The sequence below is a fragment of the Xanthomonas axonopodis pv. maculifoliigardeniae genome, assembly GCF_041519315.1.
Classification (GTDB): Bacteria; Pseudomonadota; Gammaproteobacteria; order Xanthomonadales; family Xanthomonadaceae; genus Xanthomonas; species Xanthomonas euvesicatoria.
Genome location: NZ_CP167998.1, coordinates 4132191 through 4243631, shown reverse-complemented (window position 1 = coordinate 4243631; position 111441 = coordinate 4132191). Strand labels below are relative to the sequence as shown.

Here is a 111441-nt window from a genome sequence, read left to right as displayed (position 1 = left end):
GTGGTCTATCTGATGCTCAAGATCGGGCGCGACGGCAAGGTCCAGGATCTGATCGCAGAGCAAGTCAACCTGACATCCCTCGTGCCGGAATCCAAACGTGCACGGTTGCGCCAGGCGTTTGCCGATGCGGCCTCGACGAAGGCGCGTGCATGGACGTTTCTGCCGCCGACAGAGGGTCCGGACGTCAAGGCGCCGTACTGGGTCATGCGTGTTCCGGTCAGCTTCGACATCGGAACGTCGCCACGCGATCTGATCGCCGCACAACAGGTCCAGAAATGGCGTTCGTATCTGCCTGGCCCCCGTCAGGCCGCCCCATGGAATGAACAGCGCGGCGCAGCGACATCGAGCGACAGCCCGGATGCCCTGCCTGCCAGCGGGTTGTTCTCCGCACGCGGAGAAGGTGTTCGCCTGGTCACGCCGCTGCAAGGAAGTTGAGCGCGGCTGACAGAGCTGACAGAGAAGGCTAAAGCCTGCGCAACGGTCGTCTCGCACAAAAAAAGCCCCGCAATGCGGGGCTTTTCGTCTCGATGAACCGACTGAACTCAGCGCTTCATCGAACTGAAGAACTCGTCGTTGGACTTGGTGGTCTTCATCTTGTCCAACAGGAATTCCATTGCCGCGATTTCGTCCATCGGGTGCAGCAGCTTGCGCAGGATCCAGATCTTCTGCAGCAGTTCCGGCTCGATCAACAGATCTTCGCGGCGCGTGCCCGAACGGTTGATGTCGATTGCCGGGTACACGCGCTTTTCGGTGATGCGACGGTTCAAGTGCACTTCGCTGTTGCCGGTGCCCTTGAACTCTTCGTAGATCACCTCGTCCATCTTGCTGCCGGTTTCCACCAGCGCCGTGGCGATGATGGTCAGCGAGCCACCTTCTTCCACGTTACGCGCCGCACCGAAGAAACGCTTCGGGCGGTGCAGGGCGTTGGCGTCCACACCGCCGGTGAGCACCTTGCCGGAGCTGGGCACCACGTTGTTGTAAGCGCGCGCCAGGCGGGTGATGGAGTCCAGCAGGATCACCACGTCCTTCTTGTGCTCGACCAGGCGCTTGGCCCGCTCGATCACCATCTCGGCGACCTGCACGTGACGCGCAGCCGGCTCGTCGAACGTGGAGGAGATGACTTCGCCGCGCACGGTGCGCTGCATTTCGGTCACTTCTTCCGGACGCTCGTCGATGAGCAGCACGATCATGTGCACTTCGGGATGATTGGTGGTGATGGCCGTGGCCACCTGCTGCATCATCATCGTCTTACCGGCCTTGGGCGGGGAGACGATCAGCGCACGCTGACCCTTGCCCTGCGGTGCCATCAGATCCAGGATGCGGCCGGTGATGTCCTCGGTGGAACCATCGCCACGCTCCAGACGGAAGCGGCGGCGCGGGAACAGCGGGGTCAGGTTCTCGAACAGGACCTTGTTCTTGCTCGCTTCCAGCGGCTCGCCGTTGATGGTGTCGACGATCGACAGCGCGAAATAGCGTTCGCCGTCCTTGGGGAAGCGGATGCGGCCGGACAGGTGGTCGCCGGTGCGCAGGTTGAAGCGACGGATCTGGCTGGGCGAGATATAGGTATCGTCCGGGCCGGCCAGGTAGCTGGCCTCGGCCGCACGCAGGAAACCGAAGCCGTCGGGCAGGATTTCCAGCACGCCGTCGGCGGCAACGCCTTCACCGTGACGGGTCAGCACCTTGAGCAGGGCGAAGATCACGTCCTGCTTGCGCGCACGCGCCACGCCTTCCTGGATATTGAGCTGGTCGGCGATGTCCAGCAGCTTCTGCGCCGGCATCCGCTTGAGGTCGCTCAGCGAATACACCGGAAAACCTTCCGGCACGGCCGGATGCGGACGCGCGATGAACGGCTCGTTATTGCCGTCGGACGAGGGCATGCCGCCGTCGTTGCCGAAGCGGTCGCGCGGGCCGCGGTCGCGGCGGTTGCGGAACCGGTCACGGCGGTTGCCCTGCTGGTTCTGGCCTTGCTGGTTTTGTCCCTGACCCTGACCGCCCTGGCCTTGCTGATTCTGGCCGGCGTTCTGGTTCTGGCCCTGCTGCTGACCTTGGCCCTGGTTCTGGCCTTGATTTTGGTTCTGCTGTTGCTGCGCCTGGTTGAAGCGCTGCTGCTGCGACTGGCCACCCTCGCGGGGCTCGCCGTGGGTGTCGCCGCCGTGGCTGGCGCTGGGCGCCTGACCGGCGTGTGCGCCATCGCTGGACGTCTGCGCCGGTGCCGGATCGGCAGCGCGCGACGGTGCCTGCGGGGCACGGGGTGCTTCGGGTGCGGGACTGGTGGGCAAGGGCAGGTTGGGCTGCTGTGCGCCAGCCTCTTCAGTGGCGGCGGCGGTCTTGCTCACGCGCGGCTTGCGCACGCGCTTCTCGACGGGAGCGTCGACGCTGCTCCCGGTATCGGAGGAAGGATGATCGGACAAGTGCGTGATTCCTCGCTAAGGTGCGAGCGCCCAACTAGGGGGCGAACTGGTGGTAGATGGGAGTCTAGAAGAGCTTCTAGAGGGGTGCGGCGGCGCACGAACGTGTGCCGGACCAACTGACACTATCACCGCCGCGCGTGACCGCGCAAGCGTCTTCCCGGGCATGATTTAACTGCCGGCGCATCATCGGGCGCCCATTGCTGGACGCCCGCTTGCTCAGGCGGCCGCGCCACCTAGGGTCTTGTCGATCATCTGGGTCAGCTGGCCCTTGCCGACGGCACCGATCTGGGTCGCCTGCACCTGCCCGTCCTTGAACAGCAACAGCATCGGGATCGAGCGCACATGGTACTTGATGGCCAGCGCACGGTTCTGGTCCACATTCACCTTGGCGACCTTGAGGCGGCCCTGATAGGTGTCGGCCAGATCGTCCAGCACCGGGGCGATCATCTTGCACGGGCCGCACCACTCGGCCCAGAAATCCACCAGAACCGGTTCGCCCGATTGCAGTACAGCTGTGTCGAAGTCGGCATCGCCGACATGTTGAACCTTATCGCTCACCTTGGGTCTCCTGGAAACCAAAACGGCCCACCCGAACGGGCAGGCCGCTACATTGCGCTAAACTGGGGCATTGCGCGACTGAATCAAGTGTCAGTCCTGAAGCCGCGCTGTCCGCCACAACAGCCGCAGTTTGCGACGCTGTCGGCATCGATGCAAGCCGCGCCCGGGCTGCCCAGGGCGCCTCACGAAGACGGAATAATGAGCGACAAACCGCTGACCGATGTGACCTTTTCCTCGTTCGATCTGCATCCGGCCTTGATCGCCGGGCTGGAGAGCGCCGGGTTTACCCGCTGTACCCCGATCCAGGCGCTGACCTTGCCGGTCGCGCTGCCGGGCGGCGATGTCGCCGGCCAGGCCCAGACCGGTACCGGCAAGACCTTGGCGTTCCTGGTCGCGGTGATGAATCGGCTGCTGATCCGCCCGGCCCTGGCCGACCGCAAGCCGGAAGACCCGCGCGCGCTGATCCTGGCGCCGACCCGCGAGCTGGCGATCCAGATCCACAAGGACGCAGTGAAGTTCGGCGCCGACCTTGGCCTGCGCTTTGCGCTGGTCTATGGCGGGGTGGATTACGACAAACAGCGCGAACTGTTGCAGCAGGGCGTGGACGTGATCATCGCCACCCCGGGCCGCCTGATCGACTACGTCAAGCAGCACAAGGTGGTCTCGCTGCACGCCTGCGAGATCTGCGTGCTGGACGAGGCCGACCGCATGTTCGACCTGGGCTTCATCAAGGACATCCGCTTCCTGCTGCGGCGCATGCCCGAGCGCGGCACCCGGCAGACGTTGTTGTTCTCGGCCACGCTCAGCCACCGCGTGCTGGAGCTGGCCTACGAGCACATGAACGAGCCGGAAAAGCTGGTCGTCGAAACCGAAAGCATCACCGCTGCGCGGGTGCGCCAGCGCATCTATTTCCCCTCCGACGAAGAGAAGCAGACGCTGCTGTTGGGCTTGCTGTCGCGCAGCGAAGGCGCGCGCACCATGGTGTTCGTCAATACCAAGGCGTTCGTGGAGCGCGTGGCGCGCACCCTGGAGCGGCACGGCTACCGGGTCGGCGTGCTGTCGGGCGATGTGCCGCAGAAGAAGCGCGAGTCGCTGCTCAACCGCTTCCAGAAAGGCCAGCTCGAAATCCTGGTCGCCACCGACGTGGCTGCGCGCGGTCTGCATATCGATGGCGTCAAGTACGTCTACAACTACGACCTGCCGTTCGACGCCGAAGACTACGTCCATCGCATCGGCCGCACCGCACGCCTGGGCGAGGAAGGCGATGCGATCAGCTTCGCCTGCGAACGCTATGCGATGAGCCTGCCGGACATCGAGGCCTATATCGAGCAGAAGATCCCGGTCGAGCCGGTGACGTCCGAACTGCTGACGCCGCTGCCGCGTGCGCCACGCGTGCCGGTGGAAGGCGAAGAGGCCGACGACGACGCTGGCGACAGCGTGGGCACGATCTTCCGCGAAGCGCGCGAGCAGCGCGCCGCCGAAGAACAGCGTCGCGGTGGCGGGCGCAGTGGCTCGGGCGGGTCGCGCAGCGGCAGTGGCGGTGGTCGCCGCGAAGGCGCCGGTGCCGATGGCAAGCCGCGTCCGCGTCGCAAGCCACGGGTGGAAGGCCAGGCGCCCGCAACTGCGGCGTCGACCGAACATCCGGTCGTTGCCGCAGCGGCGGTACAGGCACCTTCCGCGGGCGTGGCCGATGCCGAGCGCGCGCCACGCAAGCGTCGGCGTCGTCGTAACGGTCGTCCGGTCGAGGGTGCCGAGCCGGCAGTGGCATCCACGCCGGTTCCCGCACCTGCCGCACCGCGCAAGCCCACCCAGGTGGTTGCCAAGCCGGTGCGTGCCGCCGCCAAGCCGTCGGGCAGCCCCTCGCTGCTCAGCCGGATCGGCCGCCGACTGCGTTCGCTGGTCTCAGGCAACTGACCGTTTGCGGCACTGATCGCATCGCCGCGCATCGGCGATGCGACGCAAGCACTGACGCTCCGGCATAATCGCTGAATGACCGTTCTGCGTTTCGACAACGTCAGCAAGCACTACGCCGGTGGCCACCAGGCGCTGACCGATGTCAGCTTCGAAGTGGCCGATGGCGAGATGCTGTTCGTGACCGGCCACTCCGGCGCCGGCAAAAGTACCTTGCTCAAATTGATCCACCTCAGCGAACGCCCGAGTCAGGGCGCGGTACTGCTGGGCGAACGTAACCTGCTCAAGGTACGTGGCCGGCAGATTCCGCTGCATCGGCGCCAGGTGGGTGCGGTCTATCAGGACCACCGTCTGCTCAACGACCGCAGCATCGCCGAGAACGTGGCCCTGCCGCTGATCTTGCGCGGCACCCGGCGTGCCGAGATCGGCAAGCGCGTGCGCTCGGCATTGGAGCGCATCGGTCTGGCCCATCGCGAGAAAGCCCTGCCGTCGCAATTGTCTGCCGGCGAGCAGCAACGCGTGGGCATCGCGCGCGCCATCGTCGGCGAACCGCGGCTGCTGGTGGCCGATGAGCCCACCGGCAATCTCGACCCGGCACTGGCCGCGGAAATCATGCAGTTGTTCGCCGAACTTCCGGCCCGTGGCACCAGCGTGCTGGTGGTCAGCCACGACCTGGCGCTGCTCAAGCAGATGCGCAAGCGCGTGCTGATCCTGGATCACGGCCGCCTGGTCGACGACATCTCGCCGCAGGACCTGGCCGAATGAGCAAGCCCGCCAATACCGAAACCGTCGCGCCGTCGCGGCTCGGCGTCTGGATCGACCACCATCTGCACAGCATTGCCTTCAGCCTGGGCCGTGCGATGCGCAAGCCGTGGGCCACGTTGCTGACCATCGTGGTGATGGCCCTGGCCCTGGCCCTGCCGCTGGGGCTGTCGATCGCGCTGGATAACGTCAAGCTGCTGGCCGGCAGCGTGCAGCAGTCGCGCGAGATCAATCTGTTTCTGAAGGTCGACGTGGCTGCCGAGGCGGCGCAGGCGCTGGCCGGCGAGCTGCGTGCACGCCCGGATGTCGCCAAGGTCACGCTGCGCACGCCGGAGCAGGGCTTGGCCGAGCTGCGCGAGAGCGCCAAGCTCGATGAAGCGGCCGATGCGCTGGGCGACAACCCGCTGCCCACCTTGCTGATCGTCACTCCCGCCGATGCGACCGACGACGCGCAGCTGGCCAATGCGCTGCAGGCGCTGCCGCAGACCGATCAGGTGCAGCACGATGCGCTGTGGCGCAAGCGCCTGGATGGCTGGTTGCACTTCGGCGAGCGCCTGGTCCAGGTGTTGTCTGCCCTGCTCGGGATCGGTGCGGTGCTGGTGGTCGGCAACACCGTGCGGCTGGACATTCAGTCGCGGCGCGAGGAAATCGGCGTGCTGCAGTTGCTCGGCGCCAGCGATGGCTTCATCCGCCGCCCGTTTTTGTATCTGGGCGCGTGGTACGGACTCGGCGCCGGCGCTGTCGCGCTCGCTCTGATCGCCGCCTCGGGCCTGGCATTGCGTGCGCCGTTGGCGACATTGGCCGACAGTTACGGCAGTTCTTTTACCCTGCACGGGCTGGATCTGTTGCATTCTGCGATGGTGCTGGTCGGCACCTTAGTCCTGGGTTGGTTGGGTGCCTGGCTGGTGACCGGCCATTTCCTTCGCCAGACCCGTCCTACCGAGACCTGAGGCCTGCCATGCATCCACCAGATCTCAAACACCTGATCAGCGACGCACCGCGCGTGATGGTGGTCGATGGTTCCAAGTTGGTGCGCAAGCTGATTGCCGACGTGCTCAAGCGCGACCTGCCCAATGTGCAGGTGATCGGCTGTTCCAACATTGCCGAAGCGCGGCAGGCGCTGGAAGCCGGCGCCGTGGATCTGGTCACCACCTCGCTGTCGCTGCCCGATGGCGACGGCCTGACCCTGGCGCGCAGCGTGCGCGAAACCGCCGGGCAGGCCTATGTACCGGTGATCGTGGTCTCCGGCGATGCGCAGCAGCATCTGGTGGAGCGCCGTTTCACCGAGTACGTCACCGATTATTTCGACAAGGCGCTGGGCCATGAAGCCCTGGCGACCTTCATCCGCGGCTACGTGCAGCCCGAGCCGGTGGTGGGGGCGACCGTGCTCTACATCGAAGACAGCCGCGTGGTGGCCGAGGCGACCAAGCGCATGCTCGAACGGCAGAGCCTGAAAGTGGTGCACGTGCTCACCGCCGAAGATGCCTTTGCGCTGCTCACCGCCGAATCGCTGGGCCGCACCGAACGCCGCATCGACGTGGTGCTGACCGACGTGACCCTGAAAGGCGAGCTCAACGGCCGCGACGTGGTCGAGCGTATCCGCATCGATTTCGCCTACGGCAAGCGCCGCCTGCCGGTGCTGGTGATGACCGGCGACACCAACCCGCGCAATCAATCCGACTTGCTGCGGGCCGGTGCCAACGATCTGGTGCAGAAACCGATCGAAGAGCGCCTGCTGGTGACCAAGGTGTTGTTCCAGCTGCGCCTGGCACGCCTGGAGGATCAGGCTGTCACGCTATGACTGAAGGGGAGGGACGCATCCAGCTGGAACCGTCGTGGAAGGCAAGAGTGGGCGACTGGCTGCTGCGCCCGCAGATGCAGGAGCTGTCGGCATTCCTGCGCCAGCGCAAGGCGGCCGGAGCACGGGTGTTTCCGCCCGGCCCGCAGATCTTCGCCGCCTTCGACGCCACCCCGTTCGAACAGGTCAAGGTGGTGATCCTGGGCCAGGACCCGTATCACGGCGAAGGTCAGGCGCATGGGCTGTGCTTCTCGGTATTGCCCGGCGTGCCGGTGCCGCCGTCGCTGCTCAACATCTACAAAGAGATCCAGGACGACCTGGGGATCGCGCGGCCGGATCACGGCTACCTGATGCCCTGGGCGCGCCAGGGCGTGCTGCTGCTCAATGCCGTGCTGACGGTGGAGCAGGGACGCGCCGGCGCCCACCAGAACAAGGGCTGGGAAGGCTTCACCGATCATGTGGTGGACACCCTCAATCGCGAGCGCGAAGGGCTGGTGTTCCTGCTGTGGGGCAGCTATGCACAGTCCAAGGGCAAGGTCATCGACCCGGCACGCCATCGGGTCTTGAAGGCGCCGCATCCTTCGCCGCTGTCGGCGCACCGCGGCTTCCTGGGCTGCCGGCATTTTTCCAAGACCAACGACCATTTGCGGCGGCGTGGTCTGAGCCCGATCGACTGGTCGCTGCCACCGCGCAGCGCGCTGGACACCACCTCCACCGGCGCCTGAACGACGCTGGCGGCATCTCGTTGCGCAACCAATTTGTCACGGTTTGCACAGGGGCTTGGTGATACCGTAAGCCTCGAATTTGGGGTGCCGGGCTGTAGAACACCGGTGATGCCAAAGACCCGAACGTTCTATAAATGGAATGCTGGGAACTCTTTCTGTACCCGGCAGTCCAATAGTTCGACTGCTAAGATGGTGCCTATGAACCAGACTACCTCGACTGCCCTTGTGGCAAACAATCTCCCGATTCCCAGTGCGCTCGGTTCGCTGGACGCCTACATCGGTGCCGTGCACCAGATCCCGGTGCTGTCGGTCGATGAGGAGCAGGATCTGGCCCGTCGCTTCCGCGACGAGCTGGACCTGGACGCCGCGCGCGAACTGGTCCATTCCCACCTGCGCTTCGTGGTGCACGTGGCTCGCGGCTACAACGGCTACGGCCTGCCGCTGGGCGACCTGATCCAGGAAGGCAATATCGGCCTGATGAAGGCGGTCAAGCGCTTCGACCCGGACATGGGCGTGCGCCTGGTCAGCTTCGCGGTGCACTGGATCCGTGCCGAGATGCACGAGTTCATCCTGAAGAACTGGCGCATCGTCAAGGTCGCCACCACCAAGGCGCAGCGCAAGCTGTTCTTCAACCTGCGCAAGTCCAAGACCCGTCTGGGCTGGCTCAATGCGTCGGAAGTGACTGCGGTTGCCAAGGACCTGAACGTCTCCGAGCGTGAAGTGATGGAGATGGAGTCGCGCCTGTCCGGTCGCGATATCGGTTTCGACGCGTCGTCGGACGAAGACGACGATCACGGCCCGCCGTCGCCGGTGAGCTATCTGGTCGCCAATGAAGAAGACCCGTCGCAGGCGTACGAGCGTCACGACAGCGAAGACAACCAGCTGCAGCTGCTGCGCGAAGGCATGGCTGGACTGGACGCGCGCTCGCGCGACATCGTCAAGCGCCGTTGGCTGGATTCCGATTCCAAGGTGACGCTGCAGGAACTGGCAGACGAATACGGCGTCTCGGCCGAGCGTATCCGCCAGATCGAAGCCAATGCGCTGAAGAAGATGAAGGCGCTGTTCGTCGCCTGACCCTGTCGGTCTTGCGCGAGTGGTTGTACAGACGGCCCGGTTTTCCGGGCCGTTTGCATATGTGGTGTTACGCGATTGCTACTCCGGCGGGCGCGCCACCGGCAGATGCCAGCCGTAGCGGATGGCCATGAAGCGCAGGCCGAAACACACGCCGGCGCCGGTCGCCAACGACCAGGCCTGCGGCACATCCAGGACGTGCCCGATCGCGACCAGCCCGCCACCGGCGAGCGCGGCGACCGCATACAGTTCGGCCTGCAACACCACCGGCGTGCGTGCCACCAGCAGATCGCGCGCGATGCCTCCGCCGATGCCGCTGAGCATGCCCAGCAGCGTCGCGCTGAGTGGGCTGAGGTGATAGTCCAGCGCCTTGCTGGTGCCGTAGACCGCAAACAGCGCCAATCCGGCCGCATCGAAGAGTTGCACCGGGTTGCGCAGCCGCTCCACCGCTGCATGCCAATAGAACCCGGCCACGCCGGCCAGGCAGGCCACCAGCAGATACTGCGGCTGCACCAGCGCGGCCGGCGGGGTGGCGCCGATCAGCACATCGCGCACGATGCCGCCGGACACCGCTGCCGCGCAGGAGAGCACCAGCACGCCGAACAGGTCCAGGCGGTTGCGCACCGCCAAGGTCGCTCCGCTCAGGGCGAACACGAAGGTGCCGAGCAGATCCAGCAGGAACAGGACAGTTGCCACGATCGGGTCGTCGAATCAGGCCGCACAGCATCGCACGGCCTGGGCCGCTATCACCCGTCCTTGCTGCTGGGCGGCGGGTCGTCGGCGGCGCCGCCGAAGATGATGCGTGCGGCGCGCTGGTAGCTCCAGTACGCCATCGCCCAGTTCACCAGCACCACGAACCGGTTGCGGAAGCCGATTAGAAAGTACACGTGCGCAGCCAGCCAGAACCACCAGGCGACGATGCCGGACAACTTGAGCTTGCCCACATGCACGATGGCGGCCATGCGGCCGATCGTGGCCAGGTTGCCGTAGTCCTGGTAGCGAAACGCCGGTGCGGTCTGGCCGCGCTGCCGCGCCCGGATCGCCTTGGCGATGTGCTTGCCCATCTGCTTGGCGGCCGGCGCCACGCCCGGCACCGGGCGGCCGTCCTGCTGCACCGAGGCCAGATCGCCGCCGACGAAGATGTCCGGGTGGCCCGGTACGCTGAGGTCGGCCTCGACCAGCACGCGGCCGGCGCGATCCAGCGGCACGCCCAGCGTACGCGCCAGCGGCGAGGCGGCCACGCCGGCGGCCCACACCACGGTGCGTGCCGGCACGAAGGTGTCGCCGAGCTGGTAGCCCAAGGCATCGATCTGCGTGACCGGAGTTCCGGTGTGCACCTCCACGCCCAGACGTTCCAGCTGCTTGCGCGCCTTGGCAGTGAGATCTTCCGGAAACGAGGGCAGCACGCGCGGACCGGCTTCGACCAGGCGCACGCGCGCCTGCCGCGGGTCGATGTGGCGGAACTCGTTCTTGAGCGTGTGGCGGGCGATTTCGGCCAGGGTGCCGGCCAGTTCGACGCCGGTGGGCCCGCCGCCGACCACGGCAAAGCTCAGCCAGGCGGCGCGTGCGGCGGGGTCGGATTCGGCTTCTGCGCGTTCGAAGGCCAGCAGCAGCTTGCGCCGCAGCACCAGCGCGTCGTACAGCGTTTTCAGGCCGGGGGCGTGTTCGGCCCATTGGTCGTTACCGAAATAGGCATGGGTGGCGCCGGTGGCCAGCAGCAGCATGTCGTAGCCGAGCGTGCTGCCATCGGCCAACACCACCTCGCGGCGGTCTGGTGCGATATCGGTGACATCGCCGAGCAGTACTTCGACATTGCGTTGCTCGCGCAGGATGTGCCGGAGCGGCGCGGCGATGTCCGGTGCCGACAAACCGGCGGTGGCCACCTGGTACAGCAGCGGCTGGAACAGGTGGTGGTTCTGGCGGTCGACCAGGGTGATGCGGATGCCGGGGTCGTCGAGCGCGCGGGTCGCCCATAAGCCGGCGAATCCGCCGCCAACCACAACCAGATGCAGCGGAGCTTGGGAGGGGGGAGAGGTCATCGTGAGGTCCGATGGAGTGCGACGCGGGCCCAGCAGGATGCCGCATCGGCAATGAACATGCCGCGTGAGCGCGGCCCGCCTGCGGCATCATGTCGCATCTCCCGCTTCCGGCCAGCCCATGTCCTCGCTCCCGCCGCCGTTGCCGCCGTTGTCGTCTGTGCCACCCGCTGCACCGTCGCCGGCAGCTGTCGCCCCAAAGTCGCTCAGTAGTGTGGCGATCGGGCTGATTGGCGTGGCGACGTGCGTGGTGCTGATGGCGATGCTGGTGTTTGGCGCGCTCATCTGGTTGATGTCGACCGGCTGGTCGTTGTTTGCCGATCAGGCGCGCAGTGCGCTGCAGGCCGATGCCGTGGTGCAGGAACATATCGGGCAGATCCGCGACATGCGGGTGGATCTGTATCGCACCAGTCTGGCACCGGGGAGCGATGAGTTCGTGTTCGATGTGCAAGGCGATCGCGGCACCGGGCGCGTGCATGCCACCTGGGTCAGCGACGGTGCCGAACGCGAGATCCTGAGTACGGGCGTGCTCACGCTGCGCGATGGTACCGAGTACACATTGCCGGCCGAGACCGACGTGGAGGAGAGTGAGATGGACACCGACACCGACACCGACACCGACACCGACTTCAAGACCGAATCTGCGAACTCCCTGGAGCAATGAGCATGATCGACAACCCTGACAAACGCATCGCGCTGCTGATCGATGCGGACAATGCGCCGGCCGGAAAGATCGATGTGGTGCTGGCCGAAGTGGCGCGCTACGGCGTGGCCAACGTGCGCCGCGCCTACGGCAACTGGAAGAGCCCGCACTTGAAAGGTTGGGAGGCGGCATTGCACGACTACGCGATCCGGCCGATCCAGCAATTTGCCTACAGTTCCGGCAAGAACGCCTCGGACATGGCGATGGTGATCGATGCGATGGACCTGTTGTACGCGCGCAATCTGGATGGATTTGCGATCGTCTCCAGCGATGCCGATTTCACGCCGCTGGTGATGCGGCTGCTGACCGACGGCATGAAGGTCTATGGCTTCGGCGAGAAGAAGACACCGGCGCCATTCGTCAATGCGTGCTCCAAGTTCACCTATGTCGAGGCGCTCGGGCAACAGGCTGCAGCGGCCAGCGAAACGGCTGCCGGTCGCAAGGACGCCACCGCATTACGCAGCGATACGCGTCTGGTCCAAATGCTACGCAATGCGATCGTCAGCGCCTGCGAAGACGATGGTTGGGCGCTGCTGAGTGCGGTCGGCAAGCAGGTGGCCAACCAGGCCTCGTTCGATCCACGCAACTATGGCTATCGCAAACTCAGCGATCTGGTACGCGCGATCGGCTTGTTCGAGATCAGGCAGGACGAACAGGCGTTGTGGGTGCGCGACGCGCCCAAGGGTGGACGCAGCGGCGCGAAAACCGCAGTGCCTGCCGCAGCGGCGCCGTCACCGGCCAACAAGCGCGCGGCGCGCGCACCCGCCAAGCCTGCTCCGGGGAAATGACGATGACGCATGCAGCCAGCGACCACACACCGCCGACGATCACGCTGTGGGGGCGGCGCAATTCCAGCAATGTACGCAAGGTGCTGTGGTGCGCCGAAGAAGCCGGCGTGGCCTACGCCTCGATCGAAGTGGGCGGCGCGTTCGGGGGCAACACCACGCCGGAATATCGCGCGCTGAACCCGAACGGGCTGGTGCCGACACTGCAGGATGGCGCGCTGGTGCTGTGGGAATCCAACGCGATCGTGCGCTATCTGGCCGCGCAATATGCGCCGGCGTTGTATCCGCATGCGCCGGCCGAGCGCGCGCTGGGCGACCGCTGGATGGATTGGACCACTTCCACTTTCGCTGGAGTGTTTCGCGACCTGTTCTGGGGGGTTTTGCGCACGCCCGAGGCCGAGCGCGATCACGCACGCATCGCTGCGGCGTTGACCCACTCGGGCGAGTTGCTCGCACGTGCCGATGCGGCATTGGCGCAACAGCCGTACCTGTCCGGCGAGCAGTTTGCGATGGGCGATGTTCCGCTGGGCAGCTTCATCTACGCGTGGTTCGAAATGCCGATCGAGCGACCGGAATTGCCGCATCTGCAGGCGTGGTATGCGCGCCTGCGTGCGCGGCCGGCGTACCGGCGCGCGGTAATGACCGCGCTGACCTGAGTGTCGCGCCGACGCTGAGTCAATGCGATTCATGACAGGCACCGCCTGAGCTGCCGACCCGGCACGTTGCTGCAAGCAAGTGGGCCTTGTACATCACGCAGACAGGTAGCCTGCAGTGCTGTAGGAGCGCACCCGGGCGCGAGGGCATTCCCGTCATGCCGCATCGCGCCCGGGTGCGCTCCTACCAAGGATCACGCCACGTGCGCTCAATGACCTGGGCACAGCGCGCAAGACGTGGGTCTGGCTTCTGCTCCATGGTCGAGACGCCGTGCGCTAATACAAGTCGATCGGGTCCACATCCAGCGACCAGCGCACACGGCGGGCTTGCGGTAGCGCATAGATGGCCGGCAGTTGGGTGTCGAGCAGGCGATGCAATGCCGCGCGTTGTTGCGCCGACAACAGCAGCTGCGTGCGCTGGAAACCGGCGCGGCGCGGCATCGGTGCCGGCATCGGGCCGTAGCATTCCACTGCGGCAAACGCCGGCGATTGCGTGCCGGGGTCGGCGCTGGTCAAACCGCGCACCGCCAGCAGGAATTGATTGGCTGCGGCCACATCCTTGGCTTCGGCACGGAACAAGGCCAGGTGCGCGAAGGGAGGGAATCCGGCCGCTTCGCGCTGCTGCAGTTCGGCGTCGGCGAAGGCGTGGTAGCCGCCATTGACCAGGGTCTGCAGCAACGGGTGTTCGGGGTGATGGGTCTGCAACCAGACTTCGCCCGGCCGGTCGGCACGCCCGGCGCGTCCGGCCACCTGGATCAACTGCTGGGCCAGTTTTTCGGCGGCGCGGAAGTCGGCCGAGAACAGGCCTTCGTCGATGCCGACCACCACCACCATGGTCAGCCGTGGCAGGTCGTGGCCCTTGGCCAGGATTTGCGTGCCCACCAGGATGCCGGCCTCGCTGCCCAGGCGCGCCAGCTGGGTCTCCAGTGCGTCGCGACGCTGGGTGGTGCTGCGGTCGATGCGCACCACCGGGACGTCCGGAAACGCCTCGGTCAGGCGTTCTTCCAGTCGCTCGGTGCCGATGCCCTGCGGCTGCAGCGCGAGGCTGGCGCAGGCCGGGCAGGCCAGCGGTGCAGGTTGGCGCGCGCCGCAATGGTGGCACTGCAGACGGCGGCCGCCGGCATGCACGGTCATCGGGGTCTGGTGCAGCGGCGTGCTGCAGCGCTGGCAGGCCGCGGTCCAGCCGCAGTCGTGGCACAGCAGCACCGGTGCATAGCCGCGGCGGTTCTTGAACACCAGGACCTGTTCGCCGCGCGCCAGGGTGGCGCCGATACCGGCCAGCACCTCGGGCGACAGGCCGTCCTTGAGCGGGCGCTTGCGCACGTCGAGCACGCGTACGCGCGGCGGGCGCGCTTCGCCGGCGCGCCGCGACAGGCGCAGATGCTGGTAGCGGCCGGAATAGGCGTTGTGCAGGCTTTCCAGCGATGGCGTTGCACTGCCCAGTATCACCGGCACATCCAGCGCCTTGCCGCGTACCAAGGCGAAATCGCGCGCGTGATAGCGGATGCCGTCCTGCTGCTTGTAGCTGCCGTCGTGCTCTTCGTCGATCACGATCAGCCCGGCGTTGGGCAGCGGGGTGAACACCGCCGAGCGGGTGCCGACGATCAGCTTTGCCTCGCCGCGCCAGGCCGCCGCCCACACCCGCGCGCGTTCGCCATCGGACAGACCCGAGTGCAGTGCGTGCACCGGCACGCCCAGGCGGGTACGGAAGCGGCCCAGGGTCTGCGGGGTCAGGCCGATCTCCGGTACCAGCACCAACGCCTGCTTGCCGGCGGCCAGGCAGTCGGCGATCGCCTGCAGGTAGACCTCGGTCTTGCCGCTGCCGGTGACGCCGTCGAGCAGGTAGGTGGCAAAGCCACTGTGCGCGCGGATCGCGGTGGCGGCGGCCTGCTGTTCGTCGTTGAGCGGCGGGCCGCTGCCGGGACGGGGCGGGATGCTGTCGGCCGGCACCGCCACGCGCTCGGCGTAGTGGCGTTTGGCCAGGCTGCGCGCTGCCTGCCGCCACTGCGGCAGTAGTGGATCCAGTTGCTCTTCGCCCACTGCGCCGGTGAGCAGCAGGGTCGCCAACAGGGCGGGACGGCTGCCCGCGCGCAGGCTGGCGGCACCGCTGTGGCCGGCTTCGGTCAGCTGCCAGGCCCAGGCGTGGGTGTCGGCCAGCGGTTCGCCGCGGCGCAGCGGGCCGGGCAGGGCGCTGGTCTGGGCCTCGCCGAGCGGAGCGTGGGTGTAGCGGGCCAGCCAGTGCAGCGAGCGGGCCAGTTCATCCACCAGCAGCGGGGCCTGGTCGCACCACGCCAGTGCCGGGCGCAAGCCGTCGGCCGCGGGCAGTTGCCCGATCTCCACCACCACCCCGACCAACTCGCGCGGCCCGAACGGCACCCGCACCCGGCAGCCGACCCGCGCCGGGTCCGTCAACGGCGCATCGGTCGGAGGCAGATAGTCGAACAATTGGGGCAGCGGCACCGGCAAGGCGACGCGCAGGGTGGCGACGGTCGAAGTCATCCGGCCAGTCTACCGACCCTGTCCAGAGGCCGGCGGCCGCCCCCAAATCGGCCCGAATCCAACCCGAGCCAGCGGCCGCGGTTCTGTGACGGAAGTGATAAATACGACGTAAACCTATGTGAGGGTTAAGGAAACGGGTTTATCCACACTGGCTGTGGATAAACCTGTGAATTAGTGTCGTGCTCCACGCTGTGACGATGGATTCACTAGCCTCTGCAACCTCTTGGACATTTTTTAGCCAACATGCATAAGTCAATAAATTTCAATCACTTAGGCGTGAAACACGAATGCAACAAAGAAAAAACAACAGTTGACAGACGCTTGCGTATCGGTATGTCTGCCGCTGTGCACAACCCGCCGCGGCGGCAGGCACGGCCGGTGTGAAGGCGGAGCGGGGCCGGGCCGATCTGTCAAGCCGTCGGCGGGGGCCAATCGCGTCGGTATCATGCCGGCCGATGCTGGAGTTCTCATGACCGTAGTCCCCGACGCCCCCGTGACCCCTGCCGCGCTATCTGCCTTCTTGCGCGGTGTCGAACGCCGGGGTCTGGTGCTCGCACAATTGCAATGCGGCGACGTGGCCGCCGCCGAGCGCGCCCTCGCAGCGGCCTTGCGCGCCTTCAGCAGCCAGGCGGCAGGTCGGCCGATGGCAGGCTGGCCGATGCGCTTCTGGAGCCTGCTGGCCACCGCGCCCCCGCTGCGGCGCGAGCCGATGCCGGGCACGTGGCTGCCCCCATTCACTGTCTTGGGCCGGATGCAGACTGCCGACCGCCTGGCGCTGCTGCTGCGGATCGTGGCCGGGCTGGAAGAAGGCGTGGCCAGCGAGGTGCAAGGCGTCGAAGCGGCGGACTACCGGCAGTCGCTGGCGCGTGCCTGCCCGCGCGATGCCGCCGGCAATCCGGATGCCCAGGCCTGGCGGGCCCTGGCAGAAGCGGCGCAAGTGGAACTGCGCGACCTGAGCCCGGCCCAGTTGACCCGGCTGAGCCAGCTCCGCGATTCGGCCCTGGCCGGAATGCCGCTCACTGCCGCGCCGGCCGAGCCGGCACCGGCACCGGCGCCGCGCCGTCCTGCCGCTGCCCGGGCCCGACGGCAATGGCGGTGGCCGCAGCTGGAGCGCCGCCACGCCGGCATGGCGCTGGGCGTGCTGGCGGTGGCACTGCTGCTGGCGGGGTTGGGCTGGTGGTGGGCCCACCGCCGGCCCGCGCTTCCTCCCGAGCCTGTCTCGCAGGCGCCTGCCGGCGTGTTGCACGTGACCGACGCGGCGCCGGTGCTGGTGGAGGAACTCCCGGCGGCCGACCTGCCGGATGCCGTGGCCACGCCGGGCCTGGATCCGCGCGACCAGGCGATGCTGGCCGACCCGGATCTGGAGCTGGCCCGCGCTGCGGACTTCTACGCCTGGTATGCCGCCGGCCACCCGGTGCCGGTTGATGAATCCGGTGCGCATGCCACCGCAGCCGAGCAACCTTCCGCCCCTCTGGAGACGGTCGATGATGAAACCAACTGACTGGTGCGGCCTGGTGCTCTGCGCGTTTGCCGGCGTCGCCGGCGCGCAGCGCTTGCCGACGCCGCTGGAAGAATCGGCCGCTGCGCCGGCCGCGTCCACCTCCGCTGCCGCAGTGCCGAATACATCGCCGAGCGCCGCGCAGCAACGCACACGCTGGGCGGCGATGACGCCTGCGCAGCAAGCCGAGCTGCGTGCCCGCTATGCCGCCTGGAAGGGGCTGACGGCCACAGACCGCGTGGTGTTGCGCCAGGCACGCGAGCGGCTGCAGGCCTTGCCCGAGGATCAGCAACGCGCGCTGCGCACCCAGTTCGGCGCGATGGATCGCCTGCATCGCGACGGCTGGCGCCTGGGCTCGCAGGTGGGGGCGTTCTATGCCCAGTTGCAGCCGTTGATCGGCTACGTGCAGCCCGCCCAGCGCGAGGCCATGCTGGCCGCGCTGCGCAGCCTGGACGCCGGCCAGCTGGAGCAACTGGCGGTGCTGGCGCAGCGCACCCCGCCCCAGGAGCGCGACGGCCTGCGCGAGGCCTTCCTGGCCGAAGCGCCGGCCGCGCGCAGTATCTGGTTGAAGCGCCAACTGGCGCGTTGATCGCTCGCGTGCCGTCGGCGCGCGCAATGCCTTTCAGTGTTGCGCCGGTCATATCCGTTCTAGCGGTGCCTGCCCCATAGCGCCGCTTCAGACGCGCCGCACCCAGGCCCGGCATCGCTGCGTCGCGCTGCAATGCGGCTGTCTTAGCGCAACCGTCTGCGCAGTCAGCGCGTCAAAGACGCGCCAGACTGGCCACCATCAACAGCGCAGCGGCCACCGTCACCAACACCAGATACACCCCGCTCAGACCGATGTACTTGAGCACGGTGACCAGCCAGGACTGCGCGTACACACGCCGCTGCATCCACAGCAGATACACCGGCATCCAGAGCGTCAGCCCGAACTGCGCGACTCCGATACTCCAGGTGATCGGGCTGGCGACGTGCGCCAGCGCATCGCTGAGCAGCGACAACAGCAGTTGCGTGAGCAGGTTCAGGCACAGGAAGGCGTGGCTATACAGTGCCACCACCAGATGCTCCAGATACACCTGCCCGCTGCGCACGTAGAACACCCGCAACAGCAGTGCAAACAGCGGCACCAGCACCAGCAATGCAGACGGCACCGCTGCGAAGAATGCGTTGTAGAGCAGTTGCGGGTCGCTGCGCAGTCGCGGCAGGTTGTCGCGGATATGGCGAAGTTGGGTATTGATCCAGCGGTTGGCGAACTGCGGTAGTGCCGCATAGTGCAGTGGGTTGCTCACCGGGTCCCACGGCTTGCCCATGACCGAAAAGAAAGTGCTATCGCTGTCTGCCTCTGCGGTGGGCACGGCGCTGGTCGGACGCGCGTCGGCCTGCAGCTGCGTCAGACGACGTTGCGCTTGCGCATTGGCACGCGCGATGCCGGCGTCCACGCGCTCGCGTGCGATGCCGCTCGGCACGGCCGCGCGCGTCTGCGTCAGCGCGTCGACCAACTGCCTGCGTACCGCTTCCACCTGCGCTGGCGTGCGTGCCTGTGCGAAATCCTTGGAAACCGTGGTCTGGCTGGTGCCGGGCGCGGCGGCGATATCGCTGTCTGCGGCGGACGCATGCACGGCGATGCGCGCGATGAAGAACGTCAACAAGCTCAGTACCAGGAACAGCCGCATCGGCGCCACGTACCGCACGCGTTGGCCGCCCAGGAAGCGTTGGGCCACGCGTCCGGGCACCAGCAGGTCGCGCAGGGTGCGGAAAATGCGCCCATCCAGATGCCAGAACGATTCGAAGACTTCTTCCACCGCATGGGCGACGCTGCGCACCGGGTTGTGCGCGCTTTGCCCGCAGGCGTGGCAGTACGCCCCCTGCAAGGCAGTGGCACAATTTTCGCAGTCTGTGGGAGGGTGCGCGGTCGAATGCGGTGACATGAGCCAGGTCCGGTTGGCGAGTCGGGGAAGGCGCGTTGCCGTCGACCTGATCCCGAAAGAACGGCGTTGGCGCACGCGTACAACGGTCTCCCGCGCCGGCCCGGTTGCAGCAGCCTTCGCGTTGCCCGCACACACAGTCGCGCAGCGGGCTCTACCCAGCTGCGCGGCAAGGCCGCAGTCGGAAAGTAGGCGTAAGATAGCCGGCCCGCGCGACCCGGTGCCAGCGCCTCCCGGCACGGCCGTAGTCCGCGCAGCGATCGGTTGTCATGTCTGTTTCTTCTGCACCCCCGTCCGCGACGCCAGGCTTCGCCTCGGAAGTGCGCACCACCGGCCTGCTTGCGTTGCCGCTGGTGCTCGGCCACGTTTCCACCGGCCTGATCGGTTTTGTCGACAACGTCATCGCCGGCCACCACGGTACTGCCACGCTGGCTGCAGTCACCATCGGCACCTCGCTGCTGTGGCTGCCGATGCTGGTGCCGATCGGCACCTTGATCTCGTTGACTGCCTCGGTCTCGCAATTGCTCGGCGCCGGCCGCGAGCGCGAGATCGGGCCGCTGTTCCGGCAGGCGCTGTGGCTGTCGCTGGGGCTGAGTGCGCTGATGTTCGTGTTCCTGAGCGTGGTGCCGCCGTTGCTGCCCACCTTCGGGATTGCAGCGGACATCGTGCCCGGCGCCACCGCGTTCCTGCACGCGGTGCGCTGGGGCGTGCCGGCGCTGACCTTCTACTTCTGCATGCGCTATCTCAGCGAGGGCATGCACTGGACGCTGCCGACCATGCTGCTGGGCTTTGGCGGCCTGCTGGTGCTGGCACCGGTGGGCTATGCGCTGACCTATGGCAAGTTCGGCTTCGCCGAACACGGCGCCGAAGGTCTGGGCATCGCCTCGGCCATCACCATGTGGGTGCAGGCGAGCGTGTTTGCGCTGTATCTGTGGCGCGCACGGCGGTTTGCGCATCTGCACTTGTTCGCCCATCTGGAAGGACCGCGCTGGCGCGCCATCGGCGAGTTGCTACGCACCGGCTTGCCGATCGGCATCACCGTGTTGATGGAAGGCGGGTTGTTCATCGTCACTGCGTTGTTGATCGGCCGGCTGGGCTCCACCGAAGCGGCCGCGCACCAGATCGCGATCAACGTCGCGCAGTTGTGTTTCATGATCCCAATGGGCGTGGCCGAGGCCACCACCGTGCGCGTGGGCCACGCAGTGGGCCGCGGCGACCCGCTGGCGATGCGGCGCGCGGCCTGGGCCGGCTATGCGATCGTGCTGGGCACCCAAGCGCTGTCGGCCAGCGCACTGTTGCTGGGCCACGATGCCATCGTCGGCGTCTATACCGACGACGTGGCCGTGGCCGCGCTGGCGTCGGTGTTGCTGCTGTTTGCCGCCACGTTCCAGTTTCCCGACGGCATCCAGGTGCTGTCGGCCGGCGCGCTGCGCGGGCTCAAGGACACCCGCGTGCCGATGTTCCTGGCGATGTTTTCGTACTGGGGCGTGGGCATGCCGATCGGCGCCGGGCTCGGCCTGGGGCTGGGCTGGGGACCGAAGGGCATGTGGGTGGGCCTGATCCTGGGCCTGACGGTGGCCTCGATCCTGATGGGGCTGCGCTTCCGCCAGACCAGCCGGCGGCTGACCGCCACCGTGACACCCTGACTTCCAGCGCATGCCGCGCGCGCTGCGCAGCCGGTATGCTGGGCACCATCGATCTGTATGCAGCGTCTTTCGACGGAGCTTTCCATGAACCACCCCGTGCGTCGCAATCCCATCGCCAGCTTCTTCGTCGGCCTGTGGGATGTGATGAATTTCACCCGGCGCCTGATTTTCAACCTGGTGTTCTTCGGGTTCCTGTTCCTGCTGTTGCTGGTGTTCGTGGTGGCGCTGGCGCGTGGCGATGGCACCAAGCCGTTGGCCGAGCGCACCACCCTGGTGATCAACCCGGAAGGTACGCTGGTCGAACAATTCAGTGCAGACCCGGTCAGCCGGTCGCTGGCCAAGGCGGTCGGCGACAAGAGCGCCGAAGAAGTGCAACTGCGCGACCTGGTGCGCGTGATCGAGGCGGCGGGCAAGGACCGCAAGATCGAGCGCGTGCTGTTGAACCTGGACAAGCTGCAACCGTCCGGATTTGCTTCCCAACGCGAAGTGGCCGTCGCATTGCAGAAGTTGCGCGCCTCCGGCAAGCAGATCGTGGCCTTCAGCGAGAGCATGAGCCAGGGCCAGTACCTGCTCGCCGCACAGGCCAACGAGGTGTATCTGGACCCGATGGGCAGCGTGTTGCTGGAAGGCCTTGGCCGCTATCGCCAGTACTTCCGCGAAGGCCTGCAGGACAAGCTCGGCGTGGACGTGCATCTGTTCCGCGTCGGCGAGTACAAGTCTGCAGCCGAGCCGTACATCCTGGACGCGGCCTCGGCCGATGCCAAGGAAGCGGATTTGTTCTGGATGAACGATGTGTGGCAGCGCTATCTGGCCGACGTGGGCACCGCGCGCAAGCTGAGCCCGGCGCAGCTGGCTGCCGGCATCGACACGCTGCCCGAAGGCGTGGCCGCCGCCGGTGGCGACCTGGCCAAGTTCGCGCTGCAACAGAAGCTGGTGGACGGGCTCAAGACGCGCGAAGAAGTCGATGCGCTGCTGGTCAAGCGCGGTGTGGCCGACAGCGATGCCGACAGCGGTTTCCGCAATATCGGGTTCAACGATTATCTGAGCCAGCTGCAGGCGCAGCGTTCGCCGATGGACAGTCGCCCGCAGGTGGCGGTGGTCGTGGCGGCGGGCGAGATCAGCGGTGGCGAACAGCCGGCCGGACGCATCGGTGGCGAGTCCACGGCGGCGCTGTTGCGCCAGGCGCGCGACGACGAGGAAGTGAAGGCGGTGGTGCTGCGCGTGGATTCGCCCGGTGGCGAAGTCTTCGCCTCCGAGCAGATCCGCCGCGAAGTGGTTGCGCTCAAGCAGGCCGGCAAGCCGGTGGTGGTGTCGATGGGCGATCTGGCCGCGTCCGGCGGTTACTGGATCAGCATGAATGCCGATCGCATCTACGCCGACCCGTCGACCATCAGCGGCTCCATCGGCATCTTCGGCATGGTGCCGAACCTGACCCGCGCGCTGGACAAGATCGGCGTGCACACCGACGGCGTGGCCACCACGCGGTTCGCCGGTGCGTTCGACATCACCCGTCCGCTGGATCCGGCTGCCGGCCAGGTCATCCAGGCGGTGATCAACAAGGGCTACGCCGACTTCACCGGCAAGGTGGCGCAGGCGCGTCACCAGTCGGTGGAGGCGATCGACAAGGTGGCGCGTGGCCGTGTGTGGAGCGGCGCGCAGGCCAAGGAGCGTGGATTGGTGGATGCGTTCGGCGGCATGTCCGAAGCGGTGGCCGATGCGGCCGACCGCGCCAAGCTGAGCCGCGGCAAGTTCCGCGTGCGCTATGTGGAAAAGCCGGCCACGCCGTTCTCGCAGTTCATGAGCGGGTTTGCCGGCAGCCGCATGGGCGCCTGGATGCTGGGCGACTCGGGCATGGCGCGCGCGCTGCTGGCCCGCTCGTTGCCGGAAGTGGATACGCAGCTGCGCTTTGTCGAAAGCGCCGTGCACGACAGCAAGGCAGGCGGCACGCCGGTCAAGTCGCTGGCCTACTGCTTCTGCGGGTTCTGACGCGTTGCGCTCAGTGCGCACTTGAGGCATCGACAACGCCGGCCATGTGCCGGCGTTGTTGTGTGCGCGCGGATGATGCGGTGATTTGAACGGCCGAACGAACGAAGCAGGCGGCAAGACCCACGCAGCAATCGTCGAGCGCGCAACCATCGGCCACTCGTATCGCGCATGTCGTGCTGAGTGCAGTTACGGCCTTGGCAGGCGTTCACCGGTGGCTATTGGCACATCCGTGCGCTGATTGGCACCAACTGCAGGCGCTTCAGGGCGCCAGTTCACCGGTTGCCGAGGTTTCGCTACTGCGTGGCGGCATCGATCGCCTTGCGCTGATCGTCGGCCGCCTGGTCGGTTGCGGCCTGCACCGCGTGCGCCTTGTTCAACGGTTGCTGGATGTGGTCGCGCAAGGCGGTGGCTTGCGGATCGGGCTTCTGATCGGTGGGCGCGGGCTGCGGCCGCTGACAGGCGCCCAGCGACAACGCCAGACCAACCGCAAGCATCCAATGCATCTTCATCGTCGTGACCTCGCTTGGGGTGGCGTTATCCTAGAGCGTGTTATGTACGTTGAGGTGAGTGCGAAGCGTCCTGGCGCGTCGCGACAAGGCGCGCAAAGCGGTATCGGTGCGCCACAGGACGCTTCCCGGCGGGTTGGCCGCCAGCGGCACGGAGCGGCGCCGCGCGGCTTGCCTTGGCGCCAGCCAAGCCGGCGCCACGCAGCACCCGCTCCGCACCGCTGACGGCCAACGCATCTCATCTCAACGTGCATACCACGCTCTAACGCCCGGGCCACGCATGCGCGTCAACTGCGTTGCAGCGGCCGTTTCCTGCGCTTTGAAGAGGATTACCACGTGACAACGCACCGTTGGCGGCTGGATGGACAGACCGCCCTCATCACCGGCGCCAGTGCCGGGATTGGTCTTGCCATCGCGCGCGAGCTGCTCGGCTTCGGTGCCGACCTGCTGATGGTGGCGCGCGATGCCGATGCCCTGGCGCAGGCGCGCGATGAGCTTGCCGACGAGTTTCCCGAGCGCGAACTGCACGGGCTGGCCGCCGATGTCTCCGACGATGAAGAGCGCCGCGCGATCCTGGATTGGGTGGAAGACCACGCCGACGGCCTGCATCTGCTGATCAACAACGCCGGCGGCAACGTGACCCGCGCCGCGATCGATTACACCGAAGACGAGTGGCGCGGCATCTTCGAAACCAATGTGTTTTCCGCATTCGAACTGTCGCGTTATGCGCACCCGTTGTTGGCGCAACACGCAGCCTCGGCCATCGTCAACGTCGGCAGCGTCTCGGGCATCACCCATGTGCGCAGCGGCGCGCCGTACGGCATGACCAAGGCGGCGTTGCAGCAAATGACGCGCAACCTGGCGGTGGAGTGGGCCGAAGACGGCATCCGCGTCAACGCGGTGGCGCCGTGGTACATCCGTACCCGCCGCACCTCCGGTCCGTTGTCGGATCCGGACTACTACGAACAGGTCATCGAACGCACGCCGATGCGCCGCATTGGCGAACCGGAAGAAGTTGCCGCGGCGGTGGGTTTTTTGTGTCTGCCGGCTGCCAGTTACATCACCGGCGAATGCATCGCGGTGGACGGCGGCTTCTTGCGCTACGGGTTCTAGCGCAGGCGGCACATACCGCCTGGTTCCGAGTGGATGCGCATGGACGCAGAGCCGGCATGTTCATGCACCATGCTCATGCACCCGCCCATGCTGCGCGTCGTCTTTCAGCCAAATGGCGATTGCCCGCCAACCGTCCAGACCCGTTGGCTCATCGCACGACAGGCGTGCTCAGGGCGTGGCGGCCGGATTGGCGCAACGGCTCTCGTCGAGAACCCGGCGCATCTGCTCATAGCGTTGTTTGCGTTCGGCCGACTGCGCGTCATCGGAGAAGCGCCAGGTGGATTCGGCCTGCTCGGCGCGTTTGCGCCAAGCCTCGCACAGGCTCTGGTCCGGCACCGGCGCGCAGCGGTCGGTGACCACCTCGCAGGCGCTGCCGCCCCCGGTGGCCGGGCCGCCGGCCAGGTTGGTGGTCTGCATCGGCAGGCAGCGCGTGGCCGGTTCGCGGTCTTCGGTAAAGTAACGTCCGTTGTCGTGTGCGGTGCACTCGAACAGCGGCGGCGGTGGCAGGGTCGATGTCGAGGTAACCGTCGGTGCTGGCGGTGCGGCGGGCGTGGCCGGTGCGGCGGGTGCCGATGCAGCCGCCTGCGCAGCAGCCCGTGGTTGCGCCGCTGGCATCGCAGGTGCAGGCGCTGGGTTGGTAGCGCCGCCGGGCGCGAATGGCACCGCCGCCGGTGCGGTCATCAGCTTCTTCTGTTGTTGCATGCCCTTTGGGCACGGCATGTTCTGCACCGTCAGTGCGCCAGTCGGATCGGTACAGCGATAGATGGCCACTTCCTGCGCGCCGGCCAGCGAACCGAGCGCCATCATGCTGAGCGTCATTGCGCCCAATAACGGCCAGCGCCTCATGCGCCGCCGCAGTCGCGTTGCTGGCGTGCCTCGATGCCGCGCTGTTCGCGGCTGAGATCCTCGCGCTCGCTCTGCAGCGCGCTGTTGTAGCGGCGGATCAGCTCCCAACGGCGGTCGGCCAGCCGCGCGCAGACTTCCTGTGCGGGCAGGGCGTGGCATTCGTCGCGGATCTGCACGTTGCCGTACGGCACGATGACCGTGCCGCCGTATCCGCCGCCGTTGTAACCGCCCTGATAGCCGCTTTGGTAGCTATCTACGCCGAAGCTTGCGCTGCCGCGGACGCTTCCTCGTCCGGAGCCACCCTGCACCGAGATCGTCGGACGCGGGCTCACCGAGATCGGTGGACGCTGGATGCCGCCACCGCCGCGGACCGGGGGAGCAATGGTGTTGCCCACATAGGCGGGCCCCCAGGTCGGCACCCAGCGCGGATTGCCTTCCGGGCTGTCGCTTGTGTAGCGGTTGCCGTCTTCGGTGGTGCACTCGTACATCGGCTGTGGCGGTTGCACGGTAACGATGCGGACCTCATGCGTGGGCGCTGCGGCGACCGGTGCCGGCGGCTCCACGCGCGCTGGACGCGGCGGCGGGTCTTGCGGCCGTTGCAGATCCAGCACCTGCTGGCGACCGCTGCTGCAGGGTGCATCCTGCAGGGCGACAGTGCCGGTGCTGCTCACGCAGCGATAGACCCGCACATTCGGGTCGGGTTTGCTCGCGGTGGTGGCGGCCGACGCCGGCAGCGCCGCGGCGAGCAGCAGAAGAGTCAGGACGGTACGCATGGCTGCAGTGTGCGCGTCTGTGCGGCCGCCGCAAAGGGGGTGCGGCTGAACGAACGCTGTGCAGGGGTGAGGCGACAACGCGCCGGATGGCTGCGGCCTGCTTCCGGAATGCCAGCAGTGGCCGGGTAGGCCGCCAAGGGCGACGGCCCGGAACATTCGGCGTGGGGATAGACGACCAATGGACCCGCCGCGCGCGCCTCATGGCTGCGCGGCCGTTTCTCGGCCGCACTCAGTCGCGCAGGATCTGCCCGCTGCGTGCGTCGCGGATCTGGGTCGGCTGCGCCAGGGCGCCGGTCTCGCCATCCACCACGCCGTCGATCGTCGCCAGCAATGCCGGATCCAGGGCGGCGCGGCTGCGCGCCGGCGGCTCGCCGGCCAGGTTGGCGCTGGTCGACACCAGCGGCGCCCCCCAGGCCGCGCACAGCGCTGCCACCACGGGATGCGCGCTGATGCGTACCGCTAGCCCGTCATGTTCGCCGGTGACCCAGCGCGGCGCCCGAGCGGTGACCGGCAGGATCCAGGTGTGCGGGCCGGGCCAGCTGGCCAGCACGTCCTGCCGGCGTGCCGGCTCCAGTGCGTCGATGTCGACCCAGTCGCGCAGCAGGTCCACACTCGACGCCACCACGATCACGCCTTTCTCCACCGGGCGCCGCTTGATCTCCAGCAGCCGCAGTACGGCCGCCTCCTGGCGCGGGTCGCATCCCAGTCCCCACACCGCTTCGGTCGGGTAGGCGATCACGCCGCCCTGCGTCAGTGTGGCGACGGCGCGATCCAGGTCGAGTGTGTCGGTCATGCTGCGCCTCTCAGCCTGCGGCCTTGCTCACGGTTTTCTTGACCACGCGCTTGGCGGCCGTTTTGGCAGCGGTCTTCTTGGCCGGCGCCTTCTTGACAGCGGTCTTGCTGGCCGCGGTCTTGGTCGCGGTCTTCTTGACGGCAGGCTTCTTCGGCGCCGAATCCTTGACCGTATTCTTCTTCAGGGTGGCCTTCTTGGCGCCAAAGCCCTTGCGCACGGGCTTGCCGGTGTCGGCCAGCAGCTGCTGCACTTCTTCGAACGTCAACGACGCCGGCTCACGATCCTTGGGGATCTTGCCATTGAGCTTGCCGTCGCTGATGTACGGGCCGAAGCGTCCGTTGAGTACCTGGATGTCGCTGCCGTCGAATTCCTTGATCACCCGGTTGCGTGCGATCTCTTCCTTCTCTTCGATCAGGAAGACCGCGCGCGCCAGGTCGATGGTGTAGGGGTCGTCTTCCTTCTTCAGCGAGGCATAGGTGCTGCCGCGGCGCGCGAACGGGCCGAAACGGCCGATGCCCACGCTGACGTCCTGGTCCTGGTCCTGGCCGAGCAGGCGCGGCATCTTGAACAGTTCCAGCGCGTCTTCCAGCGAGATCGAATAGATGCTCTGGCCAGGACGCAGCGACGCGAAGGTGGGCTTGTCCTCGTCTTCAACCGTGCCGATCTGCACCATCGGGCCGAAGCGGCCGATGCGCGCGCTGACTTCCTTGCCGCTTTTCGGGTCGGTGCCGAGCACGCGCACGCTGCCGGCATCGGTCTTGTCCAGCGAGTCTTTCTTATCTTCGACCAATTCCTTGAACGGGCCCCAGAACTTCTCCATCAACGGGATCCACTCGGCTTCGCCGCGCGACACCGCATCCAGATCGTCTTCCAGATTGGCGGTGAAGTCGTAATCGACGTAGCGGGTGAAATGCCCGGACAGGAACTTGGACACCGCCCGGCCGACGTCGGTGGGGCGGAAGCTGCGGCCTTCCATCTCGACGTATTTGCGGAACTGCAGGGTCTGGATGATCGAGGCATAGGTGGAGGGACGGCCGATGCCGTATTCCTCCAGCGCCTTGACCAGCGCCGCTTCGGTGAAGCGCGGCGGCGGCTGGGTGAAGTGCTGATCGGTGACGATGCGGTCCAGCGGGACGTTGTCGCCGGCCTTCATCAGCGGCAGCTTGCGGCCCTCATCTTCGTCCTCGCTGCTCTTGGTGTCCTTGCCTTCTTCGTACACGGCCAGAAAGCCCGGGACCACCACGGTGGTGCCGCTGGCGCGGAACACGTGCTCGCTGCCGGCCGACAGGTCCACGCTGACCGTATTGAGCGTGGCCGGAATCATCTGGCAGGCCACTGCGCGGCGCCAGATCAGCTCGTACAGGCGGCGCTCGTCCTCGGACAGGAAGCGCGCCACTTGCGCAGGCGTGCGCAGCGCGGAGGTCGGGCGCACCGCTTCGTGGGCTTCCTGCGCGTTCTTGGACTTGGTGGTGTAGGCGTTGGGCTGGTCGGGCAGCGAAGCGGTGCCGAAATCGCGCGCGATCACATCGCGGATTTCCGCCAGCGCGTCCTGCGACAGGTTCACCGAGTCGGTACGCATGTAGCTGATCAGACCGACCGAGCCTTCGTCGCCGAGTGCCACGCCTTCGTACAACTTCTGCGCCACCTGCATGGTCTTGCGGGTGGTGAAGCCGAGCTTGCGCGAGGCTTCCTGCTGCAGCGTGGAGGTGGTGAACGGCGGGGCGGGGCGGCGCTTACGCTCCTTGCTGGCCACGTCGGTGACATGCAGCACGCCTTGCGCGGCCTGCTGGATGCGCAGGCGCGCCGCCTCGGCGGTGTCGCCGTCGGTCACGGTGAACTGCTCGAACTTCTGCCCGTCCAGCTTGATCAGCCGCGCATTGAACGCCTGCGAGGGATGCCGACAGTGCGCGTCGATGGACCAGTATTCGCGCGGGATAAAGGCTTCGATCTCTTCTTCGCGCTCGACGATCATGCGCAGCGCCGGCGATTGCACGCGGCCAGCGGACAGGCCGCGCTGCACCTTGCGCCACAGCACCGGCGAGAGGTTGAAGCCGACAAGGTAATCGAGCGCGCGGCGCGCCTGCTGCGCATCCACCAGGTCGCCGGCGATCATGCGTGGCTTGGCCATCGCCTCCTTGATCGCGCGCGGGGTGATCTCGGTGAACACCACCCGCTGCATCGGCTTGTCCTTGAGCAGGCCGCGCTCTTTCAGGATCTCGGCGATGTGCCAGCTGATCGCCTCGCCCTCGCGGTCCGGGTCGGTCGCCAGAAAGATGTCGTCGGCACTCTTGGCGGCACGCGCAATGGCTTCGACGTGCTTCTCGTTCTTCTCGATCAGGTCGTAACGCATCGCAAAGCCGTTATCCGGATCAACCGCGCCTTCCTTGGGGACCAGGTCGCGCACGTGCCCATACGAGGCCAGGACGGTGAAGTCCTTGCCGAGGTATTTATTGATCGTCTTGGCCTTGGCGGGCGATTCGACGATGAGCAGGTGCTTGGGCATGGTGGCAACTTCTTGGGGCGGAGCCCGGGGGGCGGGTAGCGTGGCCTAATTGGCCGGTCGAGGGAAGCAGATCGACCGTTTCCCACGCGTTAACGCCCGGGAAGGACTCCCGGGCGTTCAGTTCTCTTATTAGAAAGATCACGGCGGACGCCGCCGTGTCAAGCGGCCGGCGCCGCGAATTGCTAGCGCTGGCTCATTCCGATCGCCGCCAGCATGAAGGCGACGGCCACCACCGAGAGCACCAGGATCACCGCGTAAATGGCCAGAACCACGATGGACACGGTATCCAGACCCCTGGATTGGCGCTCCGGATGTTCGGTGAATGCCCAACGGTCCACCACCAGGGTGTCGCAGACCTTGTCGTGCGGAGCCTGCTTGCGCGCGGTCATGCCGGCCATGAAGGCCGCCACGATCACGCCGATGCCCAGGGTGAGCACGCTGATCAGCATGTAGGCCAGATAGCGCAGCACATTGCGCCAGAATCCGACCCGCCCGCCGTTGCTGTCGGCGCGCACCAGCTTGATGCCGCAGGCGAGCTTGCCCAGGCTGGCCTGATGCCGGCTGGACTGCATCCAGGCGAAATACAGCGTCGGGATGGCCAGGCCGATGCCGTAGGACATCACCACGATGGCGATGCCGAGCGCACTGCCGTCGTCCAGCGCCGAACCCGAATCGCCGCGCGTGGTGACCAGCGCCACCACGAACACCAGCGGAATCACGATCAGGTACACCGCAAAGGTGGTGATCAGGCTATCGAGAATGCTGGCGGCCACGCGCCGCCAGAGCCCGGCGTAGACCACTGGCGCATCCTGCAGCGCCGTGTCTGCGGCGGGCGCGGCGAGGGCCGGGGCATCCCAGGCCCCTGGAGGTGGCGTGGTCGCCGCTGCCGCGGTGTAACCCGGTGGCCACGTGGTGCCCGAGGGCGTGGTCGGGCTTGGATCTGACGCCAGCGGCGTGTTGGACCATGCCGAGGTGTCTGATGAAGGGGATTGATCGTGTGGCCGGTGTAATGGGGCGATTGCCGGGCGGTGATCGGCACCGGCAGCCGCGCCGGTATCGCTGGCGCTGGTGCCTGCACCCGCACCCTCAATGCCGCCATCGGCAGCTGCCGGTTGCCAGTGCGATGTCCCCCTGGCGTGGTCATCGATCGGCAGGGTCGCGGTGGGCGAACCTGTCGCCGGCGCGTCGTGGCCGGGATGCGCAGCCGACAATGGTGCATGGCTTGCCGCATCCGCCGGCATCTGCCCGCCGGCTTCCGGGGCCGCGGACGCCGCCGCGCTGTCCAAGCCCAGCTCGCCCTCGATCTCGTGCAGTGCCACCCACTGCGCCAGACCTTCGCGCCAGACCAGGCTGGAACGGTCGATGATGCCCTGCGACAGGCGCGCGCGAAGCGTGTCCGTGTCCACCGGCCCCTGGCGCTGCCGCTGTGCGTCGGCGTAGTACCACTGCGTCATGTTGTCCCCTTAACGTGTAGCGATCGGCATGCAGCAGGCAGTCAGCCGCGGCAATCCGGTGGAAGTTGGGTGTCGTCGATTTCGGAACTGCAGTGCCAGCTGCCGGCATCCGCATCCAGCTCCAGCCACACGGCCTTGCCGTCGATTCGGGCCGACTTGGGCGCATGGAGCACGGCTTCGATGCCGCATTCGCTGCCCTCGAAACGGCCGATGCGCACGCTGCTCAGCCGCTCGCTCGCGTACTGCTCGGGTGGCTTGAACCCCGCGTCGTCATTGACCGGGCAGCGGCCCTCACTGGCCAGGAATCCGGTGATCTGCGGCTTCAATGCGGCCAGTTCGCCGACCGCCTCGGCGACCTTGGCGCGGCTCAGGTAATCGTTGTAGGCCGGGAACGCGATCGCAGCGAGGATGCCGATGACGCCCACCATCACGAAAACACCGGCCAGCGCACCCAGCACTGCAACCAGCGGCCAGCCGGGGCCATTGCGACGTGGCTGCACTGGTGGCGCGACAGACGACTGGGCAGGCGGAATGTGCGCCGCGGCAGGCGGCAACGGCGGCGGAACCGCGCCCGCACGCACATCCGTGGAGACTGGCGGGCCCAGGGTGTCGGCGCACGCTGACAGCGGCAACCAGTTGTCCAGGCCTTCGCGCCAGACCAGCGTATCCAGGGCGATCACGCGATCGCGATACAGGCCCAGCAAGACGTCGTCGGCCACCGGACCATGCCGATGGCGGTGGCCATCGGCGTAATACCAACTGCGCATCCCCGTTCCCCTGCACGCACATCCGTGGCGGCTTCAACACTCAGTGTACGGGTTCAGGCTCGTCCAGGAACATCTGGGTTTCCATCCAGGCGTAGGCCGCTTCCGCCCCGGGCTGGTTGAACAACACCATCAGCACCACCCACTTGAGGTCGTCCAGATCCAGTTCGTCCTGATCCAGCGCCATGGCGCGGTCCAGCACCAACTCGCGCTGGTCGGCGTCGAGAATGCGGTGTTGCTCGAGGAACAGCAGAAACCCGCGGCAGTCGACATCGAGCTTGTCCAGCTCCGGCCCGTGATAGATACGCACCGGTCCATCGACATGCGGCCGCGCGACGCTGGGCCGCTGCTCGGAAAGCGCGTCCAGCCAATCGAAGGCCTTGCTGATTTCTGCGGGACTGAAACCGGCCTGGATCAGGCCATTTTGAAGCGAGTCACGGTCACGGACCAGGTCCGCGTCTTCGCTGAAGTAATGTTCAAACAGGTACAGCAGTACATCGAGAATGCTCTCTTTCATTGCCCTCGGCCTGCGTCGCGCGACGCTGTGGAGGTGAAGAAACTAAGGATTGCGGGTATAGCGACCGTGCTCGGTGACCACGTCTCCCTCCAGTTCCATGATGAGCAGCATGGAGGACAGCGCGGCGGCCGTCAATCCGGTGCGCTGCACCAATGAATCCATAGGGGTTGGGTCGTGGCCCAGCGCTTGCCACAAGCGCTGGTAGTCGGGATCGGAGCGGGCGGGACCGGCGCCAGCACTGGTGGTTGCCTTGCTGGGCAATTCAGTGGGGGCGGCCAGGCGCTCGCGCAAGGCGCTGGCCAATTCGCCAGACAGCTGGCCCAGTCCTTCGATGACCTGTGCAGGCTCCTGCGCCAGCGTGGCGCCCTGCCGGATCAGGTGATGGCAGCCGCGCGCGAGCGGATTGTGCAGCGAGCCGGGGAGGGCGAACACCTCGCGCCCTGCTTCGGCCGCCAGCCGGGCGGTAATCAGTGCGCCCGAACGCATCGCCGCTTCGACCACCAGCGTCCCCAGTGCCAGCCCGGCAATGATCCGGTTGCGGGCCGGAAAGTGCGCCGCGACCGGAGCAGTGCCAGGCAGATATTCGCTGACCACCGCGCCGCGTTCGGCGATGCGATCGCGCAAGCCTTGGTGCCGCTCGGGATAGGCGACATCGACACCTGTGCCGACCACCGCCACGGTGATGCCGTCGTGCTGGGCCAATGCGGCCTCGTGTGCGATCGCATCCACGCCGGCGGCCATGCCGCTGACGATGCTCAGCCCGGCGCAGGCCAGGCTGGAGGCGAATGCGCGGGTATGGTCGCGGCCGCCGGCAGTGGCCGAGCGGCTGCCGACCACCGCCACGCCCGGGTGCCAGAGGACATTGGGGTCGCCGTCCACGAACAAGGCCATCGGCGGATTGGCGATATGCCGCAACAGGGCCGGGTAATCCGGATCGCACCAGCCGATCAGGTGGTGGCCGGGCTGTTCGCACCAGCGCAGCCCGGCCTCCAGCGCCTGTGGATCGGGGCCCTGCAGCAGCGCAGCCTGCACCTCATCGCAACCAGCGGCGCGCCACGCCCCAGGCCCGGCTGCCAGCATTTCGGACGCTGACCCGTACGAGGTCAGCAATTTTCGGCGCGGCGGGCTGCGGCCGCCTGCCAGCAGCAGGATGAGCAGTGCGCGCAGGTCGGGAGCGGTTTGGGCCATACACCCAGGCTAGGCCGCAAACGACGACGGCGCCCTCGGGCGCCGTCGCGTTGGTGCATCGGATCTTTCGCTTATTGCGCGTCAGGATGCTTGACGAAATAGCCCAGGCCGGTCGGCTTGACGCTTTCCATCACCAGCGCATAGCTGACCTTGTCGAAGGTGCGGAACACCATCGCATGCGAGGCGTACTCGTCGGGCAGGCCGACGGTGGAGCCGGACGGGCCGCTGAAATCGTCGTCGGTCCGCGAGAAGCGCGAGTGCTTGACGCGGTCGCTGACCGTGCGGCCCTTGCGCCAGATCGAGAACACCGTGCCGTTGTTGATGCCTTCGCGGGCGCCGCCGGAGATGGCGATCACATCGCGCGTGCCGCCGACGGTGAAGGCATCGGAGATGGCCAGCACGCGCAGTTCGGTCTGCAGCGCCTGTTCCGACGGCGGATGCGGGATGAACTGCAGATCGTACGGCTGCGCTTCGACCGCAACGATGCGATCGCCGGCGCGCACTTCGCGGCCGCTGTCCTGCAACAGCAGGGTCGCCGCCTTGGAGTTGCCGCCTGCCGCGCTGCGGGTGATGGTGCCGACATTGACCTGCGCCATCTCGTAGCCGAGGAACTCGCGGCGCGTGCTCGGCGCGATGAAGTTCTTCCAGATGTTGCCCGAGCCGGCGGTGATGTTGCCGGCCATGTCCAGATCTTCGTTGTGCTTGGGCAGGCTGAACTTCACGGTCGGGCGAACCACCGCGAAGCGCTGGCCCGGCTGCGCGTTTTCCAGGCCGACCACGTAGGCGACCTGGCCGGTGGTGGCACGCGTGCGACCGCCTTCCAGACCCACCACATACGGCAACTGGTCGAAGTCGTCGACCACGCGCAGGTTCTTCAGGAACGGCTCGACGTCGGCCAGCGGAATGGCGTTGATCGGCGCTTCCTGGCGCGGGCCGGGCTGGATCGTGCCTTTGCCGACCCGGTCCAGATAGGCCAGGCTGATCACGTCACCCGGATAGATCAGGTGCGGATTCTGAATCTGCGGATTGGCTTGCCAGATTTCCGGCCACAGCCATGGTTTTTGCAGGAAACGCCCAGCGATGTCCCACAAGGTATCGCCCTTGCGGACCACATAGGTGTCTGGATGCTCGCCCACCGCTTGCGCGGCAGCGTAGGTCGCGACGGTCAGCATCGCCGCAGCGACGACCGTACGAAGTCGGTTCAACATAGGTGCCTTCTTGCCTGATTCCCCAACAGGTCTGCGCACTATAGTCTAGAAACCGGGGCGTCACGCAAGCATTGCGCTAGAATGACAGCGTCTTGCCGGCGCCGCGCCGGTGTTTCCAGACGGGTAACCCCATGGCTTTGCTCCCAATTCTTGAGTTTCCCGACCCGCGGCTGCGCACCAAGGCGGTGCCGGTCGATGCTGCCGAGGTCACCAGCCAGGCGTTCCAGACGCTGCTGGACGACATGTTCCAGACCATGTACGAGGCGCCCGGCATTGGCCTGGCCGCCAGTCAGGTGGACGTGCACAAGCGATTCATGGTGATCGACATCAGCGACGAGAAAAACCTGCCGCAGGTGTTCGTCAACCCCGAGATCGTGAGCAAACAGGGCGAGCAGCTGTATCAGGAAGGCTGCCTGTCGGTGCCCGGCATCTATGCCGATGTCAGCCGCGCCGACGCGATTACCGTGCGTTATCTCGACCGCCAGGGCCAGGCGCAGGAACTGCAGGCCGACGGGCTGCTGGCCGTGTGCATCCAGCACGAGATGGACCACCTGGACGGCAAGCTGTTCGTGGATTATCTCTCGCCGCTCAAGCGCGAAATGGTGCGCAAGAAGCTGGCCAAACAGCGCAAGCATGTGGCTTGAGGGCCGGGATTGGGAATTGCGGATTCTGGATTGGCAAAAGCGGGTTTTTGCAGTGTTTTGAATCTGCTGGTGTCGAATCCTCGAATGCGAAGTCTGCTGCGATCTGGCTCGTGGGCTTTGCCCGCGCATCGCGATACCGGCCCGTCTGTAGACGGATGGTCTCAAAGATCGGGATTCGGGATTGGATAAGGCACTGCCGTAGCAGGCATCGAATTGCCGGCTGCGATTCCCGCCTCGCGCTCGATGGTGACGGGCAACGCCGGTTCTGGCGCCAGGTTTCCAAATCCCCCACAAATCTGCTCCTACCTCTCAGCTCCACGCCATTCGCGCCCCGGCCAGCACACCTGCCGTTGCGAATCCCTACTCCCGAATCCCGAATCCCAGCCTTATGAGAATCATCTTCGCCGGTACGCCGGATTTTGCCGTTCCGTCGCTACGCGCCGCCGCGCAGCGGCATGAGGTGGTGGCGGTGTACACGCAGCCGGATCGCCCCGCCGGGCGTGGCCGCGGGTTGACGCCCTCGCCGGTCAAGCTGGAGGCGATCGTGCGCGGCATTCCGGTGTTCCAGCCGCAGACGCTGCGTTCGCCCGAAGCATTGGCGACGTTGCGCAAGCTGGATGCGGACCTGATGGTGGTGGTGGCTTACGGGTTGATCCTGCCAAAGGCAGTGCTGGCCGCGCCGACGCACGGCTGCTGGAACGTGCATGCCTCGTTGCTGCCGCGCTGGCGTGGCGCCGCGCCGATCCAGCGTGCGATCGAGGCCGGCGACACCGAGACCGGGGTGTGCCTGATGCAGATGGAAGCCGGGTTGGACACCGGCCCGGTGCTGCTGTCGCAGCGCATCGAAATTGGCGAGCAGGAAACCGGTGGGCAGCTGCACGACCGGCTGGCTGCGCTGGGCGCGCAAGTGCTGTCCGATGGTCTGGGCCTGTTGCGCGCCGGCATCCGTCCGGTGGCGCAACCACAGCCGGACGACGGGGTGACCTATGCGCACAAGCTGGACAAGGCGCAGGCGCGGCTGGATTGGGCGCAGCCGGCGCAGGAACTGGCGCGGCGCGTGCGGGCGTTCAACCCGTGGCCGGTGGCCGAGGCGATCCTGGCGGGCGAGCGCGTGCGCCTGCATGGCGCGGTGGCGCTTGAACTGGCCCATCAACACCCCCCGGGCACCCTGCTGGCGGCCAGCAAGCAGGGCATCGATATCGCCTGCGGTGAGGGTGCGCTGCGGGTGCGCGTGCTCCAGCGCGAGGGCGGCAAGGCGATCACCGCCGCCGATTACCTCAACGCGCGACGCGACCTGCCGGCGCTGCGCTGATGTCGGCCGATACCGCAACCGCCGGCGTTGCCTCGCGCCTGGCCGCCGCACGCGTGCTGACGGCGGTGTTCGATCAGGGCCGGTCGTTGAAGGCCGAACTTGCCGCCACCTTGCCCGGCATCGGCGATCCGCGCGATCGTGCGCTGGTGGAGGCGATCTGCTTTGCGGTCATTCGCCGGCGCCCGGCCTATGACATCGCGTTGCGGCAATGGCTGGAACGTGCGTTGCCGCCCCGCGATGCCGAACTCAAGGCGCTGCTGATGGTCGGTTTCGCCCAACTCGACGTGCTGCAGCTGCCCGCGCACGCCGCGTTATCGGCCACGGTGGATGCGTGCCGCGCATTGGGCCGGCCCCGTCAGGCCGGCATGGTCAACGCGATCTTGCGGCGCGCCCAGCGCGAAGGATTTCCGGCGGTGGCCGACGATGCCGGTTGGCCGTCGTGGCTGCGCAAGCAGCTGCGCGCGGACTGGGGCGATCGTGCCGAAGCCATTTTTACCGCCAGTGCGCAGATGGCGCCGATGTGGCTGCGCGTGCAGCGTTCGCGCACCGACCCTGCGAGGTATGTCGCGCGACTGGCCGAACTGGATATCGTGGCGCACACCGACGCGGTACTGCCGGATGCGGTGCGCCTGCACAACGCCGTGCCGGTGAGCCAGTTGCCGGGCTTTGCCGAAGGCGATGTTTCGGTGCAGGACGGCTCTGCCCAGCAGGTGGCCGATGCGTTGACCCTGGCGCCGTCGGCACGCGTGCTCGATGCCTGCGCGGCGCCGGGCGGCAAGGCGGCGCATCTGCTGGAGCGCCACCCCGGCTTGCAGCTCACTGCGCTGGATGTGGATGCGCGCCGCCTGGAGCGCGTGCAGCAGACCTTGCAGCGCACAGTCCCCGATGCGCAGGTTGCATTGCAGGCGGCCGACGCCGCCGATCCGGACGCGTGGTGGGACGGCCGGCCGTTCGATGCGGTGCTGCTGGACGCGCCATGTTCGGCCACCGGCGTGGTGCGTCGTCAACCGGATGTGCTGCTGCACCGGCGCGCCGACGATATCGATGCGCTGTGCGCGCTGCAGGCGCGGCTACTGGATGCGACCTGGCGCACGCTGCGCCCGGGCGGACAATTGCTGTACACCACCTGCTCGCTGTTGGCGCGCGAGAACCAGGCGCAGGTCGAGGCATTCCTGCAGCGCACTCCCGATGCACAGGCGCAGCCCTTGGGTGCGCAGTTCGGGCATGCCGCCGGCGCCGGACGTCAGCGGTTTCCAGGCGAGACGCACTGCGACGGATTTTTCTACGCGCTTTTGCTAAAAGCCTCCTGATCGCGCGAAGTCCAGCGCTCCACCTTCTGCGTCCGACTGCCGCCCGACATGTTCAAGAATCGCGCTTCCACCGATGTCTGGTTGCTGGCCATGACCGCCGTGCTGGTGATTGGAGCCGGCCTGGGTTTGCGTGACCCGTGGCCGGCGGACGAGCCGCGCTTTGCGCTGGTGGCCAAGCAGATGGTGTTGAGCGGCGACTGGTTGTTCCCGCATCGCGGCAACGAGCTGTATTCGGACAAGCCACCGATGCTGATGTGGCTGCAGGCGCTGTTCTACACGCTGCTGGGCAATTGGCGGGTGGCGTTCCTGCTGCCGTCGTTGCTGGCCGCGTTGGGCACATTGGCCTGCGTCTACGATCTGGGCCGGCGGCTGTGGACCCGGCGCGTGGGCGTGTATGCGGCCTGGATGCTGCTGTTTACGCTGCACTTCACCTTTCAGGCCAAGAAGGCGCAGATCGACCCGCTGGTGGTGTTCTGGATCACCCTGGCCAATTACGGCTTGTTGCGGCATCTGCTGATGGGTCCGGCCTGGCGCTGGTGGACGCTGGGCTGGTTCGCCGCCGGGTTGGGCGTGATCACCAAGGGCGTTGGCATCATCGCGCTGCTGCTGCTGATCCCGGCCGGGATTGCAGCGGCGCGTGGCTGGCCGGGCGTGCGCGTGCACGTGCGCGACCGGCGCTTCTGGCTGGGGCCGCTGTTCTTCTTCGGGGCGATCGCGCTGTGGTTCGTGCCGATGATGGTGACCGCGCTGACCGCCGGCCAGCCCGAGTACCGCGTGTATCTCAACGACATCCTGCTGCGCCAGACCGCCAAGCGCTACGCCAACTCCTGGGATCATGCGCAGCCGGTCTGGTACCACCTGCAAAGCATGGCCACGATGTGGCTGCCGACCATCCTGCTGCTGCCGTGGGCGATTCCGGCGTGGCGGCGCCGGCTGAAGCGACGCGATCCGCGCTATCTGCTGCTGCTGGCCTGGTGGCTGCTGGTGCTGGTGTTCTTCACCATTCCCAGCGGCAAGCGCGATGTGTACATCCTGCCGGCGCTGCCGATGTTCTGCCTGGCGCTGGCGCCGCTGGTGCCGGGCCTGCTGCGCCGGGCTGGCGTGCAGCGGCTGCTGTTCGGGTTCGGGCTGCTGTTGGCAGTGGCGTTCAGCGCGGGCGGCGTGGCGATGCTGATCGGCCACCCGGGCTTCGAGCAGAAGATCATGGACAGCCGCGGGGTCGGCAGCGAAGCCACCGACCCGCTGGGCTGGCTGCTGCTGGCGGTGGGTAGCTGGGGCATCGCCAGCCTGCTGCTGATGCGCGTGCGCCGCTCCGCGTTCGCGGTGGTTTCGCTGCTTGGCGCGTGGTGGGTGGCGTTCGGGCTGGTGTGTTACCCGATCTTCAACGATTCCAGTTCGGCCGGTGCGGTGATGCGCGAGGCCGGGCGCCGCATCGGCCCGGATGCGCAACTCGGGCTGGTGGCGTGGAAGGAGCAGAACCTGCTGATGGCCGACCGGCCTGCGCAGACCTTCGGCTTCAAGGTGCCATGGGAAGCCCAATTGCAGCGCGGCGTGGCCTGGCAGGCAGAGCAACCCGGCCAGCGCTGGCTGATGGCACAGGAGACCGCATTGCTGGCCTGCGTGGATCGCAGCCGCAGCCAGTTGGTGGGCGTGGCCAATCGCCGGCGCTGGTGGTTGGTGCCGGCCGATGCCGTGCGTGGCCCCTGCGTGGCCAGCTCCAGCGAGCGTGCGGTGGAAGCAAAGGAGCAGGGCAACCTGGATACCGAATGAGCCGGCCGACTCCACCGGCACACACGCGTGCCAGGTGCCATTGGCACGGCGTCAATGCAGCGGCCGGTCGCTGTCTAGCAGGGATTCATGCGTCGCATCGTTAGCTTGGCCGGCGCTGCCGAAGCCCGCGCACTGCGTTGCCTCCCTTTTCCCACCGATTTGTAGATGAATTCCTTGCGTCCCCAACCCGCGTCACTGTCGCCCTCTGCCCCGACCACCTCGCGGGCAGGCGTGCGCATTGCCGAGCTGGGCGCGTTCGCATTGACTGCGCTGGTGGTGAGCATGCCGAGCGGGTTGCTGCCGTTCGGCCTGTGCCTGCTGCTTGGTTCGTTGATGGGCTGGCGCAGCTTGCGCGAGGCCATTGCCGCGCGCGAGTGGTCGTTGCGCGTGGTGGGCTGGCTGACGGTGGCGGTGATTGCGATGTCGCTGCTGTCGATCGCGTTGTTCGAGCACGGGCTGCGCGATGTGGGCAATCGCTCGCGCTTCCTGGTGCTGCCTTGGGCGGCGCTGTGGGCCTATGCGTTGCAGCCGCGCCAGCTGTGGTTGTGGCGCGGTGCCTTGGTCGGCGTGTTTGCGGCCATGCTGATCGCGCTGCTGCAGGTGATGAACGGTGCCGACCGCGCCGAAGGCTTTACCAACGCCATTGTGTTTGCCGACATCGTGCTGATGTTGCTGGTGGTGGCAGTGTTCTGCCGCCCGCTCGGCAGCGTGCGCTGGCTGGTGGGCGCTGGGGTCGCCACCGTGGTGGTGATCGTGCTCAGCGGCAGCCGCGGGGTGTGGCTGGCGATGCTGGCCACGCTGGGCGTGCTGATCTGGGGTGCGCCCTGGCACAGCACGCGCGTGCGCCTGCTGACCTTCATCGGCGGCGCGGTGCTGGCGGTGGGCGTCGCGCTCAGCGTGCCGGCGCTGACCGATCAGATGCGCCTGGGCGAATTGCAGCGCGACCTGCAGCGTTACGAAGTGGGCGACACCGATTCGTCGGCCGGTGCCCGTATCGAACGCCTGCATGTGGCTTGGGACACGGTGACGGCGCATCCGCTGACCGGTGTGGGCGTTGGGCGTTTCGACGATGCGATGCACGACCTGCCGGCCTGTGCCGCCGACCCGTCGTTGTTCCGTTGCCAGTTGGGGCATGCGCACAACGATCTGGCCGAATGGAGTGCCACCCAGGGCGTGCCCGGGCTGTTGCTGCTGCTTGCCGTCTACGGCGTGCCGCTGTGGATGTTCGTGCGACTGCATCGGCGCAGCGGGCAGCAGCAGTTCCGCGGCCCGGCGGCGGCCGGGGTGATGCTCGTGATCAGTTATGCCTTGTGCGGCCTGACCCAATCGATGTTCGCGCACCAGGTGGCGGCGAGCTTCTACACGGCCATGGTCGGCGTGCTGGTGGGTCTGTCGGCGCGGCAGGCGCAACAGGTGCAGTCGGACGTGGCACGCGCTCGATAGCGGCGGATGATCCACCGGCTGCATGTGGCGCATGCCCCGGCAGCGCGCTTTCGGTGCCTGGGCACACGCCCGTGCACAAACAGAAGGGGGGCGGTCGTTGCCGGAGTCGGCATGCGTTGGCTTTCACAGACCGACTTCCACGCACCGTTGGCGCGTTCGCAGCAGCGTGGCTGCAGCTCGGAGTTTTTACCGGTTCTTATTCGCTGCGCCGATCCGGCGCCCGTGGCGGGTCCTGCACCGGCTGATTGTTTTGCAGCAGCCACAACATGATGGTCTTCTGGCGGACGTAGTTGGCGCGCACATAGGCGTAGATCAGCCCATGCCAGCCATCGCGAAAGCCGCCGCGCAACAGGTAGCCGCGCCAGAAGCGCCAGGCCGGCGCCAGCACCAGCTTGCTCCAGGTGGCGCGTTTGCCGCGTGCATGTTCGTGCTCGGCCATCATCTGCGCGTAGCGCTGGGTCTTGGCCAGCTGCTGCATCAGCGAGCGGTACGGGTAATGGATCAGATCGCCCGCCAAGGTCTCCACGGGGCCATCCACGCTGGCCGCCTCGTGGATCTCGCGCTTGCCGCGCCAGCCGCCGCGACGGCGATCGAACAAGCGCAGCACCCGGTCCGGATACGCATTGCCGTGGCGCAGGAAGCGACCGAAGTAGTCGGACAGGCGTGCGAAGCGGTAGCCGGCCGCCGTGGCGAAACCGGCGTCGCGCGCAGCGATGATCGCCGCGCGCAGGGCATCGCTGACGCGTTCGTCGGCGTCCAGGCACAACACCCAGTCGTGGCTCGCCTGCGCAACGCAGAATGCCTTCTGGCTGCGGTAGCCATCGAAGGTGCGTTGCAGCACGCGTGCGCCGTGTGCGCTGGCGATGGCGGTGGTGGCATCGGTGGAGCCGGAGTCCACCACCACGATCTCGTCGCAGAACGCCAGCGAGGCCAGACAGTCGCGTAGGCGATCGGCCTCGTTGAACGCGATAATGCAGGCGCTGATGCGCGGCCGTTCGTCGGGTGCGGTCGAAGAGGACATGTGATGGCCGATTACCTGCTGTTCGCAACGGAGCGTTACGCGTTGCCTATTCTGGCGCCATTGGCGCAGGCGTTACAGGGCTGCGGGCATGCGGTGTCGGCCTGGTTCGAAGGTGGCGCGCGCGGGCTGGCGCTGCCGGGCGTGCGCGAGGTTGGCCTGCGCGAGGCGCTGGCGCTGCGCCCGCGTGCGGTATTCAGTGCCGCCAACTGGGTGCCGCCGTTTGTGTCGGGCGCGAAAGTGCAGCTGTTTCACGGTTTCAATGTGCAAAAGCGCGAGGACAACCGCGGCCATTTCCGGGTGCGTGGCCTGTTCGATCTGTACTGCACGCAAGGCCCCGCCACCACCGCGCCGTTCCGCGCGCTGGCGCAGCGCGAGGGCCATTTTGCCGTGGTGGAAACCGGCTGGCCCAAGCTCGACCCGGTCTTTCGCGACGATGGCGGCCGCAGCGCGGCCTTGCGTGCACCGGCCGCCGGCCGCCCGGTGATCCTGTTCGGTTCCACCTTTACCGAGCGCCTGAGCGCGGCGCCCGCACTCTACGACGAGATCGCCGCCGACATCGCGCGCGGCGCGCATTACTGGTTGCTGACCTTGCACCCGAAGTGCGCGCAGGAATTGTTCGATCGCTATCGCGCACTGGCAGGCGCCAACGCACGCTTCATCGAACCCGAAGAGGTCATGGCCGCGCAACGTGCGGCCGATGTGCTGGTTTCCGATACCTCGTCGATCGTGTCCGAGTTCGTGGTGCAGCACAAACCGGTGGTGACCTTTCGCAACCGTGTGCCGCAGCCGCACATGCTCGACTTCCGGCAGGCAGAGCACTTGCCGCAGCAGCTGGCGCGCGCGCTGGCGCCGGATGCGGCTTTGCGTAGCGCGCTTGCCAGTTATGCCGATGCGATTCACCCGTATCGCGACGGGCATTCTTCCGAGCGGGTGATTGCCGCCACTGAAGACTTCATTGCCGGCAAGCTCGGCGGGCTGCGTCGCAAACCGCTGGGTGCAGTGTGGCGCGGGTTGCAGATCCGTCGCGAGTTGGGCTACTGGGGGCCGGCGCAGCGCTGAGCGCGATCAGCGGCAACGAGCGGGTGGTGATGATCGGCGACGTTTTGCCGAACTTACGTCCTTGTCATTGATCAGATCACTGACCCGGATTGCGACTGACGAGCAGCACCAAGGCTGATCGCGGATGTTGATCAGTGCAACTACTGAGCGCTAACGCTGATCACCAGCGCAGCTTGCGCCGTGCCAGCGCGGCACCGAGTTGCGCCTGCAGCGCCTGCGCCTGGGCAAGCGGCACAAAGCGCAGCCGCAATGCCGGGCCGGTGGCACTGGCGCCGGCTGTATCCAGCCATAGCGTGGCGGTGCCGGATAGGCGATCCAGCGGCGAGCGCTGCAGTTGCAGCGCCTGCAGCTTGTCCAGCTCGGCCAGCCGCCACCAGCGCTTCCACCAGCCGCCGCGCACCGCAACGTAACGCGCATCCACCGCATAGGCCATGCGCTGCACCTGGCGCTGCGCCTTGAACGCGCTCCACGGCAGCCACACCAGCAACCACAAGGCCTGGCTGCCGAGCTGCCACGCCAGGCCCGCCGTCAGCGGCAGCAGCATCAGCGCGGCGGGCAGACTCAATCGCCACCAGCAATGCGTGGCGATTGTCTGCCATTGCGTCGGCGGCCAGGCGATACCAGGCAGCAGGCGTTGCAGCAAGGCGTCGCACTGTTGCGGGTCGGCAATGGGCGCGAGTTCCTTCAACGCGCTGCCGTGGGTGTCGCCAGTGCCGGCCACTGCGGTGTCCACCCGCAACTGGCGACGGCCGAACAGGCGATGCAGCAGGCCCTCGTACAACGTCCACGACTGGATCCGCCGCAACGCCACGCTGCTGCGGATCCGCGTCAGCAGCCCGCGCTCCACGGTGAGGCGGCGCTCGGATTCGCTCAGATGGAAGCCGTGGTACTGGGTCACCGCCAGGGCGACCGACAGCGCGCGCATCGCCAGCAACAGGGCGAGCGTGGCGAGGATCGCCAGCGTTGCCGTGACCGCAACGCCGGGATGGATCTGGCTGACGTAGCGATAGGCCAGCTCGCCGTTATGCTCGACGAAGTTGGACACCGTGCGGCGCGGAATCATCTGGTAGATCACGCCAAAGCCGGCCGCCACCACCACCATGCCGCGATTGGAGATCAGGCCCAGCCGGATGACCTCGGCCATCGGCAGGCGCAGCAGGCTGCCGCTGTCTTCCTCGATTTGCGGCGCCGGCACGCCTGCCTCGGTTGCACGGCGCCGTATCAGATCTTCCAGCGCAAGCGCCTGATCCAGCCGCAGCACGCGCATTTCCGCTTCCGGCTTGTGCCCCCCGGCCGATTCCAGCCGCACCTCGGCCACGCCGGCCAGACGGTGCAGCAGCGATTGATGCACCACCACGTTATGGATGCGCGCAAACGGAATATCGCGCCGGCTGCGTTCCAGCAGGCCACTGCGAATGGCTACGCTATCGCTGCCGATCCGGTAGCGGTAGGTGAAGTAGCGCAGCACCGAGATCGCCACCAGCACCGCAATCACCACCCCGGTGGCGATCTGGTCGGCAACATCGCGATTGCCGTCGCGGCTGCCGAACAGGATCAGTGCAGCCAGCGGAATCAGGAACTGACGGATCTGCTGCAGCAACACGAACACCCACGACAACGGATGCAGGCGCTGCTCGTCGTTGCCGGGATGTGCAACGGCACTCATAGCGCGTCGTCGTCGTGATCGAGCTGCCGGGCCAGGCGGTCGCGCAGGCGCTCGGCGTCGTGTTGATCCAGCCCCGACAACGCCACCGCGTTGAGCCGGCTGCCGGCGGTGTGCACCACCAACGTGGTCAGGCCGGTCGCGCGTTCGATCGGCCCGCGGCGCAGGTCCACATGCTGCACGCGCGAAATCGGAACGCGCGTATCGCTTTGCCATAGATGGCCGCGCTGTAGCGCCAGGCCGTGCTGATCGAGTTTCCAATGTGTCAGCCGATGCCGTTTGACCGCCAGCCAGGCGCCGAGCAGAGCGATGACCGCGGTCACGCCCAGCGCCATCGGCCAGTAACGCCAGGCGTGCAGCCAGACAATCGTGACGCCGGCTGCGATCAGGCCCGCACATCCGCCGCCGAGTGCGCCATTGATCGCCGCCACATACGCACCGCGCCGCGGCAGCGACTGCCACTGGCTGTGCGTCACGGCTGGGGTTTGTGCCGGAGCGGGCTGGACCATGACGTCGGGGTGCGGCGGTGGAGCGTCGTGCACGTGGCTGGCCTGCAGAAGCGGTGCGCAAGCATAGCCGGCTGCCCAGTGCAGGCGCACCCGGCGCCGGGCGCGTTATTGCGCGGCCAGGATCAACGCATCCACATCCAGCGCGTGGCCGGCGCGTGCGGCCTTGGTGCGCAGGTACTGCTCGTTTTCGGCGGTGATGTCGCCGGTGATCGCGATGCGGTCTTCGACCACGATGCCGGCCGCGCGCAGGCGCTCGGCCTTGGCCGGGTTATTGGTCAGCAGCCGGATCCGGCTGATGCCCAGCCCGCGCAGCATCGCCACCGCACTGCCATAGCGGCGCTCGTCCGGACCAAAGCCCAATTGCGCGTCGGCATCGATGGTGTCCAGGCCTGCATGCTGATAGCCGTAGGCGCGCATCTTGGCGGCGATGCCGGTGCCGCGACCTTCCTGGTCCAGATACAGCAGTACGCCGCCACCGAGGTCCTTCAGCTTGGCCAGGCCGTGCCGCAGCTGGTCGCCGCAATCGCATTTGAGCGAGCCGAACAGGTCGCCGGTGAGGCACGACGAATGCACGCGCACGGGCACGGCAGTGCCCAGGTCAGGCTGGCCGACCACGATCGCCACCTGATCACGTTGCGCCACTCCGCCGCGAAACACCACGAACTCGCTCATGCCCAGGCCGCGCAGCGGCACCGGAGTGCGGGTCACCAACTCGTAGCCGGCAGCCGAGGAGGTGGCACAGCCGCGGCTCAGATCGTCCAGCGCCAGCGACTGGCAGCCGGCGAACGCGGCATGGTCGTGCACATCGCGCAGCTCCACCGCCAGCAGCGCCGGCAGCAGCAGGCCAAGCCGCGCGATCTCCACGCCGCCGGCATCCAGCGCATCGCCGGCCGTCCACTGCGCGGGCACCGGGGTGTCGCGCAGGTAGGCCAGCGCGGCGAGCTGGTCGTAGCTGTGATCGAGCAAGCCCACGCGCGCGCCCTGCGGCGCACTCAGCCCCAGCACCTGAGCGCGGGTGGGCGTCACGAAGAGATAGTGGCGGCCCCGCGCGGCGCGGGCGAAAGCCGCATACGACTGCGCCGTGCTGCTATCCAGCGCCAGCACCGCACGCGCCTGCCCATCCGCCGCCGTCAGCAGGACCGGGCGCCCGGCGCGCAGTTCGGAGGCGGCGCGCTCACAGCGAATGGCCGCCGGATCGCCGAAGGCCTGTGCGCTGGGGGAGGGGAGGGGGCTGCTCATGCACGACTCCAAATGGGGATTGCCACGGCCGCTTCAAGGCGGACGCCGCCGCGGTCACTGCCTGATCGCATCTGCCCATTGTCGCGCGCCTGGCAACAGGCAGTCGCCACAACCGGGTAGAACGCTGCATCCAGCCGCTGCCGATTGAGTGGGCGGGCCTGCGCCGCTTGGTTGCCCTGCGGCCCGCGTTGTTCAGGGTGCGGCAATGCTTTCTAATCGGGCCACCTCCATGTTCGTCGGGCCTCATGCACATTGTCGATTGCAGCCACGCGCGCCACGCCAGCGCCATCCTGGACATCTTCAACGAAGCCATCGCCAATTCCACTGCGCTGTACGACTACCGTCCCCGGCCACCGGAGAGCATGGTCGGCTGGTTCGCCACCAAGCAGGCGGGCGGCTTTCCGGTGATCGGCGTGGAGCACGACGACGGCACCCTGATGGGCTTTGCCAGCTACGGCACCTTTCGCGCCTGGCCCGCCTTCAAGTACAGCGTCGAGCATTCGATCTACGTGCATCGCGACCATCGCGGCAAGGGCCTGGGACGTCTGCTGCTGCAGGCCCTGATCGCAGCGGCGCAAGTGCGCGGCGTGCACGTGCTGGTGGGCGGCATCGATGCCAGCAACCAGGCCAGCATCGCGTTGCACGAACAGTTCGGTTTCACCCACGCCGGCACCGTGCGCGAAGCCGGTTTCAAGTTCGGGCGCTGGCTGGACCTGGCGTTCTACCAACGCATCCTGGACACACCTGCCGATCCGCACGACGACTGAGCTCGGTCGCTAGTGCGGATGCCGCTCGGTCGCATACGGGTTGGCCTCGCCGCTGCCCGGCGGACGCAAGGTGTAGCGCTTGTAGGTCCACTGATATTGCGCCGGGTCGCGCCGGGCGATCTGTTCGATGCCGGCGTTGAGCGCGCTGGCCGCACGCACCGGGTCCGCATCGGCCACTGCCGGGTCGGCCGGTTGCACATGCAGCGCGAACTGCAGATCGTCGCCGGCACGCTCGCACCAGCCGTACAACACGATCGCCCCGGTCCGCTCGGCCAGCCGGTTGACCAAGGTCATGGTCAAGGCCGGAATGCCGAAGAACGGCGCGAACACGCCATCGCCCATCTTCGGTTGCTGGTCGGGCAGGATGCCGACCGCGCCGCCGTCCTTGAGCACCTTGAACAACTGCCGCACCGCCGGGCCTTCGGCGCGCACCTGGCGCACGTTGTCGCCGCCACGTGCCAACTGCAGGAAGCCATCCACCGCCTCGGACTCCGGCGGCCGGTAGACAATCGCGATTGGCCCGCGTTCGGACAGCCACTGGTTGAGCAGTTCCCAGTTGCCGAAATGCGGCGCCGCCACGATGACCCCGCGCCCGGAGGCCAGCGCGGCGTCGTAGAGTTCCTGGCCGTTGCGCTGCAGGCGCGCCAGGTTCTCCGCCGGCGGGCGGGTCCAGGTGCGCAGCACTTCCAGCGTCTGCCGCGCGGTCGATTGCAGGATCTGCGCATGCAAGCGCGCGCGCTGCTCGGCGCTCAGTTCCGGATACGCCAGTTCCAGATTGCGGCGCGCCACGCGTGATTCGCGTGCATTGAGCTTGCGCCAGCTCCAGGCCAGCGTGTCGGCCACGCGCTTGAGCAACGGCCACGGTAAGCGGCCCACGGTGGCGGCGGTGGCATACAACAGGCGAGCGCGAACATCAGGTGTCATCGGCGCAATTCTAAACAGCGCAGACCACGAAGGCCCGCGCGTGACAGTGCCGGCAGCGCTGGGCATGCTGCGCGGCACAGTTTGCCGCCCGAGAATGCCCATGCTTGCACTGATCCAGCGCGTCACCCGCGCCGCCGTCACGGTCGATGACCAGATCGTCGGGCAGATCGGCCCCGGGCTGCTGGCGCTGATCGGCGTGGAGCCCGGCGACAGCGACGCGCAGATCCGGCGCCTGGCCGAGCGGCTGCTGAGCTACCGGGTGTTCGGCGACGACGCCGGCAAGATGAACCGCTCACTCACCGATACCGGCGGCGGCCTGCTGCTGGTCAGCCAGTTCACCCTGGCTGCGGACACCAGTTCCGGCAACCGCCCAGGCTTCAGCACCGCCGCGCCGCCACTGGAGGCTGAACCGGCGTTCAATCGATTGGTGGCGATCTGCCGCGAAAAACATCGCGGTGGGGTGGAAACCGGGCGTTTCGGTGCCCATATGGTTGTCGACCTGGTCAACGATGGCCCGGTGACCTTCCTTCTCAGACCCTAGATACACCACGTCCACCAGCGGTCCCGTCTTGAATCCGGCAGACCGGGCTTCACGCTGGTATAATGCTAGGTTCTCTTTCCAATCTCAAAGCCGGTGGCGCGAGCACTCATGGCCAACGAACGTCCTGCCCAGCAATCCGACATCAAGCTACTGATCAGCAAGGGCCTGGAACAGGGCTATCTGACCTACGCCGAAGTCAATGACCATCTGCCCGACGACCTCGTCGACCCGGAGCAGATCGAAGACATCATCAGCATGATCAACGGCATGGGCATCGATGTCCATGAAGTTGCACCCGATGCCGAAACCCTGTTGCTCAACGATGGCAACACCGGCAACCGCGAGGTTGACGACACCGCCGCCGAAGAAGCTGCCGCCGCGCTGACCGCGCTGGACACCGAAGGTGGCCGCACCACCGACCCGGTGCGCATGTACATGCGCGAGATGGGCACGGTCGAGCTGCTGACCCGCGAAGGCGAAATCGCCATCGCCAAGCGCATCGAGGAAGGCCTCAGCCAGGTCCAGGCCGCATTGGGCGTGTTCCCGCTGTCGACCGAAATGCTGCTGGCCGATTACGAAGCGCACAAGGAAGGCAAGAAGCGTCTGGCCGAGATCGTGGTTGGCTTCAACGACCTGATCGAAGAAGCCGATGCAGCCGCTGCTGCGCTCGCCGCGGCCGGCCCGGTCGCCGTGTCCGACGATGAAGCGGTCGACGAAGACGACGACGAAGACGGCGATGACGAGGCCGCCGAAGAAGAGGCCGGCCCGACCGGTCCGGATCCGGTGGAAGTGGCCACGCGCATGGAGAACCTGGCCAACGAATACGCCAAGTTCAAGAAGGCCTATGCCAAGAACGGCGCCGAGCACAAGCTGGTGGTCAAGGCCCGCGAAGACATGGCCGCCATCTTCACCACGCTCAAGCTGCCGCTGCCGCTGACCGACGCGCTGGTCACCCAGCTGCGTGGTGTGGTCAATGGCATCAAGGATCACGAGCGCAAGGTGCTGCACCTGGCCACCACCGTGGCACGCATGCCGCGCAAGGACTTCATCCGCTCCTGGGAAGGCAACCAGACCAACCTGGAATGGGTGGAAGACGCACTCAAGCGCAAGCAGAAGTGGTCGTCGGCGCTGCGCGACGTCAAGGACCAGATCATCTCCGAGCAGCAGGGCTCGATCGAGATGGAAAAGGCCAACTACCTGACCCTGGGCGAGATCAAGGAAATCAGCCGTGCGATGGCTTATGGCGAAGCCAAGGCGCGCAAGGCCAAGAAGGAAATGGTCGAGGCCAACCTGCGTCTGGTGATCTCCATCGCCAAGAAGTACACCAACCGCGGCCTGCAGTTCCTGGACCTGATCCAGGAAGGCAACATCGGCCTGATGAAGGCCGTGGACAAGTTCGAATACCGTCGCGGTTACAAGTTCTCGACCTATGCCACGTGGTGGATCCGTCAGGCCATCACCCGTTCGATCGCCGATCAGGCGCGCACCATCCGTATCCCGGTGCACATGATCGAAACGATCAACAAGTTGAACCGCATTTCCCGTCAGATGCTCCAGCAGTTCGGCCGCGAGGCCACGCCGGAGGAACTGGCCAAGGAAATGGACATGCCCGAGGACAAGATCCGCAAGGTGATGAAAATCGCCAAAGAGCCGATCTCGATGGAAACCCCGATCGGCGACGACGAGGATTCGCATCTGGGCGACTTCATCGAGGACACCAATGTGGAGTCCCCGATCGACAACACCACCAACATCAATCTCTCCGAGACGGTGCGTGACGTGTTGGCCGGCCTCACCCCGCGCGAGGCGAAGGTGCTGCGCATGCGCTTCGGTATCGACATGAACACCGATCACACGCTGGAAGAGGTCGGTAAGCAGTTCGACGTCACCCGTGAGCGGATTCGTCAGATAGAGGCCAAGGCGTTGCGCAAGCTGCGTCACCCGAGCCGTTCGGAACAGCTGCGCTCGTTTCTGGATATCGACTGATGCCGCGGTCGTAACCGTGCAGTGATCACACAGCAGCCCCGCTCATGCGGGGCTGTTGCGTTATGGCGCAGGCAGTTGGCTATGCTTGGTAGCGGGTAGCGGTTGGTCGCATGCAAGGCATGCGTCAGTGAGGTAGCGCCGCGATGTTTCACGTACCGCCGACGAAGCTACACGGCCACGCAACATTAAACCGATGTTTCTGCAAACCTCACGTGGCGTTCTGACCGCGACTTCTAAGTTGGCCGACGAATGGAGACGAGATTGCTTTATGAGCAGGCAAAGCCGCTTTGAAACCACCACGTACCGCGAACACGAGATCCGCGTACGCGCCGAGCAGGCTTCCCCTGATGCCAAGTGGACGCTCTGGGTGGACGTGTACGCGCTCGGCGGCAAGCGCCAGCCGCGTATCGGTTGCAATGGGCTGGCCTATGCGACGTACCAGGAGGCCATTGCGCACGGCTTCCGCGCGGGTCGGCAGCTGATTGATGGGCAGTTTGAGACGGCTGATGCGTAAGGGGCGGGGATTTGGGATTGGTGATTCGGGATTGGTAGGTTTGCTGGGTGCGTCTAGATGACGCGATCGCGTGCATCACGCTAGAAATCTGATGCCAAAGCCCAGCCGCCGCTGGGCTTTTCGTTGTAGGCAGCCGACACGGGATCTCGCGGCAGTGAGCGCTGTATTGCTGCAGGCAGAGGGCGCATAGCAGACACGGCAACGTCCACACAGGTAAACTTTCGCGTCCGCGGCACGGCCCGACATGCTCGCCATCTCGCCGCCAGACACACGGGCCTATAGCTCAACGGTTAGAGCAGAGGACTCATAATCCTTTGGTTCCAGGTTCGAATCCTGGTGGGCCCACCAATTGCGCAGGCGTAGCGCTCTCTTTGTTCGTGTAAGCATAAGTTGGTCGAATCTGTCAACTTATGATGTCAATGCAGGCATAAGTTGTCCGCTGCAACTCGTGACACTAGTGGCTCGAGGCTAGGTCAGTCGAGTTCGCGAAATTCATAAAAAACAATTGCTTATAGAATTTCTGTTGACGGTGCAAAAAACCGAATGGCGAATTCTTCACCAGCGCATCCGTCGTGAGTCCGCGAAACATCTTGGGGATCTGATGGATAGGATTCTCCAGGATCCTGTGCCGAGCTTTTGCGTAGCAAAGGCTGGAGACTCCCCAGCTTTTGCATAAGGAAATGTTGCGCAATGCCCGTCGGATGATCTTCGCGGCGACGCCCCCCCGCTCTGAGTAGCGGCCGGGTTTAGAGTCCGGGGTTGATGATATCGGTGTTGGCCAGCTGTTGGGCATACGCAGATGGCGTCATGCCGCCAATGGCCTTCTTGGGTCGCTCCTCGTTGTATTCGCGTCGCCAGCGTTCGATCTCGGTACGCGCATGCAGCAGGGTTGGGAACCAGTGCTCGTTGAGGCATTCGTCGCGCAGCCGGCCATTGAACGATTCGACGTAGGCGTTCTGGTTTGGCTTGCCAGGCTGGATCAGCCGTAACTGCACGCCACGCGCATGTGCCCAGGCCACCATCGCTTTGCCGCAAAACTCCTTGCCGTTATCTGTGCGGATCACCTGTGGCAAGCCGCGACTGTGCGCCAGCCGATCCAGCACGCGTGTCACGCCATGGCCCGAGATTGCGCGCTCCACCTCGATGGCGATCGCTTCGTGGGTTGCATCGTCCACGATCACCAGACACTTGATCACTCGGCCTTCGGCGCTGCGGTCGAACACGAAATCCATCGACCACACCTGATTGGCCTGCGATGGCCGCAGCAGCGGCTGACGCTCTCCTATCAGCACCTTTTTGCGCTTGCGGCGCCGGACCTGCAGCTGCTGCTCGCGGTACAACCGCTCCACACGCTTGTAGTTCACGATGCGTCCTTCCTGTCGTAATTTGAGATAGATCATCCCCACACCATAACGGCGATGGCGATGCGCCAACGCACAGATGCGTTCGCGCAGTTCGACGTTGCGATCTTCGCGCGGGCAATATCGCAGCGCACTGGCGCTCATGCCGATCACTGCCAACGCACGACGCTCGCTGGCACCACGCCCGATCCACTCGCGCACCAGCATGCGACGCGCCGGTGCGCTCACCACTTTTTTCGCAGTGCATCCTTGATCAGGTCGTTCTCGAACAGCTGCTCGGCCAGCAACTTCTTCAGCCGCGCGTTCTCGGACTCAAGGTCCTTGAGCCGCTTGGCATCGGGCACGCTCATCCCGCCGAACTTGCTGCGCCACAGATAATAGGAAGCCTCGCTGAAGCCATGCCGCCGGCACAGGTCCTTGATCGCCACACCGGCATCAGCTTCGCGCAGGAAGCCGATGATCTGTTCTTCAGAAAAACGCTTCTTCACGTCCAATCTCCTCGAGTTAGGGAATTGGACTCCAAACTGAGGTGCTACTCAAAATCGGGGGGGCGTCGGGACCTCAGGAATTCACTCGGGAAGGTCGTCCAACGTCTCGACCCGAAGGACTTCGAGACGCTGGTGGACATGATGTTCCTTGCGGCGGGATGGAGGCGCTTGGGCCGAGTCGGGAGCACAGAGAAAACCAAGGATCTTGATCTTCAAATGCCTGTCACCGGAGAAACCGCGTGGGTGCAGATCAAGTGTGCAAGTAATGTCGGGGTATTCAATCGTTACTTGAAAGACAACGAGAAAATGAGTCAGTACGACAGGATGTTCTTTGTCTATCACACGGGAGAAGAGATCAGGTCCGATCAGGAGAATGTCGACGTACTGGGGCTGGAGAAGGTTGTCGACATGGTCATCAATGGAGGCTTTGTCGACTGGGTGCTGGAGCGCGCCCGATAGACGCAATTGTAGGTCCGAGGCCGGGCCGTATCCTCCTGCCTCGGCAGCTGCATCAGGAAAGCGTCAATATCGCGGCTGTTTTTTCATCTACCTCAAGCTGTACGTACTGGTTGCGTATCTCGTCTATCCATTGCTTTTGGCCGAAATCATACGAGAGCAGATGCAGATTTGCTGCGCTCAGCGCGGACGTGACAACGGCGATGCGATAGCTCGGCAACGAGCCGTCCATATGCAGGCGAATATAGCGATACTCATTTGGGGTCACTCCAACCGTAAGGTCCGGTCCCGACAGACCCTTCACCTCAACTCGTCGGAATGGCGCCTTCTGCGCGTCCAGGTCACTCTTCTGGAATACATTGAGGTCCCAGCCAACATTGTCTTTCTCGACGCTGCGAATTGGGTGAGCAGCGTAAAACTCCTTAACAACGGCTACTGCCGCGGCCTCAACCTGGGCATTGCGTTCGGGATCAGAGGTTCTGTTGGCGCCGCAGCTACCCTTCCGTGACGTTCCTAAGAAGCAATGCCGTGCGAGCAAGGCGCGGACCTGCGTCATGAATGCTGGAACGTCGGCATGCTCGCTGTGCCCCGGAAACCACCAGTTTGCCTGGCCAATCCAACCAGGGGGCCGGCCCAGTACAAGCGTCCGTTCCTCGATCGGCAGGCATCGGACATTGCGTGTATTCGCGGAGACCATGTAGCTGTCCACCTTGTCGAGCTTATGTTGAGAAGTTGGCGGCTTCTTGTGGAGCTGACGCCCGCGATAGACCACTGCGTCCAGATAGTAACCAATCACCCGGCGACCACCGCCGTTGGGCTCAGTCGAAACCCATATCACGTCAATGTGCTCGATGCTGTCCGCGTCGTCGCTAGCACCCAGCTTTCCGATGCTGACTTTCCGGTCGACTTTGCCCTTGATGGTTTCGAAGTGCCCGAAAACCGATCCCGAGGGCATCGTTAGAAAATTGCAGCATTCGTGCCCATGATGATTCTCATCAACCCACTTGCCCCCTCCGACAATGCTGTCTGGTTGTCGCTCCAGCCCTTGGTACCGCGCCATCCACCCAATGTTGCAGACCAGTACTGGCCGAGATTTGGCTATGTTCATTCGTTTGGATCGCCCTCGTATTGTCTCCGTCGGCCGGCATCCCCCACTTTTCAGTAGTGGGCTCTGTAGTGTCCAGGATTCATCGTAGCGGTTTTCTTGGATCTCGCATGACTTCTATCCGCTCCAGCCAGGCCTTGCCAGGCCTGCGCGGACTGCCGCTCTAGCCTCTGGCCGGCCTGGCCTCACGAACCCGTCCGCTCGCGTAGCAGAAAGCGTCGTTATGCCCTTGTCCCTTAGCGCGGATAGGCCTGACCAGAATGCTGTAGTTAGGGGTAAATAGTTCGCGGACAACTTATGCTTTTAATTGGCGGACAACTTATGTCTTCAAGAACACTCTTCCTGTAAGCATAGTTGGCTTGAGGATCCCCGCTAAGCTCGTTTCCGCCGACGCAAGACCGCCGCGGTTAGCGCGTCGCGCTTGAACGCCACCTACTTCCCTTACACCTGGTGGGCAGAAAACAAGTTCACCACGCTGGCAGGCGAATTGAAGCCGAAGAACTGTGCATGATTGCTCGCACTCTGCTCCGCGAGAGCGGTGCTACGTGGGAACAGCGCATTGTCATAGGCACTCAGTGCCGCCTCGATCTGGCCCGGGTTCTCAATGATCGAACGTGCGAGCTCGGCTCCGTCGTAGATGGCGAGGTTTGCACCTTCTCCCGCAAACGGTGACATCAGGTGCGCAGCGTCGCCGACGAGCGTTACGCCCGGAGTGCGTGCCCAAGCATGTTCGATCGGCAGTGCATAAATCGGGCGAATGATGGGTGCGCTGTCAGTGTGGGTAATCATGGCCAACAGAGCTGGAGCCCAATCTTCGAACTCGTTGGCAATGCGGCGCATCGCGGCTGTAGGCCGACCAAAGTCGAGCTCGCGAAACCATGCTTCGGGCTTGGTCAACGCAATGTAGCTGCGTAGCGCGCCGTCTGCGTATCTGTGGGTAAAGATGCCTTGGCCGGGGGCTAAAGCCATCAATGTGCCGCGCCCGACCATCTTGGCGCTAGCCGGACATTTGGTGCTGGCATCGGTGAGAGATGTCTCGATAAAAGTGGTGCCCACGTATGCGGGGGTGCGGTCGACAGCAACGGCCGAACCTTCGACCATGCGCCGTCCGCTCCGACAACCAGGCCCGCCGTGATCGATGAACCGTCGGCAAAAGTGAGGGCAAGCGCTCCGTCCGCATTGCGTGCTGCCCGTATGAGCTTGCGACCCCAATGAATGGCATCGGAGGGCAGAGAGTCAATCAACAGCCGGCGGAGTGCGCTGCGGTCCACCTCCGGTCTGAGAGAGCCGACAGAGCGTTGTCTGTCGAACAGAATCGTGCCGTGCTTGTCACTCACGCGCTTGGCGTCCTCGCCCGGGAGGACGAGGGACAGGAAGGCGTCGTGGAGGCCTGCCGCGGTTAAGCCTAGCTGCCCGTTCCATTCGTGTATGTCTAGCAGGCCGCCTTGTGATCTGGCGTCGCGTGAAGCCTCGGCCTCATAGATGGTGGCGGAGATGCCGTTGATGTGGAGGACACGTGCGAGTGTCAAACCGCCCAGACCAGCACCGACGATAGCGATCTGATCAGTTGAAGATAGACGTGGGTTGGTGTTGTTGGCTGTCATGAGCGCTCCAAATACAACGAGCGTTCGCACAGGCGGCAGCTCGAAGAAAGGCCGGGTGATCTCGGCGAGGGGCGCTGGCCAACCTAGCAAGCATGCTGGATGGCGTGTATTCGATCTCTTGGTGCCGACGGCACGCAGGCGAACGTTTTTCGCGTCGCGCGCATTCTTGCATTGATCCGCTTCCTCGAACAATCCCTTGGAAGAGCAGGTTCGTAACGCGTCAGCCGCACTCCGAACATGGGCTGATCAGCGCCGCGCCGCGGCAGCCACCGCAAAGCTGTCTTCAAGCATCAGGAAGTGCGAGATCTCGTTCCCCGTGATGGTGAGCACGATCGTAAACGGCGTCTCGATGAGCTTTCCGCTGGCGGTGATGCGGCTGGCGAGCTCGCCCACGATGACGGCGCGGTCGTTGCTGGCCAGTAGGTCATGCACCTCGAACCGGATGCGCTCCATCAGGGTGCCGGAATCACGCACGAACGCTTCCACCGCGCCGCGCCCGCTGCGTCGCCCAATCCACGGCAGTGCGGATGGATCGCCTGGGATATGCCATTGCAGATCCGCACTGAACATCGCCGCGATCGTCTCAGGCGATGCACCGGAGCCGATCTTTTCAAGGAAGTTTTGCGCAATCGCCAAATTGTTTTGCATGCTCATCTTGTTTGTCTCTGGTGGGCTGGAAGTGCACTCACGGTAGCGCGCTGCACGTATGGTCAGATCTGGGTCAGGCCGCCGTCCACTGTCAGCTCGATGCCGGTGATGTAGGAGGCATCGTCCGATGCCAGGAAGGACATCGCCTTGGCCATCTCATCCGGGCTCGCTGCGCGGCCCAGCGGGGCCTTCAGTTGGATTTCGGCCAGGTAGGCGTCGATGTCTTCGTCGCTCATGCCCAATTCGGATTTATAGGCGGGTGTGACCACGACGCCGGGCGCGATCAGGTTGATGCGAATGTCGCGACCTTTCAGTTCCGATGCCCATGTCCTGACGAAAGAGCGCAGTGCCGCCTTCGTTGCGGCATACACGCCGAAATTGGCGACGCCTTGATTGGCCGCGATGGAGCCCGTCACCACGATGGCGCTGCCGGCGCGCATCAGTGGCAGCGCCTTCTGCACGGTCAGCAGGGTGCCCTTGACGTTGATGTCGAAGTACTTGTCGAAGCCTGCTTCGGTAATGGATTCGATTGGCGCAAATTCGCCGCCGCCTGCGTTGGCAAGCAGCAGGTCCAGTCGTCCATGCGCGGTGGCGATGACGTCCATGACGGCGTCAAGCTCTGCACCAACGGAAATGTCGGCGCGTACCGCCGTGGCGCCATGGCCGATCTCGGCGACCGCCCGGTCCAGTTCCTGCTGCCGGCGGCCGCTGATGACCACCGTTGCACCCTCCAGTGCCAGCCGCTTTGCGGCGGCCAGGCCGATGCCCGAGCTGCCGCCGGTGACCAGGGCAATCTTCCCGGCGTGTTTGGTGGGATGGATGTTGGCCAGATCCTGGACGTGCATGGTGTTTACCTCTTGAGCGGAGTTCCCGCGTTGCAGGCAGTCTATTGACCCTCGCTGCGGCGATAAATCGGCGTATTGTTGATTCTTTATTTCCCTGCGGGAATAATCCGGCGCTCTAGGCGGAGCGATCAATGGATCACCTGCAGGCAATCCGCGCCTTTGCGCGCGTTGTGGAAACCGGTGGGTTCAACCGTGCGGCGGAATCGCTGCAGATGCCTAATGCCACGCTGAGCAAGTCGATCAGCGCGCTGGAAAAACATCTGGGAGTCACATTGCTTGAACGCAGCACGCGCCGCGTGCGTGTCAGCAACGACGGCGCTGCGTATTACGCGCGCGTGCGGCACCTGCTCACGGAGCTGGACGACGTGGAAGCCACGTTGGGGCGTGCCCAGGGCAGTCCCAAGGGCCGGCTTCGTGTAGATACGGGCGGCTCGACGGCGTGCGGATTGTTGATCCCCGCATTGCCGGAGTTCTGTGCGCGCTATCCGGATATCCAGCTGCAGCTCGGCGTCACCGATCGCACGGTGGATGTCATCGGCGAAAACATCGACTGCGCGATCCGCAGCACGGCAGACGACGGCGCGCTGATATCGCGCAAGATCGGCAGCCTTGCCTGGACCACCTGCGCGAGCCCTGACTATCTCGCACGCTACGGTGTCCCGACCCACCCGGAACAGCTGAAAAGCCCGGCGTTTCCCGTGGTGGGCTACTTCTCCGCGCATAGCGGCAAAGCGCCGCCGCTGCATTTCCTGGACGATGGCGCGCCGCTGGAGATCGTTCCCAACTGCAGCGTGATGGTCAACGAGAGCAACGCGCATCTGGCGACCGGATTGGCCGGGCTCGGGCTGATCCACACGCTCGATTTCATGGTGCGGCCGGCCATCGAACGCGGCGCGCTGGTGCCGGTTCTGCAGGACTGGCGCCCGGCGCCATTGGATGTCTTCATCGCCTATGCGCCCAGCCGACAGTTGAGCACCAAGGTGCGTGTGTTTATCGAGTGGGTGAGCGAAATCTATGCCCGGATCGGGCGGACACATTCGGTGGTCGAGCGCTGACGAACGCAACCTGTGGCGTTCACGTGATGTGCGGCGTTTGCTTCCGGGCGTTGTGGCATCGCATCGGCCCGGGGCCGGTTCGCTTTTGTGCCGTGCTCACCGTACTGCGAGGTTGCCGGGCCTGTCCGACAAGGCACGCAGCACACGCCGGACAGGCATCGCCCTCCACGGCGCCCCGCCCCGGAGCGATTGCGTGCAAATATACGTTTCATATACGATTCGTATATCGACGCAAAACGAGAGCCATCATGGGCATCGTCAATATCGACGACGACCTGCACGACCAACTGCGCCGTGCGTGCACGGTGAGTAGCCGTTCGATCAATGCGCAGGCCAATTTCTGGATCAAGGTCGGCATGCTGTGCGAGATGCATCCGGACACGACGTTTCAGCAGATCGTGGCCGAACAATTGCGCGCGGCGGGCGTACGGCCGCAAGCCTTGAAACCGGGCCGGGCGTGATCAAGTCGCCCGATGAGATCGCGCTGATGGCGGTGTCTGGCCAGCTCCTGGCGCAGGTATTCGATGCGCTGGATCGCTTGCCGCTGGAAGGTCGCAGCACGCTGGAACTCAACGGGTTTGTCGAGCGCATGATTGTCGATGAGCTCGACGCACGGCCTGCGAGCAAGGGGCAGTACGGTTTCGAGTTCGTACTCAACGCATCCATCGACGATGTGGTCTGCCATGGCGTGCCATCGGCCGACGACGTGTTGCGCAGCGGGCAGATCGTCAACCTGGACATTACGCTGGAAAAGAACGGCTATATCGCCGATTCCAGTACCACGTACCTGGTGGGCGAGGTCGCTTACCCGGCACGTCGCCTGGTGCAGGCCACGTATCAGGCGATGTGGAGAGGGATTGCAGCGGTGCGCCCGGGCGCGCGCTTGGGCGATATCGGCCATGCCATTGCGCGGCACGCGCGTGCGCACGGCTATAGCGTGGTCAAGGAATACTGCGGGCACGGCATCGGCCGTGAGATGCATGAAGACCCGCAGATCCTGCACTACGGTCACGCGGGCACCGGCTTGGAACTACAGGAAGGCATGGTGTTCACCATCGAGCCGATGATCAACCAGGGCCGTGCGGCGATCCGTTCGCAACCGGATCAGTGGCCGGTGCATACGCGCGATGGCAGGTTGTCGGCGCAGTTCGAGCATACCGTGGCGGTGACGCGCACTGGCGTACGTGTGTTGACCTTGCGGCCCGGCGAAGTGCCGCTGTGCGTGGTGGAGTGACGCACCGCAACGCATGGCGTCAGGCGGGTGTCAGTCGGCCTGCACGCGCGGCGTCGCCTCTGGTCGGCGCGGAATCAGCGGGGTGGTGTTGGTGTGCAGAAGCATGCGCACGGCCGCTTCGACACTGATGAAACGGCTGCGTTGCAGCAGATAGGACAGCATGAGAAGTCCCGCGAACATCAGCGTGGCCCCTGGCCTGACGACGGCTGCCGGAACCAGGAACCCGACCACCATCATCACTACGGTCCAGTTGCAGAAACCGCTCACGATGATCTCGCGTTGCCGACGGTCGATCACGATGCGCCCGCGCATGATCATCGGATAGACACCGCCGACGAACAGGAAGGTTTCGCGAAACGCGTACACGTCTTCGGACAGGCGATGGAACCGCAAGTCGGGCCAGCGCGATGGCTCGACCGCATTTTCTACCTGCGCCAGCGAAAAGCAGGCCAACGCATCGCGGGTCACCGCAATACGCCGTGTAAACACCGGCAGGCCCCAGCTGAAGTAGGGGCGGTTCCAGGTGATCAGCAAGAGGCCTTCGGTGGCAATCAAGCCCAGCAGCAGGTAGAGCATCGTGCATCCCTGTTCGAGTGGCTCAACGATCGCACGCGCAGGTGCGCCGCGTGCCGGCTCCGATTCTGGCGCCTGAATGCCTGGCCCTGCAATCACGCCTGCGGCGCGGCGCGCGTTTCATCGCCGCGCCAGATTGGCTCAGGTCAGCGGCGCTCAGGCACACTAGGCCCCACAGCGGACGCCGGCTCTGCCGGTGCCGACCCCGCAATCACTGGTCCCATGCAGCCACTTTCCCACACCTTGCCGGCCGTGCACGCCATGGCGGCGCAACTCCGCCGGCCGCTGGACGGCTTGCGCAGGCAGCTGCGCGCCAACGATCTCTGGTTCATCGCCCTGGCCGCGCTGGTGGGGCTGATCGCGGCTGGATTGATGGTGCTGCAGGCCGGTATCGCGCATGGCCTGCAGAGCTGGCTATACGCGCTCGCGCCCGAGCAGCGGCTCAGCACGGCCACCTCGATGACGGCAACGCAGCTGCTGGTGTTGCCGCTGGGCGGCTTGCTGGTTGGTCTGGTGACGCTGATGGCGCGGCGGCGCAAGCGGCCCCTCGTGGATGCGGTGGAAGCCAATGCCTTGCATGGCGGGCGCATGTCGATGCGCGACAACCTGATCGTTGCGGTGCAGACCTTGTTGTCCAACGGCTTCGGTGCGTCGGTGGGACTGGAGGCGACCTACACGCAAATGGGGTCGGGTGCCGGCTCGCAGCTGGGGCGCGTGTTGCGGGTGCGGCGTGCCGACATGCGCACGCTGGTGGGCGCCGGCGCGGCCGGTGCGATTGCCGGCGCCTTCGGCGCGCCGCTGGCCGGTGCGTTCTATGCGTTCGAGATCGTCATCGGTGCCTACACGCCATCGGCATTGGCACCGGTGGCCGCCGCCGCATTGGCTGGCGCGTTCATGGCCAATGCCCTGGGCGCAGCGCCGTACTCGTTGCCTGCTGCGGTGGCCTACCAATTGCAGCCGCGCGACTATGCGGTCTACATCGCGCTGGGCCTGGCGTGCGCGTTGATCGGCATTGCGGTGATGCGCCTGGTCGCCGGCATCGAACGCGGCGTGGGCCGCATCAATCTGCCGGTGTGGGGGCGCCCGGTCATCGGTGGGTTGCTGCTGATTCCGCTGGCGCTGTATTCGCCGCAGGTGCTGTCCTCGGGGCATGGCGCATTGCATCTGGACCTGACCAGCAGCAGTACCTTGCAGGTGCTCGCCATCCTGCTGGTGCTCAAGTGCATTGCGTCGGGAATTTCGCTGGGTTTCGGCTTCCGCGGCGGTCTGTTCTTCGCATCGTTGTTCATGGGCTCGCTGGTGGGCAGCCTGTTCGCGGTGAGCCTGAACCTGTTGCTGGGCGCTGCGGTGGTGGACACCACCAGTGCATCGCTGGTGGGCATGGCTGCATTGGCGGCGGCCATCGTTGGCGCGCCGATGACCATGGCCATGTTGATCCTGGAAGGCACGCACGATTTCGTGCTGGCCAGCGCAGTGATGGCGGCGGTGCTGGTGGCCAATACCGTGGTGCGGCAGGTGTTCGGTTATTCGTTCTCCACCTGGCGGCTGCATCTGCGTGGCGAAAACATCCGCAGTGCGCGCGATGTGGGCTGGGTGCGCAATCTGTCGGCTGGCAAGATGATGCGCAAGGATGCCAACCACACCGCGCACGACATCAGCGTGGCCGAATTCCGCCGGCGGTTCCCGTTGGGCTCCACGCAACGCGTGGTGCTGGAAGATGCAGACGGACACTATGCCGGCGTGGTGCCGCTGGCCGTGCTGTACGCCGACAATGTGCAGCTGGACGCCCCGGTCGGCGACTATGCCAAGCACCGCGATGCGGCGCTGCTGGCCGACACCGACATCGTGGCGATCATGAAGGTCTTCGATACGACACAGGCCGATGAGTTGGCCGTGATCGACAGCGATCGCAAGGTACTGGGCGTGCTGTCGGAGGGATTCGTGCGCAAGCGCTACGCCGAAGAACTGGAAAAACGCGAGCGCGAACTGATGGGCGAACGCGTGGCTAGCGACGACTGAGCCGCGTGCTGTCAGCAACGGCTGCGCGCATGCGTGCGCATCGTTGATCTGTGTCTGATGTTCGATGCGCAGACACAGGCGCAGCGTCGGGTTGTTCGGGCTAGCCTGAGCGCGTTAGTATCGCCACTGCTCAAGAACGATCTCCTTGGACACATGACACCACCCTGACCTCAGGCCTTACGCGCTCGCAGTTGCTGCGAAGGTCCAGGTGTTTGACGTGCATGTAATGCGCCGTGTGGTTGCCGGCGCAAGGAGTCGTTCAATGTCCAGAAGTTTCCCGTTGCGCCAGCAATGGCTCGGCAACGTGCGTGGCGATGTGCTCGCCGGCATCGTGGTCGCGCTTGCGCTGATTCCCGAAGCCATCGCGTTTTCGATCATTGCCGGCGTTGATCCCAAGGTTGGGCTCTACGCGGCGTTCTGTCTTGCAGTGGTGACTTCGATCGCCGGTGGTCGGCCAGGCATGATTTCTGCCGCCACCGGTGCCATGGCGTTGTTGATGGTGGATGTGGTCAAGGACCATGGGGTGCAGTACCTGCTGGCGGCGACCGTGCTGGCGGGCGTGCTGCAGCTGATTGCAGCCGCATTGCGTCTGGGCGCATTGATGCGTTTTGTCTCGCGCTCGGTGATCACCGGCTTCGTCAACGCATTGGCAATTCTGATCTTCCTGGCACAGCTGCCGGAGTTGGTCGGCATGCCATGGCCGGTGTATGCGGTGTGTGCAGCGGCATTGGTCATCATCTATCTGCTCCCGCGCGTCACCACGGCGATTCCTTCGCCGCTGGTCGCAATTGTGGTGTTGACGGCGGCATGCGCGTACTGGCACCTCGATCTCCGGCACGTGGGCGACATGGGCCACCTGCCTGATAGCCTGCCGGTATTTTTGCTGCCGGACGTGCCGCTGACATGGGACAGCGTGCGCATCCTGCTGCCGGTATCGACGACGCTGGCGGTGGTCGGCTTGCTGGAGTCGTTGATGACGGCGCAGATTGTCGAAGACCTGACCGATACCCCATCGCAGCGCAACCGCGAATGCGCAGGTCAAGGACTGGCGAACATGGTGGCGGGCTGCTTCGGTGGCATGGCTGGCTGCGCGATGATCGGGCAGTCGGTCATCAATGTGCGCTCGGGCGGACGTGGGCGCTTGTCGTGCCTGGTGGCCGGCGTCGTCCTGCTGCTGATGGTGGTCTATGGCGCGGCCTGGGTGCGCCAGATTCCGATGGCGGCACTGGTGGCGGTGATGATCATGGTCAGCATCGGCACCTTCAACTGGGGATCGCTGCGCGATCTGCGCAGGCACCCGGCAAGTTCGTCGGTGGTGATGTTGGGCACCGTCGTGGTCACGGTCTGGACGCACGATCTGGCGCGCGGCGTGTTGGTCGGCGTCCTGCTGTCGGCACTGTTCTTCGCGCGCAAGGTCGGGCGCTTGCTGCAGGTGCATGCCAGCGATGGCGATGATGGGGTACGCGTGTATGCGGTGCGCGGCCAGGTGTTCTTCGCATCGGCCGGGCAATTCGTCGCCAGCTTCGATTTCCTCGGCACGCCGCCGAAGGTGCTGATCGATCTGAGCCACGCGCATTTCTGGGACATCAGTGCGGTAGCGGCGCTGGATCGGGTGGTGTTCAAATTGCGCGCGCACGGCGCCGAGGTCGAGGTGGCTGGCGCGAATCAGGCCAGCAACGCGCTGATCGACACCCTAGGAACCCATCGGCGCGATGGCGCGCGGCTGCAGCTCGGTCACTGAGCTGGGCTGCTCGCGCCCAGCCAGCGCGGCTGTCGGCAAGGCCGATTGGCGTGCATGCGCGTCCAGCAACGCGGACAGGCGACGATGGCAATCGCGGAAGGCCAGTGCAGAGGCCGGCATGTCGCAGGCGTCGAAGGTGCGTGCCTCGGCCTTCCAGGAGGCGAGCAGGTCTTCCAGATCGCAGATCAAGCTCGGCATGGTGTTTCCTCGGTAGGCGTCCTGCTGTCTACGGGGAGAGGCGATACGCGGATGCAAGCCGGCGCGGGGCGACCCTGCGCTGAGCCACAATGGTTCAGATACTGCGATGAACGGCGCATTTTTTGGGTGCGGCACACGTGCGCATCACAGGGCCGGGAGGAGGGTGGGCAGGCGGTCTTCTGCCGCGGGAGCTGACCATGGGCAACAACCAGAATGCCAACCGGGGTATCGACGACCCGACGCCACCCAACGGCGTCAAGGCGCCGGGCAAGAATGAGGATCTGCTGCAGGACGGGCCTGCGCAGGACAGCGAAATCGATGACGACGACAGCATCGAGGACGAACTGGACGAAGAGGACGAAGGGGACGAAGAGGACACCTGAGCTTGGTTCTGCGGGACGCACGCGATTGCGGCGAGCCCCGACGGCGCACGACAGGCCCCGATGCTGTCGACGGCGCGAGGTGCCATGGCCGTCGCTGCAGTGGCGGCCGGTGCGCCTCTTTCAAGGCAGGCGCCAGCGACACGGCGGACCCGGCCTGCCGAGAATGCAAGGCGTGTGGATGTCCGTCATCGACCGCCGGCGGCCAGCGTCAACACAAGCCGGCTCGCCACACATTGCGTGCGGTCCTAAACTCCAGGGCCTTTCGATCGCGTTGATACCGCCATGGACACCCTGCCGCCGTTACCTTCCATCGCACTGGGCGAGTACCGTCATTTCAAAGGCGGCCGCTATGAGGTGCTCGGTGTGGTGCGCAGCAGCGAAACCCTGGAGCCGCTGGTGCTGTATCGGCCACTGGAGCGCGATATCGGGTTGTGGGTGCGCCCGTATGCGATGTTCGTCGAGCAGGTCGAGGTGGACGGTGTCGCCCGCGCTCGCTTCGAACGCGTGGAGTGAGCGCCGCGCGCACTGCCGCGATGCGGCAACCGTACGCCTGGCCTTGAGCGCGCGATGACTGCCGCGACCACGCCCCTCACGACGCCCGACGGCCGTTACCTCGTCGTGCGAGCGCGCCTGTGGCGCACCAGCAACCCGCACCTGAGCGAAGAGGTGCGTGCCGCGTTGGTCAGTGCACTCATGGATGCGCGACGCGCGGTCAAGGCCGCCAAGCGCGACGACGATGCACAACGCCTGTTGGCCGCGCGCGGTGCGGTCGATGCAGCCAAGGTCGCCTTGGGTGAACGCGGCGCGGTGTGGTGGACCGATGGTGCCAAGGATTTCAACCGGCATCTGGTCAAGAACACCCCGTACGCTGCGTGGTTTGCGGCAAGCGGCCCCGCGCCCCGGCCTGCAAGCGTCGACACGCCTGCAGGTCTCGATTGACAACGACGCCTGTGTCGCTACGACGAATGCCCTGACCGCGGCGTCGCATTCCACCGGCATGGTCTCGTTCAACCGGGCAAAAACCCTTTGGCGCGCAGTGCTGGCTCGAAACGGCGTATGCCGACATCCACCAACTGATGCAGCACGAACGGGTCTTGCGCCACAACCCGATCCAGTGCCGACGCATCGGTGTGGTGGGCTAGCACGATGCCGCCAAGACCATCGGCCGATGGGCCGGCCGCGAGGAATAGCCCAGTATCGATGTGCTCCCGCAACCACTGCTTGTGGGCGTCCAGATGTGCGGCCAGTGCCGGCGGGGCGACGCGATAGGTGAGGGTGATGAGATGCAACATGGCTCAGGCCTCCACGCGCGCGCGCGCGACCCCGCGCCCGACACTGCGCACGACATCGGCAATGGAGGCCTGCGCACTGATCAATGCGGCCGCGGCCGGCTCCGGACCACGCGACTGATTTTCCGCGCGCACGAAGTGCACGTCGCGCACGCCCAGAAAGCCGAACGTTGCGGTCAGATACGCCTCCTGAAAATCCAGTGAGGCCATCGGCCCTTGCGTGTACATGCCCCCGCGCGAGGACGCCACGATCAGCTGCTTGCCGCCGGCCAGGCCTTCGGGCCCGTTAGCGGTATAACGAAACGTACGGCCGGGCTGGGCGATGCGATCGATCCAGGCCTTGAGTTGGGTCGGCACCGAAAAGTTGTACATCGGCGCGCCGATCACCACGATGTCGCTGGCGAGGAATTCGTCCACCAGTTGCTCGGACAATGCATGTTCGGCCACCAATGCCGCGTCGCTGGCTGGTTGCGGCAGCGGGCGGAAGCCGGCAGCAATCGCGCCGGAAAGGTGCGCGATGGGAACCGCGGCAAGGTCGCGATAGGTGGCGTGTAGATCGTCAATCGCTGCGTGCAGGTCCTGCACCACCTGGGCGGTGAGCTGGCGGGAGACCGACGTGTCGGTCAGGATGCTGGAATCGAGATGGAGCAAGCGCATGGTGGGCTCGTGTGCTGTGGTCGGTGGCGGCACTCTACGAAGCGCCCTCGGGCGCAGGTAGGCCGCTGGCGGATGACAAACTGTCCTGCCTGGCAGGACAATGACGGCCTCCTTGCGTGGGGTTGGATTCAGATGGAAGACCTCAACGACTTCGCGCTGCTGGTGGCAGTGGTCGACCACGGCAGCTTCTCGGCGGCCGGTCGCGCGTTGGGGTTTCCCCGCTCCAAGGTCAGTCGGCGGGTGGCAGATCTGGAGCAACGCCTGGGCGTGCGGCTGTTGCAGCGTTCAACCCGTGCGGTCAGCCTCACCGAGGTCGGTGCCGAGTTCTATACGCACTGCAAATCCATCACCCGCTCGGCGCAATGGGCGCTGGATGTGGCCGAGCGCGCCACGCAGCATCCCTCCGGCCGGATCCGCGTGAGCTGCCCGACCGGTGTGGCGCATCTGTTTCTGGCCGAGCTCTTGCCGCGGTTTTTGTTGGCGCATCCGGATGTGCAGGTCGATCTGGAGCTGACCAGTCGACGGGTGGAACTGATTGCCGAAGGCATCGACGTGGCGATACGGGTGCGTTCGAGCCTGGACGATTCCGGCTTGATCCTGCGCTCGTTCGGCGTCAGCCGGCAGGCGTTGGTGGCAAGCCCCGGGTTCGTGCACGCGCATGGGCCGTTCGCCTCTGCCGCGGCACTGCATGAGGTACTGGGAATGGGCCCGCGTGGCGTCAATGGCGAGCCGCCCCGGTGGCGGCTCACCAGCCCGCAAGGCACCAGCGAACTGGTGGACTACCGTTCGCGCCTGTTCACCGAGGATGTCGAGCTGCTGCACCACGCGGCGCTGGCCGGCATGGGCGTGGCGCAGTTGCCGCTGGCCCTGTGCAGGGGCAGCATCGCCCGCGGCGAACTGGTGGTGCTATTGGGCGACCACACGTTGCCGGTGCATCAACTACACGCCGTGTATCCCTCGCGTCGCGGACTGGCGCCGGGCGTGCGCGCCTTGATCGAGTTCCTGGTCGACGTCCTGCCTGCGGTGCTGGAGAGCGCCGAACACGAGGTATCAGGCTAAGCGCAGCGAACAAAACGACTGTGCAGCGCCAGGCGGGCGCAGCCGATGCTCGGAATCGGCATATACCACTCGTAAAAGGCGGTTCTGAGCGCGTCGTCCGCACCCGCCGGACGACTGCTCGCTACGTTTTGTTAGCCGACCTGAGCGCATGTAAGGGCCGCCGCGACACGCCAGGTTCGTGTTGGTGCTCACCGCGATGGCGTACCGATGGTACGCGCGGCACGTGCGATGAACTCGGCCACCTTGGCGGGCTGCGCAACCAGCGAAAGATGGCTGGATGCGATGGTGGTACTGGTGGCACCGATCTGCTTGGCGATGGCGCGCTGCACATCCGGACGCAACGCATTGTCGTTGTCGGTGATCAGGTACCACGTCGGTTTGCGATGCCACGCGGCCTGCGAAACCGCGTCGCCGAACGCGGCAGCGGTCATCGGCTGCTGGACGGCGGCAAGCTGCCGGACCTTGGCCAGCGGCACATCGGCGGCCATCACGTGCTGGTAGGTCGCCGCGTCGTCGAGCCAGACCAGGCCCTGCGCATCCGGCTGCAAACCTTCCATCGGCGCTTTCAGGCGTGCCAGCAGCGTGCCGACCGACTCGCCGGTATCGGGTACCAGGGCCGACAGATAGACGATGCCCTTGACGTTGTCGGCGTTGCCCGATTCGGTCACCACCGCGCCGCCCCAGGAGTGCCCGACCAGCAGCACGTCGCCAGGTTGTCGCTCCAGCACGCGGCGGGTCGCAGCGACGTCGTCGGCCAGCGAGGTGAGCGGATTCTGCACTGCAGTGACGTGATAGCCCTGGCGCTGTAACGCCTCGATCACGCCAGACCAGCTGGAGCCATCGGCAAATGCGCCATGCACCAGCACGATGGTAGGCAGGCCCTGCACAGGTGCGGCGGTTGCCGGGCCGGCAGCGAAGATCGACAGGGCGCTCAGCAAGGCGAGGCCGGCGTTGGCAGACAAGGGGGATGGCATGAGCGTGATCGCAAGAGGTGGGAGAGAGAGTGCGATCAAGCATATGTCGGCCGTTGGCCGTCAAAACAGCGCAGACCTCGCCAATAAATGTGGCAGCGCTGACACACCTGACACATGGCTGGCGCCCGCGGGACCGCAGTCCATTCCACCGGCACGCCGGCTCTGCGATGGAGATGTCGAGCCGCGCGCAGGCTGTCACGCAGGCGGCGCGGCGCCACGCAGCCAGTGCCCGCCGTGCCGTGACCCAACCCGGCACAGGCCGGGCTGGGCGGCATGCCGTGGATGCAGCGCGACTCAACCCAGATCGCAATTGCTCGGCTGCGGCCAGGTGGTGGACGGCAGCATGGCTTTGACAGCCGCCGGTGCGCTGATGCCGATGGTGCTGGCGCCGTAGAGGTCTTCGAGTTCGTCGATGCTGACGATATAGCTGTCCAACGCACCCAGGTTGGCGCTATTGGGAATCAGCCAGCTGATGGCGCGCGAACCGCCGCTCGGGTTGGCGGTGATGATGGTCTTCCAGAAGAAATCCGGCGTGCGGATGCCGTGGCTGCTGAGGAAGTAATCGTTGCTGGTGTCGCTGTAGATCACGCCGCCGTAAACCTGCACGCTGGCGATGTCGCGATAGCACTCGGCCACGTTCTCTGCCTGTACCCAGATGCCCTGATTGAAGCTGGCCACCTGCGGCACGATGTTGCTCATGAGGTTGGCGCGGCGGATGTAGGTCGCGTTGTAGTCCATGTGGTTGGAGGTCACCAGATGGCCGCGGTCATAGCCGGAACGCACGCTGGCATACGAGGCCGTGGAGGTCTGGCCGGCACAGCCGCTGGGCAATTCGGTATCCAGATTGAAGCTGGACGGGCGTGCAGCCGAGCCCGTGTCGGCCTGCAGCACGTATTCGTAGCGCAGTGCGGTGCGGTTGGTGCAGTCGTACGTCAGCGTATAGCCGCCCTTGTTGAGGGTTACCACCTGCGCCTGTGCGGCGGCGCTGAAGGTGGTGAGAAGCACAACGACGAAAAAGGTCTTCAAGCGCATGGAAGTCAATCTCCTTGAAATCATCGGACGCACGAAGCCGCCGCCGCGATGCGTCAGCACATCGACGTTGGACAACGCGCCAGGGGAACAGAGGGCTCGCGGCATGGCGAGCGCTACAGCTATCGCATACGAATGTTGCTTGTTGGTGACTTGGGCCCGAGCAGCGTGCGGTCGCCCAGATCTTGTTTCGGCGTGTAGCCAAGCGCTTGGCATTCGGTCTGGAGGCGATGCCGTTGATGAGGCTGATGCTCTCGGCGATCTTCTTCGCTGATGTTTGGAGATCTGACAGGGGTGCGATGGGCACGTTGCGCGGCGTGGACACAGGCAACGCCACGCGCTGGCGAGCCAGGCGTGGCCGATCGAATGCGAGACGCGCCCGCGTGCGCTGGTTGCGTTGCGCAGGCGCAGATCTGCTGCAGGCGGGATGGCGCGCGATGACTGCCGCGCAGGCAATGGGAGGTGTTATGCAGCCTTCGCCGGCAGCTTGACCACCACCTTGATCTCAAACTGGAAGCCGGCCAGCCAGGTCACGCCGACCGCGGTGACGGTGGGGTAGGGGGCCGGGCCCCAGTAGCTGACCCACTTGTCCCACATTGCCTCGAACACCACCTCGGGGTTGACCATGAACAAGGTGACGTCGACCACATCCTGCGAAGTGCAGCCGGCCGCGGCAAGGACGGCATCCAGGTTGACGAAGGCGCGGGCAATTTCCGCGTCCAGCTCGGGCTCGGGCGAGCCGTCCTCGCGGCTGCCGACCTGGCCGGCGACAAACAGCAGGTCATCGGCGCGTACCGCCGGCGAGTAATGGTGGCGCTCGTACAGGGCGTGGCGCCCCTGCGGGAAAACGACGTCGCGTGTGGCCATGTGGCTCTCCATCGAAGTGCATCAGAACGAAGGCACACGTTAGGCGGGTCTGCAGTTGCGATAAATCGGCAGCATCGACCAACACTGTTTGTAGAATCCAAACAATCTTGGCCGCGGGAGCAGTGGTGGATCGATTCGATGCAATGCAGGCGTTTGCGCGCGTGGTCGAGACCGGCAGTTTCACCAAGGCGGCCGAACACTTGGACATGAGCCGCGCCAGCGTGACCCAGCTGGTGCAGCAACTGGAAGCGCGCCTGCGGGTGAAGCTGCTCAATCGCACCACGCGCCGGGTGCAGGTCACTGCCGATGGCGCGGCCTATTACGAGCGCGTGCTGCGCCTGCTGGCAGACCTGGACGATGCCGAAACCAGCCTGTCGGTTGCAGCCAGCTTGCCACGCGGGCGCCTGCGCGTGGACGTGCCCAGCCCATTGGCGCGGCTGATCCTGATGCCGGCGTTGCCGGCATTCCATGCGCGTTATCCGGAGATCCAGCTGGACATGGGCGTGAGCGACCGCCGGGTGGATCTGATCGGCGAAAACGTCGATTGCGTGATACGCGGCGGCACCATCACCGACCAGTCGCTGATCGCGCGTCACGTGGGCGACCTGCAGGCCGGCGTGTACGCAGCGCCCGATTACCTGCAGCGGCTGGGCACCCCGACGCATCCAACCGAGCTGGAAAATACACGGCATCGTTGCGTCGGCTTCATGCGCTGGGGCAGCAGCACAACCGTGCCGTATGTGATGCAACGCGGCGACGAGGCGGTGCGCGTGCATGGCCGCCACGTGGTGGCCGCCGACGATGGCAATGCCTATCTGGCCGCCGGCCTGGCCGGCATGGGTGTGCTGTGGCTGCCGGTGTACATGGCCAACGCGCATGTCGCCAGCGGCGAACTGGTGCCGATCTTTCAGGACTGGCAGCTGGAAGCGATGCCGCTGTCGATCGCCTTCCCACCCAACCGCCATGTCAGCGCCAAGCTGCGTGTGTTCATCGATTGGGTGATTGCGCTGATGGCCGAGCATGCGCCAGTGATGGCGCCCGCACCGCGGTGAGCGCCACAGGGATGCGCGGCGCTATTGCCTCACTTCGCGCCGCACCGGATACCGCCAGCCGCTGATCGCTGCATAGGGCGAACGTGCATAGACCCACTGCAGGCGCGCATCGCCATCGGCGCGGAACGCTGCATCGTTGGCCAGTTTTTGCTCGAACGCGCTGCGTAACGCGGCATCGCTGCGCAACACGCGTTCGCTGAATTCAACCAGCTCGGTGGCGTACAGCCCGCTGTCGGGGCTGCCGGCATGGCGGAAACGTCCGCTGGCCAGCAGCGAATCGTTGCTGCGCGGTTCCAGCAAGGCGGCGGCCAACATGCGCATCGGTTGATCGGCCGGCACGCGGACGCTGCCGGCGGGAAAGACTTCTTCGACGTCATGGGTGTGCGGGATCTGATCGCTGCCGGTCTTGCTGATGCGTATCTGCTGCACCGCGCGCCGGGCCGGATGTTGCAGACGGTCGTAGCCGATGCCATGCGCATCGAGCAAGGCGAGCACATCGTCGTTGCCGGGCGGAATCCACCACGCCACCGGGTACTGCACCGCCTGCGTCTGCCGGTAGCCGATCACCGGCATCGTCCAGGTTTCGTCGCGGCCTTCCCAGCGCACTTCCGGCCGGCCGGACACCGGCGACAGGGCGCGGGTGTAGGTCACGCCCTTGAACGGAATATGGTCGATCGGCTGCGGCAGGCGTTCCCACGCCACCATCAATTCCTGCGGGCGCGCCGCGCGATCGGCACGCTTGGCGGCATCGATGGCGTGTGCATCGCGGCCGACCAGGCGCAGGGCTTCTTCCAGCAGCACGTAATCGCCGAGCACGCGTTGCCGGTATGACTTCAGGCGGTGGTTTTCCACCAGCACGGTGGGGATGCCGGCGAAGTCGCCATAGCCGGTGGAATAACGCGGGCCTTCAGGCGAATAGCGCAAGCCCGAGCGCGGCGCGTCTTCGTCGATCAGGCTGGGGTAGATCGCAGGTTCATGACCCTGGCGGCGCAGCGCGGCGTCGACGGCTGGCGTGAAGCGCTGCTGCAGCCAACCGGCCGTGGCGCGCGAGCGCGCGTAGGTGCCCCAGCCGGCGAAGGTGAAGGTGATGTCGTACTGATGATCGAGCCCACCGCTGACATGCAGGTCGATATACAAGGCGGGGTCGAGCGTGTGCAGCAGCCTGACGATCGCGCGCGTCTCCGGCGCTTCTAGGTTGAGATAGTCGCGATTGAGGTTGATGCCGCGCGTGGTGGTATTCCAGCCCATCTGCTGCGGGCCGCGCAATGCGGCGCCGATGAGCGGGCCGCGTTGTTCGTGCCCATCGCTGTTGAGGATGGGCACGAATACGAAATCGACCTCGTCCAGCAGATCGTCCTTGCCGCGTTGTGCAATATCGCGCAGCAGCATCAGGCCGGCGTCCTTGCCATCGATCTCGCCGCCATGGATGCCGGCCTGTGCCAGCACGACCGGTTTGCCGGGCTTGCCCTTGCGCGCGCGTACCAGCAGCAAGTCGCGCCCTTCGCCGGTCTTGCCGAACACCTCCAGCGACAGCAGCGGCGAAGCAGCAACCAGCCGTTGCAGCCACGCACGCGTTTGCGCGTAGCTGGGCGTGCTGACGAAATCGCTACGCTCGGCCGGCGTCATCCACGGATCGTCCGGTGCCACGATCAATGCTTCGCTGGCACCGTGCCACGCGCGGACCGGCGGCAACGGGGCACTGGTATCGATGGTCTGCGCGTTGAGCTGTGCGGCAGCGAACAGTGCGATGGCCAGCCCGTTGGCGAGGCGTTGGGTGCTGCGCGCGGTGTTGCAGGCCTTGGCGTCAGCGGGAGCGTGGCGGTCGAAGTCATGGAAAGCATCGGGCGGATGACAGCTGCGCGTTTCGAAGGTCATTGTGTGTGAGGGTCTCGAGTGGTGGGCGACGGTGTCTGCTCGTGCGGGTCAGCCGTGTCGGCGCAGGCGCCTGGCTGGACGTTCGCGCCGCAAGGCGCTGACCGCAGGCGCGATGCGCGGCGCGGCGGTTATTAGTGCCGGCCGGGCTCCTGCCCGCGACGGCGGGCGGATTTTGGCGGTGCAAGCAATGTGATAACGTATCACTTCCTGATATGTCTGTGTCCACGCCCTTCAATTCTTCAATGACCCACGCGATTTCAATCTCCAACCTGTACGTGGCCTACCGTGGCCGCGCGGTGCTGCAGGGGCTGAACCTCGGCGTCGCGCCCGGCAGCGTCTACGCCTTGCTGGGCGGCAATGGCGCCGGCAAGTCGTCAACGCTGTCCACGTTGCTGGGCTTCGTCAAACCCGTCTCCGGCAACCTGCGCGTGGACGCCGTGGACCCGGTCGCCGACCCCGGCAAGGCGCGCGCGCGCTTGGCCTATCTGCCGGAAAACGTGGCGCTCTACGAGCATCTGAGCGCATTGGAAAATGCCGACTATCTGCTTGCCCTGGCCGGCCAGCGTCGCAGCCAGGCCGCCATTGGCGAGGCATTTGCGGCCGCTGGCCTGCAGCGCGATGCCTGGGCGCAACGGCTGGCAGGGTTCTCCAAGGGCATGCGGCAGAAGGTGGCCATTGCCGTGGCCACATTGCGCGAGGTGCCGGTGCTGCTGCTGGACGAGCCCACCTCCGGGCTGGATCCGCGCGCCATCGCCGACTTCAATCGCCTGGTCGGCAGCGTGCGAGAACGCGGCGCCGCGGTGCTGATGGTCACCCACGATCTGCTCGGTGCGGTGGATGTGGCCGACCGCATCGGGTTTCTGGAAAACGGCCGGATTGCCGAAGAGATCGGTGCCGGCGACAGCGGCTTCGACGTGCGCACCCTGCATGCGCGTTTCGCGCGCCCGCAGGATCGCGCTGCGTGAGGCTGCACGTATGAGCCCGGTGTTGCTGGTCGCACGCGAAGAACTGCGCTATATGGCGCGCAACCGGTCCGCTGCCATCGGTGTGGTGCTGCTGATGTTGCTCACCCTGGTGGCGGCGTTGACCGCTGCGCACCACCAGCGCGAAGTGGCCGATTTCCGCACGCGGCAGCAACAGGCAGCGCAGCAGGCGTTCCAAGCGCAGCCGGACCGGCATCCGCACCGCGTGGTGCACTACGGCCATTTCATCTATCGCCCGTTGCCGGCACTGGCTGCATTCGATTCCGGCGTGGATGCGTTCACCGGCAACAGCATGTTTCTGGAAGGGCACCGCCAGAACACTGCCAATTTCGGCGATGTGCGTCAGAGCTCGTTGCTGGTGCGTTTCGGTCAGCTCACGCCCGCCTTCGTGCTGCAGGTGCTGGCGCCGCTGATGTTGGTCTTCCTGGGCTATGGCGCGGTGGCGCGCGAGCAGGAAACCGGCACCTTGCGCGCGCTGTTGTTGCAGGGCGCCACGCGCCGGCAGTTGCTTGGCGGCAAGTATCTGGCGCTGGCGACGGTGGCCGGCGCCTGCCTGCTGCCGGCCTTGATCGGCCTGGCACCGATCGCGTTGTTGCCAGGGCAAGCACCGCTGGTTGCGCTGCTGGTGCTGGCCTATGGCGCGTATCTGTTGGTGTGGTGTGCGCTGGTGCTGGCGGTGTCGATGCGGTGCCGGCGCGGCCGCGATGCGCTGTTGGTGTCGCTGGCGGTATGGGTGTGGCTGGCCTTGCTGGTACCGCGCGTGGCGCCGGACGCGGCCAGTGCCGCGTACCGCCTGCCGACCCGGTTGGAAACCGATGTGGCGATCCAGCGCGACCTGCGCACGCTCGGCGACAGCCACAATCCGGACGACCCGCACTTTGCGCAATTCAAGCAGCAGACGCTGGCCCGTTACGGCGTGCAGCGCGTGGAAGACCTGCCGGTGAACTACAAGGGCTTGCTGGCACTGGAAGGCGAGCGGCTGAGCGCAAGCCTGTTCGAGCGGTATGCGGGCCGCGATGCATCCATCCAGCAGCAACAGAACCTGCTGGTGCGTGCATTCGCCTTGCTGAGCCCGACGGTGGCGCTGCGCGAGGTGTCGATGACGCTGGCAGAAACCGACCTGCGCGCGCATCTGCGGTTCCTGGCCCAGGCAGAGCACTACCGCTACACGCTGGTGCAGCAGCTCAACCAACTGCAGGCCGACGCGGTCAGCATGGCCGACGACACCGCCCAGGATGCAGGTGCCGATCGGCGCAAGCGGATTTCGTCCGAGCACTGGCATGAGATTCCGGTGTTTGCGTTCCAGCCGGCGCCGGCGACCGAGGTGATCGGCACGGCAGGTGCGGCGTTCGGCCTGATCGGGGCCTGGCTGCTTGCTGCGCTGTGCATGCTGGTGGCAGCCGGGCGAGGTGTGGGAGTGGCGCGCTGATGGTGCTGTGGAAATACGAACTGCTGTTGCTGCTACGCGCGCGTGCGGCGCTCGCCGGATTGCTGTTGCTTGCGCTGCTCACCGTGTGCAGCCTGCTGTCCGGGCAACATGTGATGGCGACGCAGCGCGACAACATCGCCAGGATTGCAGCGCTGCAGCGCGAAGACAGCGCGGCGGTAGAAGACTATGTGGCGCGTTCCAACGATGCCGGCAGCGCGGCTTATTACAGCTTCCACCCCACCTGGGACCCGCCATCGCCGCTGGCGTTTGCGGCGGTCGGCATGCGCGATGTCTCGCCGTATATCTTGCGCGTGCGCGCGCTGGGGCTGGAAGCGCAGATCCATGACGGGGACAGCTACAACCCCGAGCTCGCATTGGCTGGCCGCTTCGACTACGCGTTCGTGCTGGTGTTCCTGCTGCCGCTGTTCGTGATCGCGCTGCTGTTCGATCTGCGTTCGGGCGAGCGTGAAGCGGGGCGTGCACGCATGCTTGCCGCACTGCCCGGTGCGGGCGCTGCGCTGCTGGTACGGCGCGTGGTGGTGCGCGCAGCGGCGGTGTTTGTGTGCCTGAGCGTGCCGTTCGTCATGTTCGCTACGTTCAATGCGGTGCCGTGGTTGCAGCAACTGGCGGTGCTGGCACTGGGCGGTGCGTACCTGTTGTTCTGGGTGCTGCTGTCGGTGCTGGTCGGGCGCCTCCAGTGGCGGCCTGCCGCGCATGCCACGGCGTTGGCTACCTGCTGGGTTGTGCTGGCGTTGGTGGCGCCGGCGCTGGCGCACGTGGCAATCAATCAGGCAGTGCCGGTCAACCAGGGTACCGAGATTGCGCGGTTGCAGCGCGAGGCGGTCAACCACGCCTGGGACATTCCGCGCCAGGACACCATGCAGGCGTTCTACGCGCGCAATCGGCAATGGGCCGACTCGGCGCCGCTGACCACGGCGTTCCACTACAAGTGGTACTTCGCATTTCATGAAAATGGCGACCAGCAGGTGGCGCCGCAGGTGGCAGCGTATCGCCAGGGGCTGCAGCGTCGCCAAGCGTTGGCGCAACGCGTGGCCAGCGTGCTGCCCCCGGTTGCGCTGCAGGCGGCGCTGACGCGCCTGGCCGACACCGATCTGCAGGCACAGCTGGCCTATCAGGATCGCATTCGCGCTTATCACCGGGCGCTGCGCACGTTCTACTACGGCTATCTGTTCCGCGACCGGCCGTTCACGCGCGACGATTTCGGGCGAGCGCCACGCTTCGAAACAACGGCCGGCCCTGCTTCATAGCGGTATCTGCGTTTCACCTTTCCTTGCGTCTTTTACTTGCGCCCCGGATGCACTGCGCCGGGGCGCTTCAGGAGTTCTGCCCGATGCCCGTGTTCTCGCGCCACCGCACGCTGCGCGCGCTGCCCTTGCTCAGCCTGCTGGCCTGCACCTGCGGCACTGCCTGCGCGCAGGCTGCGCAGTCGCAGTCGCAGGCGCGCGACCTGGATGCGGTGCAGGTGCGCAGCCAGTACACGCCGTACCGCGCGCTGAGCATTACCGGTGCCACCAAGACCGATGCGCCGCTGCGTGACCTGCCGATCAGTGCGCGGGTACTCGACCGGACCTTGCTCGAAGATGCAGGCGTCACCGATCTGGCTGGCGCACTGGAGCTGGCCAGCGGCATCACCAAGGCCAACAACCTGGGCGGGCTATGGGATAGCTATTCGATGCGCGGCTTCACCGGCGACCCGAATTTCAGTTCGGATTACATGGTCAACGGCTTCAATGCCAGCCGCGGTTACAACGGTCTGCGCGATGCGGCCAATACGCAAAGCATCGAGGTGATCAAGGGGCCGGCGTCGGCGTTGTACGGGCGCGGCGAGCCGGGCGGGGCCGTCAACATCGTCACCAAAAAGCCGCTGTTTCAGCCGCAGCACAGCGTGGATGTATCGGCAGGCCGCTTCGACAGCTATCGCGCGGCCATCGATAGCACCGGCCCGCTGAGCGAGAACGTGGCGTACCGTTTGAATGTGATGCACAAGGATCAACACAGCTTTCGCGATACCGTCGACAGCGACAGCACCTTGCTGGCGCCGTCGCTGTTGTGGATGCCGACGCCCGATACGACGGTGTCGTATGAGCTGGAAGCGGTGCGCCTCCACACGCCCTTCGATCGTGGCGTGACGGCCATCGGTGGCGATGCCAACCGGCTGCCGGCCTCGCGCTTTCTGGGCGAGCCGCGCGATGGCGATATCGACCTGCAATCCACCGGGCACCAGCTGTTCGTGGTGCACGGCCTGGATCAGACCTGGTCGGTGCAGGGTGGGGCGACTTACCGCGACAGTGGCATGCGCGGATTTTCCACCGAGCCCTGGACGCTGCAGGCCGACCAGCGCAGCTTGCGCCGCGAACGCCGCTACCGCGACTACCAGGGCCGCGATATCGCAGCGCGTGCAGAAGTGCTTGGCAGTCTTCAGGCCGGCAGGGTCACGCACAATGTGTTGTTCGGCATCGATGGCAATCGCTTCGACGACAGCCGCTTTCAGCAGCGCGCCCGTTCCGCGGCCACGCCCTACAGCATCGATGTGCTGGCGCCGCGTTATGGCCTGGCACAGCCAGGACGGCTGTCCACCATCACCGATACCGACGAACGCCAGCAGGTGTGGGGTGTGTACGCGCAGGACCAGATCGACCTGGGCGCGCGCTGGAAGGCCTTGCTTGGCCTGCGCTACGACCACTATCGGCAAGGCCTGGACAACCACTTGCGCGGCACCACGCAGCGGTCATCCGACGGCGTGGCGAGCCCGCGTGCAGGCATGACCTTCCATGTCGACGATGCGCTGTCGCTGTACGCCAGTGCGGCGGCGGGTTTTCGCCCCAACAGCGGTGTGGGCGCCAACGGGCAAAGCTTTGCACCTGAGAAAAGCCGCTCGCTGGAGACCGGCTTGAAATACGTGCAGCCCGGCGATGGCCTGGAAGCCACCGTGGCCGCATTCCGCATCGACAAGAAAAACGTGTTGAGCCTGGACCCGGCCGACACCAGTTTTTCGCTGCCGGTGGGCCAGATGCGCAGCCAGGGCGTGGAGCTGGATCTGCTGGGCAGGTTGAGCCCGCACCTGGCCGCGTCGGTGGGCCTGGCCTATACCGGTTCGCAGGTGACGCGCAGCAGTGCTGCTGCCGCCAGTACGGGGCTGGCTGAAGGCCGGCGGTTTCCGAATGTGCCGCGTTTGAGCGGTAACGCGTTCCTGAACTACGAGCAGCCGCTGACCGGCAAACGAAGCGCGGCGCTGGGTGTGGGCGTCTTGCACACCGGCGAGCGGCTGGGCTCGGTGGATAGCAACACCGATTTCGTGTTGCCGGCTTATACCGTGTGGCGAGCGGTTGGCCATTACGATCTGAGCCAGAGGCTACGCCTGTATGCCAAGGTGGAAAACCTCACCGACCGCCGTTACGCGGCGTTTTCGTACAGCGAGCAATGGGTGTATCCCGGTGCGCCGCGGAGCTGGACGGTGGGTGCGCAGTTGCGGTTTTGAGCGATGCTCCACGACAGCCGAAGCGGCGATCGGCGCATGCGCCAGCGTGGTGGATGTCAGCGTTACCGACGGCCGCCACGTTCCAGTTGAATACGCTTCGCGCTCGGGCGTGACTGCAGTGAGTGACTGCAACGCGCCGGCGAGTGCTTGCTGGACATCGTTGTGCGCTTGCATGCAGCTGCCGCTGCCGCGTGAGCAAGTGCAGCGCGGTTCGCAGCCAGAGGCGTGCAGTGACCTCATGCTCACGGCGGGTGACCTGCCACACGCTGCATCTCCGAGATCGGAGCCTGCGTCAGTCGGCCCGACGTAGATCCGGACCGATCGAGGATCTAACTGCGTCGCTTCGACGGACTCTTGCTGCGTTTCTTGCCCGGCGTCGCCGGCGCAGCCTCCTCGTTGGCCAACGCGCCGCCGGTGTGCAGCTGCTCCAGCCACGACAACGCATCCACATAGCCGAGAAAGTGCTGCAGATAGCCCGGCGAGCGCTCGCGCATCAGCGTGATGCAGCGATGCACCAGCACGCTGGAATTGAGCGGGCCGGCATCCTTGGGCGCATCCTGCAGCGACTGCCGCACCTGGCTGGCGGTGCGCACGGTGGTCCAGGTGCGACGAAAGTCGTCCAGCGCCGGCAGCTCCGGAAACAGCATGGCATCTGCGCTGGCAGTCTTGCGGCTGTCCACTTCCATCAGCGCCGCATGCCCGGCCATCTGCGCGGTGAGCGCACCCAATGCGCTGGGCTGCGGCGACGCCGGCGTCGGGGAAGGCACTGCACGGTTCCCGGCACGGCGACGCGCTGTCTGCTGCAGCGCTGTCGCATAGCCATCGACCATCGCGCCAAGCTTGTGGTCCAGCACCTCACGCACCGCATCGGCCTGCGCATCGGCACGCGCTGCCAACGCTTCCATCAGATGGAAGCGCACCGGATCCAACCGATCGGCGCCCTGGCTGCGCCAGCGCTCCAGTTGCGCGCGTGCGGGCAGTGCCGGCTTGCTCATCGCGGTGCAGCGGTTGCTGCGGGCGGCGCCGATGCGCTTGCGCGCGACGACGGGCGCGCGATCGGCGCGATCTCCACGCGGCGGTTCTTCGCGCGGCGGGCTTCGTCGGCGTTGGAATCCACCGGTTGCTGCGAGCCGAATGCGGCGGCGAACACCGATGACGCCGGCACGCCTTCGGCGATCAAGGCACGGGTCACCGTGAGTGCGCGTTGTGCGGACAGTTCCCAGTTGTCGGCGTAGCGGCGATTGCCGCCCAGCACCGGGCGGTCGTCGGTAAATCCGCTGACCATCAGGATCTCGTCGCGCGCGCGCAGGTAGTGCGTCAATGGCGTGGCCAGCGACTTCAACACCTCGCGTCCTTCCGGCTGCAGTTCGTCGGAGTTGAACGCAAACAGCACATTGCCGCGAATGCCGATACGGCCATCGACCAGGGTCACGCGGCCGGCAGCCAACGGTGCGGCCAGTGCCTGTTCCAGCGTCTGCCGACGTTGCGCTTCGGCCTGGCGTTGTTTGACCTCCGCGTCCAGGCGGCTGGACAGTTGCAACTGCACGCCGATCACGCCGACCAGGATCAGCACGAACGCGCCCAGCAACACCGACATCAGGTCGCCGAATGCCGCCCAGATGGGCGTGCCCAGCTCGCCGTCGCTTTCGATCTCGTCGCTCATGCCGTTTCTGCTTGGCCGGGTTCGCCACGCCCGCGATCGAGCTGGCGCAGTTCTTCGATGATCTGCTTCTGCGAGAGCATGCTGAGGTCGACCACTTCGCGCGCCTGTGCCACGTAGTAAGCAAGTTGGTCGTCGCTGCGTGCCAGCGAGGCATCGAGTGCCGTGGCAACGTGCTGCAGGCGCTCATTGAGCTCGCTGGTGGCGCCGCTGAACAACTGCACCGCCATGCCGAACGCTTCGCCCAGGCTGGCCACTTCCACTGCGCTGCCGCTGACATGCGCGGCCACTGCGCCCAGCTTGCCGGTTTCGCTGCCGATCTGTTCGGTGAGCTGGCTGCCCACGCGCTGCAGCAGGTCGGCCGAGGTGGTCACCAAGGCATCCACCGCTTCGCGTTGTTCGGTGGAGGCGTGATTGACTGCGTTGAGCAAGGTGTCCAGGGTGGCAAGCAGCTTGCTGCGTTCTTCCAGCATGGCGGTGTCGCGCACCATGCTCTCGGACAGCGACTGGCGCAGCTCGGCCACGACATCGGCCGCGGCCTTGGGCGCTTCGGAGGCGATCTGCATCAGGCGCGACACTTCGCTGATCGTCGCGCTGGCCTGCGCCTGCGCCTGCGTGGACAGCTCGCTGGCGGTGCTGGCCAGGGTGTCGCAAATGGCCTGCTGTTGCCGGGCGACGCGTTCGCCGGTCTGTTCCCATTGTGCGGTCAGGGCCGTGCTCATCGCGCCGAAGCGCTCGCTCCACAGCGCCAGGCGCTGGGTGTCGCGCGCTTCCAGTGCCGCCTGCAGGTCGGTGTGCGATTGCTGCAAGGTGCCGACCAGGGCCGCCGCATGCGCCTCGAAACTGGCGGTGGCGGCGGCAAGTGCGCTGTGGTGCTGGCTGGACAATGTGGCGCTGGCGTTTTGCTGCTGAGCCAGTGCATCGCGCCACGCATTGGCAGCGTCGGTGCTGGATTGCTGCATGCGTTGCGAGACCGCATCCACCAACGCGGCGGAGCGTGTCTCGAAGGTGCTGGCAAATTGCGTGAGCGTGTTCTGCAACTCCTGGGTGAGCGTGTGATTGGCGCGCTGCTGCTCGGCCACCGCAGCCGTCCAGGTGGCCGCTGCCGTGGCGGTGCTGGCTTCGAAGCCGCTGCTCAACCCGTCCAGCTGCTGCTGCACGGCCTGCTGCACGCCTTCGTGCAGGGCACTGGTCTGCTGCGTCAGTTGTTCGAGGGTGGTGTGCAACTGCGCGCTGTGCGTTTCGGTGGCACGTTGCTGTTCGGCAAGCACGGCCGCCCAGGTGGCGGCGCTGGCCGCGGTGCTGCTGGCAAAGCCATCGTTGAGTGCGCTCAATTGCTGCTGCACGGCCTGGGTGACGCTGTCCTGCACGGCAACGCTGCGCTGGTCGATTTGTTCCAGTGTGCCCTGCAACTGTTCGGCCAACGTGGCCTGGGTGCGTTCCTGCGCAGCCAATGCCACCTGCCAGTGCTCGGTCGCCGTGCGCGCGTTCTGCTCGATGGCTGCACTGACGCCGTGCAACTGCTGCTGCACGGCGCTGCTCACGCTGTCCTGCACGGCTACGCTGTGCGCGGCAATCTGTTCCAGCGCGGTCTGCAACTGCGCGTTGTGGGTCTGCTGCGCGCGTTCCTGCGCCGCCAATGCCGTGCTCCAGTGCTGCGCCGTGGTGCTGGCACTGGTCTGGAAGCCATGAGTAATGCCGTCCAGCTGTTGCTGCACGGCTTGCGTGACGTGTTCCTGCAATGCGGCGGTATCGCGTGCGATGCTGGCCATGGTGGCTTCCATCGCCGGCTGCAATGCCGCACCGACCGCCCGTGCGCTTTCGGCGACACCGGCTTGCAGCGCGTGCTCCATGGCCGTGGCCAGCCGCGCATACGCCGCTTCGCTTTTGGCCTGGAAATCGGCTTGCTGGGCGGCCAGGCGCTGCTCGGCAGCCATGCTGTGCTGTTGGATGCTGTGCACCAGCGTCTGCAGCTGGTCGATCAAGGCTGGCATCAAGGCGCTTTGCTGCTGCTGCAGCTTGAATGCTTCGCCACGTCGGTGCGCGTCCGAATGCGTGTGCAGTTCGGCAGCGATCTTCAGGTCCAGCCGTTGCACCACCTGCAGGCGCTCGCGCCGGCACAGCGCCGACAACAACCCCAGCATGGCCGATGTCGCCACACCGGCGATGGAGGTACCGAACGCGAACGCCAGGCCTTCCACCGGTGCTGCGAGCGAGCCGCGAATGGCCTGCAGGTCGGTGGCGCTCTGCAATGCAAAGCCGGTGCCCTTGAGCGTGGCCATCATGCCGAGCAAGGTGCCGAGCATGCCGAGCAACACCAGCAAGCCGACCAGATACGGCGTCAGCACCGGGGCCGGCAACGCCACGCGCTCGCCCTTGATACGCAGGCGCACCGCATTACGCAGGCCAGGATGAACAGTTTGTAGCCAATCGCCCAGGGCAGAAGGCGCCGTGGCCAGCCCATCGACTGCCGCTTCCAGCGTCGCCGTGGCCTGGCGGTAGCGATACAACTCCAGCGCGCCGGCCACATAGCAGGCACCGATCACCGCCGCGACACAGGCGCCGAGCGGGTTGGAGCCGAGATAACCGATGCCGACCCAGCAAACCGCCAGCAGGCCGACGAGAAACACACACACGTGTACGAGAGTTCTGAACATGACGTCCCAGTTAGCGGGTACGAAGCGCTGCAAGCAGGCCTTCGATCGGGTGAAAACGAACATCCAGTTCGGCGAGCAACACGCTCTGCATGTCCTTGCGGAAGACATCCAGCCAGCCATCGGGCACCGCGCGTGGCGCGGCATCGTCATCGGTCGGCCGGTGCTGCGCCTGTGCAGCATCGCGCAGGCGTTCGAAATGTGCGCCGAGCAGGCTCGGCACGGTGTTCAACAGGCTCTGCTCGCGCGGGCTCAGGGTGAGCTCCATCACCGCATCCACTTCGGCCAACCGCGCCATGTCGGTGGAGGCCAATGCGAGCAGGTCGCGCAGGCGCCCGCGCAGATCGCCGGTGGCGGTACGCATGGCGCGTTGCATGGCCAAGTAGTGCTGCCGGAATGGTGCGAAATCCGGCGCGGCGACGGGTGCGTCTGCGAGCGCGGCGTTGCGCGCCTCGGCACGCACGCGCACAACCAGCGCGTCCAACTCGGTCACGCTGCTGGCAGCAAGACCGGTGCGCACGCGTGCGCAAGCCTCCGCATCGAGCGGGCGCGGTTCGGGCAGGTCGTCGGTGTCGGGCAGCTTGCCGTCCAGCGCCTTGGACACGGCAACCGCGCGCGTCCAGTCGATCCACTGGCTCAGCCGGTCGGCCAGCGCGTGGTTGGACTGAGCGATGTGCGCGTCGCTGAGGCGAGCAAGCAGGCGAATGAACGCCGGGCCCGACAAGGGCGCCCGTGGAGCAACTTTCGCCATTCTTCCGGTCAAAAACCGGGCATTTTACACGGGAACGCATGCCGGTCGGCGCGTCAGGCGGCAGCAGCGAGCACGCTGCCGGAAGCTTGCGTGCTGGCATTCAGCCGGTCCGAGGCGGGCGGCAGGCCCGGGTATGGCGGACGGCCTGACCTGCGGCGCTGCCAGCCACCGGCGCACTCAGGAGGCAGCAAGCAGCCCCAACCAGACGCCCGACATGCAGTATCCGCCAGGCTTTCTAACCAATTCAGGTCCAGGCCTCCGGCCATCCGGCTGACTCGATTTTGTAAGGTGAACGGGTATAAGCTGCGGGCCGGGGAATACCCCATCGAGGTAACACAATGGACCGCTCCGACATGCAAGTGTCCGATCTGCTGGTCTTGGAGCTGCAAGGGTTCCACGATGCCTATGGCAATGGGCCCGACTTCTGGGACGCCTACCAGCGCATCATGGGCATCGCGGCGCAGGCCGGCGGCAACATGGTCGCCTTGGCCAACGAAATGGCCTCACTGGCACAAGGGCTTGGCGCGACCAAGCGCGCGCAACTGCTGTAACTGCCCATGTCCGTGCGGGCGGCGACGCCTGCGCGCGGTGCCTGATCTGTTGAGCACTGAGTCCGCGTGCGCTGACTGCCCAAGCAGCTTCTGCAGTGCGGCCCAGAGTTGCAGCTGCCCTGATCGCGTGGTTGAAGCTGATGGCCGACTACGTCGCATCGCGTCGGTAATGGCGGACGGATGCGCGTAGGCGCCCGCGAGGCATCCGTTGCTGTCTTACTCGGCCTCGGCTGCGACGGCCGGTGTGACTGCGGCGGCTGGCGCAGCCTCTGGCGTGCCGCGCTTTTTTTCGCGACGTAGCGGTGTATCGCCCAGGCGCTCGATTGCGCCGCCCGATTGCTGAAATGCCTGCAGATCGGCGGCCAACCGCTGTTCGGACAACCGCGGCTTGCCCGGCTGGTTACTGACGGTCATCGACTGGCGGCGGGAATGATGCATCGCAAATCCTCATGCGTTGTACAGCGTCAAGGGAATGCCCCGGCGGCGTTGATCGTCGTAGGTGGCACGTACGTCGCGGCAATACGGGCCGGACATGACGAAACGCCGGCAGATCGCCGGTCGCGTCTCGTAAATCGAGCAACACATGCGCGCAGCGTCGATGGCCACGCACCAGCCTTCCTCGTCGCGCGCCATCACATGCCAGCCTTGCGGCGTCACGCTGGTGAGATGGTGTGGGATACGGTCGGATGGATCGACCATGACGGTGAGCCGGCAGCAGACGGCGTCGCAGCGTTCGCAGAGATTGTCGATGGAAAGGGCCAGATGAAATGAGGGCGATACCGGATTCCGGCCGCCCATGCACCATACACCCTGGACGCGTGCGGATGTGAACCCAAGGCGCGTCGTCGCATGGCGGCCGTGCAGGTGCAACTGCGTGGGTGCCGGATGCCGCGTTCGGCGACACTGCTGGTCGCCACAGCGCTGCCTGACTTCATCTGCGCAAGCACAGGTCGCGCCCGGGCGCCGCGCGTGATCGAGAGGGACCATGGTTGCGCCGCATGGGAAGGAATGCGAGACCGCACCTAATGCACTGCATGGCCCGGCATGCACAGTGCAGCACATCCGTTGCCTTTGTCGTTGATGTGCGAAGACGCTTTTCACCTGTGCCAACGCAGCGCACCGTAGCGTAGTGGCTCGCATCACGTCGTAGGAAAACACATGAGCACATCCAACCAGATTTCCTCTGCAAACGACCACGCCGAACAGCGCGATCAAGCGCCGCACGACCAAACGCAGCACGACAAGAAAAAGCAGGACGCGCTGCAGGACGAAGCGGTGGAAGAGACCTTCCCGGCCAGCGACCCGGTGTCCCCGTTCGTGCCGGCCAAGCCGCTGGACTGAGCCTGTTGCCAACAATCAACAGCTATACAACATGCAGACGGCGCGGTCGAAGATCGCGCCGTCTGCATAGATCCCACTCACGCTTTTACGGCGTGAGCACCACCTTGCGGCAATCGTCCTGCTTCTTGTCGAAGAGTTCGTAGCCACGCGCCGCGTCAGCCAGCGGCATGCGATGCGAAATGATCGAGCTTGGCTTGAGCTGACCATTGCCGATGCATTCCAGCAGATGCGGCATATGCTTTTGCACATGCGTCTGGCCCATCTTGAAGGTCAGGCCCTTGTCGAATGCATCGCCAAACATGAAAGCGTGGATGAAGCCGGCATACACGCCGGGCACGCTCACCACACCGCAACGACGGGTTGCGGCGATGCACTGGCGGATCGCCACGCCGCTGCTGCCTTCCAGTTTCAGGTTGGTCAGTGCGGTTTCGATGGCGCTGCCTTCGGCCTCGAAGCCGACCGCCTCGATGCTGGCATCGACCCCCCGGCCATCGGTCTGCGAGACGATCACATCGGCCGGGTCGTCGACCTCGTCGAAATTGATCGGAATCACGCCATAGGTCCTGGACGCAAAATCGAGCCGGTATGCGTGCCGGTCGACCATGAAAATGCGCTCTGCGCCCAGCATGCGGCAGCACGCCGCGGCCATCAGGCCGACCGGGCCGGCGCCGAAGATGGCAACGGTCGAGCCTTGTTTGACGCCTGCATCGACGACGGCTTGATACCCGGTCGGCAGGATGTCGGACAGGAACAGCACCTGCTCATCGTGCAAGGCATCGGGCACCACCAGCGGGCCGACATTGGCCTTGGGCACGCGCACGTATTCGGCCTGGCCGCCGGACAATCCGCCATACAAATGGCTGAAGCCGAACAGCGCGGCGGGCGGGCGCATGTCCTTGTGATTGAGCGCCGCGCCCTTGCCGGTATTGGTGGTTTCGCACGCGGAAAATTCCTGCAGCACGCAGTGGAAACACCGCCCGCAGGCGACCACGAACGGAATCACGACCCGGTCGCCCGGCTTGACCGCCGTGACATCCGGGCCCACCTCTTCCACGATGCCCATGAATTCGTGGCCGAGAATGTCGCCGGGGCGTAGGTCGGGAATCTTGCCGCGATACAGATGCAGGTCAGAGCCGCAAATGGCGGTGGCAGTGACGCGCAGGATCAGGTCGTCGCGTTCGACCAAGAGTGGATCGGGCACGGTTTCCACTCGCACATCGCGTGAACCGTGGTAGTTGAGGGCAAGCATGTCTGTCTCCTGTGGGCATTTAGACGCGGCGGCGCACTGCAGTGTTCGTGCAGCGGTGTTAAACCTGTCAGCACACTGCGTGGGCGCGGTGTGGACGCGCCCGATCGCCGACGCGGCGTTGATGCGCAGGTCACGTCTGGATAACCCCCGCGCTCGCAGGCTCATATGACGCGCTGGGACGCAGGCATGCCGCCTTCGCCGTCCCTGCGAACCCAACAATCAACGACCGCCAGACGCGATGAAAGATCGCGCTCAACAGGAGACAGCGATGGGACTTTTCAAGATGGTGACCGCCGGCGCGGTGGGCTATGTGGCGTACAAGGCCTGGCAGCGTCGGCAGGGGCAGACGAGCGATCCGCAGGATCTACAGAGCAACGTAGCCACGGTGGTCGGTAGCACGCCGCCTCACGGCGACCCGTTGCGCGATAGCGTGGGCGATGCCCGCGACCGCAAGCAGGCGCTTGGCGCGCTGGCAGTGTTCAACGAGAACGAACGCACGCTTGCGCAACTGGCGGTGGTCAAGGGTGTGGAAGGCGAGGTGCTGGCATTTGCACGCAAGATGGACGAAGCCCACAGCGCTGCGTTGACGGACCTCAGCCGGTTTGCGCCGGATCGCAATGGCACGTTAGGGCAGGCCGCCACCGCGGGCGCCGAGGGCGTGCGCAAGCGCCTGCAGGACCTGCACGGGCAACAGTTCGAGTCGCAGTATCTGCAAGCCAGTGTGGACAGCCACGAACAGGCGTTGGCACTGCTGGACACACAGCTCAGCAGCGAGCCGGGCTCCAGCGACCTCGGTAAGGAGTTGCAGCGCGCACGCGACACCATCGCCGAGCATCTGGAACACGCCAAGGCGCTGCGCGCCAAGCAGGGCCAGCCCCACTGACCACAGCTCGCCAGACAACGCGTCGATGCGGCAGCGCTGGCAAACCGTGCGAAGCGCCGGCGTCGCAGCCGGCTCACCAGATGTCCTACATGGGAGATCGCCATGGGCGAACCACGGGATGCAAATCGTCAACCTACCGACATGCACAATGTAAGCATCAACGAGGAATGGGAGTTGCAGTACTGGGCGCGCGAACTGGGGATGTCCGAAGACGACCTCAAACGCGCAGTGCAGGAGGTCGGCAACGTGACGACCAGGCTGCGCGACTATCGGCCACCGCATTGAGGCGTTGTGCAGGAAGTGGAACAGGCAGCCAGACGCTGCCTGTTTTTTTGCGCGCCAGCGATTGCAAACGGGGTCTGCTGTCGCGGCGGAAAGCGCTTCCCATGCCATGCTCGTCGCACTGGGCCAGCCGCAGGCTGCGTCTGCCTCGCCGCGCATGACGCAAGGCAAGCAGCGCTTCTGGGCGCAGCCGCCTCACGGTGCCTCCGGTGCCGTCTCGAATCCGGCAGCCTGGCGCTGCCATAAACTGTCGAACACGCCACCGCGGCCGCGCAGTTCCGCAGGGCTGCCATCTTCGACCACACGGCCGTCCTGCAGCACCACGATGCGATCGAAGCCAATCACCGTGGACAGGCGATGGGCGACCGCCAACACGGTGCGGTCGCGCATCAGGTGATCCAGTGCGGCCTGGATCTCCGCTTCCGATTCGGTGTCCAGTGCCGAGGTGGCCTCGTCCAGAATCAGGATCGGCGCATCCTTGAGAAAGGCGCGGGCAATCCCCAGCCGTTGCCGCTGTCCGCCCGATAACATCACCCCGCGCTCGCCCACCTGTGTGTCGTAGCCCTCGGGCAATTGCCGGATGAAGCCATCGCAGAATGCATGCCGCGCCGCGTCGTGCACCTCGGCATCGCTGGCATCGGGACGTCCGTAGCGGATGTTGTCGGCGATGCTGCGATTGAACAACGCAGTTTCCTGCGGCACCACTGCAATCTTTTCGCGCAGGCTGTCCTGGCTGACCCCGCGGATGTCCTGCCCGTCGATCAGCACGCGTCCGGATTCCACATCGTCCAGGCGCTGGATCAGGGCAATCAAGGTGGATTTGCCGGCACCGGAGGGCCCCACGATGCCCACTTTCTGGCCGGCCGGAATATGCAGGTTCAATCCTTCCAGCACCGCGGCGCGCTCGGGATAGGCAAAACGCACCTGTTCGAAACGCACATCGCCTTCGGCCGAGGCCAGCGGCACGTCCGCATCGACGATGGCGTGCGGTTGCAGAATGATCTGCAAGGTGTCGGCAATGGCGCCCAGTTGCTGGGTGGTGTCCACCAAGGTCAGCGCCAGATCGCGCGAGCCATGCAGGATGCGGAAGGTCAGCGCACTGACCAACACCACATCGCCTGCACTCACCGCTCCGGAGCGCCACATGCCGATGGCCCAGATCAGCATGCCGCCGGCCATCAGCGACAGGCAGATGTCGTGAATCACCCGCGCCTTTTCCACGTACATCCAGCTGCGCCGATGCGCCACGGCCTCGTGACCGATCTGTTCGGCCAGCCGCGCGCTTTCGCGATCGCGCGCGGCAAACGCCTTGATCGTCCACACGTTGGAAACCGCATCCACCAGCTCGCCACCCACCCGGGCGGCCTGCGCGGCAAAGCGCTGATGCTTGGCGCGGCCGCGAATGCCGAAGCTGGTGATGATGGCCGCCACGATCGCAATGAAGCCGACCAGCGTGGCGGCCATGCGCCAATCCACCGTCAACAGCAGCACGATGGCGCCGACGAAATCCACGATGGGCGGCACGATCTTCCACGCCAGTCCACCGAAGATCTGCCCGGCGGCGCTGCCGAGCGCGGTGATGCGGTTGCCCAGCGCACCGGCAAAATGCTCGGTGAAGTAGCGCATCGGGTGGCCGGTGAGATGGCGGAACAAATCCACGCGGATGTCCACCACGCTGGCCACCACGGTGCGGCAGCCCAGCCAGCCGCCCAGGCGCCACAGCAGGTTTTCCACCGCGATCAGGCTGATGAACAGGCCCAGCGGCAGCCACACGTTTGCCTGGCTGCGTTGATCGGTGGCCATCGCGTCCACCAGCATTTTCATGCCGTATTGCACCGACACCGCGCAGCCGGCCGCGCCCACGATCAGGAGCAGCAAGCCACTGAAATGCCACGGCCGTCGGCCCACGTAGTGCCAGAGAAAACGCGCCGGCGTGTCCGGCAGCAAGGTGGAGTGGGCGGACGTACTCACGGGGCGATATCGGCCAGCGCGAACTGCGGTGCGCGCAGACCGAAACGCGCGTGCTCGCGGCGCAGTTGGTCGGCTAGGCCTTGGTGCAGCGGTCGTTCGCCGTGCTCGTCCGCATAGCCGAGCACGCCGGTGGGGCAATGCCGGTCGTTGTCCCAACCGGGGTAGTCCAGCACCGGATACAGACAGACACCTTCCATCGCCACGCCGTGCTGCAGGGCCAGCGCAACCTCGCTGCCGACATGATCGAGCCAGGGGGCGCGTTGATCGGCTTCGGCACCGGTTTCGGAGACGATCATCGGGCGGCGATAGCGCTGCCAGAACTCCAGCATGATGGTCGAGAACGGGCGGTGGTCGGGCGAGTTGCGCAGGATCGGCACGCCGCCCAGATACCACTGATTGTCCGAGTAGTAGTTGAGGCCGATGATGTCCAGATACTCCGGCGCCCCGCCGAGTCCTGGCCACTGCTTGCCGCAGATCATGTCCCAGGCTTCGAACTGCGCCAGCCGCAGGCGTTCGGCTTCGCGGCGCGGGCCGGGCCGGTCGTTGGATGGCACCACATGGATCGCTGGGTCCACCTGCAGGAAGCGTGCGCGCGGATCCACCTGGCGTATTGCGTCGATCGCGGCGATGGTGGCGCGGACCAATTGATGCTTGAGCTCGAAACCACGCCCGCGCGCCATCGGATGCATGCGGGCGTGATCGCCGCCATTCCATGCCCAGAACGAGATCTCGTTGAGCGGCGCGTAGAACGGCACGGCGTCGGAGGCGTCCTTGATGCACTGTGCGGCGGCGGCAGCAAAGCGCGCGAAGCGGTCGACGAACTGCGGCGTCCAGATGTCCACATCGTCCGGCCAGCCGTAATGGCACACGTCCCAGATCACCTGCGTGCCCACGCTGTCGGCCGCGTGCAGCATCGGCAGGAAACTGGACCAGTCGTAATGCCCGGGGCGTGGTTCGATCAGATGCCAGCGCAGGCCATCGCGCGCGGTACGTAGGCCATGCGCCGCCAACGCCGCGTAGTCCTTGGCGGCCCAACGGTCATGCCCGGTGGCGGCAATCAGGTCGAGCCTGCGCCCGTCGCGGCGGCGGTGGGTCGAACACTCGAACCCCGCCATGAAAAAACTTTCGAACAGTGTGGGGGTATGCATCCAACATCCTGCTGCGCGCGCCGCTGGGTTGCAGCGCTGCGTCGATAACTGCCCTGCAGCCACGGTGCTGCAGGGCGGGGCGTGCGTTGTCAGACCGCCAGCTCGGCGCGCCGCGGCTCGGCGTCTTCGATGCGCTTGTACAAGGCCAACGCCTGGCCGACCACCTGATCCATGTTGTAGTACTTGTAGGTGCCCAGACGGCCAAGGAAGGTCACCTTGGGCGTCTCGGCGGCCAGGCGTTCGTAACGCCGATATAGCTCTGCGTTCTCCGCGCGTGGAATCGGATAATACGGGTCGCCCTCGGCAGAAGGATACTCGCGGGTGATGCTGGTGTTGGGATGTTGCTGGCCGGTGAGGTGCTTGTATTCGGTGATGCGCGTGTAGGCCACCGCTTCGTCCGGATAATTGACCGTGGCCACCGCCTGGAAGTGCTCCTGATCGAGCGTGCTGTGCTCGAACCTGAGCGAGCGGTACGGCAGCTTGCCGTAGCAATAGTCGAAGTATTCGTCCACCGGCCCGCTGTACACCAGCTGGTCGTACTCCAGCTCGTCGCAGATCTCGCGGTAGTCGGTATTGAGCATCACCTTGATGTTGGGGTGATCGAGCATGCGCTCGAACATGCGCGTATAGCCATGCAGCGGCATCTGCTGGAAGGTGTCGGTGAAGTAGCGGTCGTCGTCGTTGGTACGGGTGGGCACGCGCGAGGTCACCGACTTGTCCAGCTGCGACGGATCCAGCCCCCACTGCTTGCGCGTATAGCCGCGAAAGAAGGTTTCATAGAGCTCGCGGCCCACCTGATTGACCACCACATCTTCGCTGGTCCGGATATCGGCCACCGGCTCGGCGCGGCTGGCCAGGAACGCTGCGGCCTGTTCTTCGCTGCTGAGTTGCAGGCCGTACAGACGGTTCAACGTGGTCATGTTGATGGGGATCGGCACCTGCTGGTCTCCCACCTGCGCAAGCACGCGGTGCGCATACGGACGCCATTGGGTGAAATTGGACAGGTAATCCACGATGCGCTGCGCGTTGGTGTGGAAGATATGCGGACCATAACGATGGATCAGCACGCCGGCATCGTCATGGAAATCGTAGGCGTTGCCGCCGATATGCGGGCGACGGTCGACCACCAGCACACGCTTGCCGAGGCCGGCGGCCAGCCGTTCGGCCAACACGCTGCCGGCAAATCCTGCGCCGACGATGAGGTAATCGAAACCACGCCGTGCATTGCCGCGCGTGCGACGGGCGGCGAGCGGCGCGGCGGCCGGCGGGGTCATTGCGTCCAAGAAAGCGTCTCCTTCATCAGGTCGTAGGTGTGGTCCCAGGACATGTCGCCCAGCACGGCATCGGCGCGGTCGAGCAACTGCGCGCGATCTGCACTGTCCTGCAGTGCGGCTTCGCACGCGGCGACGAACGCGTCGGCGGTCGCGGCAATGCGCACCACGCCGGTGTCGCCATAGGTGCGCACCACATCGTGGATTGGCGTGGACACCACTGGGCAGCCGCCAGCGAGGTATTCGGGTGTCTTGGTCGGGCTGATGAAGCGGGTGGAGGCATTCATCGCAAACGGCATCAACGCCACCTCCCAGCCGGAGAGATAACCAGGCAGTTCGTCGTAGGTCTTGCCGCCCAGATAGTGGATGTTGGTGGCCTGCGGCAGCTCGGAGGGGTCGATCTTGACCACCGGGCCAATCATCACCAATTGCCAGTGCGGCCGCTGCGTCGCGATCGCGCGTAGCAGCTCGACGTCGAACCGCTCGTCGATGACACCGTAGAAACCCAGCCGCGGGTGCGCGATGCCGGCCTGGTCGTCAGGCTCCTGCTGCGGCGTGCGCGCGGCGGCGAAGTGCGCCACGTCCACGCTACTGGGGAACGCGTGCGCATTGGCGTGCAACGCGCGCTTGGCCTCCCAAATGCTGTAGCCGCCGGTGAAGACCACATCGGCGCGCTGCAGCAGTGCGCGCTCGCGTTGCACCAGCTCCGGGGGCGCGCCACGAAAGGCCGACAGCTCGTCCATGCAGTCGTAGATGACCATGCGCGCACGCAGATGCGCACTGAAGCTCTGGCTCATTGGCGTGTAGTACCACAGCAGCAGGTCGCGTACGCCAAGCTCGGCCAGGTAGCCGTCCAGCAGGCGACGTTGCACCTGCACGGCCTCCTCGCCCCCGCACCCGACGGGCAGGCGCGGCACCAAGACGTGCACGCCGTGCTCTTGGCCACGCACCTCCAGCCAGGGTTCGGCTGCATCGCAGGCGATGGGCTCCTCCCAGAACAGCACATTGGCATCGCGTGCAAAGCGCGACATCAGGTGCTGCGGGCGCTGATAGACAAAACTCCAGCGCAGATGCGACAGACACAACAGTGTGGGCCGCGCCGGATCGAACTGTGGCGTGCTGTCGGATGGAACCGCGCGGCGGGTCTTGCCGATCGCGTATTGGAACTGGCCAGCCCAACTCATGGAATACCCTCGTAGGAAAGAAACGGGTCGTTGCGTATTACGCGCCGGAGAAACCATCGGCGACCGCCAGCGTGCGTACCGGCTCGCTGCGACGGCGCGTGTCCGGACCGGGCGGTCGCCGGCGCGGTGATGTCGGCAGCTCGCGCGCACTTTCGCGTTCGGGCACGGCCGCCGCGGAGCGCGGGCGCGGCAGACGCGAACCGGCGTAGCCATCCGGGTGCATCGATTGCCAGCGCCAGGTATCGCGGCACATGCGGTCCAGGTCGTATTCCGCGGTCCAGCCCAGCAGCCGGTTGGCCAGCGCAGTGCTGGCGAAGTACACCGCCACATCGCCATCGCGACGTGGCGCAATGCTCAGCGGAATGCGCCTGCCACTGGCGCGCGCGAACGCGGCCGCCACCTCGCGCACGCTGTAGCCGCGCCCGGTGCCCAGATTGACCACCAGGCCCTTGCGTTCGCGCTGCAGGTAATCGATGGCATCCACATGCGCGCGCGCCAGATCCATCACATGCAGATAGTCGCGTACGCCGGTGCCGTCGTCGGTGGGGTAGTCGTCGCCAAAGACCTGCAATGCCGCGCGACGCCCCACTGCCACCTGCGCGATGTAGGGCATCAGGTTGTTCGGTACGCCTCGCGGATCTTCGCCCAGATACCCGCTGGGGTGCGCACCCACCGGGTTGAAGTAGCGCAGCAACGCCGCATTGAAATCCGGCCACGCGGCGCTGAGGTCGCCGATCATTTCTTCCATCATCAGCTTGGTGCGCCCGTAGGGGTTGATCGCCTTCAGCGGCGCGCTCTCGTCGATCGGGCTGCGGTTGGCGTCGCCATACACGGTGGCCGACGAACTGAACACCAGGTTGCACACCTTGGCAGTCCGCATCGCGCGTAGCAGCGCCAGCGTGCCGGTGACGTTGTTGTTGAAGTACAGCAGCGGCTCGCGCACCGATTCGCCAACGGCCTTGAGTGCGGCAAAATGCAGGACGGCGTCGATGCGCTCGCTGGTCAGTAGGTCGGCAAGCTCGGGCGCACGCACATCCATGCGATGAAACTCCGGGCGGAACCCCATCAGATGCTGCAGATGGTCGAGCACGCGCTCGGAGGAGTTGCTCAAATTATCGACAATGCACACGTCATGACCGCGCCGCGCCAGTTCCACGCAGGTGTGTGAGCCGATGTAGCCGGTGCCACCGGTGACCAGAATTCGCATTGTTGTCTGCCTTATGGGGGCGCTACTGCGCTGGCCTGCCAATGGCGCGGATGCATCAGCTCGCATGCGTCGACGCATGTGGGCGATGTCGTTGCGCCAGCAGTGGGTTCGCACCTGCGCCACGCGGGCGTGGCGGGCAGCACTGTTTGGAGAGGGGTGGTGCATCACGTTCCAACGCCACCTACGGTAGGAGGCCGACCGTGAGCGCAACCGCATGGGTGTGTGCGATGCGAGCGCAACGTTGACCGGAAACTCACCTTGGCTGTGCGTTTTTTGCGCGCTGTGGCAATGCGCCCGAACGACTGCACGGGCAAGCAGACGCGAGGAGGCATGCGCTGGTGAGCGCTGAGCGTTCACCTAAAAGATTGAGCCAATAAAAAGCCCGCGTCGCTCGATCAGCGACGCGGGCGTGGCAATAATGCGACGGCGTTACAGCGTGACTGCGCCGCCAGAGATGGTCAGCAAGGTGCCCGATGTGTAACTGGCCGTGTCGGCCGCCAGCATCACGTAAGCCGATGCCAGCTCGACCGGCTGACCTGGGCGCCCCATGGGCGTCTGCCCGCCGAAGTTTTCCACCGACTCTTCATCCATGCCGGAGGGAATGAAGGGTGTCCAGATCGGGCCCGGCAGGACCGCATTGACGCGGATGTTCTTCTCCGCCAGCACGCCGGCCAGGCCGATGGTGAGGTTGGCCAGCGCACCCTTGGTCGCGGCGTAGGGCAGGATGTTGGGCGTGGGTTTCTTCGATTGCACCGAGGCGGTATTGATGATGGAGCCGCCATCGGTCATCAACGGTACCGACAGGCGTACCAGATTGAAGGCCGCATGCACGTTGGTGTCGAAGGTCTTGCGCCATTCGTCCAGGGTGATGTCTTCGAAGGTCTCGAAGTACTTCTGGTAACCGGCGTTGTTGACCAGGATATCCAGGCCGCCCAGCGTGCTGTTGACCTTGTCGATCAGGGCCGCTGCCTGGCCGGGGTCGCTGATGTCGCATCCCACCAGCAGCGCCTTAACGCCGGCTTTTTCGATCAGCGCGCCAATGCGCGCTGCATCTTCCTGCTCGTCGGGAAGGAAGGCGATGGCCACGTCTGCGCCTTCGCGTGCATAGGCGATGGCAACCGCAGCGCCTATGCCGCTGTCGCCACCGGTAATCAATGCGCGCTTGCCCTTCAACTGGCCGTGGCCAACGTAGCTGTCTTCGCCATGGTCCGGGCGCGGGTCCATCTTCTCGGTGCGTCCGGGAAAGCTCTGCTGCTGTGGCTTGAAGGGGGGGCGTGGATAGTTGGGTACGGGCATCGTGGTCTCCTGGCAGTGGAAGTCGTTGGTTGCACGCCAGTGTGGTCGCGCAAACGTAAACGTCCGGGCTAAACGATGTGCGCGTGGTGTGTTGCGGGTTGCGCCCTGTGCGTGGCAGTCACCCATCGCGCGGCATGCGGAACAGCGCGGTTGCACGCAAACTTCATGCGGTTTTGCCCAGGACGCTCGATACTGCGCGCATCGTCAGGAGGTCATCCATGTTCTTGCGTCGTAACGGGCTGTCGTTGTGTCTGCTTGCGTTGACCATCTTCTTCATCGGTTGCCAGATCTATGCCGGGTTGCATGCATACAACGACGAATTGCGCGAGCAGGGGCAGCCGACGCTGCTGCTGTCTGCGTATCTGCACAGCCCGCATTTCATGTCGGCACTGTTCGAAAACTGGGAGAGCGAGTTCCTGCAGATGGGCATGTACGTGTTGCTCACCGTGAAGTTGCGGCAGGTGGGCTCTGCCGAATCGCGCTCGCTCGATCCGGCTGAAGAAAGCGTTGAGATCAAGCCTGGCACCACGCCCTGGCCGGTGCGTGCCGGCGGGATATGGCGACGGCTGTACGACCATTCGCTGGCCATCGCGTTCGGAGCGCTGTTCCTGATGAGCTTTGCGCTGCATCTGGTCGGCAGTTGGCGACTGGAGGTGGTGGAACGTGCGCAGAAGGGCTTGCCGCCCATCACGGTCTTGGAGCATTTCACCAGCGCAGCGTTCTGGTTCGAATCGATGCAGAACTGGCAGAGCGAGTTCCTGGCGGTGTTCTCGCTGGTGGTGTTGACTATCTGGTTGCGGCAGAAGGATTCGCCGCAGTCCAAGCCGGTCGAGGCGCCGCATTCGCAGACCGGCGGGTAACGCGGCTTGAGCCCTTTGCGAGGCGGCGAAGTGTACGCAGCCGGAGCCTGTGCTGTCTGGTGCGGGGAGTGCATTGCCACACGCACTTCACGCCACCACCGGGCTTCGTTCACCACCTCGCAATGCCTGCGCGCCTAGCGTTGGGTCATGACGACCACGCAGGAGATGAGCATGGGCAGCGAATCGAAAAAGCCATGGGGCCCGGAAGACGATCAGAAAAAGCCGTTTACGCCACAGGAGCGTCGCAACGAGGATGTCGCATGGAAGGTGCACGACATGCCCGACGAAGATCCCGAGGTCAACAAGGCCGACCCCGAACACGACTACGAGCGGCCGGACGGCTCGGAAAAACGCTGAAGCACACCGCCCGTATCGCCAAAGCGCCCGCAACGCGGGCGCTGTTGGGTTGTCTGAAGACATCTGCCGCAACGCCTCGCATGGTGCACACGCCTGCGTGCCGCACTCTCGCTCAGTGATGATGGTGATAGCCCACATCGGCGGTGATCTTGCCGCGGAACACGCGGTACGACCACACCGTATAGCCGAGCACCAGTGGCAGCAGTACCACCAGGCCCACCATCGGAAAGATTTGCGAAGAGGGTGGCGAGGCCGCCTGCCAGATCGTGTAGCTCGGTGGCACCAGATACGGCCACATGCCCAACACCAGGCCGATGAAGCCCAACACGAAGATCGCCAGCGTCAGCAGGAAGGGCCACGCATCGCTGCGCGAGCTGTCGCTGCTGCGCCAGAGCGCAAGCGCTACGGCTGCGGTCATCAGCGGAATCGGCGACAGCCACCAGAAATTGCCATGTTCGAACCAGCGCGCCATCACATGCGAGCTCAGGAACGGCAGCCACGCGCTGACCAGCACGACGAAGGTGACCACCACGCCCACCAGCGGCTTGGTCAATTGCCGCGCCAAGGTATGGGTGCGCCCATCGGTCTTGAGGATCAGCCAGGTGCTGCCGAGCAGCGCATAGCCGAACACCAGCGCAGCACCGGTGAGGATGGTGAACGGGCTGAACCAGCCGAACACGCCGCCGGTGTAGCGCCCGTTGTCCAATGGCATGCCTTCCACCAGCGCGCCGAGGATGATGCCTTGCGCGAAGGCGGTCAGAATCGAGCCGGCGATGAACGATAACGTCCACAATCGACGCGAGCGCTGCGCCTTGAAACGGAATTCGAACGCCACCCCACGAAACACCAGCGCCATCACCATCAACAGCACCGGCAGATATAGGCCGGACAGGATCACCGCATACGCCGTGGGAAACGCAGCGAACAGGCCGGCGCCGCCAAGCACCAGCCAGGTTTCGTTGCCGTCCCAGATGGGCGCGGCGGTGTTCATCATCAGGTCCACTTCCTGTTCGTCGCGCGCGAAGGGCGCCAGCATGCCCAGCCCGAGCACGAAGCCGTCCAGCACCACGTACATCAGCACGCCGAAACCGATCACGCCAAACCACACCACCGGCAACCAGTAGTTCAGTTCCATGGCGTGTTCTCCTGTTCCAGTGATGTATCTGCCGCGGACAGCGGGCGTGCCGGCGTGTGTTCGCCGCCGGCCACATCCGGCCCGTCGCGGCTGGGTTGCGGCCCGGCACGGACCAGCTTGATCAGATAAAAGATTCCGAAGCCGAATACGAACGCATAGCCCAGCAGATACACCAGCAGCGAGACCGCCACTGTCGCAGTCGATTGCGGGCCCACCGCATCGGCAGTACGCAACAGCCCGTACACCACCCACGGCTGGCGCCCGATCTCGGTGACGAACCAGCCAGCCACCAGCGCCATGAATCCAGCCGGCAGCATGAGGTTCCAGGCCAGGATCAGCGGCCTGGCATGCAGGCGTCCACGCCACCAGGCAATGGCCGAGATCCACGCCAGCAACAGCATCGCCATCCCCAGGCCCACCATGATGCGGAAGGCAAAGAACACCGGAGCCACCGGCGGGCGTTGATCGCGCGGCACCGACGTCAGCGGCGTAATGTCGCCGTCTGCACTGTGGGTCAGGATCAGGCTGCCCAGGCGCGGGATGGCCACCTCATAGTCGTTGCGCTCGGCCTGTGCGTTGGGCAGCGCAAACACCACCAACGGCACGCCGGCGCCATCGCTTTCGCTGTGCCAGTGCGCCTCCATCGCGGCGACCTTGAGCGGTTGATGCTCCAATGTGTTGAGCCCGTGCTGGTCGCCTACCAGGACCTGGATGGGCAACACGATGGCGGCAAATGCCACCGACAAGCGCAACATGCGGGCGCCGGCATCCACATGCAGCCCTTTGCGCAGGTAGTAAGCGCCGACGCCGCCAACCACAAAGCAGGTGGTGATGAACGAACCCAGCGCCATATGGACCAGGCGATACGGAAACGACGGGTTAAAGATGATCTGCAGCCAGCTGACCGGCTGCACGATGCCGTTGACCATCGCGTAGCCACGCGGGGTGTGCAGCCAGCTGTTGGACGACAAGATCCAGAACGTGGACACCAGCGTGCCGATCGCCACCATGCAGGTGGCGAAAAAGTGCAGGCGTTCGGAGACCCGGCCCCAGCCGAACAGCATTACCCCCAGGAAGCTGGCTTCCAGGAAGAAGGCAGTGAGCACTTCATAGCTCAGCAGCGGGCCGATCACGCTGCCGGCAATGCGGCTCAGCTCGGGCCAGTTGGCGCCGAACTGGAAGGCCATGACGATGCCGCTGACCACGCCCATGCCGAAAGACACCGCAAAGATCCGCAACCAGAAGAAGTACAGCCGCTTCCAGGCCTCGTCGTGCGTGCGCAGCCAACGCCATTCCAGAAACCCGAGCAGGTTCGCCAGGCCGATGGTGAAGGCCGGAAACAGCACATGGAACGAAATGACGAAGGCGAACTGGATACGGGACAGCAGCAGCGCTTCCACAGGTTTCTCCTATGCCTGGCGGTATGCGGCGGCGCCGACACCACGGCCGCGGCATGCGGCGCAGGCCGGGCAAGCGCAGCTGGCACCTGCAGCGTGCGCGAACAACGGGCACCTGGGCACGCATGCCGCCACCGCGTGCAGACGCGTGGTGCCAATGACAAGCCTGCGCCCATCACGCGCGAAAAAGAGTGAACTGACGCACCGTGCGATACCTTGCAGGCCCGAAGAGCCCCTTCCGAGCACGGCAGGCGTGCACCGCACTAATCAAGCGGGCCCAACCTGTAGCTGCATCACGCCTGGCGGAGGTGGCGCAGGCAACGCGGCGCCAGCCAATCGGCGAGCACGGCATTCATCGAGCCGGGAGTCAGGCACAGCGCATCGCGCACGGCCTTGACCGCTTCTGCATCGGTCAGGTCGGGGCGTGCGTTGTATGCCGCGCAGACCGCCCGGATCGTGCCTTCGGGAATGCCGTCGAAGGCGTGATAGCCAAGCTGGCCCCGGCGGTGCTCGCCACGCCAGTACTCCAATTCGGTTTGCACATCGGCCTGCACGGGCGCCGAGACTGCGTGCATGGGACACCTCGCTCGCTGGATCGAGCGAGTGTTCGCCGCACCGTGGAAGGAACGCGTGAGTGCGTTGTGCACGCCCTCTCCACGAGCGGTGCGTAGGCTGTGGGTAACCCAGTGGACCGATGCAGTTTCCTGACGGGTTCATGCGGCGCCATGGTGGCGTCGGCTTACGTCAGCCCCGGCTGATATCCTGGCTCCGATGCAGGCACGCAAGCGAGCTCAGCCAGCGCTCGATCAAGACCGCACCCGTCGGTGGACCGGCGGCTGCCGCGGCAAACCTTGCACTCCTTGGCGTTTTGGCATTCTCGAAGCGGCGACCGACCCAGAGCGTGACGCTTGGCACTGGCGCAATCGAGCGCTTCCATGCGTACTTCGCCCACAGCCGTCAGGGCGGGCTCGACTGGGGGAAGAGCGCCGCACCACAGAACGTGACAGCAGCAGGCAATTTCCGATGTGGTGTGTCAGCGCATTTCGCGCGGCCGTCACAATTCTCAACTGAACATGTATCAGTCATTGCGGACAGAAGCGCTCATGGACCGTCTTTCCTGCGCCATCATCGACGACGACGTGGAGTTTTGCGATCAGGTGGTTGAACTCGCCACCGATAGCGGCTTCCGTGCCAAGGGCATCCACACCCTTGGCGAAGCCAGCCGCTGGCTGGACAGCAACTTTCCCGACCTGTTGGTGGTGGATGTTGGCCTGCCGGACGGCAGCGGTTTCGACCTGATCGAGCGGCTCGACCCGGACCACACCCCGCAGATCGTCGTGGTCTCGGGCGATTACGCGCGCGAAACCCAGGGTCGGGCGCAGCAGTTCGGGGTCAGCGAATTCCTGACCAAGCCGTTCGCGCCCGAACGCCTGGAGCGGGTGCTCGGGGGACTGCGCGAAGCGCAGCAGGGCAACCTGGGCATCGTTGGCAACAGCGACAGCATCGTCATGCTGCGCAAGGACATCGTGCGCGTGGCGCCGACCGATCTGAATGTACTGGTGACCGGCGAAACCGGTACCGGCAAGGATCTGGTTGCGCGCGCTATCCACCGTGTGTCCGGTCGCCGCGGCCGTTTCGTGCCGGTCAACTGCGGTGCCATTCCGGAAGAGTTGCTGGCCAGCCAGTTGTTCGGCCACGAGCGCGGCAGCTTCACCGGCGCCGACCGTCGGCATGCCGGATTCCTGGAGCAGGCCGCAGGCGGCACGCTGTTCCTGGATGAAATCGGCGAGATGCCCAAGCGGCTGCAGGTGTATCTGCTGCGGGTGATCGAATCGCGCAGCTTCATGCGCGTGGGCGGCAACGAGGAAATCGCACTGGATGCGCGCGTGGTGGCAGCCACCCACCAGCACGTGCAGCGCGAGCAGGCGGTGCTGCGTGAAGACCTGTTCTACCGTCTCAATGAATACCCGATCCAGGTGCCGCCGCTGCGCGAGCGCCGCGGCGATGCGCGCCTGCTTGGCTTACGCGTGATCGACGAGCTCAACGTCAAGTATGGCAAGCGCAAGTTGCCGACCAAGTCGTTGCTGCGCTACCTGGCATACCATGCCTGGCCAGGCAACGTGCGCGAACTGCGCTCGTTCATCCACTACCTGTATCTGCGCTCCGATGGCGATCTGTTGAGCGCCCCGGATGTGGAGCAGACCGTGCCGCAGGCCGACCAGGACGGCTTGCTGATTCCTGCCGGCTGGACCATGCGTCAGGCCGAAGACGCGATGATCGAATCGGCACTGGCGCGCACCCGCTTCAACAAGAAGGCCGCCGCACGCGAACTGGGCATCAGCGTGCGCACCTTGCACAACCGTCTCAGCGACAAGGGTGCGGAGTGAGCGAGGCACCGCGTGGGCAGCGGCGTGAGCTGCTGCACCAGTTGCGCAACCGGCTCAACGTGATGGGTTTTGCGTTGTATGCGTTGCGCAACGAAACGTCTAAGCCGCTGGAGACGCTGCGCACGGCGCATCAGTCCGCCGTTGAACTGCTCAACCAGCTTGGCGAGCAGGAGCGCGCCTTGCAGCAGCCCGGCGTGGAACCGGGCGAGAGCGCCCAGCCCGCCTGCACCGATCAGTGATCGGCCAACTCGGTCTGGTGGCTGAGCAAGCTGGTGATCGTGCGCGGGTTGTAGGGCTTCATGCAGTACGACAGATGCGCAAAGCGCTGCGGCAGCGTATAGCGGTCGTAGCCGGAGCAGAACGAAAACGGCACGCCGCGCTCCATCAATGCATCGGCGACCGGAAACACCGCCTGGCCGCGCACGTTGACATCCAGCAAGGCACCATCGATGGCCTGACCTGACGCTACCAGCGAAAGCGCGTCAGGCACACTGCCGACCGGCCCCACCACGTTGATGCCAGCTTCCACCAACAAGTCGTTGAGCGATTCGGCCAGCAAGTAATCGTCCTCGACAACAAGAATGCGGCGGCCGGCAAGTGCAGTGTCGTGCATGACAGGCTCCAAAGCAGTGGCGTTTCGGACAACACGCGTGCGCATGGTGCTCGCACTGCAGGTTAACACCGCGCGCAAGCAGACGCTTCCAGGACCGGTCTCTGCAATGTGCGCACGCGATGACGCATGTGCTGCATGGTAGTCCGCCGCGCTTTACGCGATCATGGCCGATTGCGCTTGAATCCAGCGTTGCAACGATAGTGCCGCCATGACCGACGACGAAACTTCCAACAACGACATCGCCACGGATGCGAACACGCAGCCGCCCTTGTTCGTGCTTGGCGTGGGCGCCGCCGGTATGGACGCCGATCGCCTGGCAGAATTGCTCGATGCGATTGCTGGCGCGTCGAATCTGGCCATCATGCTGTTGTTGCGCGACCGCCAATTATTGGATGAGGCACGCCTGCGCGAACTGCTTGGCAGTCAGGCCACCCTGCTGTCGGTACCCAGCGATGGCGACCGGCTGCAACCGGGGCGCTTCTATCTGCCGCCGGCCGATACGGTCGTCACGCTGGAGGAAGGGCGCATCCGTCTGCGCGCCTTGCCCGGTGGCGAGAGCGACCACGGGTTGATCGACAGCTTCTTCGTCTCGATGGCGCACGATCAGGACGGCAATGTGATTGGCCTGATCATGGGGCGCTTCGACGGCGACGGCACGCTGGGGACCGCGGCGATCCGTGAGTGCGGCGGTCTGGCGCTGGCCGTGGACGATGCCGCACTGCATGGGCTGGACCTGCGCAGCGCCAGCAACCCGGCCGCCATCACCGACGACATCCTGCCCCTGCCACAGATCGCCGCGCGTATCGCCGCGCACATGCAACGCCATCACGGCTACGGTCATCCGGTGCCGACCGGCGTGCGCAATGGCAGCGAGAGCGACAAGCTCAGCCAGGTCGCCGCCATCCTGCGCAATACCACCGGCCACGATTTTCATGGCTACAAACGCGCCACCTTCCTGCGCCGCGTGCAGCGGCGCATGCAGGTCGCGCAGGTGGAAACGCTGGAGCAGTATCTGGAGGTGTTGCGCAATCGTTTCGACGAACCGTTGCAGCTGTTCAACGACCTGCTGATCGGCGTGACCAAGTTCTTTCGCGACCGCCGCGAGTTCGAATTCCTCGAGCAGCAGGTGATTCCGCGCTTGTTCCAGGGCAAGCACACCGGCGACAGCCTGCGCATCTGGGTGCTGGGCTGCTCCACGGGCGAAGAGGCCTATTCGCTAGCGATGCTGCTGCGCGAACACGCCGAAACCCTGGACACCGCGCCACGCATCCAGATCTTCGCCAGCGATATCGACGGGCGCGCACTGGCCACTGCACGGGTGGGGCGCTATGCCTCCAGCATCGTCGGTGAAGTTGCACCCGAACGACTGCGGCGCTGGTTCGTCAAGGAAGGCGACACCTATGTGGTGAGCAAGGAGCTGCGCGAGCTGTGCGTGTTCTCCCAGCACAGCATCGTCAAGGACCCGCCGTTTTCGCGACTGGACCTGGTGTCGTGCCGCAATCTGCTGATCTATCTGGATGCCGAGTTGCAGAACCGGGTGGTGCCGATCTTTCATTTCGCCATCCGTCCGGGCGGTTACCTGTTCCTGGGCAATGCCGAAAACGTCTCGCGGCATGCGCAACTGTTCACCCCGGTGGAGCGCAGCTTCCGGGTCTTCCAGCGCATCGATGCGCAAAGCAACGTGCATGCGACCTTCCCAACCGTGCAGCCCGCTGCGGTTGCCAGGGTGCCGACACCACCGCAACGGCAGCGCACCTCCAGCAATGCGCTGGTGCGTGCCGGCGAGCGTATCGCCGACCGTTATGCGCCGGCGTATGCAGTGCTGGACGAGCAGTTCGAGGTGCTGCACTTCTCGTCTCAGGCGGGGCGCTTCATCCGCCCTGGCGGCGGCACGCCCAGTCTCAACCTGCTCAACCTGATCCATCGCGATTTGCGACTGGATTTGCGCAGCGCGCTCAGCCGCGCAGAGCGCGAACGCGCGCCGGTGCACGTCAGAGGCATCCAGGTGCACGAAGATGCGGCGACCTGGGCGGTGAACCTGTTCGTCGAGCCAACCGCAGACTCGGACGTGCCGCGCGGCTACGTGGTGCTGTTCCAGGAAGTGGAAGCGCGCGAACCGGTGGAGCTGCCCGCCCCACACGACAGCGTGCACGACGATGGTCATGTGCAAGTGCTGGAAAACGAGCTGCGCATCACCCGCGAGCGCCTGCAATCGATGATCGAAGAGCTGGAGAGCACCAACGAGGAGCTCAAGTCTTCCAACGAGGAATACCAGTCGCTCAACGAAGAACTGCAGAGCGCCAACGAGGAGCTGGAAACCTCCAAGGAAGAACTGCAATCGGTCAACGAGGAAGTGACCACCGTCAACGGTGAGCTGGCCCATCGCGTGCAGGAGCTGGCGCATGCCAACAGCGATCTGAAAAACCTGCTGGAAAGCACCCAGATCGCCACCGTCTTCCTCGACAACGAATTGCGCGTCACCAACTTCACCCCGGCCGTCACCGACATCCTGCCGCTGGTGGAAAGCGACATCCAGCGCCCGATCAGCCACATCAAGCTGCATGTGGATTACGACGAACTGCAGGACGATGCGCGCCGGGTGATCCGTACCCTGGCGGTGCTCGATCGCGAGGTCGAAAACCCCACCACGCATGCGCGCTACATGGTGCGCGTGCTGCCGTATCGCACCGTGGACAATTTCATCGGTGGTGCGGTGCTGACCTTCATGGACGTCACCCCGCTCACGCGCGCCGAGCGTGCGCTACGCAGCAGCGAGCAACGCCTGCGCACCTTGATGGAAGGCATCCCACAGCTGGTGTGGCGCTCGCTCGATGGCGGCCGCTGGACCTGGTCCAGCCCGCAGTGGTCCAGCTACACCGGCCAGGGCGATGCCGAAAGCCTGGACCTGGGCTGGTTGCAGGCGGTGCACCCGGACGATCGCCAGCCGACCATGAATGCCTGGCTGGGAAGTGCGTCCAGCGGCGGGCTGGATATCGAACACCGCCTGTTCAATGCGGCCGAACAAGGTTACCGCTGGTTTCATACGCGCAGCGCTCCGGTACGCGATGAACGCGGCCAGGTGCTGGAATGGCTGGGCACCTCCACCGAGTCGGACAACCTGCGCCGCCTGCAGGAAGAACAGCGCGTATTGGTGGCCGAGTTGCAGCACCGCACGCGCAATCTGATCACGGTGGTGCAGTCGGTGGCCAAGCAGACCGTACAGGCCAGCCAGAGCATGCCCGAGTTTGCGGCCAAGTTCGAAGACCGGCTGGCCGCGTTGTCACGCGTGCAGGGGCTGCTGTCGCAATCGGACAATATGCCCACCACCATCGGCGCCTTGCTGCGCATGGAACTGGATGCGCTGGGGGCCGAGCCGGATCAAAGACGCATCGTGGTGGAGGGACCGAACGTGGCGTTGCGCAAATCCGCCGTACAGACGCTGGCATTGGCGTTGCACGAATTGGCCACCAACGCGCTCAAGCATGGCGCGCTGGCGGTGGAGACCGGCACCTTGTCGATCCGTTGGGAGGTCGTCTCCGGCAGCGATACGCCTGCGCGCCTCAAGCTGTTGTGGATCGAAGAAGGCGCCAGCCAGCAGCTGCGCGGCGACCGTGATGAGGCCGGCGGCTTCGGGCGCCGGCTGATCGAAAATGCCTTGCCCTATAGCCATGGCGCGCAGACGCGCTACGAGCTCAGCGACACGCGCCTGGAATGCGAGATCCAGTTGCCGCTCAATCCGGTGAACGGGTGAGTTGGATCGCAAGACCTCGGGCCTGCGGGGACATGGCCACTGAGGTGAGCAGCGGATGCACATGCATCGCCTGCCCACGCTGCAATCCGCAGGTCTGAGTGCCGGGCACGCGCCCTCGCGACGATGAAGACGTGCGCGACCATCGAAACCGCGAGTGAAAGAGCGCTGTGCTGCACGCAAGACGCCCGTGCAGTGCGCGTGTGCGGTTGACAGCAAACGCTGCTGCACGTGCATCTGCATCCAACGGCGTTGCCGTGCGCTGTACACATGCAGCCAACGGCAAATACTGCGCGATGGTGCAGAACCTGCGACCGATTGGGCTTTCGTAGTGCATGTTGCGCAACTGAAGCCGCGTCAAACGCTTGCAGCACCGACTTTTGCGAACGTCAGAAAGTTGGCGCGCATTGTGCGTAACAACCTATGTCATCGAGATGCACATAGTGGAGTAGGCATGATTACGCGCATTCTTCAGTTGTCCGCCCGCATGGCGAGCAACGCATGGGTCGAAGTCGGGGTGGGCGCCGATGCCGACATCTTCGTCGCCGACCGTGGCGGCAAACGCGAGGAGCGCGCGACCTTCGGCCGCCGCGCACCGGGGCAGCAGCGTTCGATCCATTTGCAGGAGCCCGGCGGATTGGGCGGCGTGGATCTGGCCATCTGGGAAACCCAACGCTGCGCCATTGCGCTATGCGGTTTCGTCTGCACTGCATCGGCGGATGGCACCACCGCCGCGACCTGGTTGAGCCAGGATGGCAGCGCGGTGTATGCCGCCGGATTGCGCAACGTGATGGACATCGGCGGACGCCTGCAGATGGGATTCTCGCTGCTCGTCGCCTCATCGGCGAGCATGCCCACCTACCGGCCGCTGTGTATCGACGCGGACCTGAGCAAGTGGCTGCACATGGGCGGCGCCGAAGCCATGCGCCATCTCACGCCCTGGCGGCTGGAACGCTGCGCCGCTGCGGCAGGCGTACGCCCGGAGTGGGCGAGCGAAGGGGCCACGGCACCGATTGCGCGAGCATAAGCGCGTGCGCCATGCAGCCAACAAAGAAGGGGCCCAGCGGGCCCCTTCATCGTTTCGGTCGTGTGGGTCGATCCTGATCGCTGCCTGCTAACGATCGCGCCGCGAACAGGTCAACCCACCGACGGCAGGCTCGCAATCGATCAGTTGTCTTCTGCTTCCTCGGCGTTGTCGTCCAGGGCGCGTTGCTGCGCGTCGATGTGTTGCTGCTTGCCGTAAGTGCCGCTCTGGCCGAAGTTGGGTTGCGTGCTGCCGTCACGTTCCGGGTGGCCGTCGGGTTCGCCTTCGCCCAAGGTGCCGCCGCGGCCATGACCGCGTTGATGCAACGCTTCCGGCGCGTCGTCACGCGGCGGCAGTGCATCGCGGGTCTGGACAGCCGATGGATCGTTGCGGCCCTGGCCATCCACCGATGCGTCGGTACCGTTCCCGCGATAGGCCGATTGGCGTTCGTCGTGTGTGTCGAGCGTGGATTTTTCGTTCATGGCAACTCCTGTGCAGTGCAATGAAAAAGCCCGGAGCGTACTGGCTCCGGGCTGGTGATGGGTGCAGCTGCACCCATCAGGTCTAACGCTGGATATCGCCGGTGGTGGAACCGGCGCCCGGGCCCGCACCCAGGTCAGCGCCGGTCACGCGGTCCAGCTCGGGATTGGAGAGCAGCCGCTCGGACATGGCATCCAGTGCCGCGGTTTGCGTGGCATCCAGCGCGACCGTGGCAGAGCCGTCGCCACCATCCACGGCGGCCTGCGCCTCGCGGTCGGCCACCACTTCCCACTGCTCGCCGGCATTCCACGGACCGATCATGTCGCCCTCGCCCTGGGAGGTGTTGTAGTACTTGTCGGTGAAGCGCGGATCGCCCGGCAGCTTACCCGGCGGGAAATTCGGCTCGATCGAGTACAAGGCCTTTTCGAACGACTTCTGATGCGCCACTTCGCGCGTCATCAGGAAACGCAGCGCATCCACGATCCCCGGATCGTCGGTGACGTTGATCAGGCGCTCATACACCAGCTTGGCACGCGCTTCGGCCGCGATATTGGAGCGCATGTCGGCCGTGGGGCAACCGATGCTGTCGACATACGCCGCCGTCCACGGCACGCCGCTGGAATTGACCAGGGCCGGGCCACCGCCATACAGAATCTGTTGGGTATGGCTGGTGCTGTTCTGGGTCATGTTGCGCATGTCCATGGCCTCTTCCATGCCCTCGGAGAGCACCGCCTTGGGCCCCTTGTTGAGCATGGCGATGATCGAGCCGATGATCTCCAGGTGGCTGATCTCTTCGGTGGCGATGTCGAACAGCAGGTCCTTGCGGCCCGGATCGTCTTCGCCCAGTGCCTGGGTGAAATAGCGCATTGCAGCGGCGAGTTCGCCCTGCGGTCCGCCGAACTGTTCCAACATCAGCGTGGCCAGATCCGGATTGGGCTGGGCGACGCGGACGGTGTACATCAAACGCTTGTTGTGCATGAACATGGGTGGTGCTCCATGGCTGACGCCCGGCAACTACGACCACTCAACGAGCGGGCAGAAACGTGGGGCTTTGGCTTCGGGGGGATGCCCGCAGGGATGCAAGCGACGCAGGACGGCGGCGACCGTCCTGCGCGGTGACTCAGGCGGCCTTGCTGGCCTTGGATGCCTTCTGGTTGCCGCCTTGTTCGGCGAGCAGGGTCAGCTTTTCGTCGGTGGCCTTTTCTTCTTCCAGCGTGGCCAGCAGCAGCGGCAATGCATCGGCATAACCGAGTTGCTTGGCCATGGCGGCAATGGTGCCGTACGAGGCGATTTCGTAATGCTCCACCTTCTGCGCGCCGCCGATCAGTGCAGCGTCGCGCACCGGGCCGGCCTCGATTTCGTCGATGACCTCGCGGCTTTCTTCGACCAGGCCTTCCATCGCAGCGCACTTGATGCGCTTGAGCTTGATGCCCAGTGTCTCCACGACTTGATCGATGCGTTCGATCTGGCCCTGGGTCTCTTCCAGGTGGGTTTCAAAGGCCTGCTTGAGTTTCGGCTCGGTGGCCGCGCGCGCAAGACGCGGCAGCGACTTGGTCAGCTGCTTCTCGGCGCTGTAGATGTCCGACAGTTCGTGGATGAAAAGTTCTTCGACAGTCTTGATCGCCATGTGTGGCTCCTTGGGGTTGGTCAGAGGATGGGTTGCTGCGGTTCGCCATGTTGGTGGCGATGCCTTGATGAACTCGCGTCGCACGCCTGCGAACAAGCGTGCCGATGCAGCACGTGCGACAACTCCGAAATCGTCGTGGTGCGTGTCACCCGCCTGCAGCACAGGGTCGTGCGCACTTCACCTGACGTTCTTCGAAGTACACCGTGGTCATCGCGTCGATCTCCAGGCAGTACCGCGTGGTCGCTACGCTAGCCCTGCGAGTGTTAGCGGGATTGGTGGAAACGGTGATCCCGATGCGATGGCGAGCTGTGCTGTGATGCAGGCCGCGCTCGCTGCGCCTGCAACGAAGGGGTGCAATGGCGCACCTACTACAGCCATCACCTCGGCGCCGATGCGGCTAGGCTTTGCGCATCGCTGCACTCCAGCATCGATCCACGTCGATGCGGTACAACGACGATCGAACCTTTTGCGAGACCGTGCGATGACGCCGCTGGACAAACCCTTACGTCGCGAACTGCAGATCGGCGATCAGGCATATACCTTGATCATCGATCCGCAAGGTTTGAAACTGGTCGAAAAAGGCAGGCGCAAAGGCGTGACCTTCCGCT

General features: G+C 65.5%; 106 protein-coding genes, 1 tRNA gene, 1 other RNA gene and 1 pseudogene (2 of these 109 running past the window's edge). 54 read left to right on the top strand and 55 right to left on the bottom strand.

Features of this window, described 5'->3' with window-relative positions; translation table 11 throughout:
- Nucleotides 1-435, top strand: partial view of a hypothetical protein gene (locus tag ACDH77_RS18090; RefSeq protein WP_109290888.1) — the 3' end only. It extends 450 nt beyond the left edge of the window; the window shows 435 of its 885 coding nt (coding positions 451-885); the start codon falls outside the window, past its left edge; it ends in the stop codon at nucleotides 433-435.
- A 107-nt stretch (nucleotides 436-542) separates the two neighbouring features.
- Here the strand turns inward: ACDH77_RS18090 and rho are convergent, their stop codons facing one another.
- Both rho and trxA read right to left on the bottom strand, forming a co-directional pair.
- Nucleotides 543-2411: a transcription termination factor Rho gene (rho, locus tag ACDH77_RS18085; RefSeq protein WP_031425112.1), complete on the bottom strand. Its 1869-nt coding sequence runs from the start codon at nucleotides 2409-2411 to the stop codon at nucleotides 543-545.
- Between the two features lie 216 nt (nucleotides 2412-2627).
- Nucleotides 2628-2969, bottom strand: a complete 342-nt coding sequence (gene trxA / locus ACDH77_RS18080; RefSeq protein WP_005923050.1) for a thioredoxin TrxA — start codon at nucleotides 2967-2969, stop codon at nucleotides 2628-2630.
- Nucleotides 2970-3167: 198 nt separating this feature from the next.
- On the opposite strand from trxA, the gene rhlB reads away from it, so the two are divergent.
- From rhlB to rpoH, 6 genes are all read left to right on the top strand, one after another.
- Entirely contained in the window at nucleotides 3168-4883 is a 1716-nt protein-coding gene (rhlB, locus tag ACDH77_RS18075) for an ATP-dependent RNA helicase RhlB (protein ID WP_031425110.1), read from the top strand.
- Nucleotides 4884-4958: 75 nt separating this feature from the next.
- On the top strand, nucleotides 4959-5645 hold the full coding sequence (ftsE, locus tag ACDH77_RS18070; protein ID WP_003484499.1) for a cell division ATP-binding protein FtsE: 687 nt from the start codon (nucleotides 4959-4961) through the stop codon (nucleotides 5643-5645).
- A complete protein-coding gene (gene ftsX, locus ACDH77_RS18065; protein ID WP_029820491.1) occupies nucleotides 5642-6592 on the top strand; it encodes a permease-like cell division protein FtsX in 951 nt (316 codons plus the stop codon). Before ftsE ends, ftsX begins: the two co-directional genes overlap by 4 nt.
- An 8-nt stretch (nucleotides 6593-6600) precedes the next feature.
- The gene (locus ACDH77_RS18060; protein ID WP_003484494.1) at nucleotides 6601-7443 is read left to right on the top strand and encodes a response regulator; all 843 of its coding nucleotides are present in this window, start codon (nucleotides 6601-6603) and stop codon (nucleotides 7441-7443) included.
- Nucleotides 7440-8165, top strand: a complete 726-nt coding sequence (gene ung, locus ACDH77_RS18055) for a uracil-DNA glycosylase (RefSeq protein ID WP_031425106.1) — start codon at nucleotides 7440-7442, stop codon at nucleotides 8163-8165. Before ACDH77_RS18060 ends, ung begins: the two co-directional genes overlap by 4 nt.
- Before the next feature lie 198 nt (nucleotides 8166-8363).
- Entirely contained in the window at nucleotides 8364-9239 is an 876-nt protein-coding gene (rpoH, locus tag ACDH77_RS18050) for an RNA polymerase sigma factor RpoH (RefSeq protein ID WP_005911428.1), read from the top strand.
- A 78-nt stretch (nucleotides 9240-9317) separates the two neighbouring features.
- Here the strand turns inward: rpoH and ACDH77_RS18045 are convergent, their stop codons facing one another.
- Nucleotides 9318-9932, bottom strand: coding sequence for a trimeric intracellular cation channel family protein (locus ACDH77_RS18045; protein WP_011348802.1), 615 nt, complete (start codon nucleotides 9930-9932; stop codon nucleotides 9318-9320).
- Between the two features lie 50 nt (nucleotides 9933-9982).
- Nucleotides 9983-11275: an NAD(P)/FAD-dependent oxidoreductase gene (locus ACDH77_RS18040; protein WP_008577165.1), complete on the bottom strand. Its 1293-nt coding sequence runs from the start codon at nucleotides 11273-11275 to the stop codon at nucleotides 9983-9985.
- Nucleotides 11276-11393: 118 nt separating this feature from the next.
- Here ACDH77_RS18040 and ACDH77_RS18035 point away from each other — a divergent pair, with 118 nt between their 5' ends.
- From ACDH77_RS18035 to ACDH77_RS18025, 3 genes are read left to right on the top strand one after another with little or no spacing between them, the layout of a single operon-like run.
- The gene (locus ACDH77_RS18035; RefSeq protein WP_031425103.1) at nucleotides 11394-11936 is read left to right on the top strand and encodes a hypothetical protein; all 543 of its coding nucleotides are present in this window, start codon (nucleotides 11394-11396) and stop codon (nucleotides 11934-11936) included.
- A complete protein-coding gene (locus tag ACDH77_RS18030; RefSeq protein WP_031425101.1) occupies nucleotides 11933-12763 on the top strand; it encodes an NYN domain-containing protein in 831 nt (276 codons plus the stop codon). The genes ACDH77_RS18035 and ACDH77_RS18030 overlap by 4 nt, the downstream gene beginning before the upstream one ends.
- Nucleotides 12760-13416: a glutathione S-transferase family protein gene (locus tag ACDH77_RS18025; protein ID WP_195903649.1), complete on the top strand. Its 657-nt coding sequence runs from the start codon at nucleotides 12760-12762 to the stop codon at nucleotides 13414-13416. Before ACDH77_RS18030 ends, ACDH77_RS18025 begins: the two co-directional genes overlap by 4 nt.
- Nucleotides 13417-13689: 273 nt before the next feature.
- On the opposite strand, the gene ACDH77_RS18020 is transcribed toward ACDH77_RS18025, so the two are convergent.
- Nucleotides 13690-15912: a primosomal protein N' gene (locus ACDH77_RS18020; protein ID WP_008577170.1), complete on the bottom strand. Its 2223-nt coding sequence runs from the start codon at nucleotides 15910-15912 to the stop codon at nucleotides 13690-13692.
- 469 nt (nucleotides 15913-16381) lie between these two features.
- Here ACDH77_RS18020 and ACDH77_RS18015 point away from each other — a divergent pair, with 469 nt between their 5' ends.
- A complete protein-coding gene (locus ACDH77_RS18015; RefSeq protein WP_031425096.1) occupies nucleotides 16382-17413 on the top strand; it encodes a hypothetical protein in 1032 nt (343 codons plus the stop codon).
- Nucleotides 17397-17999: a DUF3106 domain-containing protein gene (locus ACDH77_RS18010; RefSeq protein WP_031425094.1), complete on the top strand. Its 603-nt coding sequence runs from the start codon at nucleotides 17397-17399 to the stop codon at nucleotides 17997-17999. Before ACDH77_RS18015 ends, ACDH77_RS18010 begins: the two co-directional genes overlap by 17 nt.
- Before the next feature lie 172 nt (nucleotides 18000-18171).
- On the opposite strand, the gene ACDH77_RS18005 is transcribed toward ACDH77_RS18010, so the two are convergent.
- Nucleotides 18172-19338 carry a DUF3667 domain-containing protein gene (locus ACDH77_RS18005; protein ID WP_228729135.1) on the bottom strand — a complete coding sequence of 389 codons (1167 nt, stop codon included), beginning with the start codon at nucleotides 19336-19338 and terminating at the stop codon, nucleotides 18172-18174.
- Between the two features lie 266 nt (nucleotides 19339-19604).
- Between ACDH77_RS18005 and ACDH77_RS18000 the strand changes: the two genes are divergently transcribed.
- A complete protein-coding gene (locus ACDH77_RS18000) occupies nucleotides 19605-20981 on the top strand; it encodes an MATE family efflux transporter (protein ID WP_029820482.1) in 1377 nt (458 codons plus the stop codon).
- A gap of 84 nt (nucleotides 20982-21065) precedes the next feature.
- Entirely contained in the window at nucleotides 21066-22967 is a 1902-nt protein-coding gene (gene sppA, locus ACDH77_RS17995; RefSeq protein WP_014091225.1) for a signal peptide peptidase SppA, read from the top strand.
- A gap of 293 nt (nucleotides 22968-23260) precedes the next feature.
- Here sppA and ACDH77_RS17990 read toward each other — a convergent pair whose 3' ends face one another.
- A complete protein-coding gene (locus tag ACDH77_RS17990; protein WP_003484467.1) occupies nucleotides 23261-23476 on the bottom strand; it encodes a hypothetical protein in 216 nt (71 codons plus the stop codon).
- 333 nt (nucleotides 23477-23809) lie between these two features.
- Here ACDH77_RS17990 and ACDH77_RS17985 point away from each other — a divergent pair, with 333 nt between their 5' ends.
- Nucleotides 23810-24586 carry an SDR family oxidoreductase gene (locus ACDH77_RS17985; RefSeq protein WP_005911403.1) on the top strand — a complete coding sequence of 259 codons (777 nt, stop codon included), beginning with the start codon at nucleotides 23810-23812 and terminating at the stop codon, nucleotides 24584-24586.
- 168 nt (nucleotides 24587-24754) lie between these two features.
- Here the strand turns inward: ACDH77_RS17985 and ACDH77_RS17980 are convergent, their stop codons facing one another.
- The 9 genes from ACDH77_RS17980 to ACDH77_RS17940 form a co-directional block, all read right to left on the bottom strand.
- Nucleotides 24755-25405 (bottom strand): DUF4124 domain-containing protein, encoded by a 651-nt coding sequence (locus tag ACDH77_RS17980; protein WP_005911401.1) that lies wholly within the window; start codon nucleotides 25403-25405, stop codon nucleotides 24755-24757.
- Between the two features lie 23 nt (nucleotides 25406-25428).
- Nucleotides 25429-26205, bottom strand: a complete 777-nt coding sequence (locus ACDH77_RS17975) for a hypothetical protein (RefSeq protein ID WP_031425086.1) — start codon at nucleotides 26203-26205, stop codon at nucleotides 25429-25431.
- 229 nt (nucleotides 26206-26434) lie between these two features.
- Nucleotides 26435-26998 carry a Sua5/YciO/YrdC/YwlC family protein gene (locus tag ACDH77_RS17970; RefSeq protein ID WP_008572029.1) on the bottom strand — a complete coding sequence of 188 codons (564 nt, stop codon included), beginning with the start codon at nucleotides 26996-26998 and terminating at the stop codon, nucleotides 26435-26437.
- Between the two features lie 10 nt (nucleotides 26999-27008).
- The gene (locus tag ACDH77_RS17965) at nucleotides 27009-29501 is read right to left on the bottom strand and encodes a DNA topoisomerase I (protein WP_011348788.1); all 2493 of its coding nucleotides are present in this window, start codon (nucleotides 29499-29501) and stop codon (nucleotides 27009-27011) included.
- Between the two features lie 182 nt (nucleotides 29502-29683).
- A complete protein-coding gene (locus tag ACDH77_RS17960) occupies nucleotides 29684-30955 on the bottom strand; it encodes an RDD family protein (protein WP_372353575.1) in 1272 nt (423 codons plus the stop codon).
- Nucleotides 30956-30996: 41 nt separating this feature from the next.
- Nucleotides 30997-31722, bottom strand: a complete 726-nt coding sequence (locus tag ACDH77_RS17955; RefSeq protein WP_011348786.1) for a pilin — start codon at nucleotides 31720-31722, stop codon at nucleotides 30997-30999.
- A gap of 40 nt (nucleotides 31723-31762) precedes the next feature.
- Nucleotides 31763-32236 (bottom strand): DUF494 family protein, encoded by a 474-nt coding sequence (locus ACDH77_RS17950; RefSeq protein WP_003484452.1) that lies wholly within the window; start codon nucleotides 32234-32236, stop codon nucleotides 31763-31765.
- 42 nt (nucleotides 32237-32278) lie between these two features.
- Entirely contained in the window at nucleotides 32279-33424 is a 1146-nt protein-coding gene (gene dprA, locus ACDH77_RS17945) for a DNA-processing protein DprA (RefSeq protein ID WP_014091219.1), read from the bottom strand.
- Nucleotides 33425-33495: 71 nt separating this feature from the next.
- Complete coding sequence (locus tag ACDH77_RS17940) at nucleotides 33496-34632, bottom strand: LysM peptidoglycan-binding domain-containing protein (protein ID WP_017157054.1); 1137 nt, start codon at nucleotides 34630-34632, stop codon at nucleotides 33496-33498.
- 131 nt (nucleotides 34633-34763) lie between these two features.
- Here ACDH77_RS17940 and def point away from each other — a divergent pair, with 131 nt between their 5' ends.
- The 5 genes from def (at nucleotide 34764) to ACDH77_RS17915 (ending at nucleotide 41111) form a co-directional block, all read left to right on the top strand.
- Nucleotides 34764-35276, top strand: a complete 513-nt coding sequence (def, locus tag ACDH77_RS17935) for a peptide deformylase (protein WP_008572823.1) — start codon at nucleotides 34764-34766, stop codon at nucleotides 35274-35276.
- Between the two features lie 388 nt (nucleotides 35277-35664).
- Nucleotides 35665-36588, top strand: a complete 924-nt coding sequence (gene fmt / locus ACDH77_RS17930) for a methionyl-tRNA formyltransferase (protein ID WP_372353574.1) — start codon at nucleotides 35665-35667, stop codon at nucleotides 36586-36588.
- A complete protein-coding gene (rsmB, locus tag ACDH77_RS17925) occupies nucleotides 36588-37898 on the top strand; it encodes a 16S rRNA (cytosine(967)-C(5))-methyltransferase RsmB (protein WP_008572819.1) in 1311 nt (436 codons plus the stop codon). The genes fmt and rsmB overlap by 1 nt, the downstream gene beginning before the upstream one ends.
- 48 nt (nucleotides 37899-37946) lie before the next feature.
- Nucleotides 37947-39668: an ArnT family glycosyltransferase gene (locus ACDH77_RS17920; RefSeq protein ID WP_008572818.1), complete on the top strand. Its 1722-nt coding sequence runs from the start codon at nucleotides 37947-37949 to the stop codon at nucleotides 39666-39668.
- Between the two features lie 165 nt (nucleotides 39669-39833).
- Nucleotides 39834-41111: an O-antigen ligase family protein gene (locus ACDH77_RS17915; RefSeq protein WP_029820470.1), complete on the top strand. Its 1278-nt coding sequence runs from the start codon at nucleotides 39834-39836 to the stop codon at nucleotides 41109-41111.
- Between the two features lie 196 nt (nucleotides 41112-41307).
- Here ACDH77_RS17915 and ACDH77_RS17910 read toward each other — a convergent pair whose 3' ends face one another.
- Nucleotides 41308-42132, bottom strand: a complete 825-nt coding sequence (locus ACDH77_RS17910) for a glycosyltransferase family 2 protein (RefSeq protein ID WP_008572814.1) — start codon at nucleotides 42130-42132, stop codon at nucleotides 41308-41310.
- On the opposite strand from ACDH77_RS17910, the gene ACDH77_RS17905 reads away from it, so the two are divergent.
- A complete protein-coding gene (locus tag ACDH77_RS17905) occupies nucleotides 42133-43191 on the top strand; it encodes a CDP-glycerol glycerophosphotransferase family protein (protein WP_074053325.1) in 1059 nt (352 codons plus the stop codon).
- 160 nt (nucleotides 43192-43351) lie between these two features.
- Here ACDH77_RS17905 and ACDH77_RS17900 read toward each other — a convergent pair whose 3' ends face one another.
- From ACDH77_RS17900 to ribA, 3 genes are all read right to left on the bottom strand, one after another.
- On the bottom strand, nucleotides 43352-44857 hold the full coding sequence (locus ACDH77_RS17900) for a PH domain-containing protein (protein ID WP_008572809.1): 1506 nt from the start codon (nucleotides 44855-44857) through the stop codon (nucleotides 43352-43354).
- Nucleotides 44854-45330: a PH domain-containing protein gene (locus tag ACDH77_RS17895; protein ID WP_029820467.1), complete on the bottom strand. Its 477-nt coding sequence runs from the start codon at nucleotides 45328-45330 to the stop codon at nucleotides 44854-44856. Before ACDH77_RS17895 ends, ACDH77_RS17900 begins: the two co-directional genes overlap by 4 nt.
- A gap of 138 nt (nucleotides 45331-45468) precedes the next feature.
- The gene (ribA, locus tag ACDH77_RS17890; protein WP_008572805.1) at nucleotides 45469-46602 is read right to left on the bottom strand and encodes a GTP cyclohydrolase II RibA; all 1134 of its coding nucleotides are present in this window, start codon (nucleotides 46600-46602) and stop codon (nucleotides 45469-45471) included.
- Nucleotides 46603-46847: 245 nt separating this feature from the next.
- On the opposite strand from ribA, the gene ACDH77_RS17885 reads away from it, so the two are divergent.
- Nucleotides 46848-47369: a GNAT family N-acetyltransferase gene (locus tag ACDH77_RS17885; RefSeq protein WP_008572803.1), complete on the top strand. Its 522-nt coding sequence runs from the start codon at nucleotides 46848-46850 to the stop codon at nucleotides 47367-47369.
- Nucleotides 47370-47378: 9 nt separating this feature from the next.
- Here ACDH77_RS17885 and ACDH77_RS17880 read toward each other — a convergent pair whose 3' ends face one another.
- The gene (locus ACDH77_RS17880) at nucleotides 47379-48395 is read right to left on the bottom strand and encodes a lauroyl acyltransferase (RefSeq protein WP_029820466.1); all 1017 of its coding nucleotides are present in this window, start codon (nucleotides 48393-48395) and stop codon (nucleotides 47379-47381) included.
- On the opposite strand from ACDH77_RS17880, the gene dtd reads away from it, so the two are divergent.
- From dtd to ACDH77_RS17860, 4 genes are all read left to right on the top strand, one after another.
- A complete protein-coding gene (dtd, locus tag ACDH77_RS17875; protein WP_008572800.1) occupies nucleotides 48394-48834 on the top strand; it encodes a D-aminoacyl-tRNA deacylase in 441 nt (146 codons plus the stop codon). The two genes, ACDH77_RS17880 and dtd, sit on opposite strands and share 2 nt — an antisense overlap.
- Nucleotides 48835-48942: 108 nt before the next feature.
- Nucleotides 48943-50820, top strand: a complete 1878-nt coding sequence (rpoD, locus tag ACDH77_RS17870) for an RNA polymerase sigma factor RpoD (protein WP_008572798.1) — start codon at nucleotides 48943-48945, stop codon at nucleotides 50818-50820.
- A gap of 193 nt (nucleotides 50821-51013) precedes the next feature.
- Nucleotides 51014-51334, top strand: coding sequence for a hypothetical protein (locus ACDH77_RS17865; RefSeq protein ID WP_011348769.1), 321 nt, complete (start codon nucleotides 51014-51016; stop codon nucleotides 51332-51334).
- Between the two features lie 272 nt (nucleotides 51335-51606).
- Nucleotides 51607-51682 (top strand) — tRNA-Ile (locus tag ACDH77_RS17860).
- Between the two features lie 398 nt (nucleotides 51683-52080).
- On the opposite strand, the gene ACDH77_RS17855 is transcribed toward ACDH77_RS17860, so the two are convergent.
- Nucleotides 52081-53183 (bottom strand): IS3 family transposase gene (locus ACDH77_RS17855; RefSeq protein WP_094030629.1). Its coding sequence is split into 2 segments (ribosomal slippage): nucleotides 52081-52925 and nucleotides 52925-53183, totalling 1104 coding nucleotides; the frame shifts between segments, so codons are not numbered across the junction.
- Between the two features lie 132 nt (nucleotides 53184-53315).
- On the opposite strand from ACDH77_RS17855, the gene ACDH77_RS17850 reads away from it, so the two are divergent.
- Nucleotides 53316-53642 (top strand): hypothetical protein, encoded by a 327-nt coding sequence (locus ACDH77_RS17850; protein ID WP_146200106.1) that lies wholly within the window; start codon nucleotides 53316-53318, stop codon nucleotides 53640-53642.
- 52 nt (nucleotides 53643-53694) lie between these two features.
- On the opposite strand, the gene ACDH77_RS17845 is transcribed toward ACDH77_RS17850, so the two are convergent.
- The 5 genes from ACDH77_RS17845 to ACDH77_RS17825 all read right to left on the bottom strand — a co-directional run bounded on the left by ACDH77_RS17845 (nucleotide 53695) and on the right by ACDH77_RS17825 (nucleotide 57841).
- The gene (locus tag ACDH77_RS17845) at nucleotides 53695-54747 is read right to left on the bottom strand and encodes a protein NO VEIN domain-containing protein (RefSeq protein WP_109291149.1); all 1053 of its coding nucleotides are present in this window, start codon (nucleotides 54745-54747) and stop codon (nucleotides 53695-53697) included.
- A gap of 438 nt (nucleotides 54748-55185) precedes the next feature.
- Entirely contained in the window at nucleotides 55186-55713 is a 528-nt protein-coding gene (locus tag ACDH77_RS17840) for an NAD(P)/FAD-dependent oxidoreductase (protein ID WP_230201264.1), read from the bottom strand.
- On the bottom strand, nucleotides 55713-56348 hold the full coding sequence (locus ACDH77_RS17835) for an NAD(P)/FAD-dependent oxidoreductase (protein ID WP_228729018.1): 636 nt from the start codon (nucleotides 56346-56348) through the stop codon (nucleotides 55713-55715). The genes ACDH77_RS17840 and ACDH77_RS17835 overlap by 1 nt, the downstream gene beginning before the upstream one ends.
- Nucleotides 56349-56594: 246 nt before the next feature.
- Entirely contained in the window at nucleotides 56595-57002 is a 408-nt protein-coding gene (locus tag ACDH77_RS17830) for a nuclear transport factor 2 family protein (protein ID WP_031425055.1), read from the bottom strand.
- A 56-nt stretch (nucleotides 57003-57058) separates the two neighbouring features.
- Nucleotides 57059-57841: an SDR family oxidoreductase gene (locus ACDH77_RS17825; RefSeq protein WP_014091194.1), complete on the bottom strand. Its 783-nt coding sequence runs from the start codon at nucleotides 57839-57841 to the stop codon at nucleotides 57059-57061.
- 131 nt (nucleotides 57842-57972) lie between these two features.
- Between ACDH77_RS17825 and ACDH77_RS17820 the strand changes: the two genes are divergently transcribed.
- From ACDH77_RS17820 to map, 3 genes are all read left to right on the top strand, one after another.
- Entirely contained in the window at nucleotides 57973-58896 is a 924-nt protein-coding gene (locus tag ACDH77_RS17820) for a LysR family transcriptional regulator (protein WP_031425052.1), read from the top strand.
- A 248-nt stretch (nucleotides 58897-59144) separates the two neighbouring features.
- A complete protein-coding gene (locus ACDH77_RS17815; protein WP_014091192.1) occupies nucleotides 59145-59357 on the top strand; it encodes a ParD-like family protein in 213 nt (70 codons plus the stop codon).
- Nucleotides 59354-60130, top strand: coding sequence for a type I methionyl aminopeptidase (gene map, locus ACDH77_RS17810; RefSeq protein ID WP_031425049.1), 777 nt, complete (start codon nucleotides 59354-59356; stop codon nucleotides 60128-60130). Before ACDH77_RS17815 ends, map begins: the two co-directional genes overlap by 4 nt.
- A 30-nt stretch (nucleotides 60131-60160) precedes the next feature.
- On the opposite strand, the gene ACDH77_RS17805 is transcribed toward map, so the two are convergent.
- On the bottom strand, nucleotides 60161-60706 hold the full coding sequence (locus ACDH77_RS17805) for a hypothetical protein (RefSeq protein WP_031425047.1): 546 nt from the start codon (nucleotides 60704-60706) through the stop codon (nucleotides 60161-60163).
- 258 nt (nucleotides 60707-60964) lie between these two features.
- On the opposite strand from ACDH77_RS17805, the gene ACDH77_RS17800 reads away from it, so the two are divergent.
- Both ACDH77_RS17800 and ACDH77_RS17795 read left to right on the top strand, forming a co-directional pair.
- Nucleotides 60965-62722 (top strand): chloride channel protein, encoded by a 1758-nt coding sequence (locus tag ACDH77_RS17800; protein ID WP_031425045.1) that lies wholly within the window; start codon nucleotides 60965-60967, stop codon nucleotides 62720-62722.
- A 262-nt stretch (nucleotides 62723-62984) separates the two neighbouring features.
- A complete protein-coding gene (locus ACDH77_RS17795; RefSeq protein WP_042774032.1) occupies nucleotides 62985-64463 on the top strand; it encodes a SulP family inorganic anion transporter in 1479 nt (492 codons plus the stop codon).
- On the opposite strand, the gene ACDH77_RS17790 is transcribed toward ACDH77_RS17795, so the two are convergent.
- The gene (locus ACDH77_RS17790) at nucleotides 64416-64661 is read right to left on the bottom strand and encodes a hypothetical protein (protein WP_031425041.1); all 246 of its coding nucleotides are present in this window, start codon (nucleotides 64659-64661) and stop codon (nucleotides 64416-64418) included. The genes ACDH77_RS17795 and ACDH77_RS17790 overlap by 48 nt on opposite strands.
- 197 nt (nucleotides 64662-64858) lie before the next feature.
- Between ACDH77_RS17790 and ACDH77_RS17785 the strand changes: the two genes are divergently transcribed.
- The 3 genes from ACDH77_RS17785 (at nucleotide 64859) to ACDH77_RS17775 (ending at nucleotide 65983) form a co-directional block, all read left to right on the top strand.
- Nucleotides 64859-65044, top strand: coding sequence for a hypothetical protein (locus ACDH77_RS17785; protein WP_031425039.1), 186 nt, complete (start codon nucleotides 64859-64861; stop codon nucleotides 65042-65044).
- A 282-nt stretch (nucleotides 65045-65326) separates the two neighbouring features.
- Nucleotides 65327-65557: a DUF1653 domain-containing protein gene (locus tag ACDH77_RS17780; protein WP_008577645.1), complete on the top strand. Its 231-nt coding sequence runs from the start codon at nucleotides 65327-65329 to the stop codon at nucleotides 65555-65557.
- A gap of 54 nt (nucleotides 65558-65611) precedes the next feature.
- Entirely contained in the window at nucleotides 65612-65983 is a 372-nt protein-coding gene (locus ACDH77_RS17775) for a hypothetical protein (protein ID WP_031425037.1), read from the top strand.
- Nucleotides 65984-66051: 68 nt separating this feature from the next.
- Here the strand turns inward: ACDH77_RS17775 and ACDH77_RS17770 are convergent, their stop codons facing one another.
- Both ACDH77_RS17770 and ACDH77_RS17765 read right to left on the bottom strand, forming a co-directional pair.
- The gene (locus ACDH77_RS17770; RefSeq protein WP_008577649.1) at nucleotides 66052-66336 is read right to left on the bottom strand and encodes a YciI family protein; all 285 of its coding nucleotides are present in this window, start codon (nucleotides 66334-66336) and stop codon (nucleotides 66052-66054) included.
- 3 nt (nucleotides 66337-66339) lie between these two features.
- On the bottom strand, nucleotides 66340-66990 hold the full coding sequence (locus ACDH77_RS17765; protein ID WP_014091184.1) for an FMN-dependent NADH-azoreductase: 651 nt from the start codon (nucleotides 66988-66990) through the stop codon (nucleotides 66340-66342).
- A 132-nt stretch (nucleotides 66991-67122) separates the two neighbouring features.
- Here ACDH77_RS17765 and ACDH77_RS17760 point away from each other — a divergent pair, with 132 nt between their 5' ends.
- Both ACDH77_RS17760 and ACDH77_RS17755 read left to right on the top strand, forming a co-directional pair.
- On the top strand, nucleotides 67123-68049 hold the full coding sequence (locus tag ACDH77_RS17760) for a LysR family transcriptional regulator (RefSeq protein WP_014091183.1): 927 nt from the start codon (nucleotides 67123-67125) through the stop codon (nucleotides 68047-68049).
- 60 nt (nucleotides 68050-68109) lie between these two features.
- Nucleotides 68110-68186, top strand: a non-coding RNA gene (locus ACDH77_RS17755) — sX9 sRNA.
- A gap of 51 nt (nucleotides 68187-68237) precedes the next feature.
- On the opposite strand, the gene ACDH77_RS17750 is transcribed toward ACDH77_RS17755, so the two are convergent.
- From ACDH77_RS17750 to ACDH77_RS17740, 3 genes are all read right to left on the bottom strand, one after another.
- Complete coding sequence (locus ACDH77_RS17750; protein ID WP_031425032.1) at nucleotides 68238-69023, bottom strand: alpha/beta fold hydrolase; 786 nt, start codon at nucleotides 69021-69023, stop codon at nucleotides 68238-68240.
- Nucleotides 69024-69317: 294 nt separating this feature from the next.
- The gene (locus tag ACDH77_RS17745) at nucleotides 69318-70055 is read right to left on the bottom strand and encodes a DNA/RNA non-specific endonuclease (protein ID WP_031425030.1); all 738 of its coding nucleotides are present in this window, start codon (nucleotides 70053-70055) and stop codon (nucleotides 69318-69320) included.
- A gap of 462 nt (nucleotides 70056-70517) precedes the next feature.
- Complete coding sequence (locus ACDH77_RS17740) at nucleotides 70518-70919, bottom strand: Rid family hydrolase (protein ID WP_011348740.1); 402 nt, start codon at nucleotides 70917-70919, stop codon at nucleotides 70518-70520.
- A gap of 107 nt (nucleotides 70920-71026) precedes the next feature.
- Here ACDH77_RS17740 and ACDH77_RS17735 point away from each other — a divergent pair, with 107 nt between their 5' ends.
- Nucleotides 71027-71971 (top strand): LysR family transcriptional regulator, encoded by a 945-nt coding sequence (locus ACDH77_RS17735; RefSeq protein ID WP_031425028.1) that lies wholly within the window; start codon nucleotides 71027-71029, stop codon nucleotides 71969-71971.
- A 21-nt stretch (nucleotides 71972-71992) separates the two neighbouring features.
- On the opposite strand, the gene ACDH77_RS17730 is transcribed toward ACDH77_RS17735, so the two are convergent.
- Nucleotides 71993-73846, bottom strand: coding sequence for a M14 family metallopeptidase (locus ACDH77_RS17730; RefSeq protein WP_372353573.1), 1854 nt, complete (start codon nucleotides 73844-73846; stop codon nucleotides 71993-71995).
- A 242-nt stretch (nucleotides 73847-74088) separates the two neighbouring features.
- Here ACDH77_RS17730 and ACDH77_RS17725 point away from each other — a divergent pair, with 242 nt between their 5' ends.
- The 4 genes from ACDH77_RS17725 to ACDH77_RS17710 all read left to right on the top strand — a co-directional run bounded on the left by ACDH77_RS17725 (nucleotide 74089) and on the right by ACDH77_RS17710 (nucleotide 79757).
- The gene (locus ACDH77_RS17725; protein WP_338338928.1) at nucleotides 74089-74811 is read left to right on the top strand and encodes an ABC transporter ATP-binding protein; all 723 of its coding nucleotides are present in this window, start codon (nucleotides 74089-74091) and stop codon (nucleotides 74809-74811) included.
- 10 nt (nucleotides 74812-74821) lie between these two features.
- Nucleotides 74822-76258 carry an ABC transporter permease gene (locus ACDH77_RS17720; RefSeq protein ID WP_372353572.1) on the top strand — a complete coding sequence of 479 codons (1437 nt, stop codon included), beginning with the start codon at nucleotides 74822-74824 and terminating at the stop codon, nucleotides 76256-76258.
- Nucleotides 76258-77526: a DUF3526 domain-containing protein gene (locus ACDH77_RS17715; protein WP_008577664.1), complete on the top strand. Its 1269-nt coding sequence runs from the start codon at nucleotides 76258-76260 to the stop codon at nucleotides 77524-77526. Before ACDH77_RS17720 ends, ACDH77_RS17715 begins: the two co-directional genes overlap by 1 nt.
- A gap of 83 nt (nucleotides 77527-77609) precedes the next feature.
- Nucleotides 77610-79757 carry a TonB-dependent siderophore receptor gene (locus tag ACDH77_RS17710; RefSeq protein WP_218488635.1) on the top strand — a complete coding sequence of 716 codons (2148 nt, stop codon included), beginning with the start codon at nucleotides 77610-77612 and terminating at the stop codon, nucleotides 79755-79757.
- 329 nt (nucleotides 79758-80086) lie between these two features.
- Here ACDH77_RS17710 and ACDH77_RS17705 read toward each other — a convergent pair whose 3' ends face one another.
- From ACDH77_RS17705 to ACDH77_RS17690, 4 genes are read right to left on the bottom strand one after another with little or no spacing between them, the layout of a single operon-like run.
- Complete coding sequence (locus tag ACDH77_RS17705; RefSeq protein ID WP_031425018.1) at nucleotides 80087-80752, bottom strand: DUF2894 domain-containing protein; 666 nt, start codon at nucleotides 80750-80752, stop codon at nucleotides 80087-80089.
- Nucleotides 80749-81420, bottom strand: coding sequence for an OmpA family protein (locus tag ACDH77_RS17700; protein ID WP_031425016.1), 672 nt, complete (start codon nucleotides 81418-81420; stop codon nucleotides 80749-80751). Before ACDH77_RS17700 ends, ACDH77_RS17705 begins: the two co-directional genes overlap by 4 nt.
- Nucleotides 81417-84074, bottom strand: coding sequence for a DUF802 domain-containing protein (locus ACDH77_RS17695; protein WP_029820396.1), 2658 nt, complete (start codon nucleotides 84072-84074; stop codon nucleotides 81417-81419). Before ACDH77_RS17695 ends, ACDH77_RS17700 begins: the two co-directional genes overlap by 4 nt.
- Nucleotides 84075-84084: 10 nt before the next feature.
- On the bottom strand, nucleotides 84085-84834 hold the full coding sequence (locus tag ACDH77_RS17690) for a DUF3348 domain-containing protein (RefSeq protein ID WP_014091172.1): 750 nt from the start codon (nucleotides 84832-84834) through the stop codon (nucleotides 84085-84087).
- A gap of 326 nt (nucleotides 84835-85160) precedes the next feature.
- Here ACDH77_RS17690 and ACDH77_RS17685 point away from each other — a divergent pair, with 326 nt between their 5' ends.
- Nucleotides 85161-85373: a hypothetical protein gene (locus ACDH77_RS17685; protein WP_008577678.1), complete on the top strand. Its 213-nt coding sequence runs from the start codon at nucleotides 85161-85163 to the stop codon at nucleotides 85371-85373.
- A gap of 216 nt (nucleotides 85374-85589) precedes the next feature.
- Here the strand turns inward: ACDH77_RS17685 and ACDH77_RS17680 are convergent, their stop codons facing one another.
- A complete protein-coding gene (locus ACDH77_RS17680) occupies nucleotides 85590-85787 on the bottom strand; it encodes a hypothetical protein (protein ID WP_029820395.1) in 198 nt (65 codons plus the stop codon).
- A 33-nt stretch (nucleotides 85788-85820) separates the two neighbouring features.
- The gene (locus tag ACDH77_RS17675) at nucleotides 85821-86243 is read right to left on the bottom strand and encodes a YkgJ family cysteine cluster protein (RefSeq protein WP_031425011.1); all 423 of its coding nucleotides are present in this window, start codon (nucleotides 86241-86243) and stop codon (nucleotides 85821-85823) included.
- 288 nt (nucleotides 86244-86531) lie between these two features.
- Here ACDH77_RS17675 and ACDH77_RS17670 point away from each other — a divergent pair, with 288 nt between their 5' ends.
- Nucleotides 86532-86714: a hypothetical protein gene (locus tag ACDH77_RS17670; RefSeq protein WP_008577683.1), complete on the top strand. Its 183-nt coding sequence runs from the start codon at nucleotides 86532-86534 to the stop codon at nucleotides 86712-86714.
- Nucleotides 86715-86799: 85 nt separating this feature from the next.
- Here ACDH77_RS17670 and ACDH77_RS17665 read toward each other — a convergent pair whose 3' ends face one another.
- Nucleotides 86800-87963: a zinc-dependent alcohol dehydrogenase gene (locus ACDH77_RS17665; protein WP_008577685.1), complete on the bottom strand. Its 1164-nt coding sequence runs from the start codon at nucleotides 87961-87963 to the stop codon at nucleotides 86800-86802.
- A 268-nt stretch (nucleotides 87964-88231) separates the two neighbouring features.
- Between ACDH77_RS17665 and ACDH77_RS17660 the strand changes: the two genes are divergently transcribed.
- Entirely contained in the window at nucleotides 88232-88846 is a 615-nt protein-coding gene (locus tag ACDH77_RS17660; protein WP_065627864.1) for a DUF4142 domain-containing protein, read from the top strand.
- A gap of 102 nt (nucleotides 88847-88948) precedes the next feature.
- Nucleotides 88949-89131, top strand: a complete 183-nt coding sequence (locus tag ACDH77_RS17655; RefSeq protein ID WP_011348727.1) for a DUF3606 domain-containing protein — start codon at nucleotides 88949-88951, stop codon at nucleotides 89129-89131.
- 192 nt (nucleotides 89132-89323) lie between these two features.
- Here ACDH77_RS17655 and ACDH77_RS17650 read toward each other — a convergent pair whose 3' ends face one another.
- From ACDH77_RS17650 to ACDH77_RS17625, 6 genes are all read right to left on the bottom strand, one after another.
- The gene (locus ACDH77_RS17650) at nucleotides 89324-91099 is read right to left on the bottom strand and encodes an ABC transporter ATP-binding protein (protein WP_033479363.1); all 1776 of its coding nucleotides are present in this window, start codon (nucleotides 91097-91099) and stop codon (nucleotides 89324-89326) included.
- A complete protein-coding gene (locus ACDH77_RS17645; RefSeq protein WP_008577693.1) occupies nucleotides 91096-92247 on the bottom strand; it encodes a beta-glucosidase in 1152 nt (383 codons plus the stop codon). Before ACDH77_RS17645 ends, ACDH77_RS17650 begins: the two co-directional genes overlap by 4 nt.
- A gap of 89 nt (nucleotides 92248-92336) precedes the next feature.
- On the bottom strand, nucleotides 92337-93521 hold the full coding sequence (gene glf / locus ACDH77_RS17640) for a UDP-galactopyranose mutase (RefSeq protein ID WP_008577697.1): 1185 nt from the start codon (nucleotides 93519-93521) through the stop codon (nucleotides 92337-92339).
- A complete protein-coding gene (locus tag ACDH77_RS17635; protein WP_011348724.1) occupies nucleotides 93518-94702 on the bottom strand; it encodes a glycosyltransferase family 1 protein in 1185 nt (394 codons plus the stop codon). Before ACDH77_RS17635 ends, glf begins: the two co-directional genes overlap by 4 nt.
- 37 nt (nucleotides 94703-94739) lie before the next feature.
- Nucleotides 94740-95909: a UDP-glucose 4-epimerase GalE gene (galE, locus tag ACDH77_RS17630; RefSeq protein WP_083347940.1), complete on the bottom strand. Its 1170-nt coding sequence runs from the start codon at nucleotides 95907-95909 to the stop codon at nucleotides 94740-94742.
- Between the two features lie 429 nt (nucleotides 95910-96338).
- Nucleotides 96339-97205, bottom strand: coding sequence for an SDR family oxidoreductase (locus ACDH77_RS17625; protein ID WP_008577702.1), 867 nt, complete (start codon nucleotides 97203-97205; stop codon nucleotides 96339-96341).
- A gap of 218 nt (nucleotides 97206-97423) precedes the next feature.
- Here ACDH77_RS17625 and ACDH77_RS17620 point away from each other — a divergent pair, with 218 nt between their 5' ends.
- Nucleotides 97424-98065: a DUF6766 family protein gene (locus tag ACDH77_RS17620; protein WP_031425009.1), complete on the top strand. Its 642-nt coding sequence runs from the start codon at nucleotides 97424-97426 to the stop codon at nucleotides 98063-98065.
- A gap of 147 nt (nucleotides 98066-98212) precedes the next feature.
- A complete protein-coding gene (locus ACDH77_RS17615; protein WP_031425008.1) occupies nucleotides 98213-98422 on the top strand; it encodes a hypothetical protein in 210 nt (69 codons plus the stop codon).
- A gap of 112 nt (nucleotides 98423-98534) precedes the next feature.
- On the opposite strand, the gene cydB is transcribed toward ACDH77_RS17615, so the two are convergent.
- From cydB to ACDH77_RS17600, 3 genes are all read right to left on the bottom strand, one after another.
- Entirely contained in the window at nucleotides 98535-99557 is a 1023-nt protein-coding gene (cydB, locus tag ACDH77_RS17610) for a cytochrome d ubiquinol oxidase subunit II (RefSeq protein WP_031425007.1), read from the bottom strand.
- Nucleotides 99548-100957 carry a cytochrome ubiquinol oxidase subunit I gene (locus tag ACDH77_RS17605; RefSeq protein WP_031425006.1) on the bottom strand — a complete coding sequence of 470 codons (1410 nt, stop codon included), beginning with the start codon at nucleotides 100955-100957 and terminating at the stop codon, nucleotides 99548-99550. Before ACDH77_RS17605 ends, cydB begins: the two co-directional genes overlap by 10 nt.
- A gap of 290 nt (nucleotides 100958-101247) precedes the next feature.
- Nucleotides 101248-101529 carry a hypothetical protein gene (locus ACDH77_RS17600; protein WP_008577712.1) on the bottom strand — a complete coding sequence of 94 codons (282 nt, stop codon included), beginning with the start codon at nucleotides 101527-101529 and terminating at the stop codon, nucleotides 101248-101250.
- A gap of 528 nt (nucleotides 101530-102057) precedes the next feature.
- On the opposite strand from ACDH77_RS17600, the gene ACDH77_RS17595 reads away from it, so the two are divergent.
- Entirely contained in the window at nucleotides 102058-103341 is a 1284-nt protein-coding gene (locus tag ACDH77_RS17595) for a sigma-54-dependent transcriptional regulator (protein ID WP_014091160.1), read from the top strand.
- On the top strand, nucleotides 103338-103580 hold the full coding sequence (locus ACDH77_RS17590; protein ID WP_008577714.1) for a hypothetical protein: 243 nt from the start codon (nucleotides 103338-103340) through the stop codon (nucleotides 103578-103580). Before ACDH77_RS17595 ends, ACDH77_RS17590 begins: the two co-directional genes overlap by 4 nt.
- Here ACDH77_RS17590 and ACDH77_RS17585 read toward each other — a convergent pair.
- Nucleotides 103574-103954, bottom strand: coding sequence for a response regulator (locus tag ACDH77_RS17585; RefSeq protein WP_008577717.1), 381 nt, complete (start codon nucleotides 103952-103954; stop codon nucleotides 103574-103576). The genes ACDH77_RS17590 and ACDH77_RS17585 overlap by 7 nt on opposite strands.
- A 208-nt stretch (nucleotides 103955-104162) precedes the next feature.
- Between ACDH77_RS17585 and ACDH77_RS17580 the strand changes: the two genes are divergently transcribed.
- The 3 genes and pseudogenes from ACDH77_RS17580 to ACDH77_RS17570 all read left to right on the top strand — a co-directional run bounded on the left by ACDH77_RS17580 (nucleotide 104163) and on the right by ACDH77_RS17570 (nucleotide 108729).
- Entirely contained in the window at nucleotides 104163-107705 is a 3543-nt protein-coding gene (locus tag ACDH77_RS17580; RefSeq protein WP_372353571.1) for a CheR family methyltransferase, read from the top strand.
- A gap of 232 nt (nucleotides 107706-107937) precedes the next feature.
- Nucleotides 107938-108123, top strand: a pseudogene (locus tag ACDH77_RS17575) (hypothetical protein); the annotation flags it as partial.
- A gap of 33 nt (nucleotides 108124-108156) precedes the next feature.
- A complete protein-coding gene (locus ACDH77_RS17570) occupies nucleotides 108157-108729 on the top strand; it encodes a hypothetical protein (RefSeq protein ID WP_372353917.1) in 573 nt (190 codons plus the stop codon).
- Between the two features lie 140 nt (nucleotides 108730-108869).
- Here ACDH77_RS17570 and ACDH77_RS17565 read toward each other — a convergent pair whose 3' ends face one another.
- The 3 genes from ACDH77_RS17565 to ACDH77_RS17555 all read right to left on the bottom strand — a co-directional run bounded on the left by ACDH77_RS17565 (nucleotide 108870) and on the right by ACDH77_RS17555 (nucleotide 110833).
- Complete coding sequence (locus tag ACDH77_RS17565) at nucleotides 108870-109208, bottom strand: hypothetical protein (protein ID WP_008577721.1); 339 nt, start codon at nucleotides 109206-109208, stop codon at nucleotides 108870-108872.
- An 82-nt stretch (nucleotides 109209-109290) separates the two neighbouring features.
- Nucleotides 109291-110190: a manganese catalase family protein gene (locus tag ACDH77_RS17560; RefSeq protein WP_008577723.1), complete on the bottom strand. Its 900-nt coding sequence runs from the start codon at nucleotides 110188-110190 to the stop codon at nucleotides 109291-109293.
- 136 nt (nucleotides 110191-110326) lie between these two features.
- Nucleotides 110327-110833, bottom strand: coding sequence for a ferritin-like domain-containing protein (locus tag ACDH77_RS17555; RefSeq protein WP_008577724.1), 507 nt, complete (start codon nucleotides 110831-110833; stop codon nucleotides 110327-110329).
- A gap of 481 nt (nucleotides 110834-111314) precedes the next feature.
- Between ACDH77_RS17555 and ACDH77_RS17550 the strand changes: the two genes are divergently transcribed.
- Nucleotides 111315-111441 carry the 5' portion of a hypothetical protein gene (locus ACDH77_RS17550; protein ID WP_057680890.1) on the top strand. It continues 68 nt past the right edge of the window, so only the first 127 of its 195 coding nucleotides appear in the window; its start codon is at nucleotides 111315-111317; its stop codon lies beyond the right edge, outside the window.

Coding starts and splice junctions, on each gene's coding strand:
- ACDH77_RS17965 (WP_011348788.1), bottom strand. CDS start 29,501: ATGCCCAAGCACCTGCTCATCGTCGAATCGCCCGCCAAGGCCAAGACG.
- glf (WP_008577697.1), bottom strand. CDS start 93,521: ATGACCCCGCCGGCCGCCGCGCCGCTCGCCGCCCGTCGCACGCGCGGC.
- ACDH77_RS17620 (WP_031425009.1), top strand. CDS start 97,424: ATGTTCTTGCGTCGTAACGGGCTGTCGTTGTGTCTGCTTGCGTTGACC.
- ACDH77_RS17785 (WP_031425039.1), top strand. CDS start 64,859: ATGGGCAACAACCAGAATGCCAACCGGGGTATCGACGACCCGACGCCA.
- ACDH77_RS17710 (WP_218488635.1), top strand. CDS start 77,610: ATGCCCGTGTTCTCGCGCCACCGCACGCTGCGCGCGCTGCCCTTGCTC.
- ACDH77_RS18005 (WP_228729135.1), bottom strand. CDS start 19,338: ATGTCACCGCATTCGACCGCGCACCCTCCCACAGACTGCGAAAATTGT.
- ftsX (WP_029820491.1), top strand. CDS start 5,642: ATGAGCAAGCCCGCCAATACCGAAACCGTCGCGCCGTCGCGGCTCGGC.
- ACDH77_RS17840 (WP_230201264.1), bottom strand. CDS start 55,713: ATGGCTTTAGCCCCCGGCCAAGGCATCTTTACCCACAGATACGCAGAC.
- ACDH77_RS17580 (WP_372353571.1), top strand. CDS start 104,163: ATGACCGACGACGAAACTTCCAACAACGACATCGCCACGGATGCGAAC.
- ACDH77_RS17770 (WP_008577649.1), bottom strand. CDS start 66,336: ATGTTGCATCTCATCACCCTCACCTATCGCGTCGCCCCGCCGGCACTG.
- ACDH77_RS17635 (WP_011348724.1), bottom strand. CDS start 94,702: ATGAGTTGGGCTGGCCAGTTCCAATACGCGATCGGCAAGACCCGCCGC.
- galE (WP_083347940.1), bottom strand. CDS start 95,909: ATGCGAATTCTGGTCACCGGTGGCACCGGCTACATCGGCTCACACACC.
- ribA (WP_008572805.1), bottom strand. CDS start 46,602: ATGAGCAGCCCCCTCCCCTCCCCCAGCGCACAGGCCTTCGGCGATCCG.
- ACDH77_RS17655 (WP_011348727.1), top strand. CDS start 88,949: ATGGGCGAACCACGGGATGCAAATCGTCAACCTACCGACATGCACAAT.
- ung (WP_031425106.1), top strand. CDS start 7,440: ATGACTGAAGGGGAGGGACGCATCCAGCTGGAACCGTCGTGGAAGGCA.
- ACDH77_RS18030 (WP_031425101.1), top strand. CDS start 11,933: ATGAGCATGATCGACAACCCTGACAAACGCATCGCGCTGCTGATCGAT.
- ACDH77_RS17760 (WP_014091183.1), top strand. CDS start 67,123: ATGGAAGACCTCAACGACTTCGCGCTGCTGGTGGCAGTGGTCGACCAC.
- ACDH77_RS17645 (WP_008577693.1), bottom strand. CDS start 92,247: ATGCATACCCCCACACTGTTCGAAAGTTTTTTCATGGCGGGGTTCGAG.
- ACDH77_RS17585 (WP_008577717.1), bottom strand. CDS start 103,954: ATGCACGACACTGCACTTGCCGGCCGCCGCATTCTTGTTGTCGAGGAC.
- ACDH77_RS17705 (WP_031425018.1), bottom strand. CDS start 80,752: ATGAGCAAGCCGGCACTGCCCGCACGCGCGCAACTGGAGCGCTGGCGC.
- ACDH77_RS18035 (WP_031425103.1), top strand. CDS start 11,394: ATGTCCTCGCTCCCGCCGCCGTTGCCGCCGTTGTCGTCTGTGCCACCC.
- ACDH77_RS17960 (WP_372353575.1), bottom strand. CDS start 30,955: ATGACGCAGTGGTACTACGCCGACGCACAGCGGCAGCGCCAGGGGCCG.
- ACDH77_RS17800 (WP_031425045.1), top strand. CDS start 60,965: ATGGCGGCGCAACTCCGCCGGCCGCTGGACGGCTTGCGCAGGCAGCTG.
- ACDH77_RS17795 (WP_042774032.1), top strand. CDS start 62,985: ATGTCCAGAAGTTTCCCGTTGCGCCAGCAATGGCTCGGCAACGTGCGT.
- ACDH77_RS17865 (WP_011348769.1), top strand. CDS start 51,014: ATGTTTCTGCAAACCTCACGTGGCGTTCTGACCGCGACTTCTAAGTTG.
- ACDH77_RS17700 (WP_031425016.1), bottom strand. CDS start 81,420: ATGAGCGACGAGATCGAAAGCGACGGCGAGCTGGGCACGCCCATCTGG.
- rpoD (WP_008572798.1), top strand. CDS start 48,943: ATGGCCAACGAACGTCCTGCCCAGCAATCCGACATCAAGCTACTGATC.
- ACDH77_RS17600 (WP_008577712.1), bottom strand. CDS start 101,529: ATGCACGCAGTCTCGGCGCCCGTGCAGGCCGATGTGCAAACCGAATTG.
- ACDH77_RS18040 (WP_008577165.1), bottom strand. CDS start 11,275: ATGACCTCTCCCCCCTCCCAAGCTCCGCTGCATCTGGTTGTGGTTGGC.
- ACDH77_RS17825 (WP_014091194.1), bottom strand. CDS start 57,841: ATGCACGTCCAGGATCTGGCCAACATCCATCCCACCAAACACGCCGGG.
- ACDH77_RS18015 (WP_031425096.1), top strand. CDS start 16,382: ATGACCGTAGTCCCCGACGCCCCCGTGACCCCTGCCGCGCTATCTGCC.
- ACDH77_RS17970 (WP_008572029.1), bottom strand. CDS start 26,998: ATGACCGACACACTCGACCTGGATCGCGCCGTCGCCACACTGACGCAG.
- ACDH77_RS17780 (WP_008577645.1), top strand. CDS start 65,327: ATGGACACCCTGCCGCCGTTACCTTCCATCGCACTGGGCGAGTACCGT.
- ACDH77_RS17775 (WP_031425037.1), top strand. CDS start 65,612: ATGACTGCCGCGACCACGCCCCTCACGACGCCCGACGGCCGTTACCTC.
- dtd (WP_008572800.1), top strand. CDS start 48,394: ATGCTTGCACTGATCCAGCGCGTCACCCGCGCCGCCGTCACGGTCGAT.
- ACDH77_RS17680 (WP_029820395.1), bottom strand. CDS start 85,787: ATGACCGTCAGTAACCAGCCGGGCAAGCCGCGGTTGTCCGAACAGCGG.
- ACDH77_RS17615 (WP_031425008.1), top strand. CDS start 98,213: ATGACGACCACGCAGGAGATGAGCATGGGCAGCGAATCGAAAAAGCCA.
- ACDH77_RS17745 (WP_031425030.1), bottom strand. CDS start 70,055: ATGCGCTTGAAGACCTTTTTCGTCGTTGTGCTTCTCACCACCTTCAGC.
- ACDH77_RS17885 (WP_008572803.1), top strand. CDS start 46,848: ATGCACATTGTCGATTGCAGCCACGCGCGCCACGCCAGCGCCATCCTG.
- ACDH77_RS17920 (WP_008572818.1), top strand. CDS start 37,947: ATGTTCAAGAATCGCGCTTCCACCGATGTCTGGTTGCTGGCCATGACC.
- ACDH77_RS18010 (WP_031425094.1), top strand. CDS start 17,397: ATGATGAAACCAACTGACTGGTGCGGCCTGGTGCTCTGCGCGTTTGCC.
- ACDH77_RS17685 (WP_008577678.1), top strand. CDS start 85,161: ATGGACCGCTCCGACATGCAAGTGTCCGATCTGCTGGTCTTGGAGCTG.
- ACDH77_RS17740 (WP_011348740.1), bottom strand. CDS start 70,919: ATGGCCACACGCGACGTCGTTTTCCCGCAGGGGCGCCACGCCCTGTAC.
- ACDH77_RS17955 (WP_011348786.1), bottom strand. CDS start 31,722: ATGCGCAGTTGGTATTACGCCGATGGCCACCGCCATCGGCATGGTCCG.
- rsmB (WP_008572819.1), top strand. CDS start 36,588: ATGTCGGCCGATACCGCAACCGCCGGCGTTGCCTCGCGCCTGGCCGCC.
- ACDH77_RS17730 (WP_372353573.1), bottom strand. CDS start 73,846: ATGACCTTCGAAACGCGCAGCTGTCATCCGCCCGATGCTTTCCATGAC.
- ACDH77_RS17820 (WP_031425052.1), top strand. CDS start 57,973: ATGGATCACCTGCAGGCAATCCGCGCCTTTGCGCGCGTTGTGGAAACC.
- dprA (WP_014091219.1), bottom strand. CDS start 33,424: ATGGCCCAAACCGCTCCCGACCTGCGCGCACTGCTCATCCTGCTGCTG.
- ACDH77_RS18000 (WP_029820482.1), top strand. CDS start 19,605: ATGTCTGTTTCTTCTGCACCCCCGTCCGCGACGCCAGGCTTCGCCTCG.
- ACDH77_RS17980 (WP_005911401.1), bottom strand. CDS start 25,405: ATGACGCTCAGCATGATGGCGCTCGGTTCGCTGGCCGGCGCGCAGGAA.
- ACDH77_RS17665 (WP_008577685.1), bottom strand. CDS start 87,963: ATGCTTGCCCTCAACTACCACGGTTCACGCGATGTGCGAGTGGAAACC.
- ACDH77_RS18020 (WP_008577170.1), bottom strand. CDS start 15,912: ATGACTTCGACCGTCGCCACCCTGCGCGTCGCCTTGCCGGTGCCGCTG.
- ACDH77_RS17555 (WP_008577724.1), bottom strand. CDS start 110,833: ATGGCGATCAAGACTGTCGAAGAACTTTTCATCCACGAACTGTCGGAC.
- ACDH77_RS17880 (WP_029820466.1), bottom strand. CDS start 48,395: ATGGGCATTCTCGGGCGGCAAACTGTGCCGCGCAGCATGCCCAGCGCT.
- cydB (WP_031425007.1), bottom strand. CDS start 99,557: ATGGAACTGAACTACTGGTTGCCGGTGGTGTGGTTTGGCGTGATCGGT.
- fmt (WP_372353574.1), top strand. CDS start 35,665: ATGAGAATCATCTTCGCCGGTACGCCGGATTTTGCCGTTCCGTCGCTA.
- ACDH77_RS17565 (WP_008577721.1), bottom strand. CDS start 109,208: ATGAACGAAAAATCCACGCTCGACACACACGACGAACGCCAATCGGCC.
- ACDH77_RS17805 (WP_031425047.1), bottom strand. CDS start 60,706: ATGCTCTACCTGCTGCTGGGCTTGATTGCCACCGAAGGCCTCTTGCTG.
- ACDH77_RS17720 (WP_372353572.1), top strand. CDS start 74,822: ATGAGCCCGGTGTTGCTGGTCGCACGCGAAGAACTGCGCTATATGGCG.
- ACDH77_RS17595 (WP_014091160.1), top strand. CDS start 102,058: ATGGACCGTCTTTCCTGCGCCATCATCGACGACGACGTGGAGTTTTGC.
- def (WP_008572823.1), top strand. CDS start 34,764: ATGGCTTTGCTCCCAATTCTTGAGTTTCCCGACCCGCGGCTGCGCACC.
- ACDH77_RS17765 (WP_014091184.1), bottom strand. CDS start 66,990: ATGCGCTTGCTCCATCTCGATTCCAGCATCCTGACCGACACGTCGGTC.
- ACDH77_RS17715 (WP_008577664.1), top strand. CDS start 76,258: ATGGTGCTGTGGAAATACGAACTGCTGTTGCTGCTACGCGCGCGTGCG.
- ACDH77_RS17845 (WP_109291149.1), bottom strand. CDS start 54,747: ATGAACATAGCCAAATCTCGGCCAGTACTGGTCTGCAACATTGGGTGG.
- ACDH77_RS17670 (WP_008577683.1), top strand. CDS start 86,532: ATGAGCACATCCAACCAGATTTCCTCTGCAAACGACCACGCCGAACAG.
- ACDH77_RS17975 (WP_031425086.1), bottom strand. CDS start 26,205: ATGCGTACCGTCCTGACTCTTCTGCTGCTCGCCGCGGCGCTGCCGGCG.
- ACDH77_RS17750 (WP_031425032.1), bottom strand. CDS start 69,023: ATGCCATCCCCCTTGTCTGCCAACGCCGGCCTCGCCTTGCTGAGCGCC.
- sppA (WP_014091225.1), top strand. CDS start 21,066: ATGAACCACCCCGTGCGTCGCAATCCCATCGCCAGCTTCTTCGTCGGC.
- ACDH77_RS17950 (WP_003484452.1), bottom strand. CDS start 32,236: ATGAAAGAGAGCATTCTCGATGTACTGCTGTACCTGTTTGAACATTAC.
- ACDH77_RS17625 (WP_008577702.1), bottom strand. CDS start 97,205: ATGCCCGTACCCAACTATCCACGCCCCCCCTTCAAGCCACAGCAGCAG.
- ACDH77_RS17660 (WP_065627864.1), top strand. CDS start 88,232: ATGGGACTTTTCAAGATGGTGACCGCCGGCGCGGTGGGCTATGTGGCG.
- ACDH77_RS17725 (WP_338338928.1), top strand. CDS start 74,089: ATGACCCACGCGATTTCAATCTCCAACCTGTACGTGGCCTACCGTGGC.
- ACDH77_RS17900 (WP_008572809.1), bottom strand. CDS start 44,857: ATGAGTGCCGTTGCACATCCCGGCAACGACGAGCAGCGCCTGCATCCG.
- ftsE (WP_003484499.1), top strand. CDS start 4,959: ATGACCGTTCTGCGTTTCGACAACGTCAGCAAGCACTACGCCGGTGGC.
- ACDH77_RS17910 (WP_008572814.1), bottom strand. CDS start 42,132: ATGTCCTCTTCGACCGCACCCGACGAACGGCCGCGCATCAGCGCCTGC.
- ACDH77_RS17790 (WP_031425041.1), bottom strand. CDS start 64,661: ATGCCGAGCTTGATCTGCGATCTGGAAGACCTGCTCGCCTCCTGGAAG.
- rhlB (WP_031425110.1), top strand. CDS start 3,168: ATGAGCGACAAACCGCTGACCGATGTGACCTTTTCCTCGTTCGATCTG.
- ACDH77_RS17835 (WP_228729018.1), bottom strand. CDS start 56,348: ATGACAGCCAACAACACCAACCCACGTCTATCTTCAACTGATCAGATC.
- ACDH77_RS17830 (WP_031425055.1), bottom strand. CDS start 57,002: ATGAGCATGCAAAACAATTTGGCGATTGCGCAAAACTTCCTTGAAAAG.
- ACDH77_RS18025 (WP_195903649.1), top strand. CDS start 12,760: ATGACGATGACGCATGCAGCCAGCGACCACACACCGCCGACGATCACG.
- ACDH77_RS17915 (WP_029820470.1), top strand. CDS start 39,834: ATGAATTCCTTGCGTCCCCAACCCGCGTCACTGTCGCCCTCTGCCCCG.
- ACDH77_RS17570 (WP_372353917.1), top strand. CDS start 108,157: ATGATTACGCGCATTCTTCAGTTGTCCGCCCGCATGGCGAGCAACGCA.
- rpoH (WP_005911428.1), top strand. CDS start 8,364: ATGAACCAGACTACCTCGACTGCCCTTGTGGCAAACAATCTCCCGATT.
- ACDH77_RS17940 (WP_017157054.1), bottom strand. CDS start 34,632: ATGTTGAACCGACTTCGTACGGTCGTCGCTGCGGCGATGCTGACCGTC.
- ACDH77_RS17560 (WP_008577723.1), bottom strand. CDS start 110,190: ATGTTCATGCACAACAAGCGTTTGATGTACACCGTCCGCGTCGCCCAG.
- ACDH77_RS17815 (WP_014091192.1), top strand. CDS start 59,145: ATGGGCATCGTCAATATCGACGACGACCTGCACGACCAACTGCGCCGT.
- ACDH77_RS17695 (WP_029820396.1), bottom strand. CDS start 84,074: ATGTTCAGAACTCTCGTACACGTGTGTGTGTTTCTCGTCGGCCTGCTG.
- ACDH77_RS18060 (WP_003484494.1), top strand. CDS start 6,601: ATGCATCCACCAGATCTCAAACACCTGATCAGCGACGCACCGCGCGTG.
- ACDH77_RS17990 (WP_003484467.1), bottom strand. CDS start 23,476: ATGAAGATGCATTGGATGCTTGCGGTTGGTCTGGCGTTGTCGCTGGGC.